Genomic DNA, 89037 nt, shown 5'->3' with positions numbered 1-89037 from the left:
GTCGTCGCCGGCCGGACCGTCGGGTCGGGGCTGACCGCCGTCGTCGTCGAGGCCGAGGCGGTCGGCGGCGAGTGCTCCTACCGTGCCTGCGTGCCGAGCAAGGCCCTGCTGCGACCCGGCGCCGCCCGAGCGGAGGCCCGCTCGGTCGACGGGGCCCGGCAGACGGTCACGGCGGCACTCGACCCGGCGCGCGTCCTGGCCCGCCGTGACCGTTTCACCGGGCGGGGCGACGACACCGGCCAGGCCGACTGGCTCGACGGTGCGGGCATCGCGCTCGTACGGGGGCACGGACGGCTCGCCGGTGAGCGCCGGGTGGAGGTGACGGGGGCCGACGGCACGGTCCGTACCCTGCGGGCCCGGCGCGCGGTCGTGGTGTGCACCGGCACGGAACCCGCCCTTCCGCCAGTCGAGTGGCTCGACCGGATCGGTGTGTGGACCAGCCGGCAGGCCACCACGGCCGACGCGGTGCCCGAGCGGCTCGTCGTCATCGGCGGGGGAGTGGTGGCTTGCGAGATGGCCACCGGGTGGCGCTCCCTCGGCTCCTCCGTCACCCTGCTGGTCCGCGACCAGGCCCTGCTGACCGGCTGGGAGCCGTGCGCCGGCGAAGAGGTCGCCCGGGGCCTGAGCGATCTGGGCGTCACGATCCGCTTCGGGGTGTCGGCCGTCCGGGTCGCCCGTGACGAGGACACCCGCGCGGTGACCGTGGACACCGACGACGGCACCGCCCTCGTCTGCGACGAGGTCCTGGCCGCAGTCGGCAGGCGCCCGCGGACCGCGGACCTCGGCCTGGACTCCGTCGGACTGGCGGCAGGCGACTGGCTCCCGGTCGACGACACCTGTCGCGTCATGGCAGTCGAGGGCGACTGGCTCTATGCCGTCGGCGACGTGAACCACCGTGCGCCGCTGACCCACATGGCCAAGTACCAGGCCCGCGCCTGCGCGGCGGCGATCGCCGAGCGAGCTGCGGGGCGCCCGGCCGTCACCGGAGGCCGGCAGCCGTGGAGCGCGGAAGCCGACCACGTCGCCGTCCCGCAGGCCGTCTTCACCCGTCCCGAGGTCGCGAGCGTCGGTCTCACGGAACGCGCGGCACGCGAAGCGGGTCTCGCGGTACGCGTGGTCGAGTACCGCATCGACGACGTCGCCGGTGCCGCGCTCCACGCGGACGGCTACCGCGGCCTCGCCAAGCTCGTCGTCGACGAGACCCGAGGAGTCATCGTCGGCTGCACGCTCACCGGCCCGATGGCGACCGAACTCATCCACACGGCAACGGTCGCCATCGTGGGAGAAGTCCCGCTCGAACGCCTGTGGCACGCCGTCCCCGCCTTCCCGACGGTCAGCGAGATCTGGCTACGGCTCCTGGAGGCGTACGGCCTCTGAGGTGAGGTCCCGCCCGACCGAGGCACCCCCGCCCGCCCGAGCGCACCCGAATGCTTCACCACCCGACAAGGAAACCCCCATGCATCCCAAGAGGCGCACCCTCGCTTTCGCCCTGCCGGCCACGGTGGCCTCCCTGCTGGGCGCCGCACCCGCCACACCCGCCGCACCCGCGAGCGTCCCGGCCGCCGGCGCCGCCGGCGCCGACCGGCACGGTCCCAAGCCCACGATCGTCCTGGTCCACGGGGCGTTCGCCGACGCCTCCAGCTGGAGCGGCACGATCAGGCGGCTTCAGCGCGCCGGCTACCCCGTCCTGGCCCCCGCCAACCCGCTGCGCGGTCTCGCCGCGGACACCGCCTACCTGCGCAGCGTGCTGGCCGCCGTCGAGGGACCCGTCGTCCTGGTCGGCCACTCCTACGGCGGCGCCGTCATCAGTGGCGTCGCGCTGGGCGACATCCGTGTGAAGGCCCTCGTCTACATCGCCGCGTTCACCCCGGACAAGGGCGAGAGCGCGGCCGAGCTCGCCGCCAAGTTCCCCGGCTCCACCCTCGGCGACGCCGTGAACCCGCGGTCGTACCCGCTGCCCGGCGGTGGCACCGGCACCGAACTCGTCATCGAACGGGCCAAGTTCCACCGGCAGTTCGCCGCCGACGTCCCCGCCGCCGACGCAGCTGTCATGGCCGCGACCCAGCGCCCGGTCGCCACCGCCGCGCTGGAGGAGAAGGCCGGGGAAGCGGCCTGGAAGACGATCCCTTCCTGGGCGCTGATCGTCACCGCCGACAAGAACATCCCGCCGGCCGCCGAACGGTGGATGGCCCGGCGCGCCGGCTCGCACATCACCGAAGTGGACGCGTCGCACGCCGTGGCCGTCTCCCGTCCGGCCGTGGTCGCCGACGTGATCCTCGACGCCGTACGGGCGACCCGCTGAGCCCCCGGCCTGCGCCCTCTCGCACATCCCCAGAAGGAGAAACCCTCATGAAGAACCGTCCGATCCTCGAACCCGCCGCCCAGGCCTTCGCCGACGCCACCGCCCAGCCGCCGTACCTCTACCAGATCCCCGTCGCCGAAGGCCGTAAGGCCGTGGACGGCGTCCAGAGCGGTGAGGGCGTCCCCCTGCCCGAGGTTGACGAGGAGTGGATCACCGTCCACGGCGGCCCGACCGGCGACGTCCGCGCCCGGATCGTCCGCCCCCGCGGCGCCACCGGCCCGCTTCCCGTCATCCTCTACATCCACGGCGCTGGCTGGGTCTTCGGCAACGCCCACACCCACGACCGGCTCGTCCGCGAACTCGCCGTCGGCACCCGGGCGGCCGTGGTGTTCCCCGAGTACGACCTCTCGCCCGAGGCGCGCTACCCCGTCGCGATCGAGCAGAACTACGGCGTCGCCCAGTGGGTCGCCCGCGAGGGCCACCACAAGGACCTCGACGGCACGCGGATCGCCGTCGCGGGCGACTCTGTGGGCGGCAACATGAGCGCCGCCCTCACCCTCATGGCCAAGCAGCGCGGCGACGTCACGCTCGTCCAGCAGGTCCTCTTCTACCCGGTCACGGACGCGAGCTTCGACACCGACTCGTACCACCAGTTCGGCGAGGGCTACTTCCTGCGCCGCGACGCCATGAAGTGGTTCTGGGACCAGTACACGACCGCCGAGGCCGAGCGGGCCCAGATCACCGCCTCCCCGCTGCGCGCCTCCACCGAGCAGCTCAGCGGCCTGCCGCCGGCCCTGGTCATCACCGCCGAGGCCGACGTCCTGCGCGACGAGGGCGAGGCGTACGCGGCGAAGCTCCGTGCCGCCGGCGTCCCCGTCACCGCCCTGCGCGTCCAGGGCGTCATCCACGACTTCGTGATGCTGAACGCGCTGCGCGAGACGCAGGCCGCGGAACTCGCCATCGGTCTCGCCACCGACACCCTGCGCAAGGCCCTCGCATGACCGGGCCGTCGACGAGCATGCCGGTGGCGGGCCTCGTCCCCGCCCCGCGTCGGGAACACGAGCACGCCGACCTCCTCGTCCGCAACGCCAAGGTGTTCACCGGTGACCCCGACCGCCCCGAGGCCCGTGCCGTCGCCCTCCGGGACGGCCGGGTCGCGGCCCTCGGCGACGACCACGACCTCGCCCACCTCGTCGGGCCGGGAACGAAGGTCGTCGACGCCCTCGGCCGCCGGGTGATCCCCGGCCTCAACGACTCGCACCTGCATGTCATCAGGGGCGGCCTGAACTACGTCCTGGAGCTGCGCTGGGACGGCGTACGAAGCCTCCGACACGCCCTCGCGATGCTGCGCGAGCAGGCCGGCCGCACCCCGAAGGGGCAGTGGATCCGGGTGGTGGGCGGCTGGACCGCCGAGCAGTTCGCCGAGCGCAGGATGCCGACCGTCGCGGAGCTGAACGCCGCCGCCCCCGACACCCCGGTCTTCGTCCTGCACCTGTACCAGTCGGCGCTGATGAACCGGGCCGCGGTGCAGGCCGCCGGATTCACCCGCGACACCCCGGATCCCCGCGGCGGGCAGATCGTCCGCGGCCGGGACGGCGAACCCAATGGCGTGCTCCTCGCGGCGCCGAGCGCCCTCATCCTGTACTCGACCCTGGCCAAGGCGCCGGCCCTCGACGAGGCCGACAAGCGGACGTCGACGCGCCACTTCCTGCGCGAGCTGAACCGCTTCGGACTGACGTCCGCGGTCGACGCCGCCGGCGGGTTCCAGAACTTCCCCGACAACTACGCGACGGTCGTCGACCTCGCCAGGTCGGGGGAGCTGACCCTCCGGATCGCCTACCACCTCTTCCCGCAGACGGCCGGGCAGGAGCTCGCCGACCTGAAGCGCTGGACCGAGATGGTCAAGCCCGGGGACGGGGACGAGTGGCTCCGCCTCAACGGCGCGGGAGAGAACCTGACCTGGGCCGCCGCCGACTTCGAGAACTTCTCCGAGCCCCGGCCCGAGCTTGCCGCAGGGTACGAGACCGAATTCGAGAGCGCCGTCCGGCTTCTCCTGGAGAACGGCTGGGGCTTCCGGCTCCACGCGACCTACGACGAGACGATCCGCCGCGACCTGGCCGTCTTCGAGAAGCTCGCGGCCGAAGGACTCTTCCCCGGAGGCAACCGCTGGCTCTTCGACCACGCGGAGACGGTCTCGGCCGACAGCCTCGACCGGATCGCCGCCCTCGGCGGCGCCGTCTCGGTCCAGAACCGGATGTCCTTCCAGGGCGCCGCGTTCCTCGATCGCTACGGCGCCGAGGCCGCCGCCCACACCCCGCCGGTGCGGGCCATGCTCGACCGAGGCCTGACCGTCGCCGCCGGAACCGACGCCACCCGCGTCTCCTCGTACAACCCGTGGGTCGCCCTCCACTGGCTGGTCACCGGGCGCACCGTCGGCGGCACGGCCCTTTGCCCGGCCGGGAACCTGATCGACCGGGAGACGGCCCTCGGCCTCTACACCCGGGGCGGCGCGCAGCTCACCGGCGAGCAGGACGTCAAGGGAACCCTGCGAGAGGGGACTTACGGCGACCTCGCGATCCTCTCCGACGACTTCCTCACCGTGCCCGAGGACGTCATTCCCGACATCGAGTCCGTCCTCACTGTCGTCGGCGGCCGGATCGTCTACGCGACCGCCGAGTACGAGGGGCTCGACGAGGCCATCCCGCCGGTGACTCCCGAGTGGAGCCCGGTGGCCCACTTCGGCGGGTACCAGAGCGGTGCCCGCCAGGCATCGGCCGTGGCCGAGGCCGTCGCCGAGTCCGAGAAGCACCGCCGCTGGCGCGTCGCACGCGGCTCCGTTCCCGACACGACGCCGTCCTTCGTCGACCCCTGCTTCGATCACTGAAAGAGAGATCCACCCGATGTCCGCAGCCTCCCCCGTCGCCGACGGCGGCGACACGCCGGCAACCCTGCCGGACGTTCCCCCGGGACGCCGTTTCGAGCCGGACCTCCGGTCGATGACACGGATCAACCTGCGCCCCATCGCCTCACCCATGCCACTCGGCTTCTTCACGATAGCCATCGCCTCCGTGATGACAGGCTGCCTGCAGCTCGGGATCTTCGACGAGACGGCCCGCAGCGCCGTCGCCTTCACCGTACTGCCGGCCTTCGCCCTGCAACTTCTGGTGAGCGTCCTGGCCTTCGGCGCCCGTGACGTGATCGCGGCGACGCTGATGGCGGTGTTCGCCGGCAGCTGGCTGCCCTACTCGCTCATCATGCTCAGCGGCGCGGCCGACGGCCTTCAGGTCCTCGGCGTGTTCAACCTGGCGCTGCTCTGCTTCGGGGCCCTGATGGCCGCCGTGACCCGGCCCAAGCGCGCGCTGTGGCTCGTCCTCGCGGTCTCCCTGCCCCGCTGGGCGGCCACCGGCCTCGCGGGCATCACCGGCGCCGAATGGCTGACGCGCACGTCCGGCGCGCTCGGCCTCGTGGTGGCGCTCGTCGCGATGTACACGGCGTTCGCCCTGATGCTCGAGGACATGCGCAGCGAGCAGGTCCTGCCCATCGGCCGCAGCGGCCCCGCCCACCTCGCCGTGGAAGGCGACCTGTCCGTCCAACTCCGCAACCTGGAACGCCAGGCAGGCGTACGCCGCACGCTCTGACCGCACCCACCGCACCCACCGCACCCACCGCACCCACCACCCACCCCGTCACACGACGACCGCACAGGAGCACCCATGGAACCGCAGGTGACGGACCGGCCCGAGAAGTCCCGGTACGAGATCCTCGCCGGCGACGACGGCACCGAGACCGCCGGCTTCGCCGAGTACCACCTCTCGGAGGGCGAGATCGACTTCATCCACACCGAGATCGACAGCCGGTTCGCCGGCCGGAGCCTGGGCGGGCTGCTCGCCCGCGCGGTCCTCGACGACGCCCGGGCCCGAGGGCTGCGCGTCCTGCCGTACTGCCCCTTCATCCGGGGCTGGATCGGCAAGCACCCCGAGTACACCGACCTGGTGCCCGAGGCGAGCCGCGCCCGCTTCGGCCTGTGAAGCACCACACGAACACCACACATCCGCCTCCCGTCTCCCGCATTCCCAGCCCCAGCCCCAGCCCCATCCCCATCCCCAGTCACGCACCGAGGAGTTCCCCCATGCCCCGACACGCCCGCCCCACCGTCGTCCTGGTCCACGGCGCCTTCGCCGACGCCTCCAGCTTCGCCCGCGTCATCCCCGAACTGGCCGCCGCCGGGCTGGAAGTGGTGGCCCCGGCCGTGCCCAACCGCAGCCTCGTCGACGACGCCGCGTACATCGCCTCGGTGATCCGCGCCGTCGAAGGCCCCGTGATCCTGGTCGGGCACTCCTACGGCGGTGCCGTCATCACCCTCGCCGGCACGGAGGACAACGTCCGCGCACTGGTGTACCTCGCGGGATACGCGCTGGAGGAGGGCGAGAGCCTGGGCGAGTTGCAGGGCCGCTTCCCCGACTCCGGTCTCGCCGACGCGCTCGTCTACACCCCGTTCCCGGTGGCCGGCTCCACCGAGACCGGCACCGACGTCTCGGTGGAGATCGAGAAGTTCCCCGCCCTCTTCGCGGCGGACGTCGACCCTGACCTCGCCGCGGTGCTCGCCGTCTCCCAGCGCCCCCTGGCCGCACGTGCCTTCTCGGAGGTGGCGCCTGTCGCGGCGTGGAAGACCAAGCCCTCGTGGGGCCTGGTCGCCTCTTCCGACCGCACGATCAACCCCGATGTGGAGCGTTACGGGTACGAGCGCGCCGGCATGACCACCGTCGAGGTCGACTCCTCCCACCTGGTCATGCTGGCCCAGCCCAAGGCCGTGGCGGAGCTGATCCAGGACGCGGCCCGGTCCACCGCCCACTGACCCGATCGTTCAGGATCGAACGATTAGTCGATAATGTTCGAGCGCTGGTAGCTTCTGATCGCCCCCGAGGACCCTTCGGCGGGTGATCGGAGAAGACACACCCATGAGGTTCGGCGCGAGGCTCGCGCTCGCCGTCATCGCCCTCGCCGCCCTTACCACCGCCTGCGGCGTTCCGCAGGACAGTGGTTCGCAGTCGCACACCGCAGTGGACTGTGGGCCGTACGCCAGGTACGGCAGGCACCCCGGCACCAAGGTCACCGTCTACGCGGAGAACCGGGACCGGGAAGCCGACCTGTTCGAAGAGACCTGGGCGGACTTCGCGGACTGCACGGGAATCGACGTCCAGTACGAGGGGGACGGGGAGTTCGAGGCCCAGATCCAGCTCCGGGTCGACGGCGGGAGTGCGCCGGATGTGGCGTTCTTCCCTCAGCCCGGGCTCCTGGCACGCTTTGCGCGGGCGGGGAAGCTCAAGCCCGCGAGCGCCGGGGTCGTGGCCCTCGCGCAGCAGGGCTGGTCGGCCGACTGGAACAGCTACGCGACCGTGAACGGCACCCTCTACGGCACGCCGCTGGTCGCGAACGTGAAGTCGTTCGTCTGGTACTCGCCGAAGTTCTTCCGCGACAGGGGACTGAGCGTTCCCCGCACGTGGTCCGAGCTGATGGCCGTGACGGAGAAGGCCGCGGCGTCGGGCGTCAAGCCGTGGTGCGCGGGCATCGCGTCCGCCGAGGCGACCGGCTGGCCCGTGACGGACTGGATCGAGGACGTCCTGCTGCGTCAGCAGGGCACGGACGTCTACGACCAGTGGGTCGCCCACAAGATCCCGTTCAACGACCCGCGGGTGATCAAGGCCATGGACACCGTGGGGTCCATCCTCAAGAACGACCGGTACGCCAACGGCGGTTTCGGTCCGGCCCGTTCGATGGCGTCGATCTCCTTCCAGGAGGCCGGCACGCCGATTCTCTCCGGCGACTGCGCGATGCACCGCCAGGCCTCGTTCTATGCCGACATGTGGCCGAAGGGCACCGAGATCGGACCGGACAAGGACGTCTACGCCTTCCTCCTGCCGGGGGCCGACCCGGCCGGCCGCCCCGTACTGGGCGGTGGGGTGTTCACCGCGGCGTTCGCCGACCGTCCCGAAGTGCGGGCGTTCCAGGAGTATCTGGCCTCCGTGGACTTCACGAACGCGCGTATGAAGAGGGGCCCGTTCGTCTCGGCGAACCGGGGCGTGGATCCGGCGAACGCCGCGACCCCGGTCGACAGGCTCTCGATCCAGCTGCTCCAGGACCCCAGGACACAGTTCAGGTTCGACGGTTCGGACCTGATGCCCGCGTCGGTCGGCGCCGGGACGTTCTGGAAGGGAGCCGTCGACTGGATCGGCGGCGCGAGCACCCGGCAGGTCGCCGACTCCATCGAACGGTCCTGGCCGAGCCACTGATGCCGTTCGACGCCGTCGCCCAGCAGCCCAAGCTGCTGTACCTGCTCCAGGGCGTCGCCGCCTTCGCGGCGGTGGTCTCCCTGATCCTGCTGGCGCTGCACCGGGGGCCGGTACGGAGGAGGGCCGCGGCCCTGATCCTGCTGGCCCCCGCGCTGCTGCTGCTCACGGTCGGTCTTCTCCTGCCCGGTCTGCGCACCCTGGTCCTGTCGTTCACCGACAGCGGGGGAGACGCGTGGGTCGGCTTCGACAACTACGTGTGGATGGCCACCGACCCCCGGGCGCTGGTGGCGTCGCGCAACACCCTGGCATGGGTGGTGCTCGTGCCGTTGCTGGCAGCCTCGGTCGGTCTGCTCTACGCGGCGGCCGTCGTACGGTCGCGGTTCAGAGCGTTCGCGCTGTCCCTCGTCCTGATGCCGATGGCGATCTCCTTCGTCGGCGCGGGTGTCGTCTGGAAGTTCGTCTACGCCTACCGTCCCGCGGAGGCCGGGCAGATCGGGCTGCTGAACCAGCTCGTCGTCGCGTTCGGCGGCGAGCCGAGGCAGTGGCTCGTGGACTCTCCCTGGAACGTCCTGTTCCTCATCGTGGTGATGGTGTGGACACAGGCGGGCTTCGCGGCTGTCCTGCTGGCCGGCGCGATCAGGGCCGTTCCCGGAGAGCTGACCGAGGCGGCCCGGCTCGACGGCGCGTCCCCCCGGCAGATCTTCTGGCGGATCACCATGCCGTCGATCAGGCCCACGCTGCTCGTCGTGGTCCTCGCCCTGGCGATCGGCACCTTCAAGGCCTTCGACATCGTCAAGACCATGACCGGCGGACAGTTCGACACGGGCGTCATCGCCCACGAGATGCACGACCAGGCCTTCCGCTACGGCGAGACGGGCCGCGGCGCGGCGCTCGCCGTGCTCCTCTTCGTCCTCGTCACCCCATTCGTCGCCCACCAGGTCCGGGCACAGCGGAGGACAGCGTGAACGGCGTCCGGGAGCGTCTGGCCTCCCGCGCCTTCACGTCGATCGCCGTGGTGATCGCGGTCCTCTGGACGACACCGACCCTCGGTCTGCTGCTCTCCTCGTTCCGTCCCGAGGAGGAGATCAAGACGACGGGCTGGTGGACCGTGTTCGGTACGCCGCACCTCACGCTCGACAACTACGGCGAGGTGCTGTCCGGCGGCGGGAACGGGTCGGGGCGGCTCGCGGAGTACTTCGTCAATTCCGTCGTCATCACCCTTCCCTCGGTGCTGTTCCCGCTCGTGCTGGCGTTCTTCGCGGCGTACGCCCTGGCGTGGATCGACTTCAGGGGGCGGGACGCGCTCGTCGTCGGCATCTTCGCGCTCCAGGTCGTGCCGCTCCAGATGGCGCTCGTCCCCCTTCTGAAGCTGTTCTCCCAGGGCTGGCTGTTCCTGCCCGCGTGGAACCTCACCGGTCCCGCGCGTTTCGGCCAGGTCTGGTTCGCCCACACGGTCTTCGCGCTGCCGTTCGCGGTGTTCCTCCTGCACAACTTCCTGGCAGGGCTGCCCCGGGACCTGATCGAGGCCGCCCGCGTCGACGGCGCGTCGCACGGGACGCTGCTGCTGCGGATCGTGCTGCCCCTGGCCCGCCCGGCCCTGGTCACCTTCGCCATCATCCAGTTCATCTGGGTGTGGAACGACCTCCTCGTGGCACTGACGATGTTGGGCGCAGCGGCCGAGACCGCGCCTATGACGGTCAGACTGGCGAGCCTGGCCGGGACGTACGGCAACGAGTGGCAGCGGCTCACCGCAGGAGCCTTCGTGGCGGCGTTCGTCCCGCTGCTCGTCTTCTTCTCCCTCCGGCGGCACTTCGCGCGGGGACTGCTCGCCGGATCGGTCAAGGGATGAGCCCCGAGCGGCCCGGGGGAGAAGGCACGGCGGTGCCCGGGAGCGCGGGGCTGAGCCGGCCCGGGCTGCGGGGCCGCGAAGCCGAGCTGGAGCGGCTGCGCGCCCTGGTCGAGGCGGTGCACGACGGCGAGGGAGGAGCGATCGCGCTGCTCCTGGGCGAGCCCGGGATCGGGAAGACCGTACTGCTGCAGGAGACCGTCTCGATCGCGCGGGCTCACGGGTTCGTCGTCAGCCATGGACGCGCCGAGGAACTGCACGAGCTGGCACCGCTCGCCTCACTGGCCTCCGGCCTCCTGCACGGTGACCCGCCGCTGCTGTCCAGCACGGACTTCGCAGACCTCGCGGGCCATCACGACCAGCGCATCTGGCTCGTCGAACGACTGGCCCAGCTGATCGAGGAACGCTCGGCGGGCACGCCCGTACTGATCGCGGTCGACGACGTCCAATGGGCCGACCCGCTGAGCCGGTTCGCCCTGAGTGTGATGCCGGCACGGCTGCTCAGTTCCCCGGTCCTCTGGCTGCTCACGGGCAGGAACGACCCGGAACTGTACGGGCAGGGGCCGCGGACGACGACCCTCCCCCTCCGGCCGCTGTCCGACACGGCCCTGGCCGAGCTGGGACGGGACGTCCTCGGCGGGGACGTGCCGACGAAGGTCGCGGAACTCCTCGACGGGGCGGGAGGCAACCCCTTCCTCGCGGCCGAGATGCTCACGGGGATCGCGGCGTCGGGCGCGGACGCGCCGGAGCCGCCGGAGCGGCTGGTCCTCGGTGTGCGCGACCGGCTGGCCGACCTCCGGCCGGACACCCTCCACTTCCTGCGGATCGGCTCGATCCTCGGCCGCGCGTTCTCGCTCGCGGACGCCGCCGCCCTGTGCGGCCGGGCCGCCTCCGGACTCAGCGCCGAAGTGGACGAGGCGATCGCCGCCGCCCTCCTCCACGACGACGGCGAACGCCTCCTGTTCCGCCACGACCTGCTCCGCCAGGCGGTGTACGCCGATCTCGCCCCCTCCGTACGCCGGGCGCTGCACCGGGAGGCCGCGAGCCGGCTCGTCGCGGCGGGCCGGAGCTCCACCGACGCGGTCCCGCATCTGCTGAAGAGCGCCGAACCCGGCGACCAGGAGGCGATCGGGCTGCTCGGCACGGCCGCCACGGACGTGATCGCCGTGATGCCCGACCTCGCCGCCGACCTGGCCGTACGCGCCCTGGAACTCGTACCGCCCCATGCGCCCATGGTGTTCGACGTGGGAGAACGGGCCATCGTCGCGCTGACCCGCGCGGGCCGGTACACCCAGGCACGGGATACCGGCGACACGCTGCTCGCCCGGCAGCCGCCCCTGGACGTCTTCGCCCGTCTGCAGTCCGTACTCGGCGACGCGCTGTGGCACCTCGACGACGTCCACGAGCTGACCCGCCGCTCGACGGCAGCACTGGCAGCCGTCACCGACCCGACGATCCGCGCCCGGCTCACCGCCCGGCAGGCCCTCGCCCGGTCCCGCGGGCGCGACCTCGGGGCCGCTCGCGAGACCGGCGAACGGGCGCTCGCCGAGGCGGAGCGGTCCGGTGACCGGGAGGCCCGTGTCCTCGCGCTGTGGGGCCTCGGCGAGATCGCCCTCAACGCGGGCGACTGCGCCGCCGCCGTCGAACACCACACGGCGCTGAGCGTGTTCGACACGGCCTTCCTGCCCGAGGAGGCCGTCGCCCGGATCCACATGGACGACTTCGACACCGTACGGCGACTGCTCCGTACGGCGGGCGACGCTCCCCTGCGCCCCGCCATGCTGATCTGGGCCCAGGGAACCCTGAACATGGGGCTCGGCCGGCTCGACGACGCGGACGCCGACCTCGTCACCGCCGAGCGGCTCGAAGCGGACCTCCACGTGCCCGGCAACCTGGTCAACATCCGCGTCAGCCGCGGCCTCCTCGCGATGCTGCGCGGCGACCGCGAAGCCGCGCGGGAACACCTGGACGTCGTGCGGGCGACCGTGGCCGAGCGGCCGAACACGGGCAACCACGCCACGCACCAGTACTTCGAGGCCGTCGTCGCCGACGCCGACGGCGACCACGCGGCAGCGGCCGAACTGGTCCGATCCGTGCAGCGTGACCATCCCTTCCTCCGATGGCGGCTCCTGCGCCCCCATGTCGTCCAGGCCGTGCGGATCGCCCTGCGCGGCGGGGACCGGAACCTGGCCGGGGACCTCGCGGCCCAGGCCGTCGAACACGCCACCCGCAACCCCGGCGTGCCGACCGCCCAGGGGGCGGCCGCCCACGCGTCCGCCCTGGCGAACGCCGACCACGGACTCCTGGAGCGGTCGGTCCGCCTCCTCCTCACCGGCCCCCGGCCGCTGCCCCTCGCCGCCGCATCCGCCGACCTCGGGCGCGCGCTCCTCACAGCAGGCGACCCCGCCGCGACACCCTCCCTGACCAGGGCCCACGCCATCTACGCCCAGGTGGGGGCCGATGCCGAGGCCGACCGGGTCCGGGCCGATCTGGAACGGGCCACCAGCCGCTCCGGCCGGCGCACCGGAGGCCTCCGGCTACGCCCCGGCCAGGGCTGGGAAGCGCTCACGGCCTCGGAACGCAAGGTGGCCCGGCTGATCGCCGCGGGCCACACCAACCGGTCGGCCGCACAGGCCCTCGTCGTCTCCCCGCACACGGTCAACACCCATCTGGCGTCGATCTTCCGCAAGCTCTCGGTGCGCTCGAGGGTCCACCTGGCCCGGGTCGTGCTCGCGGAGGGCGACGCCGGAACAGCCACCGGCGGCTGAGTGACCTCTGCGCCTCCGTGCAAGGTGTGGTGCGCGGTACGGCAACAGGAGGTGCGGGACCGGTCCTAGCGTGACGGGCATACCGCGCCGCTTCGACGCGCGGACCAGCCGACCTGAACCGAGGAAGCATCCCCATGCCGTACATCACCGTGGGCCAGGAGAACACCAACCCCATCGAGCTGTACTTCGAGGACCGGGGTGCCGGGCAGCCCGTCGTCCTCATCCACGGCTTCCCGCTCGACGGCCACTCCTGGGAGCGCCAGAGCGCCGCGCTGCTCGACGCCGGCTACCGCGTGATCACGTACGACCGCCGCGGTTTCGGGCGGTCCTCGCAGCCGACCGTCGGCTACGACTACGACACCTTCGCGGCCGACCTGAACACCGTGATGGAGACCCTCGACCTGAAGGACGCCGTCCTGGCCGGTTTCTCCATGGGCACCGGCGAGGTCGCCCGCTACGTGTCCACGTACGGCTCCGGCCGGGTCGCCAAGGTCGCCTTCCTGGCCTCGCTCGAGCCCTGCCTGCTCAAGAGCGACGACAACCCGGACGGCGTCGCCCCGAAGGAGTTCTTCGACGGCGTCGTCGCCGCCGTCGAGGCCGACCGCTACGCCTACTACACGGCCTTCTTCAACGACTTCTACAACCTCGACGAGAACCTGGGCACCCGCATCAGCGAGGAGGCCGTCCGCAACAGCTGGAACACTGCGGCCCGCGGCGGTTCCTTCGCCGCGTCCGCCGCGCCGGCGACCTGGTACACCGACTTCCGCGCCGACATCCCCGCCGTCGACGTGCCGGCCCTGATCCTGCACGGCACCGCCGACCGCATCCTGCCGGCCGAGGGCACGGCGCGCCCGTTCCACAAGGCGCTCCCGTCGGCCGACTACGTCGAGATCGAGGGAGCCCCGCACGGTCTGCTGTGGACCCACGCCGAGGAGGTCAACACCGCCCTCCTCGCCTTCCTGGCGAAGTGCCCCCCCCCCGTTCCCCCGCGGGGTCCCGCCGGCCCCCCCGGCGACACCCCGGCCCCCGGTTCCCCGGCGCGGGAACCGGACGAGCTCAGGAGAGCAGACACCCCATGCAGTTCGGCATCTTCACCGTCGGGGACGTGACCCCCGACCCCACCGACGGCCGCACTCCGACCGAACGCGAGCGCATCAAGGCGATGGTCGCCATCGCGCTCAAGGCCGAGGAGGTCGGCCTGGACGTCTTCGCGACCGGCGAGCACCACAACCCGCCGTTCGTACCGTCGTCGCCGACCACCATGCTCGGCTACATCGCCGCCCGCACCGAGAAGCTGATCCTGTCCACGTCGACGACGCTGATCACCACGAACGACCCGGTGAAGATCGCCGAGGACTACGCGATGCTCCAGCACCTGGCCGACGGCCGGGTCGACCTCATGCTGGGGCGCGGCAACACCGGTCCGGTCTACCCGTGGTTCGGCCAGGACATCCGGCAGGGCATCAACCTCGCCAAGGAGAACTACGCGCTGCTGCGCCGGCTGTGGCGCGAGGACGTCGTGGACTGGGAGGGCACCTTCCGGACACCGCTCCAGGCCTTCACCTCGACACCGCGGCCCCTGGACGGCGTCCCGCCCTTCGTCTGGCACGGCTCCATCAGGTCCCCCGAGATCGCGGAGCAGGCCGCCTTCTACGGCGACGGCTTCTTCCACAACAACATCTTCTGGCCGGCCGACCACACCAGGCGCATGGTGCAGCTCTACCGGCGCCGGTTCGCGCACCACGGCCACGGCCGGCCGGAGGACGCCGTCGTCGGCCTGGGCGGACAGGTCTTCATGCGCAAGAACTCCCAGGACGCCGTACGGGAGTTCCGGCCCTACTTCGACAACGCGCCGGTGTACGGCCACGGCCCCTCGCTCGAGGACTTCACCGAGCAGACCCCGCTGACGGTGGGCTCTCCCCAGCAGGTCATCGAGCGGACCCTGTCGTTCAGGGAGGCCGTCGGCGACTACCAGCGCCAGCTGTTCCTGATGGACCACGCGGGCCTGCCCCTGAAGACCGTCCTTGAACAGCTCGACATCCTCGGCGAAGAGGTCGTGCCCGTGCTGCGGAGGGAATTCGCCAAGGGGCGTCCGGCCGACGTGCCGGAAGCCCCCACGCACGCGTCCCTCCGAGCCGTCCGGGAGGTGTCCGCCGCATGAAGCTGATCGTCGTCTCCGCGGGGCTGAGCACCCCCTCCTCCACCCGCCTGCTCGCGGACCGGCTGGCCGAGGCGGCCCGCGACGAACTCGCCGCCCGGGGGCAGGCGCCGTCGACCGAGGTCGTGGAGCTGCGGGAACTGGCCGGCGACATCGCCAACCACCTCGTGACCGGCTTTCCGCCGCCGCGACTGAGCGCCGCGATCGACGCGGTGACGGCGGCTGACGGCCTGATCGTGGTGACGCCCGTGTTCGCGGCTTCCTACAGCGGTCTCTTCAAGTCCTTCTTCGACGTGATCGATCCGGACGCCCTCTCCCGGAAGCCGGTCCTGATCGCGGCGACGGGCGGTACCGCCCGCCACTCCCTGGTCCTTGAGCACGCCGTGCGCCCGCTCTTCGCCCATCTCCGCGCCGTCGTCGTCCCCACCGCCGTGTTCGCGGCCTCCGAGGACTGGGGCTCGGGGGGAGACGAGTACACCGACGGCCTGCCCGGCCGCGTCCGCCGGGCGGGCGTCGAGCTCGCCGTCCTCATGGCGGCGCGCCCGGTCGGTGAAGAGCCCGAGGACGACGTCACCGTCCTCGAACGGCAACTCGCCGACCTGCGCTTCGACTGAGACGGGCACCCGGGCCGGGCGACGGCGGGGCGGTTCACATGGTTCATACTGTTCCGCCGTATGAGCGTGAACCGAGTGACGACAAGGACCGTGCCCGAGGAACCCGAGGGTGTACGGACGCCCCTCCGCGGCAGGGACGCCGAACTGGCGTTCATCGAGGCGCGGCTCGACGCGCTCGACCGGGGTGAAGGCGGGATCATCCGCGTCGAAGGCTTCGTCGGCATCGGCAGGTCCAGGATCCTCGCGGAGGCCGCGGCATCCGCGAGGCGGCGGGGGACGAGGGTGTTCGAGGGAGCGGCGGACCCCGACGAACAGTTCGTGCCGCTCGGCCCGCTCCTCGACGGTCTGCTCTCCGGCGAGGAACCGCTGTCGGGCGCCGTCCGTCTCAGGGACCTCGCCACGACACCCGGCCAGCGCTTCTGGCTGCTCCAGGAACTGGGGGACCGCCTGCGGGAGACGGCTCGAAACGGCCCCCTGCTCGTCGTCCTCGACGACCTCCAGTGGTGCGACGACCTGACCCTTCTCACCTTCAACACCCTCGCGGCCGGACTCTCGTCGCACGCCATCCTGTGGCTGGTCGCCGTGCGCGGCGGCAGCGTGCCGTCGGGAGTGCGCACGACCCTGGACCGGATCCGGCAGGCAGGCGCACACGAGCTGGCGCTGGGAGCGCTGGACGACCAGGCGACCACACGGATCACCGAGGACGTCCTCGGCGCCGCTCCCGACCCGGACGTCCTGCGCGTCGCCCGCCGCGCCGAAGGAGTCCCGCAGCTGCTGGTCGAGCTGCTCGGCTCGCTGCGGGAGGCAGTGACGATCGAGAACGGCACGGCCAGGCTGTCGGCCGGACCCCCCGCCCCACGGGAACTCCCCTCTGTCGTGCGCCGCCTCGACCAGCTGTCCGACGAGGCACGGGAGCTGGTGCAGACGGCGGCCGCCGTGGGGGGCCCGGTCACCGTCGCGCTGCTGGCCGAACTGCTCGGCAGGCCCTCGGCGGCGCTCATCACAGCGGTACGGGAATCCCTCGACGCCGATCTGCTCACCGAAAGCGGCGATCGCCTCGCCTTCCGCCACGACCTGATCCGCGAGGCGGTGGAAGCCGGCCTCCCCCTGCCCCTGCGTCAAGCCCTGCGTGGTCAAGCCGCCGAGCTGCCGCCGGGGAGCGCGGCCTCCCCCGTCGAGCGTCCCGGGCCGTCGGCCGGGAGAGCACCGGCAGATGCGGCGGAGGCCGGGAGAGCGGGGCCGGGAGACGTGGCGGAGGCCGACCGGCTGCGCACCGCCGCGGCGGAACTCGCGGCCACCGCCCCCGGACCCGCCGCGGAACGCAGCCTCAAGGCCCTGGAACTGACCACGGCGGACGCTCCGGAGCGGCCGCGGGTCATCGCCGAGACGATCCCGCTGCTCTGGCAGACGGGCCGGGCCGCCCAGGCACGTGAGCTGGGAGCCTCCGCCCTGGCGACCGGCGGTCTCGGACCTGAGGACGAGGCGCGCATACGCCTTGCCCTGGCACGCCTCGCCGTACCGTTCGACTTCTCCGAGGCGGTCCGGCAGGCCCGCGCCGGGGCGGCACTGCCCGGGATCCCCGTGGACGTGAGGGGGCGGCTGCTCGCCATGCTCGCTGTCGGCCTGTCGATGGCGGGCGAGCACTCGGCGGCCGAGCAGGTCGCCGCGGAGGCGTGGGAGACCGCAGCGGCAGCGGGGGACCGCTCCGCCGAGGCCACGTTGACGACGGTCCGCTCGGCCGTGAGTTTCCACCGCATGGACTTGACCCAGGCGTTCCGGCAGGCCGAGCGGGCCGCCGCGCTGGCCGACGCCCTGGGCGTCAGCACCTCGCTGTGGGTTCCGGAGGCCTTGTGGCACGCTCTCCTGTCGAACACCACCGGACGTTCCGCGGAGGCGCTCGCCGCCGCGGAGGACGGCATCCGGATCACCAGGGAGCAGGGCCGGACGGCGGCCACCCGTATGTGGCTCATGACCCGCTCCCGCATCCTTCTGGAGGCCGGACGGCTGACGGACGCCCGGGCCGACGCCGAAGCCGCGTCCGCGACGACCGACGATCTCGGCCCGGGCAACCTCGCCGACGTCACGCTCCGGTACGTGATGATGCGCGTCGCCCTCCACACCAACGACCAGCAGACCGCACGAGCGTACGCGGCGGAGGCGAGGCGCATGCGGAGCGACGGCGCACCCGTCGTCCGGCAGTTCGGCTCCTGGATGCTGGCACTGATGGCCGACTTCGAAGGCCGGCCCGACCGTGCCATGGCCGAACTCGACGAGGTGATGACGTCGCCCGCCGCGGACCGGCCGGCCTACGCCGGCTTGGTCGACCCCGCCGACGCCCCGGTCCTCGTCCGCCTGGCGCTGCGTGCCGGCGCGCACGAACGTGCCGCGCAGGCAGTGGCCCTGGCCGAGCGACTAGCCGTGCTCAACCCCGACCTCACGTTCCTCGCCGCCGCCGCCGTGCACGCCCGGGGGCTCCTCGACAACGACCTCGCCCCTCTCGTACGTGCCGTCCGGCTGTACGAGGACTGCCCTCGGCCGTTGGCCCGGGCGTCGGCACTGGAGGACGCCGGACGCAAGCTGGCGGCCACCCGCAAGTCCGAAGCGGTGCCGTACTTCGACACGGCCCTCGCGCTCTACGCGCGAGCGGGCGCCGAGCGGGACGTCGCACGCGTCCGCCGGCGCCTGCGGGCCGCTGGTGTCCGCCGCCGGCCCTCGACGGCCGGACTCTCCGGTGCATGGCCCGAGCTGACGGCCGCGGAGATACGGGTGGTACGGCTCGTGGCCCGTGGGCTGACCAACCAACAGGTGGCCGAGCACCTCTCCCTCTCGCCGCACACGGTGAGTTCGCACCTGCGCCGGGCCTTCACCAAGCTGGACATCACCTCGCGCGTGGAGCTGACCCGGCTGGTGAAGCATCGCGACAGCGGAGAGTAGTCGCTTCGTATCCCCCGTGGGCGTCATGGCAATGGACGATTCGTGTGATGTGCCGACGTCGTCGCTTCCTCAGAATGATCAATAGCCGCGGAAGGGAGAAATCCGCGGGGAACCGTTGGTCGAGAGAGGAACAGCGCATGACCGCAAGGCTCCAGCGAGCCCGCCCCGGCAGCCCCGAGCTCCAGGCGCTCGTCGACGAGCTCGCGGAGCGGCTCGGCCGGTCCGTCGCCGTCGACGACCCGCTGGTCCGCATGGTCTGCACGAGCCGCCACTTCGGCGACGAGGACCCGGTCCGCATCGGCACCCTGTTGCAGGGCCGCGCCGACAACGCGACCATCCGCTACGTCCTCGCCCAGGGCGTGACCCAGTGGTCCCGGGCCGGATTCATCGATGGCCGTGACGATCTCGGACTGCTGCCCCGTTACGTCGTGCCCCTGCGCGAGCGCGGGCATCTTTTCGGACTGCTCCTGGTGGTCGTGCCCGAGAAGACGCTCGCAGAGCACGAGACACGTGCCATCGCCCGGGCCGCGGACGCCATGGCCGCCCAGATGCACGGAGAGCACATCGCCACCGACACCCGGAAGGCCGACGAGCGGCACCTCGTCCTCGAACTCCTCGGCACCGACGTCGCCGCCCGTACCACCGCACGGCGGCGAGGCAAGGAACTCGGACTGCTCGGAGCGGCCGAGCACGTCCTGGTCACCGTCGTGCAGCTGAGCTGCGCGACCGAGCTCGTGCGGCAGTCCGAGGCGGCCCTGTGGGGGGCGCTGGAGGGGTTCCGGCAGACGCGTTCGGCCCAGGGCCTCATCGCGATCGGCAAGGAACGGGCGACACTGCTCCAGCTGCGCGACCGCCCACCCGGCCAGGACGAGGTCACCGCACAGTCCGCTCGCATCCTGGACGAACTCCGCACCTTCCTGGGCCCGTCGGCAGACCCCGTGATCGGCGTCGGCGGCCGGCACCCCAGCCTGGACGACGCATGGACGTCGTACGAGCAGGCGCTCGTGGCGGCACGCGCGGCACGCCGACTGCCCACCCTGAAGAGCGCCAGTGACTGGGAGCTGCTAGGGGAGCTCGCGGTGCTGCTCCAGCTCCCCGAGCACGCCCTGAACGCGTCTTTGGTCCCGAAGCCGCTCCATACCCTGAGTGACACTCATGGCGGCGACCGCCTGCGGGACACCCTGCGCTGCTTCCTCGAACACGCGGGATCGATTCCCCGGACCGCGGACGCGCTGGGAATCCACCGCACCTCGCTCTACTACCGCCTGCGCCAGATTCAGGAGATCACCGGACTCGACCTCGACAACGGCGCCCACCGGCTCACTCTGCACCTCGGCCTCAGGATCGAGGAACTCCTCGCCCCGGGCGGCGACGGGGCCGTCTGACCACGGACTCGCTTCGACAAAGCGAGGAGGATCCACGGCCCGATTCCTACAGCTCGCGGTGGTGCGGGCGGCGGGCCCCATTCGATGATGTTCGGAACGGGCGGGAACGATGTACCGCCTCTGACCAGGGGGAGAGGTCATGAAGGAACTGATCACGACGGACGGCGCGCGGCTCGCGTACCAGGACACCGGCGGCGAGGGCGTCCCGCTGGTGATGCTGCACGGCTGGGGGCAGACGCAGGCGATGTTCCGCCACCAGATCGAGGGGTTGGCGCCCGGCCGTCGCGTCGTCACCGTCGACCTCCGCGGCCATGGGAAGTCCGGCAAGCCGCGTCACGGCTACCGCATCGCCCGGCTCTCCCGCGATGTGCTCGAACTCGTCGACCATCTCGGTCTTGACCGTTTCGACGCACTGGGCTGGTCCATGGGTGTCTCGGTGTGGTGGAGCTTCATCGACCAGTACGGGACCGGACGGATCCGGCGCTTCGTCGCCGTCGACCAGCCCGCGGCGGTCGCCGCCGTGCCCTGGATGACCGAGCGGGAACAGCGGGACTCCGGTGCCATCTTCGATGTGTCGGGGCTGTTGTACCTGGGTGCGGCCCTCGCGGGGCCGGAGGGCGACACGGTCCGCGCCGACTTCGTGCGCGGCATGTTCTCCGGCGAGCCGGACCCCGAGGTGCTGGCCTTCGTCGGCGAGGAGATCCGGTCGACACCCGCCCACGCGGGCGTACCGCTGCTGTTCGACCACTGCGCGCAGGACTGGCGCGACGTGCTTCCCCGGATCGATGTGCCGACCCTGGTGATCGGCTGTGAGGGAAGCCATGTGCACCCCGATTCGCAGCGCTTCGTCGCCGAGCGGATTCCCGGCGCACGCCTGCACGTCTTCGCCTCCGACGTGGCGAGCTCGCACTTCCCCTTCCTGGAGAACCCGCCGGCCTTCAATGCCGTGGTGGAGAAGTTCCTGGCCGAGGAGCCGGCGAACGGGGCGTGAATCCGCCCTCCGCTCGCACGCACCTACGGCTAGGAATCCCCATGACCCTCACACTGATGGCACGTGCGCCCCAACGGGAGCCCCGGCAAGCGCCCGATCCGACCCCGCCCTCCTCCCGCTCGGGGTGGCTGGTCCAGATGCTTTCCGAGATGCCGAAGACGAACGACCGGACGCACGTCTACCTCGGCGTCCATGTCCGTGGGCCCGTTACCGTCGTCCACGAGCGCGCCAAGACCCTGTTGGAGCCGAACGACCTGGTCTTCTGCGACCCGGCCCGACGGCATCTGCTGCAGTTCGGAGAAGACTGCCAGATGATCTTCTTCCGGGTGCCCCGGTGCTATCTGGGCGTCACGGAGTCGGAACTGGACCAAGTGCTCGGCGTACCCGTACGCGGCGGGGAGGGGATCGGGGCGCTGGCGTCCGACTTCCTGACCGCGCTCGCCGCCACGGCGGAGTTCCGACGGTCCACGATCGGGGACCGTCGTGCCCGGACGGCCGTACACCTCCTCTCCGTCCTGGTCATGGAGCTCCTCGAAGCGGACACGACGGACGAGGCCGACGACGCGTCCGGGGCCGTCAACGAGATGCTGTCCCGTATCCACGGCTACATCGAAGAGCATCTGATGGACCCGGACCTCTCACCGGAGTCGATCGCACGCGCCCACCACATCTCCGTCCGGTACCTGCAGAAGCTCTTCCAGAACGACGGCGCCACGGTGAGCCAATGGGTGCGGCGGCGCAGGCTCGAGTTCTGCCGGCTCGAACTGGGCCGCTCCAACCGGAGGATCACCATGGCCGCGGTGGCACACCGCTGGGGCTTCAGCAGCCCCTCGCACTTCAGCCGCACGTTCCGCGGGGCCTACGGAATGAGCCCCAGCGAATGGCAGGCGCGGGCGACCTCGGCCTTCGCGACGACGACTGCCGGCGCCCAGGACGAGCGAAGCCGCTGAGACGCGTGTGCGCCGTCGTGTCAGCGCGGATGCGCGCACGTACCAGAGGTACCGCTCCCACGGTCCTACCGTGAGTAACCGTCGCACGGACCTCTTGCCGAATTCCGGGCCGCGCCCTGACCGTCGTGACGACGCCCCGCACGTGGCCCGACACCGAGAAGAGAACTCGCATGACCAACCCCACCGTCGTCCTCGTGCACGGTGCCTTCGCCGACGCGACAGGCTGGATAGGCGTCATCTCGGAACTGCGGAGCAGCGGTATCCCGGTGATCGCTCCGTCGAACCCGCTGCGGGGCCTGACGTCGGACGCCGCCTACCTCGCCTCCGTCCTGGCCCAGGTCGACGGCCCGGCCGTACTCGTCGGCCACTCGTACGGCGGTGCGCTGATCACCGTGGCCGGCGCCGCGGAGAACGTCGTGGGGCTCGTCTACGTGGCCGCCTACGTGCCCCACGAGGGCGAGAGCCTCGGCCAGCTCCAAGGGAGCTTCCCCGAGTCCCCGCTGACGGGCAGCCTGAAGGAGTGGACCTACCCGCTCCTCGACGGCGACTCCGGGGTCGAGGTCACCATCGAGGAGAGCGCCTTTCCCTCCGTGTTCGCGGCGGACGTGCCCGAGGACGTCGCCGGCATCCTGGCAGCGGCCCAACGCCCGCTCGCCACGGCCGCCTTCACCGAGACCGCGTCCGCGGCGGCGTGGCGGACCAAACCGTCCTGGGCCCTGGTGGCCGGGGCGGACCGCACGATCAGCCCCGAGGTCCAGCGCTTCGGCGCCGCACGGGCCGGCGCCGTCGTCGTCGAACTTCCGGACGCCTCCCACGCCGTCGTCCTCTCCGAGCCCACACGGGTCGCGGACCTGATCAGGGACGCGGTACGGGCGACGAGCTGACCGACCGACCTCCGCGATGACAGGAGCGGGACCGGGCCAGTCGGGGTGCCACCTCGCGCTCGGGCCGGGACCGGACCGAAACGGAGGACCTGCCCACCTGGCCGTGGAGCGTCTGAAGTGAGGGTGTGGATCAGACCTTCTCGATGGCCACACGGCTGCGCGAGGCGGTGAGCAGTCCGATGTCTTCTCCACCGGACGTCAGGATCGTGACGCGGCCCGGCCGAGCCAGGGCTGTGGCGCAGAGCATCGCGTCGATGGCGTACTTGTGGCCGTGCGGTCCGGCTGTGCGCAGCAGGGCGGCGGCTGACTGGGCGACGGCCTGGGTGACCGGTTCGACCGCTAGCCGGGAGACCCCAGCCGGCTGCTCCCGCGGGGCAGTCGGGCCCTGGTCAGATCGTGACCGGGCCGTGGGCGGTGGCGAACTCGACCGAGACCAGGCCCGGTTCCTCATCCTCGACCCAGGTGACGTCGATCTGGTCGAGGGGGTGGTCGGCCGGTTCGCCGAGGAATTCGGCGATGGAGGCGGCGTCGCCGGCGATGGAGACCCCGTGGATGGTGGTGGAGGTGCGCGGGTCGGCGCTCGGGCGCTCCTCGGTGGGGACCGACCACTGAAGGAAGTAGGGCAGTTGCGGGTCCTCCAGCAGTTCCAGCAGGCCGATCTGCTTCCACCTCAGGTCGAACCCGTCGGGGCGGACACGGTGGCCCTCGGCCGAGGTGCGGCCGAGGCGGGCCTCGACCGGGGCGATGTCGTCGACGGAGACCACCCAACCGAGCCAGCCGCCGCCCTCGGCGGCGCGGCGCGCGACCGCCTGGCCGAAGGGTGCGCGGTCGGCGGCGGGGTGGTCGAGTGTGGTGACGACCTCGACGTAGGTGCCGCCGCTCAGCGGGAGAATGAAATTGCGGGTGCCGAATCGCGGGTGCACGCCCCCGTCGACGAACCCGGCGCCGAGGGCCGATCCGATCCACTGGACGGTCGAGACGAAGCTGTCGCGGGCCACCGCATAGGACACGTGATCAAGTCGCACTGCGCCATCATCACCCGACAACCCGCACAAATCCCGACGCCACGCCCGCCGCCCCCGGCCGCGTCCGCCGTGGATTCAGCCGTGGAGCGGATCGATCACCGTCATCCCGGCGGGGGAGGCCCGGTCGAAGCCAGGCGCAGCGCTGCCGCCTCGTCGAGGCCCACGACCCGCTCGATCAGCCGCTGCGGGGCGAGCGCTGCTGCCACAGGATTTCGATCCGCCGTGCAGCACCACTGCTCAGCTCTCTGTTCCTTTCCACTTCGCGAGTCCGGACACGCCTGATGACGAGGCTCCCCGATGGTGTCCTTGAGCGAAGAAGGGCACCCTCTACGGTCGAGTCCTGGAAGCCCCTTGGCCAGAGAGATGATCCGAAGGAATCGGCCTAGCGGCCGGCGAGCGGCCGAAAGCAGACCTGGAAACGGCGTGATGAACGGGTGGCGCAGCAGACGCTGTGCCACCCGTTTCCGTTACCCTCCGCAGGCGCGCGCCGCCGAAGGCGGTCTACGGCACGGGAGGGCCGCCACGGCCTGGGGGAGCGTTCTGCCAGGTTGGGCTGCGCATTCTCCCCGGATTCCCCCCAGCAGAGGCTGCTTCTGATGGAGGATTGCGGCTGACCGGAACCGTGCTCCCGGGCGACGTGAAGAGCCTCAGCCCTGTCGCCGATGCCGTCGACGGCGGCCCGGTGCCGGTCAGTCGAGCGTTCGGGGCCCCGCCACAGAGGCGGCCGGATCCCAGCCGCGCCGGGGGACGGAGTCGAGCAGCAGGCGCGTGTAGGGGTGCTGCGGTGCGTCCAGCACGTGGCCGGTCGGGCCCGATTCCACGACCCTCCCCGACTTGAGCACCAGCACCTCGTCCGCGATGTGCCGGACCACCGCCAAGTCGTGGGTGACGAAGAGATAGCCGATGCCCGCCTCGCGACGGATCGTGGAGAGCAGTTCGAGGATCTGCGCCTGGATGGAGACGTCGAGCGCCGCGACCGCCTCGTCGAGGACGAGGACGCTGGGCTCCACCGCGAGGGCGCGCGCGATGGCCACGCGCTGGCGCTGTCCGCCGGAGAGACGCCGAGGCAGCGCCGAGGCCTCGCGCTCGCCGAGGCCGACCTGCTCCAGGAGCTCGGCGACCCGGGCCCGGCGGGCGGTGGTGTCCAGCCGGGTGTGGAGCCTCAGGACCTCGTCCACGCATCCGGCTGCCGTGATCCGAGGGTCCAGCGAGAGGTACGGGTCCTGGAAGACCATCTGGATCTCCCGGGCCCGGGAGAGGCGTTCGGCTCGGGTGCGGACCCGCGCCGAACGGTCCCGGCCGCCGAGGCGTACGGTGCCGGCGTCCAAGCGCTCCAGGCCGACGAGCATGCGCACCGTCGTGGTCTTGCCGCTGCCGGACTCCCCGACGAGGGCGAGGGAGGCGCCCGGCGCCAGGGTGAACGACACGTCGTCGACGGCGGCGTGGTTCCCGTACCGCTTGCACAGTCCCTCGACGACGAGTCCCTGCGGGGCGGTGGTCACAGCGTGATCCCTTCGTCGGCGCGGTGGCATGCGGCGAGCCCGTCGCCGTACCGCGCAAGTGCGGGTGTCTCCTCGGAGCAGCGCGGCAGCGCGTGGGCGCAGCGCGCGGCGAAGGCGCAGCCGGGCGGCGCCTCGGAGAGAGAGACGGGGCGGCCGGGGATCGGCCGGGGGGCCGGTGAGCCCCGTTCGATGCGCGGGGTGCAGGCGAGCAGCCCCGCCGTGTACGGATGGCGGGGCCGTTCGAACAGTTCGTCCGTGCCCCGCGTCTCGACGATCCGGCCCGCGTACATCACGTACACGCGGTCGCAGATCGCGGAGGCCAGTTCGAGGTCGTGGGTGACGAAGAGCAGGCCCGTGCCGCGCTCGGCCCGCAGCCGGGTGAGGATCGCGATGATCTCCGCCTGGGTCGTGACGTCCAGGGCCGTGGTCGGCTCGTCGGCCACGAGCAGGGCGGGTTCGGACGCGAGCGCCGCGGCGATGACCACTCGCTGGAGCATGCCGCCGGAGAACTCGTGCGGACGGCGGCGCAGGGCGCCCCGCGGGTCGCGGATGCCGACCGCGCCCAGGAGTTCCTCGGCCCGGGCGGTGGCCGCGGCGGCGGGGGTTCCGGCGGCGCGCAGTCCCTCGGTGAGGAAATCGCCTACCCGGCGCAGGGGGTTGATGGAGGCCCGCGGGTCCTGGAAGACCATCGCGACCTGCCGGGCCCGCAGCGCGGTCCGCTCGGTGCGGTTCATGGCGAGGACGTCCCGGCCGGCGACCCGGACCTGTCCGCTGGTGCGGGCGCCAGCGGGCAGCAGCCCGAGAACGCTGCGGCAGGCCACCGACTTGCCGGAGCCGGACTCGCCGACCAGGCCGACCGTCTCGCCGGGCAGCACCCGCAGGCTGACCCCGTCCAGGATCGGGCGGGCCGCCCGGTCGTCCGGCAGGCGGATGCCGAGCCCGTCGATCTCCAGGACGGGCGGGCCGCCGGCCGGGGTCTTCTCCTCGGTCATGGTGTTCACCGTTCACGCCTCGCGATCCGGTCGGCGAGTCCCTCGCCGACGATGCCGAACGCCACCACGGCGAGCACGATGCACGCCGAGGGGGCCAGGGCGGGCAGCATCGCCCCCTGCTGGACGGCCGACTGGCCTTCGTTGATCATGGCTCCCCAGTCGGCGGTCGGCGGTTGCACGCCGAAGCCGAGGAAGGAGAGCGCCGCCAGGTCCATCAGCGCGTACCCGAAGTTCATCGCGGACTGGGCGAAGACGGTCGGGGCGATGTTCGGCAGCAGGTGGCGCAGGCAGACGTTCCAGCCGGAGAAGCCCTGCACCCGGTAGGACTCGATGTACGGGCGGGCCTTCTCCTGGCGCGCGATGCCGCGCACCAGCCGTCCCACGTACGGGGTGTAGGCCACCGCCATGGCGATCACGGGTGCGGTCATGCCGGAGCCGACGACGGACACGAGCAGGATCGCGAGCAGCAGACCGGGGATCGCGAAGGCCATGTCCATCGAGCGGGACAGGACCGAGTCCGCCCAGCCGCCGCGCCAGGCCGCCACGACGCCGAGCAGGGTGCCGAGGAGGGTGGAGACCCCGACGACGAGCAGCGGCCCGAGCAGGCCGGTGCGGGCGCCGTGGATCAGCCGGGACAGGACGTCCCGCCCGGACTGGTCAGTGCCGAGCAGGTGCTCGCCGGTGGTTCCGGCCAGCGGCGAGGAGAGGTCGAGGACCTCGGGGTCGTACGGGGAGAGGACGGGGGCGAGGGCGGCGACCAGGACGAGCACGGCGAGCACCGCGACCGAGGCCGTGAACATCGGCCCCTGGCCGAGCCGGCGCAGGAAGCGCAGGCCGGGCCGGCGGCGCAGCGGCGTCGGCGCCGCGCCGGCCGCGGAGGCGGCGGAGGGCGTGGTGAGGGTCATGAGGAGCCTTCCCCGTGGAGGGACAGCCGGGGGTCGATGAGGGGTGCGAGCAGGTCGACGGCGAGGTTCACCAGGACGAAGGCCGCCACGCTGAGCAGCGTGATCGCCTGCACGACGGCGAAGTCCTTGGCGGTCACCGACTGCACGAGCAGGGACCCGAGGCCGGGCACGTCGAAGGCGGTCTCGACGATCGAGGTGCTGATGAGCAGTCCGGCGAGCATCGTGCCGCCGACGGTGACGACCGGGCCCAGGGCGTTGCGCAGTACGTGCTTGCGGACCACGGTCCGCGGTGCGACACCGCGGGCGTGGGCCACCTCGACGTGTTCGCGGCCGAGCTCGTCGAGCATCGCCGAGCGGGTCACCCGGGCGAGCAGCCCCGCGAAGGTCAGCGCCAGGGCGAAGGCCGGCAGCGTCAGGTGGTACAGCCGGTCAGAGAAGCCCACGGGGGTGCCGCCCGGCCCCGGGAACCAGCCCAGCTGGACGGAGAAGAGCGATACGAGTCCGATGGCGGTGACGAACGAGGGGGTCGCCGTGGCCACGCCGGTGCCGAGGAGCACCGCGCGGTCCAGCACACCGGGGCGGAGCGCTGCGAGGATGCCGCCCGCCACACCGAGAACGGCGACCAGCAGGGCCGCGTAGCCGACGAGCACGGCGGTGCCGGGCAGCCGGGAGCCGATGAGCTCGGTGACGTCCTGGTGGAACTGCGCGGAGCGGCCGAAGTCGCCGCGCAGGACGCCGCCGAGCCACTTCGCGTACTGCACGGGCAGCGGGTCGTTCAGGTGGTATTGGGCGCGCAGGGCCGCCACGGCCTCGGGGGTCGCGGGGCGGCCGTGGAGCAGGAACGACACCGGGTCGCCGGGGGCCAGGTGAATGGAGCCGAAGACCACGAGAGAGGTCACGAACAGCACCGTCACCAGGCCGAGGAGCCGTCCGACGAGGTAGCGGGTCATCGCTTCGCGGCCCCGATCTTCGCGGCCCACGGGTAGTACAGCTGCACGATGCCGGTCGGTGCGCCGGTCACCCGATTGCCGAGGAAGACCGAGTAGGGCGCCTCGTACACGGGGATGACCGGCAGTTCGCGCAGTGCGATCCGCTGGAGCTCGGCGGTCAGCTCCGCCCGTTCGGCCGGATCGGGCTGCGCGTTGGCCCGGTCGAAGGCGGCGTTGTACTCGGCGTTCGTCCAGTTGCCGTAGTTCCCGAAGTCCCCGGTGCGCAGGTACTGGTAGAACTCCAGCGGGTCGGGGGTGTTGTCGTATCCGTTGGTGATGACCAGGTCGAGGCCGGCGCGTGCGTTCGGGTCGACGAAGATGCTGCTGTACGCGTCCGGGGCGACGGCCTTGAGCTTGACGTCGAGGCCGATCTGGCGCCCCGCGGCCTGGACGGCGTTGGCGACGACGCTGATCTCGGGCGCGAGCGTGCTGGTGACCAGGGTGATCGTGCGGCCGGTCGCTCCCGCCTCCTGGACGAGCTCCTTCGCGGCCTTGACGTCGTACACCGGCTCGGACAGGGAGTCGTAGAGCGAGGCGGTCTTCTCCGGGGCCAGCGCCCAGGCGCCGCGCGCGGCGGGGGCCTTGGCGGGGAAGCCGACGCCGCCGGCCGCGGCCTTGACGATGTTCTTCCGGTCGAGGGCCATGGACAGGGCCTTGCGGACCTTGAGGTCGCCGAGCGGGCCGTGGAAGTCGAGGACGGCCAGGTTCGACGCGGCCGTGTTGGGGCCGAACAGCACGCTCCCCTTGCCGCCGGAGCGCAGCTGGGCGAGAGAGGCGGAGGGCACCATGTATCCGCCGTCGGCCGTGCCCGAGAGGAAGGCGTTGGCCCGGGCGGCGGGGTCCTCGATGAAGGTGAACTTCACCTGGTCGGACTTGGGGGTCAGCGACCGGTCCCAGTAGTCGGCGTTCTTCTTGAGGGTGATGCTCTCGCCCTGGGTCCACCGGTCGAGGGCGAACGGGCCGGTGCAGTTGACCGTGCCCTTGGGGGTGCCGTAGTCCTTGCCGGCCTTGGCCAGGGTGGCCGCGCTCTCGATGGTGCCGGGGGAGGCGGCCAGGAGTTCGTTCAGGAGGACGTCCGGCTTGGAGAGCCGGATCGTCACCTCCAGGGGGCCGGTCTTCTCGATGGCGGTGACGTTCTTGAACGCCGAGCCCCAGGGCGATCCGGTCTCCGGGTCCGTGTGGCGGCCCAGGGAGACGACCACGTCATCGGCGGTCATCGTCGTCCCGTCGTGGAACTTCACCCCGGGCCGCAGGGTGTAGACCAGCGTCCGGGGGTCGGGCTGCGTGTACTTGACGGCGAGACCGGGCTCGATCTGCATGTCGGGCGTGACCCGCAGGAGCTGATCGCAGACGTTGGCGAGCACGGTGTTCGGCGGGTAGTCGTACGCGAGGGCGTAGTCGAGCGTGTAGGGCTCGGCGTACAGGGACCAGGTGAAGGAGTCCAGGGAGCCCTGCGCGGGCGGCGAGGTCGCGGTGACCCTGTAGCCGCCGTCGGCGGACTGGTGGGTGGAGGCGCCGGAACAGGCGCTGGTGGTGGCCGCGAGGGCGGCGGTACAGGCGAGAAGCGTGACGGACCTGGGCGTGCGCATGCAGACCCACCCCTTTACGGGTGTAGTGACGGGCGCTGGGGGATGGAGCGAGTATTGATGCGGGAACGTTCCCGCACAAGAGTTTGCGGGAACGGTTTTGCAGCGGTCGCGAGGGTGGCAGCATCACCCCCATGACCGATGTTTCACGGCATGACGGGGCCCCCTCGCAGCCCGCCCCACGCGTCCGGCTCGTCGACGTGGCCCGCGAGGCCGGACTGTCGAAGACGACCGTCTCGGCGGCGCTCAACGGCACCGGACGGCTCTCCGGCGAGGTACGGGAGAAAGCGCGCGAGACCGCACGCGTCATGGGCTACCGGCCCAACGCCACCGCGCGCCAGCTGCGCACGGGGCGGGCCCGGCTGATCGGGTACATGGTCGGGGAGCTCGCCGACACCCCCTGGTCCTTCCTGGAATCTCCGTACTTCGCCAGGCTGACCGGAGCCACCGCCGCGACCGCGCTGAAGCGCGGCTACGCCGTGGTGCTGCTGCCCGCCGGCTCCCTGCAGAGCGAGTGGGCCGGCCTGCCGCTCGACGCGGTGGTCGTCGCCGACCCCGTCACCGACGACCCGGTCCTCGACGATCTGCTCGCCGCCCGGATCCCGGTGTTCAGCGACCGCTCCGTCGAGGGGCGGCCGGGCGCGTACTGGGTGGACGTCGAGGCCGGGCCTGCCGTGTGCGCGGCCATGGACCACCTCCTGGAACAAGGGGCCCGGCGGCCCGCACTGGTGCTGCCCGACAGCGCCACCCGGTTCCATGCGGGGGTGCTCGCCGCCTACGGCGACTGGTGCGCCGCGCACGGTGTGGCGGAGCGGATCGTCATCGCGGCGGACCGGGGCAACGGTCCGGTCGTACGAGCGGTCGAGACCGCCCTGGCGGGTGACGGGGAGGGGCCGGGCCGTGTGCGCCCCGACGCCCTCTTCGTCATGGCGGAGGCGAGCCCGCCCCTCGTCCTGGAGGCGGCGCGCCGCCAGGGCTACGAGGTGCCCGGCGATCTGCTCCTCGTCTGTGTGAGCGAGGACGTGACGGCGGAGCACACCGAACCACCGGTGACGACGTTGAGCCTGCGGCCCGAGGCGGTCGCGGAGGCCGGCATCGAGCTCCTCGTGGCGGTCCTGGAGGACGGCCGCCGGGAGTCGGCCGGGGTGCTCGTGCCGACTCGGCTGGAAGTGCGGGCCTCCTCGGTACGGCGCTCCGGGGCGCCGCGGCCCCCTCAGGAGGAGTGGACGAGCCTGCCGCCGACGTAGGTCCGCTCCACCCGGGCCCCGGCGATCTCCTCCGGGGGTGCGGCGAAGATGTCGCGGTCCAGTACAACCAGGTCGGCGAGGTGGCCGGGGCGCAGGCTGCCCGCATCGTCGAGGCCGTTCACATGGGCGGAGCCGGCCGTGTAGGCGGCCAGCGCGGTCGCGAGGTCGAGGCGCTGTTCGGGCAGGAAGACCCGGTTGTCGGCGTCGGCCTCGGGATCCTTGCGGTTGACGGCGACGTGGATGCCCTCAAGGGGGTCGGGGCTGCTGACGGGCCAGTCGCTCCCGGCGGCCAGGGTGGCGCCGGCCCGCAGCAGATCGCCGAAGGGGTACTGCCAGGCGGCGCGCTCGGGACCGAGGAAGGGGATGGTCAGCTCGTCCATCTGCGGTTCGTGCGCGGCCCAGAGCGGCTGGATGTTGGCGATGGCGCCGAGCCGGGCGAAGCGGGGGAGGTCGTCGGGGTGCACGACCTGGAGGTGGGCGAGGTGGTGGCGGTTGCCGCGCGGTCCGTTGGCGGCGACGGCGGCTTCGAGCGCGTCCAGGGCCTCGCGGACGGCCCGGTCGCCAAGGGCGTGGAAGTGGATCTGGAATCCGAGGGCGTCGAGTGCGGCGGCGTACCCGCGCAGGGCCATCGGCTCGACGAAGCTGAGGCCGGTGTTGGCCGTCGCGCAACCGCAGCCGTCCAGGTAGGGGGCGGTCATGGCGGCCGTGAAGTTCTCGGCGATCCCGTCCTGCATGATCTTCACGGAGCCGGCCCGGAAGCGGCCGTGACTCAGCTTCTCCCGCAGTGCGACCAGTTCCTCGATCTGCTCGGCGCCGCGGTCGCGGTCCCACCAGAGCGCGCCGGTCACCCGCGCGGTGAGCGACCCGTCCCGGGCGGCGCTCACGTAGGCGTCCGACGGATCGGGCTTGCCGCCGAACACGCCGAGCAGCGCGTCCTGCCAGCCGGTGATGCCGAGCGAGTGCAGCAGTTCCTGGGCCCGCAGCAGGCCTGCCAGCCGGTCGGCGGGGGTGCCCGCGGGCGCGAGACGGGAGAGCAGCGCGGTGGCGCCCTCCTGGAGCACTCCACTGGGACCGCCGTCCGGCTCCCGTTCGATCCGCCCGTCGGCCGGATCGGGGGTCTCGGCGGTGATCCCGGCGAGCTCGAGCGCCCGGGTGTTGGCCCAGGCGCCGTGGTGGTCCCGGTTGACGAGGAACACCGGCCGGTCCGGGATCACGGAGTCCAGCAGCTGTCGGGTGGGCAGGCCTCCGTCGAAGCTCTCCATCGACCAGCCGCCGCCGGCGATCCACGCGTGGTCCGGGTGGGCGTCCGCGTACGCCCGGATCCGGGTCAGGTACTCGGCGACGCCGACCGTCCCCGTCAGATCGCATTCGGCCAGCTCCGTACCGCCGTAGACGGCGTGGATGTGGGCATCCTGGAACCCCGGGATCAGCAGCTTGCCCGTCAGGTCGACGACCTCGGTGCGGGGGCCGATGAGCTCCCGGACCTCGTCGTGACCGACGGCCGTGATCCGGTCGCCGACGACGGCGAGCGAGGTCGCCCGGGTGCGGGCCGGATCGACGGTGAAGACGGGGCCGCGGGTGAAGACCAGATCGGCCTTGTCCATACGGAGCTCCAGTACATGAGGCGACGGTTGGTGGAGACATGGAAGCGGGACGGCCGTTTACACGTCAATGGTGTTGACGTAAGGTCCGGCCATGGCCGAACGAGTGATTCCAGAGGGCGGGCGTCGGCGTCACCGACCGACCAAGCAGGGCGCCGTACTCTCGGAACGGCTGATCATCGACACAGCCCTGCGCCTGGTCGCGCAGCACGGCGCGGCGGCGCTCTCGGCGCGCAGGCTCGGCGCGGCGCTCGGCGCGGATCCCAGCGCCCTCTACCGCTACTTCCGCAACACCGACGCCCTGCTCCTCGCCCTGTCCGACGAGCTGATCGGGCGTGCGCAGGAGGGCTGGTCGGCCACCGGTGACTGGCGGACCGATCTGCGTGCCATCGGGCTGCGCATCCATGCCTCCTATCAGTCCAACCCCCCGGCCGCGCTCCTCACGGCCCACCGCACGACAGGGCGCCCCCACGAGACGCGGGCCGTCGAGGCGATCCTCGGCATCCTGCGTTCCGGCGGCTTCCCCGACGCCCTCGCCGTGCGGATCTACCACGCCTTCGTCGACCAGGCCCTCGCCTTCGCCGCTCAGGACGCCGCCGCGCTCGCCCTGCCGGAGGCGGCCCGGGAGTCGGACGAGGAGGTCTGGCACGCGGTGTACGGCAGGCTGTCGCCCGAAACCCACCCGAACATCGCGGCGACCTTCCCGCTGCTCGCCGCCGACATGCGCGACAGCGGCTACCCCTTCGCCCTGGATCTGATGCTCGGCGCGGTGGCGGCGCTCCGCCCGGCGGCGGACGGAAGCTGACCGGTGGCCTCGGCGGAACGCCGAGCACCTGCCCGAACGGTGGCCCCGCACGCGCGCAGGCGCTGCTCCGCGAGCTCGCCGCACGTTTCGCACCCGGGGCGCGGCGGATCGCGCAGGAGATCCTCGACCGCCGGGAGCCGGGACCGCCTGGCTCCGGCGTGCGGGGCTTATGTCAACACCATTGACCTTGTTGTGTGCCGAAGGGTCTCATGGGCGGCACCTCGGAGGGTCCGTGCGCTCGGGCGCCTCCGCGATCCGAAGGAACCCCCATGGACCACCTCACCTCGCTCAGGGACGCCGAGCCCCGCCCGTTCTGGCTCGACGACCCCCGCCGCCCGCAGGCCGCCCCCGCCCTCGTCGGGGCCACCACCTGCGATCTGCTCGTCGTCGGCGGCGGTTACACCGGCCTGTGGACCGCCCTCCTAGCCAAGGAGCGCGACCCCTCCGCCGACGTGGTGCTCATCGAGGCGGACGAGGCCGGCGGCGCCGCCTCCGGTCGCAACGGCGGCTTCTGCGAGTCCAGCCTCACCCACGGCCTGCACAACGGTCTCCAGCGCTGGCCCGGGGAGATCGACCTCCTGGAACGGCTCGGGCGGGAGAACCTCCAGGCCATCGAGGACACCGTGGAGCGCCACGGGATCGACTGCGACTGGGAGCGCACCGGCTCCATCGTGGTGGCCACCGAGCCGTACCAGCTCGCCGGCCTCGCGGAGGAGGCCGAGGCCGCTGCCCGCTACGGGGGCAAGCCGGTCCTGCTCGACGGCGAGGCCGTCCGGGCCGAGATCAACTCCCCGACCTTCCTCGGCGGCCTGTGGAACAAGGCCGACGTCGCCATGGTCAACCCGGCCGGGCTCGCCTGGGGACTCAAGAGTGCCTGCCTCGCCCTGGGCGTCCGGATTCACGAGCACACTCCAGCCACCTCGCTCGCCGAGCACGGGGCCGTGATCGGCGTCCGAACCCCCTATGGCCGGATCACCGCGAGGCGCGTCGCGCTCGCCACCAACGCCTACCCCTCCCTGGTCCGGCGCCACCGCCCGTACACCGTCCCCGTGTACGACTACGCGCTGATGACCGAGCCGCTGACCCCAGAGCAGCTCGCCTCCGTCGGCTGGACGCGCCGCCAGGGCTTCGCGGACAGCGCGAATCAGTTCCACTACGTCCGGCTCTCCGCGGACAACCGCATCCTGTGGGGCGGATACGACGCCGTCTACCACTACGGCGGGCGCGTCCGCGCCGAACACGACCGGCGGCCCGAGACCTTCGCCACCCTCGCCCGCCACTTCTTCACGACGTTCCCGCAGTTGGAGGGTGTGCGCTTCACCCACAGCTGGGGTGGAGCCATCGACACCAGCACCCGCTTCTGCGTGTTCTTCGACACGAGTCACCACGGGAAGGTGTCCTACGCCGCCGGGTACACGGGCCTCGGCGTCGGCGCCAGCCGCTTCGGCGCCGAGGTGATGCTCGACCTCCTGGCGGGCGAGCGCACCGAGCGCACCGACCTGGAGATGGTCCGCCGCAAGCCCCTGCCGTTCCCGCCCGAGCCCGTCCGGTCCCTCGGTATCGGCATCACCAAGTGGTCCATGGCACGCGCCGACCTCAACCAGGGCCACCGCAACCTCTGGCTGCGCAGCCTCGACCGCTTCGGCCTCGGTTTCGATTCCTAATCAAGCCTGGCTGTGCCGTTTGCCCTCAGTGAGGGCCATCACCTCCCTGGTCAGGGAGCGCACCACGTGGGCGGTCATGTCCTCGCCGGGGACGGTGGTGTGCTGCCCCTCGGCGGCCCGGACGGCTTTGGCGGCGAGTTCGTCGGGGCTGCGGACCTTGCGGTTGTGCAGCCAGGTGGCCAGACGCCGTCGGCCGGTGCGGCGGATGGCGGCCGGGGTCTGGTAGCCGGTCAGGAGGACCAGGGGGCCGAGGTTGCCCAGGTCGAGTTCACGCTCCAGCCCGGGAAAGATCCGCCGTCTGCCAGGTCGATGCCCCAGATCGCTTCGTCGCCCGACCCGTGCAGCGAAACCGTCGCGGCCGCCGACTCCGCGGCCCTCTTCCGGGACGGCCGGATCTCCGTGACACCGCTGACCTGCGACCGCACGTACGGAGCGAAGACCCCGCACGCGGAAGCTCTGCGGAAGGTCCGCCGCTACGTCGAGAACGATGCGCCCCGGCGCTGACCCCGCCGCTGACCCCGCCGCTGACCCGGGGCGCCGACCCCGTGCTGCCGCACCTCCCCTGACAGGAGCACTCCCATGACCGACGATCCCCTCGTCCGCACCGGCCACGGACCCGTGCGGGGCGAGCGCCGCGCCGACGGAAGCCTCCGTTTCCTCGGCATCCCGTACGCCCGTCCCCTGGTCGGCGAGCTCCGCTTCGCCGCCCCCGTGCCCCCAGTTCGACGGGGACCTGCAGATTGCTGAGGACGGCCACTACTACCGGACGTCGCCGGTCTTCCGGACGGACGCGCCTGCCCACCGCTGGCTCGCGGAGACGGTCTTCGTCGGCCTCGCCCGACCCGAGGGGGAGGACGTCGTGGTCATCCGCATGTACGCGCTCGGGTAGAAGGCAGGCGGCCGGCGCGCTCAGCACGCCGGCCGTCGGCCGCATCAGCTCAACTCCCGAGTCAGGTGAGGGAACGCCACGTGCGGTTCAGCGCCTCCCGGAACTGCTCGACCTCCTCGGCGGTCAGGTCGGCGACCATGCGCCCTTCGAGTCCGCGAGCAGGCTCGGCGTACTCCCCGAGCAGTCGGCGCCCCGCGTCGGCGAGCAGGATGAGGCGCTCGCGGCGGTTGGCGGGGTTGGGTTCGCGATGGATCAGGCCGCGGCTTTCCAGCGCCCGGACCATGTCGGCCATGGACTGGGCGGTGACGAAGGAGTCGCGGGCGAGCTGCGCGGCGGAAATGCCGTCGTGCCGCTCCAGCACGGTGAGGGCGGTGTACTGCAGCGCCGTGATCCCGGCGGGCTTGAGCAGCTCCTCCAGGCGGGCCCGTACCGCCAGCTCCGTCCTCTTGACCAGGTAGAGCAGCGAGGTGCTCATGTTCGTCCTCCCGTGGTGACGGCCCGTTGGGTGCGGCCGGCGCGGCGACACGTACCACCACCCTAGAGCATTGACAGGAATCCTGTTGATTGCTCACACTGCGTTCATCAGGATTCCTGTCGATCCCGGCTTGTGCCGTGCTGTCGACTTCCCCCGAACCGCTCATGAAAGGCACCCCCCATGGATCTGCACGGGAAAGTCGCCGTCGTCACCGGCAGCGGGCGCGGCCTCGGGCTGGGATACGCCCAAGCCCTTGCCGCGGCTGGAGCCGCCGTCGTCGTCAACGACGTCGACCAGAACGCGGTCGACGCCGCCGTCGCCACGATCACGGCCGCGGGAGGTAGGGCGGCCGGCGTCGTGGCGGCGGTGGGCGACAGCGCTGCGGCCGAGGAACTGGTGGACACGGCGGTGCGGGAGTTCGGGCGCCTGGACGTGCTCGTCACCAACGCCGGCATCCTGCGAGACCGCGTGCTGTGGAAGATGACCGACGACGACTTCGACGACGTCGTCCGCGTGCACCTGCGCGGCACCTTCACCTGCGCCCGCGCCGCCGCCGTCCGCATGCGGGAGCAAGGCACCGGCGGCCGGCTCGTCCTCATCTCCTCGCCGGCCGGACAGCGCGGCAACTTCGGCCAGACCAACTACGCCGCCGCCAAGGCGGGCATCGTCGCCATGGCACGCACCTGGGCCATGGAGCTGGGCCGCGCCGGCATCACCGTCAACGCCGTCGTCCCCGTCGCCGCCACCGAGATGACCAAGACCATCCCGGCCTTCGCGCCGGTCATCGAGGAGGCCGAGCGCACGGGCGGCCCCCTGCCCGACTGGCTGCGCAAGGACGAGGGCCTCGGCACCGTCGAGGACGTCGCCGGCCTGATCGCCTTCCTGGCCTCGGACGCCTCCGACGGAGTGACCGGGCAGGCGATCGGCATCGGCGGCGACCGGCTGGCCCTGTGGGCGCACCCCAAGGAGAAGGCGGTCGCCTTCGCCGACGGGGGCTGGAGCGCCGACATGATCGCCGCCCTCTGGCCCGGCGGCGTAGGGGCCGAGGCCGAGACCTACGGCATTCCGGCGCCCCAGGCCCCGGAGGCATGAGATGGGTGACCTCACGCTCGACCTGGACCGGCTGACCGCCATCGACGTGCACACGCACGCCGAGGTCTCCAAGGACGGCCACGGGGCGCTGAGCCCCGAACTGTTCGGCGCCTCCGAGAACTACTTCAAGGCCCACGGCCACCGGCAGCCCACCATCGATGAGATGGCCGCCCACTACCGTGAACGCCGCATGGCCGCCGTGGTGTTCACGGTCGACGCCGAGCACGCCACGGGGCACCCGCGGATCTCCAACGAGGAGATCGCGGAGAGCTGTGCCGCCCATGCGGACGTACTCATTCCGTTCGCGAGCATCGACCCGCACAAGGGCCGTGCGGGCGTGCGCGAGGCGCGGCGCCTGGTGGAGGAGCACGGCGTCCGCGGCTTCAAGTTCCACCCCAGCATCCAGGCGTTCGCCCCGAACGACCCGATGGCCTATCCGCTGTACGAGGCCATCGAGGAACTCGGCGTGCCCGCCCTCTTCCACACCGGTCAGACCGGCATCGGCGCCGGCGTACCGGGCGGCGGAGGCATCCGCCTGAAGTACTCCAACCCCATGCTGGTCGACGACGTCGCCGTCGACTTCCCCGAATTGCGGATCATCCTCGCCCACCCGTCCTTCCCCTGGCAGGACGAGGCCCTCGCGGTGGCCACCCACAAACCGTACGTGTACATCGACCTGTCCGGCTGGTCCCCGAAGTACTTCCCGCCGCAGCTCGTCCGCTATGCCAACACCCTGCTCAAGGACAAGGTCCTCTTCGGCTCCGACTACCCCGTCATCACCCCCGACCGGTGGCTGGCCGACTTCGAGAAGCTCGACATCAAGCCCGAGGTCCGACCGAAGATCCTCAAGGAGAACGCCGCCCGCCTGCTCGGGCTGCTCACGGACTGAAGGAACCGAAGGAAGTGAAGAAACCGAAGGAGTCGTCGTGTTGAACCAAGGCATCGGCTCGTGGCCCACGCGCCGGGCCCGCAAGACCCCGGACCGGATCGCCCTCGTCCACGAGGACCGCTCCTGGACCTATGGCGAGCTCCACCAGCGCGTCCTGCGCCTCGCCCACTCCCTGCGGGAGCTGGGAGTGGCCCGGGGTGACCGGATCGCGTACCTCGGCCCCAACCATCCCGCCTTCCTGGAGACGCTGTTCGCCGCCGGCCTGCTCGGGGCGGTCTTCGTCCCGCTCAACATCCGTCTGGCCGCCCCGGAACTGGCGTACAACCTGTCCGACTCGGGCAGCGTCGTCCTCGTCCACGCGCCGGAGCAGGCCCGGGCCGCACGCGCTGCGGCCGACGAGGCCGCAGTGCGGCACCGGATCGCGCTCGACGGGCCCGACGAGGGGGTCCGCGGCTACGAGGAGTTCCTCGCCGGCGGCGCTGCCGTGCCCCTGGACGAGAGCGTGGCGCCGCACGACACCTGCATGATCATGTACACCTCCGGGACCACGGGCCGCCCCAAGGGCGCCGTCCTCTCCCACGACAACATCATCTGGAACAGTGTCAACGTCCTCGTCGACACCGACCTCACGGGCGACGAGGTGACCCTGGTCGTCGCCCCCCTGTTCCACACCGCCGGCCTCAACATGACCTGCCTGCCCACCCTCCTCAAGGGCGGCCGGGTGGTGCTGCTCGGTGCCTTCGACGCCGAACGCGTACTGGAGACCATCGAGAACGAGCGCGTGACGTACATGTTCGGCGTCCCCACGATGTACGACGCCATGGCCGCCCGGCCCCGCTGGGCGACGACGGACCTGTCCAGCCTGCGCACCCTCAACTGCGGCGGCGCACCCGTGCCCGCACGCACCATCGCCACCTACCTCGCCCGCGGCCTCGCCTTCAGCCAGGGCTACGGCATGACCGAGGCGTCTCCCGGAGTCCTCTTCCTGGACAGGGAGCAGACCTCGGCCAAGGCCGGCTCCGCGGGCGTGCCGCACTTCTTCACCGACATCCGCGTGGTCCTGCCCGACGGCCGGGACGCCGAACCCGGACAGCGTGGTGAGGTCCTCGTCCAGGGCCCCAACGTCATGACCGGGTACTGGGGCCGGCCGGAGGACACCGAGGCCGCCTTCACCGTCGGCGCCGGCGCCGACGGCCACTGGCTGCGCACCGGCGACGTCGCCCGGACCGACCGCGACGGGTACGCCTACATCGTCGACCGGGTCAAGGACATGTTCGTCTCGGGCGGTGAGAACGTGTACCCGGCCGAGGTCGAGGAAGCGCTTCTCACCCACCCGGCCGTCGCCGAATGCGCGGTCATCGGGGTGCCCGACCCGGTCTGGGGCGAAGTCGGCCGCGCCGTCGTCATCCTCAGGCCCGGAGCCCGCGCCGACGAGCGCGGCGTCCTCGGCCACCTGCACGGCAGGCTCGCCAAGTACAAGATCCCCAAGTCCGTGGTCCTCACGGACACCCTGCCCCGCACGGCCTCCGGAAAGATCATCAAGCCCGCCGTGCGCGACACCCACGCGGGCGGTCCCGCAGACCACTCCCACCGCTGAAACCCCGCTTGCAGGCCGCGCTCAGCGCTGCCCGCGCCACCGAAAGGTCCCTCCATGCCGACCGTCGCCAACGGCCTCGAAGAACTCAAGTCCCTCAGCGGAGCCGACCTCGGCCGCACCGAATGGCTCGACATCACCCAGAACCGGGTGAACACCTTCGCCGACGCCACCGACGACCACCAGTGGATCCACACGGACCCGGAGAAGGCCAAGGACGGCCCCTTCGGAGGCCCGATCGCCCACGGCTACCTCACCCTCGCCCTGATCATCCCGCTCTTCGACGAGCTCCTCACCATCACCGGCACCAAGATGAGCGTCAACTACGGCCTGGACAAGGTCCGTTTCCCCAGCCCCGTGCCGGTCGGCGCGAAGATACGCCTTCACGGCGCCGTCGGCACCGTGGAGGAGGTCAAGGGCAACGGCGTCCAGATGGCGCTGACGTTCACCGTGGAGGTCGAGGGCAGCGACAAGCCGGCCTGCGTGGCCCAGGCCGTCTACCGCCACTACGCCTGATCGTCCCCACATACGCAGGGCCGTTGCCGCGTCCGCCGCCGCAAAAAACGAGGGAGGCCCTTTCCCGGACCACGGGTGGACCGCACGCGTTCGAGGCCGAGCCCCGGATCGCGCGTGCGGTCCTCGGCATGCCCGTGGGTGAGCAGGACGGGCCCCGGAGCCTGCTGCCCAGGCGGATACCCCGACCCGGGTCAGTAGCCCCCGATCACCCGCATGCCCCTTCCGCGGGCGATCCTCGACGCCGCGTCGGAACCGAGGAGGTCGAGGACCTCGCGGGCGCGGTGCGGCTGGGTGGAGGCGGCCAGTACGCCCCCGCTGAACATCGAGCTGATGGCGGCATCGCCCGGCAGCGGGCCGATGACGACGACGCCCGGCAGGTCCATGAGCTCGCTGTGCTGCTGAAAGGCCAAGTCGGCTCGGCCGGACGACAGCAGGCTGCCTGCGGGCACCCCCGGCGGGGCCTGGACAAGCCGGTCCCCGAGCGTGTCGGCGAGGTCCAGCCGGGTGATCAGCTCGATGAGGGACGTACCGCTGGGGCCCGTGGAGTAGGCGATCCTCCGCGCGGACAGAAGAACGGCTCGCAGATCGGATTCCGAGCCGAGTGCCGGAACCGGTGCTCCCTCCGGCACGGCGGCGACGACCTGGGAGACCCACAGCGGGCGCGCCGTACCTCCGAGGAGGCGCCCTTCCTTCTCCAACGCGGCCAGTGCTCCGTCGGCGAGCACGAGCAGGTCCGCTTCGGCGCCCTCGCGCACCCGCCGTGCGATCTCCACCCCGCCGGCCGACTCGAAACGCACCGGAATCCCGTGGGCGAGTCGGATGTGTTCGGAAAGTTCGCCCACTATCGGCCGCGTCGCCATCGAGGACAGCCCAGAGATCTCTTGGTTCATGTTGTCTCCTTGGTGTCCGGCAGATCGTACGGCGCCCGGTCGGGCCCCCAACGCCCGTCTGCGAGACTGCCCGCGTGAGCACAACCCGGAGCAGCACCGCGGCTGGAAAGGTCCTCAAGGTCCTCGCGGCCTTCGATCGCGAGCACACGTCGCAGACACTGTCGCAGATCGCCCAGCGCACAGGTCTGGCCTTGAGCACCACGCACCGAGTGGTCGCGGAGCTGGCGGAATGGGGAGCGCTGGAGCGGGATGAGGACGGGGCCTGGCACGTCGGACTGAGGCTCTGGGAGATCACCTCGGGATGCCCCCGTACCCAGATCCTGCGAGACGCGGCCTTGCCGTTCATGCAGGACCTCTACGAGGCGACCCACGAGAACATCCAACTCGCGGTGCGCGAGGGCACCGAGCTCGTGTTCGTCGAACGTATCACCGGACATCGATCGGTGCAGCTGTTGACCGCGGTCGGGACCCGGTTCCCCGTCGGCTCCACAGGGATGGGCCGGGTGCTGCTCGCGCACGCACCACGGGACATCCAGGAGGAGGTCCTCGAATCGCCGCTGCGCGCCTGGACCCCGCACACCGTCACCGACCCGAAGACGCTGCGCGCGCAACTGGACCGGATCCGCCGCGAGCAGGTCTTCGTCAGCGACCGGCAGCTCTCCGAGGACACGGTCGCGGTGGCAGCGCCCGTACGGATCGGCCGGACCGGGCCCGTCAGCGCCGCTTTGGGGATCGTCGTCGCGGCGGGCGGTGCGAGCAACGCGCGCGGGCTGCGCGGGCCCCTTCTGAGGGCCGTGCACGGGATCTCCGACGAGCTCGGCCGACGCGCCCACGCGACGGTCTGAGCTTCGAGCGGGCTTCCGCCTGACGGAAACACCGGCGACCTGCGGCCGCTCCGGGTGCCAACGTTCGGGGTGTTCCGAACGTTCGCAGTCGCTCAGGAGATGCCATGGCCGACGCCACCGTCGACACCGTTGCCTCGGTTCCCGTCGCCGTCATCGGTGGTGGTCCAGCAGGCTTGATGCTGGCGCACCTGCTCGGGCGAGCGGGGGTCGAGACGATCGTGATCGACACCCGCTCCCGGCGCGAGATCGAAACGACGCAGCGGGCCGGCATCCTCGAGGCCGACGCGGCCCGGGACCTGGTCGAGACCGGTGTCTCCGACCGGATCCTGCGCGAGGGCCACGAGCACGAGGGCGTCGAGATCCGGTTCGGTGGTCGCCCGCACCGCATCGACTTCAAGGAGCTGGTCGGCCAGTCGGTGTGGCTCTACCCGCAGACCGACGTGTTCACCGACCTGGCCGACGCCCGGGACCGCGACGGTGGCACGGTCCACTTCGGCGTCAAGGACACCGAGGTCCTCGACATCACGACCGACGCTCCCCGGGTCCGCTACACCGCGCCCGACGGGTCCCGCCACGAGATCCGGGCGCGGTACGTGGTCGGTGCGGACGGCTCGCGCAGCATGTGCCGCGACCTCGTGCCCGAGGACCGGCGGGTGCGCCACGGCAAGGAGTACCCCTTCGCGTGGTTCGGCATCATGGCCGAGGCGCCGATGAGCGCGCCCGAGCTGGTCTACGCCAACTCCGAGCACGGGTTCGCGCTGATCAGCCAGCGCACCGAGACCGTTCAGCGGATGTACTTTCAGTGCGACCCCGACGAGTCCGTCGATGCCTGGCAGGACGACCGCATCTGGGAGACGCTCCAGGCCCGGGTGGCCGGCCAGGACGGCTTCCGTCTCAAGGAGGGGCCGATCCTGGAGAAGACGGTGCTGCGGTTCCGCTCGTTCGTGCAGGAGCCGATGCGCTGGGGCTCGATGCTGCTCGCGGGCGACGCCGCCCACACGGTGCCGCCGACCGGCGCCCGCGGGCTCAACCTCGCGCTGCACGACGTGAAGGTGCTTGCCGACGTCCTGGTGCGAGCACTCGGCAGCGCGGGCGAGAGCGCGCTGGACGATTACCAGCCGCGCGCCCTGCAGCGGGTCTGGCGGGCGCAGAACTTCTCCTCCTGGATGACCCAGCTGCTGCACACCGCGCCCGGCGGCACGTCGTTCGACCTGCGGCGCCAGCTCGGCGAGCTCGACAACGTGGTGGGCACCCGCGCCGGACGCACCTATCTCGCCGAGCAGTACACCGGCTGGCCCGCCGGCTCGCAGGGCTGACCCCGACGACCAGCAGGAGAGAACACATGATCATCGACTGTCACGGTCACTTCACCACCGCGCCGCCGCAGTTGGCGCGGTGGCGGGACCGGCAGGTGGCCGCGATCGGCTCCGCCGGGCACGCGCCCGATCCCGCCGATCTGGTCATCACCGACGAGGACCTGCGTCAAGCGATCGAGAGCAACCAGCTCCGGTTCATGGACGAACGCGGCAGCGACCTGACGATTTTCTCCCCCCGCGCCAGCTTCATGGCCCACCACATCGGCGACTTCGAGGTCTCCTCGGTGTGGGCGCGGATCTGCAACGACCTGATCCACCGTGTCTGCACGCTCTACCCCGACCGCTTCGCCATGGGCGCGATGCTGCCGCAGTCACCGGGCGTCGACCCCGCGACCTGCCTGCCCGAGCTGCGCCGCGCGGTCGAGGAACTCGGCGCGGTGACGGTCAACCTCAACCCCGACCCGTCGGGCGGCAGGTGGACCGCGCCGCCGCTGACCGACCGCAGCTGGTACCCGCTCTACGAGGCGATGGCCGAGTACGACATACCCGCCATGATCCACGTCAGCACCTCGTGCAACCCGGCCTTCCACACCACTGGTGCCCACTACCTCAACGCCGACACCACGGCGTTCATGCAGCTGGTCCAGGGCGACCTGTTCGCCGACTTCCCGACTCTGCGGTTCGTGATCCCGCACGGCGGGGGTGCGGCGCCCTACCACTGGGGCCGGTTCCGCGGCCTGGCGATGGCGCTGGGCCGGCCGGACCCCGAGACGCTGCTGGACAACGTCTTCTTCGACACCTGCGTCTACCACCAGCCCGGCATCGACCTGCTCACGCAGGTGATCCCCAGCCGCTCCGTCCTGTTCGCCAGCGAAATGATCGGCGCGGTCCGCGACATCGACCCGCGCACCGGTCACCACTTCGACGATACGAAGCGGTACGTCGAGGCCACCGCGCACCTCTCCGACGAGGAACGCGCCACCGTCTACAGCGGCAACGCCCTGCGCGTGTACCCCCGCCTCGCCGCCCGCCTCGCCGCGGCCGGCCACTGAACTCCCAGGAGAAGAACGCATGGAACACACCGAGATCGGTGTCGTCCACACATCGATCACCCGCGCCGATCCCGAGGCCGTCGCCGCACTGTCGGCCTTCGGTGTCGCGACGATCCACGAGGCCATGGGCCGGGTGGGCCTGATGCGCCCGTACCTGCGCCCCGTCTACACCGCCGCCCGTCTGTGCGGTACGGCGGTGACCGTGCTGCTGCAGCCCGGTGACAACTGGATGCTCCACGTCGCCGCCGAGCAGATCCGGCAAGGCGACGTCGTGGTCGCGGCCTGTACGGCCGAGAGCGAGGACGGCTTCTTCGGCGATCTGCTCGCCACCTCGTTCCGCTCCCGGGGTTGCGCCGGCCTGGTCATCGACGGCGGCGTGCGCGACGTGGCCGACCTGGAGGAGATGGACTTCCCGGTCTTCTCCCGGGCGATCAGCGCCAAGGGCGCGGTCAAGGCCACGCTCGGCTCGGTCAATGTGCCGGTGGTCTGCGCCAACGCCCTGGTCAGGCCCGGGGACGTCGTTGTGGCGGACCGTGACGGTGTCGTGGTGGTGCCGCGCGAGCGGGCGGCCGAGGTCGCCGAGGCCTCGGCCCGGCGCGAGGCCAACGAGGAGGGCAAGCGTGCCCGGTTCCGCGCGGGCGAGCTCGGCCTGGACCTGTACGGCATGCGCGGCCCGCTGGCCGAGCTCGGGCTGCGCTACGAGGACTGAGGAGGACCGAGAATGACGACCTGTCGGAAGACCTCCGGCTGGCTGGACTGGTACGCCGACCCGAACCGGCCGCGGTTCCAGGTGCCCGAGGGCGCTGTCGACGCGCACTGCCACGTCTTCGGCCCGGGGGAGCGGTTCCCGTTCGCCCCGGAGCGGAAGTACACCCCCTGCGACGCGTCCAAGGACCAGCTCTTCGAGCTGCGCGACCACCTGGGCTTCGCCCGTAACGTCGTCGTGCAGGCGACCTGCCACGGCGCCGACAACAGCGCCATGCTCGACGCCCTGCGAGCCTCGGGAGGCCTGGCCCGGGGTGTCGCGACGGTGCGGCCGGACATCTCGGACGTGCAACTGCGGGAGCTGCACGAGGCCGGCGTCCGCGGCGTACGGTTCAACTTCGTCAAGCGGCTCGTCGACGCGGCGCCACGGCAGGACCTGTGGGACGTCGTCGAGCGGATCGCGCCCTACGGCTGGCACGTAGTCGTCTACTTCGAGGCGGCCGACCTCGCCGACCTGCGCGACTTCTTCCTCGCGATCCCGGTACCGCTGGTCATCGACCACATGGGCCGGCCCGATGTCACCAAGGACCCGCACGGCCCGGAGTTCGAGGCGTTCTTGAACTTCATGCGGGCGAGGCCGGACATCTGGTGCAAGGTGACCTGCCCGGAGCGGCTGTCGATGAGCGGCCCGCCGGCCCTCGACGGCGAGCAGGATGCCTACCGTGACGTCGTCCCGTTCGCCCGCCGCGTGATCGAGGAGTTCCCCGACCGGGTGCTGTGGGGCACCGACTGGCCGCACCCGAACCTCACCGGCCACATGCCGGACGACGGTCTGCTCGTCGACTTCATCCCGCACATCGCGCCGACGCCCCAGCTGCGACGGGGGCTCCTCGTCGACAACCCGATGCGCCTGTACTGGCCGGACGCCGACTGACCCACCGCACGATTGGAGGCTCACCATGTCACTGGACAAGACCTACAAACTGGTTCCGGGGACGACCATCTTCGACGCCGAGCAGTCCGCCAGGGGGTACCACCTCAACCAGTTCTGCATGTCGCTGATGACGGCGGAGAACCGCGAGCTCTACCTCGCCGACGAGCGCGCCTACCTGGACGCATGGCCACTGCGGGAGGAACAGAAGCGGGCGCTGCTCGACCGCGACCTCAACGCCGCCATACGCGAGGGCGGCAACATCTACTTCCTCGCCAAGTGGGGCGCGACGCTCGGGCTGTCGTTCCAGCAGATGGCGGGCTCGATGACCGGCATGACCGAGCAGGAGTACCGCGCCATGATGGTCGGCGGCGGCCGCTCCGTGGTGGGGAACCGGATCGACCACGCCGTCCTCGAAGCGGCACACGCCGACCAGGCACCGCCGGCCGAGCACGCCACGATCACCGGCGCGGTCTTCACCTCGCACGTGCCGGCGATCGGCGCGGCGATCGACCACCACAAAACCGACGACCCCTATTGGGTGCCGGTCTTCGAGGGCTACGAGTTCTCCAAGCAATGGGAGAAGGAGAACCTGCCCGACGTGGTCTTCCTGGTCTACAACGACCACGCCACCACGTTCGACCAGTCGCTGATCCCGACCTTCGCGCTCGGCACCGGAGCGGCCTACTCCACGGCCGACGAGGGGTACGGACCCCGCCCGGTGCCGGGCATCGAGGGCGACCCCGACCTGGCCGCGCACATCGCGCACTCGCTCATCAGGGACGACTTCGACCTCACCCTCGTCAACGAGATGACCGTCGACCACGGCCTGACCGTCCCGCTGTCGCTGATGTTCGGGGATGTCGAGGAGTGGCCGTGCAAGGTGATCCCGTTCCACGTCAACGTGGTGCAGTACCCCGTGCCCTCGGGTGACAGGTGCTTCCGGCTCGGCCAGACGCTGCGCAAGGCGATCGAGTCCTACGACAGACCGCTGAAGGTCCAGGTGTGGGGCACCGGTGGCATGAGCCACCAGCTGCAGGGCCCCCGTGCCGGCCTCATCAACCGGGAATGGGACAACGCCTTCCTCGACGAACTGATCGCGGACCCGGTCGGGTTGTCGCAGGTCCCGCACCTGGAGTACGTGGAGGAGGCGGGCTCGGAGGGCATCGAGCTGGTCATGTGGCTGATCGCCCGCGGGGCGATGAGTGACCTCGACGGGTCCGGACGGATCGAGCTCAAGCACCGCTTCTACCACGTGCCGGCGTCCAACACCGCCGTCGGCCACCTGATCCTGGAGAACCATCCGCGGGCCAAGAAGCCCGCTGAGAAGGAGTGAGCGACATGACTGACGACCAGACCCTCCGGATCGCCCTGGCCGGGGGCGGCGCCTTCGGAGCCAAGCACGCGGCCGCGCTCGGGCGGATCAAGGGCGTCGAGGTGGCTGCCGTCGTGAGCAGCACCCTCGAAAGCGCCCGGAACTTCGCCGCGGAGCAGGGCATCGGCCGCGGCGTCGCGACGTTGGAGGAGGTACTTGCGATGGACGACATCGACGCCGTCATTCTCGCCACGCCCACGCCGATGCACGCCGCGCAGACGCTGGCCTGCCTCGAAGCGGGCAAGCACGTCCAGACCGAGATCCCGCTGGCCGCCTCCCTCACCGACGCCGAGGCCTGCCTGGGGGCGCAGCAGCGCACCGGACTGGTGGCGATGGTGGGGCACACGCGGCGCTTCAACCCGAGCCACCAGTGGGTACGGCGGCGGGTCCAGGCCGGAGACTTCAACATCCAGCAGATGGACGTGCAGACCTACTTCTTCCGCCGCACGAACCTCAATGCCCTCGGCCAGCCGCGCTCCTGGACCGACCACCTGCTGTGGCACCACGCCGCGCACACCGTCGACCTCTTCGCCTACCAGACCGGCTCGCCGATCGTGCAGGCCAACGCCGTCCAGGGCCCGATCCACCCCCAGCTCGGCATCGCGATGGACATGTCCATCCAGCTGCGCGCGGAGAACGGCGCCCTCTGCACCCTGTCGCTGTCGTTCAACAACGACGGGCCGCTCGGCACGTTCTTCCGCTACATCGGCGACACCGGCACCTACGTCGCGCGCTACGACGACCTGGCCACCGGCAAGGACGAGCCGATCGACGTCAGAGGCGTCGACGTGTCGATGGACGGCATCGAACTGCAGGACCGCGAGTTCGTCGCCGCCATCCGCGAGGGCCGCGAACCGAACGCCTCCATCGCCCAGGTGATGCCCTGCTACCGGACGCTGGCGGCCCTGGAGGAGCAGCTCGACGCCGTCTCGGCGCGCAGAGCAGCCAGGTAGGCGGCGAATTCGGCTTCGGTACCCAGCGTGCGATGACAGGCGCGGGCGCTGAACAGCAGCTCCGCGAGGCGTTCGTACTCGTCTGCGCGGCCGGGATCGCGGGCGACGTCGGCAAGCTGATCGACGCCGCGCACGAGCGGAGCTGGGACGTCGGCGTCGTCGCCACCCCGCAGGGGCTTCCCTTCCTCGACGTCGCCGCGGTCGAGGAGCGGACCGGTTACCCGGTGCGATCCGCCTGGCGTGCGCCGGGCGAGGCAAGGTCCTTCCCGCCCGCCGATGCGATCGCCGTAGCCCCGGCCACCTTCAACACGGTCAACAAGTGGGCGGCCGGCTTCGCGGACACCCTCGCCCTCGGCATCCTCTGCGAGGCTCCGGGCATGGGCATCCCCACCGCCGTCCTGCCCTACGTGAACACCGCCCTCGCGGCCCACCGCGCGTACCAGCGAAGCCTCGCCGAGCTGCGCGAGACGGGTGTTCTGGTCGGCGGCTACGAGCCGCACCGCCCGAAGTCCGGCGGCGGCGCCGACCGCTTCCGCTGGGAGGAAGCCGTCGACCTCCTGTCCCCACTGCTCAATGCAGGGGCCGCCCACTGCTGAGCCTGCGACTGCGAGTAGGGAGATCCTGCCGTATACCCGGTCGTGAGGCGCTGTTCCGGAGAGTCTGTCAGTCTTGCGATGGTCTCCCAACCCCATCTGTGGGGACGCTGTCAGGCGTTCGCAAGAGCCATGTTGAGCAACGGTGTTGGTGTCCGGCTACAGCCAGTCGCGCTTCTTGAAGATGACGTACAGGCTTACGCAGACGACCGCCATCAGCAGGATCGCGAAGGGGTAGCCGCCTGCCCAGTGGAGTTCGGGCATGGTGTCGAAGTTCATGCCGTAGATGGTTCCCACGAGTGTGGGTGCAAACAGGATGGCGGCCCATGAGGAAATCTTCTTGAAGTTGTCACCCTCACACCGCTGACCTGCGGAAACCGACTGTGTGGGCAGTCCGACCTGCGGCGATCGATCTTTCCGACCCTTTCACCATGCTGCCCGCTTGTACGGCCGATCCTCCCCAGCCGCTCCCCAACGCGGCTTCATTCTCCCCAGATCCTCCCCAGCGGCTGCTGGTTCTCCGCGGCTGCCACGCACCGTGCCGTACGACTATGCGACGGTGACCTCGCACCCGCCTGCAGCAGCGCCCGCCCATACTCACGACGCTCGGCACGTGTGAGGGATCCACCCACGAGCCGGTACAGGCGACGGTGACCTCACCGCGGTCCTACGGCCGTCGTGGGCGAAGAATTGGGGCGACAATCAGGATGCGGTGGGAGGCCAGGCCCTTCCACGCACCTGGCCTCAACCGGAGGGCCTGCCGTCGATCAACTTTCGCGAAGACCAGACTGGCGACCGCCCGCTCTCAGCAGGGACCCTGAGACATCACCTGCTGTACGGTGCCAGTCCCTCGTTTCCGGCGACGACCAAGGAGTCGACGAGCATCTGCCACTCGTCCAACCTGCCGAGTTCCTCGGCCGTTCTGCGCACGTCCTTGAGCCAGCTGTTCGATAGATACGACTTCGGGACCGTCACGTGTCCATCTTGAATGCACAGGGCGGAGACCCAGTGCACGCCGCGGGTGGCCTGGACTTCCTCCGGGAGCCTCCGCAAGAGGCCGATTAGCGCGTCGACGGACTTGACCTCCCCGCGAGCGATCGGCAGCCAATCGTCGATCGACTCAACGAGGTCTTCAGCACGGACCCAATCGATGGGCTGACCGACGACCTCGTTGTACATGCCTTCCGCCCACGCACGAGGGTCCGGTAGCAGGGCGGCGGCGGCCCAGTCGCCCCAGTGATGGTCGAGGTATGGGCTCGTGTCGTCGCTTAGATATCCAACGGCGTGGCGCAGCAAGATCGGCCAGGCACCTCGGGCCGCGTCTGCAAGCCGCTCGTTCTCTGCACCTGCTGCGGCAAGACCGTGGAGGAAGTTCGACATCAGTCCTGCATCTACGCGAAGGACGTCGAGGTGTTCGAGCAGTGATCCGGCGTCGCCGTTCTTCGCGAAGCCTTCGAGCAGGGCCCGTGCGGCGACGAGGCTGTGCGTGCCGCGGTCATCCGCGGTCCAGCCCTTCTTCTCGTGTGCGACCATGGCGCATCGCTGGACGCTGAGGAACGAGGCGAGGAGCGCGGCTGCGTCGTCGGTGCAACAGTGGTCCCTCGACGCGGCTGCGCCGAGTCCGCGAAGGGCCGCGTCGAGAACCGCGATGTCGACGGAGTCACCCGGCAGCACCTGAAGACGTTTGGCAATGTCGCCGGTGATCTGCACTTCCCGCCGTTGCTGGCCTTCCTGGTCCCACGGACCGATTTCTGCGAAACGGGCGGTCTCGAGCGCCCAGTTCAACGCGGTCCGGTGGATGCAAGGGGCGAAGTGGCATGGGACCGCCCAGACAACATCACATCCACGCGCCAGGTGCAACCGCGTCTCCGAGGACGCTCTGCCTGCCATCGCAAGACCGGCTTCGACGACGACTTCAGTTGAACTACCGACCGCTTTCAGCGGTGCTACCAGTGCGGGTGTGAGGAACGCCGGCAGGGTCGCGGCCACGGCTCGGTCGGCACCAAGGTCGAAGTACTGGCCCTCGTGACGTTGATCCTCGGCGTCCTTGAACGACAGCGCGATGCTGATGACGAACTCAGTTGCGAAGTGGGCCTCGGGACCGAGCGCCTCCATATCGCCGGCGGCGGCTCGTGCGACTGCTGCTCGGACCACGTGGGCCACGACGTCAACAGGCCGAGTCGGCAGCAGGTCCCCGTTGGACTCGAGCAAGGCACGGCCTGCCACCAGGTCTGCGGCAATCTCTTCCGACCGGGGCGGCACGTAATCCGGCTTGTGCCTGGACGAGCCCCAGTACCGATTCTGCAGCCGCAGGGCGGTCTGTGTGATCGCTTGGTGAGCCGTATGCGCTTCCTGCACGGCTCGCATCTCAGGCGGCGGTTCGACCTCGATGTGGAACTCATCGCCGTGGTGCTTGATTCGGTATCGCTCCGAGTCAAGGCTGGCGGCCCAGTTCTTCGTGAGCTCCCGGCTGATGCCAAGCCGATCACCATTCTCGACAAGTTGGTCGGCGACCTTCTTCAAAGCCTCGGCGCGCTTCTCCCCGCCGTGCACCATCAGCCACATGGCTACCTCATGCGGTGTCCATTGGCGACGTTCGAGGTTCGCGAGCCCTTCGGTCGTTGCACGCAGCCCCATGTACTCACTCGCATGGCGGCCGAACTCCAGCTCCCAGACGGCTGGTTCGGCGAGGAACGGGTCGAGCTCAGCGTCGACGTTCTCGATGTGGCGTACGAGCAGACCGAACAGCATTCCCGGAATCGCCAGGTTCTCGCAGCCGTCCAAGAGGGCCGCGACAACCTTCCCCGGGGGCACACCCTGGCTGAGCCATGCGTCGGCGAGACGTTCCATCGCCTGAAGCGCGCTCATGGCCGAGTAGGGCCCGACCGATGTGCCCCGGTACCAGCACCACACGTGACTGTCGCCGTCATACGAGCGGGTGGTGCCGCCGAGGTTCAGGACCACACAGCGGTCTCCATCCTCTCCATTCTTCGGCTTGCCATCCGCTTCCTCGTCCCGGACGCCGAGGGACCGAGCCAGTTCTCCGGGCGAACCGAGCCGCGACAGCGTTGCCACGCGTGCCCGCGCACCGCTGTTCAGAACGCTATTCAGCACGCGCACCGAGGTCCGCAGCGGTGCGATCTGGAACAACTGCCAGAACCCACCGAAGTAGTACTGGAAGAACGGCGGTCCGAAACTGGTCCATCGGCCTTGATGCCGTCGGACGCCTTCGTCTCGGTGCCAGCTTGGGTCGTCGTTGATGTAGTAGGCCGCCATCAGCGTCGCCAATAGCTCTGGGTCCTTCTGCGCCAAGGCGCGGGCGCTCAACGGCGAGTCCGCAGCCGGAGCCAGGGACGCCGGCGCGTCGTTCGCGATGGCCCGAAGGCACGCTTCGACGGCATCGTCGATTTCCGGTCCGAGCAGCGCCAACGTTTCGACGAACTCTTCCTTGGTCAGGTGGTAATCCAAATTGCGTCGAAATCGACGAGGCTGCGACATCCGACTGTGCAGTCGGTCCCCGCTGGCTTCGCGTAGAGGGAACGAATTCCAGTAGGAGAGGAGACGGTCCCGCAACCGGATTCTTAGTGCGTTGCCAGCCGGTACCTGAGCCAGAGACAGGGCCTGCAGCCAGTCCGCAAGCAGTTCGAACGACTGCTCCGACACATCCCACGGTCTTTCTCCATCAAGGAGAACCTGCACCACGGGGCCCGAGATCAGACGGTCGACCAACCCCTTGGCCTTGTGCCTCTGCTGGACGACTCGGACCACATCGCCGAGCGCCAGGCCGGCCGACTGATCTGTGAACGCTGATGTCAGGCACTCGTATGCGAACGGCGTCTCCAAGACCGCCTCCACCGGGACGTCGGTCCACCGGGGGCCGTGCGCTGCCGCGAACGCCTGAAATTCCGAGAGTAGTTCGGTGAACTTCCGAACGGGTCGAGCGTCCGGTGCTGCCAACAGTCCCTTGCACGCAAGCGTGGCGGCCGACAGCTCCCACCGGGGCGCCCGGACCACTTCCAGCAGCTCGGTCGGGCTCTGGCCACGGACGAGAAGGATGGCGGTTGCGTACCGCCGGACTTCGTCGTGCGCGAACTCCGGCTGATCCCGATACGGGCTAGCCGGCGCGAGCAGATGGTCCCGACGCAGCACATCGACCGCTCCGGCATCCACGCCTGCGCCAGGCCGACGGTTCTCGGGCAGTTTCATCGTCGCAGCGGCCACCGCCAGCATGGTCCGTTCGCGTGCCTCCGCCGAACCGACCCCGGGGCGCCCGTCGCCCCGGACAACCTTGCTCCACACCAGCTGAAGGCACTCCCACTCACCCAGTGAGCTCTCGGGCTCCGCCCCGGTCCGGGCCAGAAGGTCCAGTACAACGGGCCTGCGGAGCAGCGAGTTCATGGGCAGGTCCCGCAGGACCGCGCGCAGCAGCGGAAAGTGGTTTGAGACGACCGAGATGTCCTCGTCTCCCAATGGCCGCATTGTGAACGATGGAATGGGCTTCGCGAAGCCCAGCTCCAACTGCTCCCGCACGAAATCGGATGCCACGTCAGAGGTCACTGCCACGAGCCCGACGCCGGCCTCGGCCGCTGCCGACGCCAGGTCACTCAACAGGCCAGCAGACCGCTCCAGAGCAGCATCAGCCGCATCGATGACAAGGACCCGCTCAGGTGCCGACAGCTCCGCGAGCACGTTCTCCATTGCCATCCCGAGCGCAGCACGCAGCTCCATGCTCGACTGCGGCAGGCCGCGGAAGTTCACCACCGCCCCCTGGAACCGGGTGGGATCCGCGGCTTCCAACTCGGCGATTGCCGACAGCGTCAACGCGCTCTTACCGATGCCCGACTCGCCGGATACCAACAGACCCGATGCGCGGCCACCGGCCTCGCGTAGGGCCTCGACGAGTTGCTCGCGGCGGTCGGCGAACGAGATCTTGACCACGCGTCCGGATGACTCATCACCGATGGTGCTCCGCAATCGGGCAACGGCGAGCTTGCGTTGTTCAGCAAGCACCGACCACGCGTGTTGGCTTCTAGTCGCGGCCGAGTCCAGAACCAGGTGCATGTCACGGCGAAGCATCTTGAGGTCCACCACGGCACCGGTCGCGTCGTAGCGGGTTGTCTCAACCTCGAGTCGGTCCCGGACCACCACGCCGTCTGTGTTTGCCGACGCCACGCCGTCCAGCGAAGTCGCGACCGCCGCGCGGTCGCCTTCGTCCGGGCTCTGAACTGCGAAGCCGAGGATGTGCAGTCGGCCAAGCAGCCGCCATGCCAGCCGTAGGACCTCTCCCGGTGTGGTGTCGTCGGCGACGGCTTTCTCGACCATCTTTAGGAAATGCTGCTGGCGCTCACGTACCGGCTTCGACCAGCGGCCATCGACGTCCATGGCCGCTTGGAACGACTCCGGGTCGGCATGGGCACGCGCGATGCCGCAGAGCGTCGCAAGCTGATCCCACTGGTCGGACCAACCGGCTGTCGCGACAGCCACCCGGTGAGTGTCGATGTCGAACTTCTCGATCTCCGCGAGCAGTGACTTGACGAGCTTCACCGTGTCAGCATGGCTCTGGACGAAATTCGGCGTTGCTCGACATGCCACGGCGAGGATGACCTCGGCGGCCTCATTGCCACACTCAACAAGGAGGTCGTCCACCGGGTGCGCCGGCCCGGTTTGGAACGACACCCTCCGAACCGGCAGCTCAGATACCTCCGCCCGTCGTTCGCCGGTCAACAGGCCAGCGAGATAGACAGTTGCGACACGGTGCGCGAACGAAACGCCGCCACCGCCGGTCGCGTAGGTGCTCGAGCCTCGCTCAGTTTTACCGGCCGCGGCGACACTGGCGCCTGCTTCATGGGGAACAGTGGCGGGTCCAGATGTCGTCTCACCTGCGGACCGAACGGCATTGTCCGGTCCAACGGGCTCGTCCATGTGCTCCTCGGTGGCATCGTGCTATCAGTGGCCGCACGGCTCACCGTAGCGGTGGTTCGAGAACTATGCACGCAAGCACCGATGGCTCCCTCCCTGAACCAGCACGGTCTGTCACACGTCCCAGTACGCTGCCACGCATGGGGGAAGCAGTGAGCGGAGCAAGCCTGCCGACGTGGTGGCACCCGCTGTTGCGTCTGCATCACCGATGGGTTGAGAAGCATGTGGTCCCGGCCGAGAAGGCTGCGACCGAGCTGGGCATCGCCTTCGATGCTGCGACCATCCGCAAGGCGCTCGGCTACCAGCGGTGGATGTTTCTCCGAAGAGTGAGGAGGATCGCGATCTTCTTTGCCGTGCTGGCTCTGCTCGCTGTCGTAACCCGCCCGGCAGCATGTAGGCCGGGCGGTCTGCTCACCACAGGCCAAGCCTGGTGCCCGACCTATAGCGCTTACGTCTTCGGCCCGAACGCTGACCCATGGGTGTCGATCACGCCAACGCTATCTTTGATCGTCTTCCTCTGGATCGTTTCGGCCTGGCGAGGCGAGAACATACTGCGTCTCTATCAGCCTCTGTACCCGCTTCTCGACCTCCTCACGGCCAGTGCCGACCTGACAACGATGGATGGCATTCGGTACACGAATGCAGTGAAACTCAGCGCCAAGGCCGCCGAGCTCGGTCTTCCACTGCGGACGGTCGCCCGGGACGCAGCTTCTGATTTCGGAGCCCGGGGAGCCCTTCGCGAAGAGCTCCTCACCCACGCGGATCTCGTGGAGACGGCCATAATGCAGGCCGCGGATGGCCTGGTTGCAGACCGCACTGGGTCAGCAAGGAAGCTGGGCACGTTGGCCGGCGCCATCGCGGCCAACGTCGCAGCTGGTCAATTCACCAAGATGCTCCCTCACGCGGATCTCCCCGAGGAAGCCGTCATCGAGCCCGACCGCCTCGACGGACGCCGCTTGGCGAAAGCGTGCCTTTGGTCGACTATCAGCGTCACGGCATTCGCACTGCTGCTCGCAAGGCTGGGCGCGCCAGCCGAGCTCCTGATGCCTCTGGCGGTAGTGGCCTTCATCGTGATGGCCTATGTGCTCCTGGGCCTCTGGTACGGCCTCGGCGAAGCGACCCGACTAACGCGAAGCCTCATGTCCTTCTTCTCCGCTGGCCTCCCTCTCTGACCAGTTCTCACAATTCGGAGCGGCCTTACCTGCCGTCTGGAATCGCCCTGGTGTCAGGGCCGGCGTGCTGGTCGCGCTGCTGGCGATGGCCGGGGCACGGGTCGGACAGGCGCGGCGGTTGGCTTTGGCGCGGTCGCCTTCGGCTGGGAGGCGGCGAGGTCGTTCAAGACTGCCTCGACTACGGGCCAGCACATGTTCAGAGTGTCGCGGTCTGGGGTGTGTGCATCCCGGATCTCTTGTCGCGGATGAACGAAGTTGCGATACCTGCGCAGTTCGTGGCAGAAGCGCTCGACGTCGGCACCGATCCACCCGGCGGCGTGGCAGGTTCTGATCAAAGTGTCCAGGGTCACTTTGTCCGCTGACGTGCTGCCGAGTCGTGAGGCGTCGCGTTCGCGGACCACTTGGACCATGACGCCTTCCAGCAGGCTGCCGAGCATGATGATGGCGGCCACGTGAGCGCCATTGGCGTAGCAGGTGCGTGCCTCGTCCAAGCGGTGTTGGAGCAGGGCGGCCATCTTCCGGTCACTGATGAGATCGGTCATGGCTGTGCTGAGTTCGGCAGGGCCCCGGCTACCCGGGTGGGCAAGGGAGGGGTCGCAGGCGACGAGACGGGGGCGGCCGCCAGGATTCTCCAGGCGTGCTCCCTCGTAGACCAGGAAAGCGTTGACCGCGGAGACGACAGCAGGGAGCTGGTCCGGCTCGTCAAGGTATTCGCGGGGGTCGGCCAGGCGAAGCAGGACCCGTTCCAGCTCGGTGGGTTCCTCTCGGCGTTCGCTGAGCCGGGCGAGCGTCCAGTCCATCCTGTACTCGCCGTTGTACTCCGGTACCCGCTGCCAGCCGGCGTGTTCCAGGAAGCGCGCGATCTCGAAGCCCTTGCGGTAGTAGAGGTGGTCGTCGCCGCAGATGACGCGCGCGAGCTCCTCCAAGGTGTTGGCGTCGAGGATGCCGAGTGGGGACTGCGCAGTCATGCCGAGCCTTCCGTGCTGTCGTCGGTTTCGTCGTCTGCTTCGTTGTCTTCGGCTTCGCCGAGCGCGTTGGACAGGTGGTCCATGCCAGGGCCCTCGGGCGGCTCCGCCGTGTCATCGGCGCCCTCGTCGGAGGAGAGGTCGAACGGCGTCCACTGCGTGCCGGTGGGTTCGGTGGACGACTGGGCTCGATCGCTGGTTTCTTCGAACGTGGCCGGATGGATGCCAAGTCGTTCGAGCTCAACCCACAGGCCGGAGAGTGCTTCCTCGGGGTCGAATCGGAACTCGCTCTCGCGAATCCGCCAGAACGTCCAGCCGACGCGTTGGAGTTCACGGTCGCGCCGTTGGTCATGCCGGATCTGCTCGGGTGTCGAGTGATACCGGTCGCCGTCGCACTCCACGGCCAGGCGCCCACGTGCCCCTACGACGACGAGGTCGAGGCGCTTGTTCCCTGCCGGATACTGCGGGACGACGTGATATCCGCGGGCCTTCAGGTGCAGGTAGACCTGCTGCTCGAAGAGCGATTCGAAGGGCTTCTGCGGCACATCGCCCGCTACCACTCCGATGTCTTCGGAGCCGGCAAGTGCGGATGGCGGGTTCTCCATATAGGACAGGAGGTTGAGTCGCATGTCCTCCCTCTTCAATCGGTCCGGCGGTACCGAGTAGAAGAGCCACATCTGGTCCTGTGCCCGGGACGCGGCGACGTTGTATGCCTGTCGTTCGCTGCGGGCACCTCCCGTGATGCGCGGCGGATCGGTGACGACCATCGACAGCAGGATGACGTGCCTTTCGTCTCCCTGGAACGACGCCGGGCTGCCCACACGAATCTGGTGGCGTTCAAGCATCGGCGCCGGGATACGTTCCTGGATGAGCTTTTCCAGGAGCTTGACCTGACCGATCGACCCCTGAAGGGTGATGACGCCCATGGTCCGGTCGCGGTAGTCAGGGTCCGCTACGAGCCTGGCCAGGCAGTCGACGATGGCCTCGGCCTCCTTCGGGTTGCGGATCCTGCTGTCGCGCCCCTGGGTAACGGCCCCTTCAACGAACTGGGTCACGAGGGGGTCGAGGCGCTCACCGCCGTACTGGCGCAGAGGCTGCAGCTTGTTGTTGTAGAAGGTCTGCGAAGACCAGCCGATGATCTCCGGCATGCAACGGAAGTGCTCCTCCAACCGGATCACCTTCGGGAAGAAGGTGGACAGCAACTGGTAGAGGTTGGTGGAGGGTCCGTAGAGCGTGCGCAGCCTCGGAGGCATGTCCGGCAAGTGGGAGACGAGCCGGTCATGGATCGCCTGATGCCGGCCCATGCCACTGAGCGGGGGCGCGCATTGCTTATCGTCCCCCACGACGATGACGCGGGGCGCCAGCCACAGCAGGAACAGGGCGTCCATGCCGGCCTGACTAGCCTCGTCGACGATGACGACATCGAACGCGTCCCGCCTGGGCTGGACCATCTCGGCGACCTGGGAGATGGGCATGACCCACGCGGGGACTGCTTCCTGCGCCGTCTTCATAGCGTCGTACGCCGCGGCACGGTATCGGCCCGCACCGCGCCCCTTGCCCTTGCCGTACGAGGACATGTGGTTGCGGTACGCCTGGAGTGCCGACCGCTGCTCTTGCGTCATGCGATGCAGACAGTGCCACCTTCCCCAGGCGGCAGCGAGTTCACCGGTGATGTCCTCCAGGTGACGTTCACACTGCGCCAGTTCGCCTTCGACCTGACGTTCGCGTCCCGGTGTGCGCTGACGGTGGACGAAGGCAGAGGCCACCGCCCAGGCCCACGCCTCCGCCAGCGAGTCCAGGCGAGCTTCCCATGCCCGGTCACCAGGGTCGTGCGTCAGCTGGTCAGCGAGCAGCGGGTGGGCCCGGCGGACGCTTTCGAGTAGCACGGCGCATCGACGCCGGCGGTGTTCACGCCGATGAGCCTCGCGCAGCGCCTCAAGTTCCTTGGCGTATCGGTCGATGTCCTGCTCCCGAACGGCTTGGGCGGCGGCCACAGCTTCGGTGGTGGGGTGGGAGCTGTCCACCGGTGTGCGCAGTTGTTCCTCCCAAGCAAGCAACTGGGCCGTAGCCTCGTCTGCCGCTCGTCGGCCGGAGACCGCAGAGAGGGCGCCGGTGAAGTCCTGCCATGCCGACCTGGAAGTGAGGGCGATGTGCACCCCGTGATGTACGAGCAGCTCATCGATGCGCTCGCGGCCGGCGCCGAACGTGTCGACATGGTCCAGGCGTGCGTACGCCTCCGTCAGCGACGCGAGCCGAACTTCCAGCGGCCCTTCGGATACGGGCACCTGCACTTGGCCCCACCGCTCCGCAAGTGTGGCAACGGCGGAGCGGGCGCGGAGGTGAGCAAGGGCGGCGTCGAGATCCTCCAGGGTTTCGGGTGAGTGACCGTTCACGGTGCACGAGTCGAGGAGGTCCTGCGCGGCCTTCTGCGCCCGCGAGGCGCGGAAGCTGCCGCGGACTCGCAGTTTGCCACCCGAGACGAGGTGCTCGCGCAGCGCAGAACCCGCCGTGAGCATCGCATCCCCTTGTTCCGTGGAGAGCTGCCCGGGCACGGTGACGCGCGTCATCCCCTGTTCGTTCAGCCGTTCGGAGATGTCGGCGAGTTGATCGGCAAGTCCGGACACGCGACGCCACAGCGCGAGGTTCTCACGGGAGAGTCGGTCGGTGAGGGCCTTGGTGGCCCACTTGCCCTCATCCCATTGTGTGGCCTGCGGAGACAGACCCAGGTGGTGCAGAGCCGTACGGCAGGAATCCACGAGAGAGGTCAGCTCATCGGTGACAGAGCTGTCGAGCCTGGCAAGATCGACGCGGATGCGGACCGCCCCGGAGGACAGGCCCTCGTCGGTGACGCGGCTGGCTGAGAGTGCCTGGGCCAAGGCTTCGGGGGAGGGGAGGCCGTCGGGGTCTGGCAGAGTGCCACCGGCGCGTGGCTCAGCCGCACCGTCGCGCAGCAGGCTCAGCAGTTCCACCGCTTGCGCGGGGGACAGCGGAGGGACAGACGGGGTCGGGCCGTCAGCCGGCACAAGACCGATCCAGGAGTGATGTCCGGCGCTTTCTTGCACACGCTGCACAATTGCGGCGAGAGTGCCGGCGTATCCCGGTGCGATCTCCGGGTGCCGGTAGACCTCGGCCTCCCGCAGCGCGATCACCTGTTCGGTGAGCGCGCTGATCCTTCCCCGCACCTCCTCCCGGCGGGCGGAGAGTCGATGGATCTCGTCCTGCAGTTGCTCGGGGTCGCTCGCGGCGACCTGATCGGTGAGAGCGTTGACCGTGCGTTCCAGTTCGTCCGCCCCGTCCTGCCGTGCCGAGCTCAGCAGGAGGACGCACAGGTCCCGTACGGCGGGAGGAAGTTTGTCCCGCAGGACCGTCAGGGCCTGGTCGCGGGCGCTGGTCACCAAGACCCTCTGCCCCTGCGCCAGCAGAGCGGAGACCAGATTGGCGATCGTGTGGGTCTTACCGGTGCCCGGTGGGCCTTGAACCACCACGCCCGTGTCGTGCTCCAGCCGCCGCAGGACACTGCGTTGACGTTCGTTGGTCTTTCCTGGGAAGAGCGGGTCGTCACCGAATAGAGGCGAAATCTCGCGGCCGTCCCAGTTCACGCGCTCTTCGGAGTTCAGGGGCAGTACCAGCTGGGCGAGGCCCAGAGGCGCGTGTCCCTCGGAGGACACGCTGTCCGCGATCCGGTCGTAGAAGCCCAGCAGAGCATTGCGGTCCCGTGGACGCAGCACAAGTGCGGGAGCGTACGTGAGACGCGCGCCTGCTTCGGGCTCGCGGGGCGGCTGCCACTCGGCACTGAAGGACACGGGCCGTTGCAGTACCCGCTCCTGCCACTGGGCCAACTGCTCCAAGGCCTCAGATCCAAGCAGGTGCAGTGACTGGGCCGCGATCTCCTCGGTGAGCGCGGCCGAGCGTTCGGGCGCCCAGCCGTCATCGGTGTCGAGGAATGATTGATCCTCCAGCCGCACGGCTCCCTCGGCCATGAGCCGCACTGTGAGCCTGGCGGTCTTCCGGTCTATCAAGGTCTCCACGCGGTGGGTGAGCAGGTGACGGTGAATGGCGTCGCCACGTGGATCGCTCCAAGTCAAGAGCCCTGTGGCGAGCACGAGTTCTAGCTGATCATCCTGCTGGGTCAGCTTCTGGTGCCACCCGTAGACCTGGTCGTACAGCTCCCGAAGGGCTCGCTCCGCGCGCTCCCTCTCCGCCCACTTCCGCCAGCGCGTCAGCCAGGGACCGTAGGCTCGGAGTACCTCGTCGGAATCCTCTCGGCGGACGGTCTGCTCCGCCGCCTGTTCCCAGGACTGGCTGCCGTCCGCAGCTCGCACCAGTTCCCGCCCCGGTCCTTCAGCTTCAAGCGGCGGGTCACCGCCGTCCGCGTCCTGGCAGCGTTCCGTGGAGACCCATCCATCCAGCAGATCCGGGAGTGGGGGTGGCGATGTCTGCGGAACGTGGTCAAGCGTGAACAGCAGCCCGTCGAGGCGGTCGGACGGGCGTCGTACCGAGGGGGGCATGGCGACCAGCCATAACCGCTCCCTTGAGCGGCGGTCATCACGAAGTCGTTGGTTGCTGCTCTGAACGACCTCCTTGAGGAAGCCGATCAGACTCGCGGTCTGGCCGATGACGTCGGGGTTCTTCGCGTGACGTCGCGGTACGTTCACTTTTCTCCTCCCGGCTGGTGGCGAACGTTCCAGGATCGGGATGAGCAGTAGCAGGGGCAACCTGTCTCTGGAAAATGGCGAAATATGAGCTTCATGTGGGCTGAATCACCTTGATCCCAGCGAGTACCTCGTGGAGATCCGCCGACCTCCGGTACCCGTGCCCCGACGCTCTAGGTATCTGGGGGGCAATCAAGCCGGGAGCTCGGGAGAGTCGGTTGCACGAGCGAGTTCCAGGCCGCCCCGATGGAGTGGTCCATCTAAAGGGGCGCATGGGTGGGGATGACAGGGTGTAAGGCGGCTAGGTTGACGGAGTAGGGCCTTCTGGGTGCTTACCAAGGCGGCGGGCGGCACTCTGAGCAGTCGAGGGCTGGTAGCAGGACCCGAAGTGTCGTCGGCGTCATCCCACCCTTTGGTGTCGCCCCCTTGCTTCCAGGGAGCGACACCGGCCATGCGGCCCTCAGGCCTGTGGCAATACCCGCATGGCGAGCACAGAGCCGTCCTGGTGGACGGATACGGGGCCGTCCCACTCCGAATCCCAGGCAAGGAGGGGCCAGGTCCTCCGCTGGGCGTGGATCTCCATGCGGTACTGCTCGACACGGCCTTTCGCGAGGTGGCGGAAGAGGTCGTTCGCGACGCCGGAGAAGGCCTCGACCCGCGTCCTGTTGAGGCGGAACACGTGGTCGGTGCCAACGAAGTCGATGTCGAGGAGCCGTTGGTGCGCGTCCTGGACGCTGTCGGTGGCGGCGTGGGTGGGGTCGGTGAAGTGGCGCCGGCCCTGCCGTTTGGTCAGGTACTGGGCCGTAGCGACGCCGTCGCCAGCGAAGGCCGTCAGTCCGGCCGCCGCGGTTCGGGCGAGGACCTGCCGGAACCAGGCATAGTGCTCCGGCGGTACGTGGAAGCCGAGTTGTGACTCCGGCTTCCGCTCGTCCTCGGCCGGCGGTTGGATGCCCGGGAAGATGTTCGCGTCCTCGAGGCGATGGTCAAGGCGGGTGCCGGGGGCATCCATCGAGCCGGTCAGTCGACCACCAGTTCCGCGGGCCTGCAAGGCGTGCACCGTGAGCACGCCCTCAGTGGGGAGTTCCGTACTGAACACGAGGGCCGGTGTCTCGTCCCACGGGCCGATGTGGACCGCCTCGACGTGCGCAGAAGCGGACGCGAGCTGGATGTGAGACGCTGCGGCATTGCTGTGGTTGCCCTTGCAGGCGATCGGAAGGACCCTCGGCGCCTCTCCGGGCTTCCATATCTCGGCGAAGAACTGTGGCCGGTAGCGGTAGCCGGATCGATGGCCCGAGTCGCGACTGGTCAAAGCCCAGCCTGCCCGCAGTGCGGTGTCCGCGGGGACGATCGAGACCGAGTGGTCCGGGTAGCGGCGGCTCAGGAGCTGCCGGGCAAGGGTCAGGGCGAAGCCGGTTCCAAGTTCTCCGGACTGGATCGCCTTGTAGTAGTCAGCGGTCTCCCGCCCCTCCGCGGAGAGGGTCATGAACGAGTTGATGCTGCCGGCCAGAGCCTGGCTGTATTTCAGGGAACCCCAGTGCTCGGCGAGTCCACGGCTGGCGCCCCGCCGCGAGAGGGCGATGCCTTGGCCGAGGGTGTGTAGCACGTCCCAGGGCGTCAGCTGGACGGTCCGGTCCAGCTCCTTCGCGGGGATGGGCCGGAGCTCGGGCTTTCGCCGGAGCTGGTCGAGTTCCTTCTCCTCGCGTGCCTTGTCGTCCTCGGCTGCGGCGTCGTCGACGCTGCCGACCAAGGCCGAACTGGAGTGGATCGAGATGTTCGACGGCTGGACGAGGTCCTTGAGTACGTCAGCGGCTGGCTTCAACCTGTTCCCCCTACGGCTTCCACGGGTCAGACCAACGTCGCAAGCTACGTGCTGCAGGAGGGGCGCACACAGGGCGTATGCGGGCACATGACGATGCAGGTCCCCACCGCCGGGAGTGGTCCGCTGGCAACCGTCTCTCTCAGGGCCGCCTTGCTGGCCTCGGCTGCATCCCGGGAAGTCGCAGGGAACGAGCCATGGCCGGCGGGCGCCCTTACTGACACGCGTCGTCTTGCCCAGGCTGCTGCTCGAAGACGAGGAGGAACTGGGTGACAGCACGCAAGAAGCGTCGGTCGGCATCGCGGAAGCGCCGGGAGGCCCGGCTCAAGGCGGGTGTCTGGAGCGGCGTCGCTGCATTGGCGCTGCTCCTGGCGTTTTGGTCGACGATCTGGCCCTATGCGGTGGGAGTGTTGATCCTCGGCGCGGTCGGAGGCGGAGGCTGGTGGCTGTGGAAGACGGATCGCCTGGTCCGGGGGAACGATCGGCGGTGGCGCCACGAGGAAGCCGTCAGGGCGGGCCATAGGACGCTCGCCGAGGTCGACGCGATGGACGGCACGCAGTTCGAGGGCTTCGTGGCCGACCTCTGCCGGCGGGATGGTTGTACGGATGTCCGCCGAGTCGGTGGCACAGGCGACAACGGTGCCGACGTGCGTGGACGGCTGCCTGATGGCCGCACGATGGTGATCCAGTGCAAGCGGTACAACCCGAAGCGAAAGATCTCCAATGGAGAGGTCCGTAACCTCCTCGGCTCGCAGATGCACTTCAAGGCCGAAGTTGCCGTCTTCGTCACCACCGCGTACTTCAGCGGCCCCGCCGAACGCTGTGCCCTGCAGAACGATGTCGTGGCCGTCCACCGTGACCATCTTGGACTGTGGAACAACGGTGCGGCGCTCCCGTCGCTTAATACGGTGAACGGCGCCGGTCAGGGCGACCGGCGGCACCGCGCTGCGTAAAGGGACGTACGAGTAGCTCCCCCTGGTAGCCGGACTCTGAAGTCAGTCCCAACGAAGAGCGGTCGTAGTCTCACGATGTCAGCTCGGTCAGCGCTGTACACAACAAGGTCGTGTCCTCGATCGCGCGGCGGCATGTCGGGTCGTCGAGGGTGAGGCGCTGTCCGACACGGAGGGGTGCACGGGGGACGCGGGCCAGGTACTTCGCGTCGACCACGCCATCGTTGTGCGTGAAGACGTGACGTGCTGCCCAGGTACCGAGGAGGCGGTCCCAGGTGTCCGATGCGAGCGCGGTCCGCACATCCGGAAAGCCGGCGTCGGTGAAGAGCACGGCCATGTCCTCCAACCGCTGGAAGACGTTGCCCTTTCCGCGGAGCCGGGCATCTGCGTCATGCACGGAAGCCTTGAACAGGGAGGACGCCAGGATTTCGACGACCCCCACCACGTTCTCGATGGTGTCCACCCAGTTGCGCGAGAACACTCCCTGCTCACGAAGGGCAGCCTTGACATCTGCGGGAATCGCTTCGAGTGCGTCCAGGCGAGCGGTATCGGCCTGGAGGGCATCGAACGCGACCGACGCCGCCGGCAATTCGCCGCAGACGGGACAGTAGCGGTGCTCGCTGAAGACGGCGTACTTGACCCGGCAGCCAGGACAGGATCGGATCCGTACCAGGCGCTCCTCGTCGATACCCGGAAGAGGGCTGGGGTAGAAGGGCTTCCCGGGCTTGTAGGAGAAGGACACCGGGCTTCTTCGCGAGCTCGTGCGGGCGAGGCCGCCGAAGATGTCCTGAAGTGACCGGCTGACGATCTGGGTGCCCAGATCCTCGGCGACGCGCAGCAGACGTTCCCGCTGCTGCCTGGTCATGAAGTCTGAATGGCCGCTGTGGTGGCCGCAGTAGACGCACCACAGCGTTAGGTCATCTGGAAGCCGTTCGTAGTCGTCTGCGTCGATACGGAAGGTCATCGTGCAGTGTGGGCACTCGCGGCCGAGGAACCCGTCGTCGTCGGTGGGTACCGTGACCTGGATCTCGAAGGAATCGCCTTGGTGCCCGAGTATGTGGGCACCCTCTGCCATACGGAACTCTTCGTTGTTCCACATGGCTGAATTGTGTCACTGGGCACTGACAGTTGGGGTTTTCGTACGCCTCGTCTATGAGATGGCGGAAGCGCAGTAGGCGTTGCGGATCCCAGTCAAGGGTTCGCGGTCGCGGTTGAAACGGAGCTTGTTGGTGAGGAGGACAGCCCATCTGCCCTGCTGCGGGCTGATCCACATGCCGGTGCCCGTGAAGCCGTAGTGGACCCAGATGTCCTGGTTGGGTTCGGTGCCGGGGGCGGGGTGCCAGAAGAGGCCGCGGGCGGGGGTGAGGTCGCCAGTTTGGATGCGGAGGGATTCCTTGATCCAGGCTGGGCCGAAGGCTGCTTGGGTGGGGACGAGCATGTGGCGGAGGAAGCGGGCCAGGTCGTCGAGCACCGAGAAGATGCCGGCGATGCCGCAGACGCCGCCGAGGAGGCGGGCGGAGAAGTCGTGGGCGGTGCCCCTGAGATGCGTGCCGGTGGTCTCGTCGTACTCAGTGGGGGCGCAGCGGGCCCCTTCGGCACCGGAGAGGGGGCCGAAGCGGGTCTGTGTCATGCCCAGGGGGTGCCAGATGCGGTCGGTGGCGAGCTGGTCCAGGGGCTGGCCCGAGAGGTGTTCGGCGAGGTAGCCGAGGACGAGGGCCGCCCGGTCTGTGTACTCGACGACTTCGCCCGGCGTGCGGTGGAATGCCTCGTGGAGGACGCCGTCGCGGATGTCCTGGGGGTCGGTGCCGTAGAGGTTCTTCAGGTTGGCGCGCAGCGGCAGGCTGGCGGTGTGGGTGAGCAGCTGGTGGGCCGTGGCCCGGGCTAGGGGGTGGCCTGCGACTTCGTTCCAGAAGGTGCCCAGCGGGGTGTGGAGCTGGAGCTTGCCCTCTTCGACCAGGGTGCCGATCGTGGACCAGACGGCGAGGATCTTGGTGAGGCTGGCCACGTCGAAGACGGTGTCCAGCCGCATGGGCTCGTCCGGGTGGTCGGGGTCGAGAAGGCCGACCGCTCCGCTGGCCTGGATGCCGTCGACGTTCCCGACCGCCCACACCGCGCCGGGGTAGACCTCGTCGCGTACGCCGGTCTGGAGGAGGTCCTCGATCCGGTCGGTGGTGTGGGTCATGGTCTCCCGATCGTCGTGGGCCGCGGGTGGTCCGCTGGCCAGGCTAGTGACGCGGCCGGGTCGATCTAGGCTGCGCCACGGGTGGCGTCTGGCGAGCCGCAGGCCGGGGAGACAGCGCGACCAGGCGCGGAAATCTCTCAGAGATGCCTCAGTACTCCGATCGGGAATACTGACTACTCGACAGGCAGCAGTTCGGAATCCGGCCCACACTGAATGCTGTGACCTCGCGATCAGCCGGTAGAACGATGTCCAGGGGCCCCGACGAATCCGTTGTCGTGAGGCGCTTCGCCGACGGGGACTCGGTGGCAGAACTGACCGACCTGCTTCATCGTGCGTACGCCGATCATGCCGCCGCAGGGAGGGTCTTCTTCGCGTCCTACCAGTCCGTGCAGGACACGGCCCACCGCCTTGGCAAGGGCGAGTGCTGGGTCGCCCTCCGGGGGAACGTGCTGATGGGCACCGTGACCGTGGCGGCTCCTCGTACGGTTCCCGATGGATACCCCGCGCCGGCCACCGCCGGGTCGTTCTGGCAACTGGCCGTCGACCCGTCGGAGCGGGGCAGTGGTCTCGGGCAGCGCCTGCTGGTGCTCGCGGAGGAACGGATCGCGGTGCTGGGCTCCGACCAGGTCGTCATCGACACGTCGGCACGGGCGACCGAGCTCGTCAGCTGGTACGGCAGGCGCGGCTACGCGCCGGTGGGCGTATGGCGGTGGGACGTCACCAACTACGAGAGCGTCGTTCTGGCGAAGGCGCTGTAGGCGGGCTGATCGCGCGGTGGGTGATGCTGCGGGCGGACAGGCCTCCTGAGGGGCCTGTCCGCCCGCAGCGTGCCGCGTCCGGGAGCTTGGGTTCCTACCGGTCGAGGACTCGGGTCGCTTCCTGGGCGGCGACCGTGAGGGCCTCATCGAGGGCGTCTACGCGGCGGCCTCCGGCGCTGGCGACGGGGCCGGTGCCGCCCGCTCCACCACCCACCGTTCGCGCGGCGGGGGCGAGGATGTGGGCGGCCTCGGTTCCCGTGCCGAGGAGGCCGGGGGTGATGGCGGCGACCAGCAGGGCCTTGCCGTCGTGTTCGGTGCCCAGGATGACGACGGCGTGGTCATCCTGGAGGCGGCTGGCGGTGTTGGTGGCGAGGGTACGGAGGTCGGCCGCTCCTAGGCCCGGTACCCGCTGCGAGATGATCCGGCCGCCGGGCACTCGGCGGGATCCGGAGGCGAGCTGCTCCGCCTGATTCCGCAGCTCTACGTCACGCAGCCGCGCGAGCTCCTTCTGTGCGGAAGCCAGGGTGTCCAGGCGCTTACGGAGGGCTTCAGGGGCGTCCTTCGGGCGAGTGCTGAGGAGGGCGGAGACCTCGTCGAGGAGATGGCGTTCGGTGTCCTGGTGGTGGAGGGCGCCGTGACCGGTGAGGGCTTCGATGCGGCGGAGGTTCGAGCCGACGGAGCCTTCGCCGAGGAGACGGAAGGTGCCGACCTGGGAGCCGTGTGCGACGTGGGTGCCGCCGCACAGCTCGCGGGAGAAGTCGCCGATGTCGACGATGCGGACGGTGTCGCCGTACTTCTCGCCGAACAGGGCGATGGCGCCGGCTGCCTCGGCTTCCGCCCGGTCGGCGTGCCAGGCACGGACGGCCGGGTCGTCGAGGACGTGGCCGTTGACCGCGGCTTCGATGCGGGCGAGCTGCTCGGGGGTGACGGCGGAGAAGTGGGCGAAGTCGAAGCGCAGGCGGTCGGACTCGACGAGAGAGCCCTGCTGGCGGGCGTGGTCGCCGAGGGTGGCGCGTACGACGGCGTGCAGGATGTGGGTGGCCGAGTGCGAGCGCATCAGGCCTTTGCGACGGTCGATGTCGACGGTGGCTGCGCCGGTGGCGCCGGTGCGGATCTCGCCCTCGAGGACGCGGGCGCTGTGGACGCGGAAGCCCTCCAGGCCGTAGCGGGTGTCGGTGACCTGTAGGAGGGCGCCGTCGGAGGTGCGGAAGGTGCCGGTGTCGCCGATCTGGCCGCCGGCTTCGGCGTAGAACGGCGAACGGTCGAGGACGAGGTCGACGTCCGATCCCTCGGCGGCGCTCGTGGTGACGGCGCCGTCGGAGATCAGGCCCAGTACGGTGGCCTCGGCGGTGAGGTGCTCGTAGCCGAGGAAGTCGGTGCGGGGGAGGTGGGCGGACAGCTCGCGGTACGTGTCCATCTTGCGGAGGGCTTCGGTGGTCTTGGCCTTGCCGCCGGCCTTGGCGCGCTTCCGCTGCTCGTCCAGGAGGGCGGTGAAGCGGTCCTCGTCGACGTTCAGGCCGGCGTCGTGGGCGGCTTCGACAGTCAGTTCCAGGGGGAAGCCGAAGGTATCGGCGAGCTCGAAGGCCGTCTCGCCGGGCAGGGCGGTGGACCGGCTGTCCCGGGTACGAGTGATGGCGGCGTTCAGAAGCCGCGTGCCCTGCGCGAGGGTGCGGGTGAACGACTCCTCCTCGGCGGTGACCACCTGCTCGATGAGGGCGGCCTGGCTGCGGAGCTCGGGCCAGACGTCGCCGAGGTTGGCGATGACGCTGGCGGTGGCCCGGGCGAGGACGGGCTCGTCGATGCCGAGCAGGCGGGCGTGGCGGATGGCGCGACGCATGAGGCGGCGCAGGACATAGCCGCGGCCGTCCTTGGCGGGCAGGACGCCGTCGGCGATGAGGTAGGCGACGGAGCGGGCGTGTTCGGTGACGACCTGGAAGGAGACCTTCTCCTCACCGTGGCCGGGGTAGGCGCGGCCGGCGAGCTCCTGGACCGTGTGCATGGTCGGCAGGAGGAGGTCGGTGGTGCAGACGTTCTCGACGTCCTGGAGGATCGCGGCGAGGCGGTCAAGGCCGAGGCCGGTGTCGATGCTCTGCTGGGTGAGTTCGCCGAGGATCGGGAAGTTGCCCTTCTTGTCGCCTTCGCCGCGCTGGTACTGCATGAAGACGAGGTTCCAGATCTCCATGTAGCGCTCGCCGTCGACAGCTGGTCCGCCTTCGCGGCCGTGGGCCGGCCCGCGGTCGTAGTTGACCTCAGAGCAGGGGCCGCAGGGGCCGGGGACCCCCATGGACCAGTAGTTGTCCTCCATGCCCAGGCGCTGGATGCGCTCGGCGGGGACGCCGATCTTGAGCCAGAGCTGTTCGGCCTCGTCGTCGTCCTCGTAGACGGTGATCCAGAGGCGGTCCTTCTCCAAGTTGTAGCCCTGGGTGAGGAGTTCCCAGGCGTAGGCGATGGCGTCGGCCTTGAAGTAGTCGCCGAAGGAGAAGTTGCCCATCATCTCGAAGAACGTGGCGTGCCGGTTGGTGCGGCCGACATTGTCGATGTCGGAGGTACGGGCGCACTTCTGGATGGTGGTGGCGCGGCGGTACTCCGGGGTGACCTCGCCCAGGAAGTAGGGCTTGAACTGGTTCATGCCGGCGTTGGCCAGCAGCAGGGTCGGGTCGGAGGGGATGAGCGGGCTGGACGGGACCTGGCGGTGGCCGCGGGAGGTGAAGTAGTCCAGGAAGGTGGAGCGGATCTGCGTCGAACGCATGGGTGTGGCCCTCACGGAAGAGTCGTGGAGAGGTGGGGGGTGATCACACGCCGAGCCGGGCCGAGAACGGGACTGAGTGGTTCTCAGTTCTCCAGCTCGACGCAGATAGCTCGCGCCCCCACGGTGTAGACCATGACTCCAGATCCGTTGCTCACAGGTGGTGCAGCCCACGGGGACTCGATGGTCCTGTGTGCGCTGCACCACCCAGAGTAGCGGGTCCGGCGTCAAGATCGCTTGGACTTCTAGCGGGAAGGCTCTGCTCCCGCCAGAAGGAGGAGCAGTACGTCGGCCAGTCCGGCGGCATGCGGCAGCGTGAGGTCGGCGCCGGCCCGGGTGAGGGCACCGGGGCCGGCGAAGCCCCAGCCCGCGCCGACTGCCCTGATACCCGCCGCACGGGCGGCGTGGATGTCGATCTCCATGTCGCCGACGAACACCGCGTCTTTCGGGGCGACGCCGAGCTGCTTCAGGGCGAGCAGTGGCCCGTCGGGCGCAGGCTTGGGGACCGCGTCCTCGAAGCAGACGACGATGTCGATCAGGTTGAGGATGTCGGGCGGGAGCAGCCAGCGGACCAGGCGGTGACTTCGTAGGGTCACGATTCCCGTTGCGATACCGGCGGCCCGGAGGGCTGTGAGGGTGTCGCCGACGAAGGGGAAGACCTCGGTGTGGAGGCTGGCCGTTGCGGTGGCCGCGTCCCAGCCGTCCTCGTTGATCGGTCCGCGCAGGCCGAGCCCCGCCAGGACCTGCTCGCGGGGCGTAGTCGCGGCCTCGACGGGGAGGTCGGCGATGGTGACGCGACGGTCCAGTGCGGAGGTCGCGAACCCTGCCAGGGTGGTGAGTTGAGAGGTGTGGCTGTCGAGGAGGACCCCGTCGAGGTCGAAGAGCACGGCCCGCTTCACGCGGCGTCACCACCTTGGACGGGCGGCAGGTCGGCCTCGGTGAGCAGGGAGTGCAGGGTGACGCGGTGCTCGCCCAGCAGTAGTCGGCCTCCGAGCGGGCGCTCCAGTACGCACAACGCGTCCGCGACGGGCGCTCCGGCGATCCGCAAGGTGCGGGCCATCTTCAACAGCTGGCCGCCGGAGCGGACCACGTCGTCGACGAGGACGGTACGGCGGCCGTCGAGCGGGGCGCCCTCGATCTGCCGGTGGGAGCCGTAGCCCTTGGGGCGGCGGCGCAGGAAGACGGCCGGCAGGCCGGTGACGGCGGACAGGGCGACGACGAGCGGGACGCCACCGAGCTCGATGCCCGCCAGCAGCTGGGCGCTCTCGGGCACGAGGCCGGCCAGGGCCGTGGCGGTGTCGTGAAGGAGCGCGGGGTCGGCGGCCAAGCGGTACTCGTCGAAGTACGCGTCCAGCCGGGCGCCGTCGGCGAGGTGGAACGGGGCGGTGACGCAGGCGGTTTCGGCGAGCCGGGCTGTCAGGCCGGCCAGCGACGTGCTCGTGGTGGTCATGCTCCTCCGATCGGTGCTGTGTCGAGCGTGGCGAGGCAGGTGCGGAAGTCGTCCGCGGACTCCACGGCGGTGAGGAAGCCGAGCGGCCGTGTCGGGGTCGCGTACAGCCACTTCTCCTGCCGCAGGAACGCCAGCAGGCGGAGCGCGGCTGGTCCGGCCAGGAAGATCGGTACGGGCCTGATGGTGGTCGAGTGGTACAGGGCGGCCGTCAGCTCGTGCAGAGTGCCGACCCCGCCGCCCATCGCGACGACCAGGTCGGCGTGTTCGAGGTAGTGGTTGAGCCGGGCGCCGAGGTCGGGGACGTGGACCGAGGCGGTGGCGTGCGGGTTGAACGGTCCCCACTCGTCGTGCTTGCCGATCAGGGTGACCGCGGTGACGACGGCTCCTTCGGAGCTCGCTCCGTGGGCGGCGGCCTCCATCAGCCCGTTGTAGCCGCCGTGCAGGAGCGAGTACCCGGCCTGTGCCAGGGCCCGGCCGATCTCCTCGGCCAGCTCCGCCTCCTCGGCGGAGGCGGGTACGACGCCGCCGAAGAACACGGCGGTCAGGCCCTCGCGGGCCCAGTTGGTGGCTGGGCCCGCGAGGTGGAGTGCGTTCACACCAGCTCCTGGTAGGTGCGGTAGGCGGCGATGGCGTCGCCCAGGCCGTCGAGGGCCTCGGGGCAGGCCCGCTCGACCAGCGCGAGCATCCGATCGACGGCCGCGTCCACGTCGGGAGCCGTCGGCACCGCGGGACCGCTGATCGCCGCGTCAAGGTTGCCCAGGCAGGCCCGGCCGATCGGGGTCACGGCGATCTCCTCGCGGAGCTGGTACCAGCCCCAGAACCGGGATGCCGGAGCCAGAGCGGCCTTGATGAGGTCCTTCGTCGCGGTGTGCAGCCTGTGCCACTCCGAGTAGGCGACGAACCGCTGGCCCCGCTTGATGCGCTTGTGCAGCAGTACGGCCAGCACCAGGTGCTCGATCAGCAACTCGGTGCACGTACGCGGCTGGGCGAGGAATTCGGCGGCGAAGCGTTCGGCCACCAGGACCGCCTCAGGTCCGGCGGGTACCGGCTCGCGGTCGAGGATCGAGGCGGTGGCGACCGTCGCCCGCAGGCGCGGGATGTGCGTGGCGGGAACGAGGTAGAGGTCGATCTGGTGCAGCCTGCCGTCGTCCGGGATGAGGAAGACCATCCCGACGCCGCCGAGGTCGGCGACGATCGTGTCGCGCCAGCCCGGCAGCAGGGCGCCGGCCTCGGTGGACATCAGGTCGTCCAAGGCCTTCACGAAGGCGGGCAGCTGGGCGTCGTGGACGCCGACGACGAAGTCGACGTCCGAGAGGCGGTCGGCGGTGCCGTGGGCCAGCGAACCGCGAACCATCAGGTGAGTGACGGCCCGCGAGGTGGCCAGGATGTCGGCGAGGCTCGACAGGAGCGGAAGCTGGGCCGGGCGGTTGGCGTGGGTGAGCTCGGCCAGTTGCAAGGTGGGCATGCGCGTCCTCCATTCGGATTCCGGCGGGGTGGACTTACGAGGACGGTCGGTCAGGCCGTGAGGGCGAGGAGGCGTCGCTTGGCCGCCGTCCATCGCGTCGCGGCTTCCATGTCGCCGAGCGAGGTGTGCAGTTCGGTGATCAGGTCGTAGGCCGTGCCCTCGGGCAGGGCGTACGTGTAGAAGAGCCGCAGCAGCATCCGCTCGGCGGCCTCCGTGAAGCCGAGCTCGGCCATGTTCCGGGCGGCCTGTAGCCGCTCGGCGAGGACCGCGTGGTTCGCCGGGGGCAGCGGTTCGGCGGTGCCCGGGTGGAGCGAGGGGCGCCGGGCGAGCTGCCGGTAGGTGTCGTCGGTGTACACGTCGGCGATCAGGTGGATCCGGTCGGGGCCGAGCAGGTTGCACACCCCGTGGGCGTACGTCGGCGTCAGCCGCCAGATCCGTCCGCCCGTCATGTGAACCTTGGTACCGCCGGTGACCAGGAACGCGGAGGTGTTGGTGTGTAGCGGGATGTGCAGCCGGTGCCGCTCGATCTGGTCGAGCTCGTCGTAGTCGCGGTGCTCCCAGAGGAAGGCGTTGGGCTCCAGCCGTGCGAGCCGTACCCACATGTAGTTCAGGCCCAGTTCGGCAAGGAGCGCGGCGGTGGCCGGCATCTGGGTCAGCAGGTCGGTCGGCTTCGCGGCGCAGTCGCCGATCTTCACGTCGGCGGCGTCGCCGGAGGCGTTCATCAGCGAGGTCGTCCACCAGCCGCCCGACTGGTAGGCGCCGTACTCCGCCTTCCAGGGGGCGTGGGCGGTCAGGGCCTCGTGGCGGATCCGTTCCAGCTGAGCGAGATCGACGGCGTCCAGCTGGGCGATCTGCCCGGCAAGCGCGGTCACGGTGTCGTCGTCCATCAGTTCCCTCCCGTTGCCGGCGCCCGAGGCGGGGGCCGGTGGGCACCTGGTGCTGGATGGGGTTGTGCGGGGGCGTTGTATCCGCAATCCCGGTCTCACGCTTCGCTGTCGACGGTGCACGGAAAGCGAAGTGCGGCTCAGCATGGCGACGGGCCGGAGCGCATGGATACGACGCCGCTGCCGCCACGAAGCCGTCCTCCTTCCCGCCCGGACGGCCGCCCCGCGCCGTGGTGCGTCATCACCACCGTCATGGCTGCCGTCATCTGGTCCGTAGGCCTGCGCAAGGGGTTTCCCGCCGAGCGGCCGGGGCTATGGTCAGACCAGACGAACGGGGATCGGAGGGGATCTGCGGTGGCTGAAACTCCGACGCTTTTAAGGGTCTTGGCGCTGCGGCGGCACTGGCAGGTCTACAAGACCTTCCTGCTCCGGTTCGAGGAAGCGGCGCACCGCTTGGCGCTGGACGAGCGCGACCCGTCGCTTGGAGGTCTGTCCGTCTCCAAGCGGCAGTTCGAGCGCTGGTACGGCGGCGCGGTGAAGACCCGCCCGTACCCGGATCAGTGCCGGGTGCTGGAGGCCATGTTCGGCGTCAGCGTCGATCTCCTTCTCGCCCCCGCGCCGGCCACCTCACCGACGGAGCCTTCGGCCGAGTCCCCGCTCGTCATCCCACCGCCACGGTCGCGCTCTGTCCTCCTCCCACCCGAGCAGGCGCAGGTGCTGCTCGCCGGTGGTCCGTTCAGCAGCGAGACCCGCTACGAGGCGGGCACCACAGAATTGGAAAGGCAGGTTGCGATGGCGGCTCGTCGTGCGCTCCGGTTCACCGCGATGGCAGAAGGCAGCAGTGTCGGCCCGGAAACCCTGGGCCAGATCCAGGACGAGGTGCGACGGCTGGCCGCCGCGTACCCGAAGCTGGCGCTGCCGACCCTGCTCGGCGACCTGGTCGAGGTACAGGACCTCACCTTCCGGCTGCTGGAGCACGGCCGGGTCAAGCCCTTGCAGGCCCGTGACCTCTATCTGCTCGCGGGGATCACCTCCGGCATGCTGGCCAAGGCCAGCCACGACCTGGGCAACCCGAGCGCCGCGATGATGCAGGCCCGCACCGCCTTCGTGTGCGCCGACAATGCCGACCACCACGCCATGCGTGCCTGGGTCCGCTCCCTGCAATCCCTCATCTCCTACTGGGCCGGCCGCCCCGGCGAGGCCGCCGACTACGCCACCCTCGGCCAGAGCGCCTCCGGGAGCGTCCGGGGCACCACCAGCGTGTGGCTCGCATGCCTCTCCGCCCGCGCCCACGCCCTCCTCGGCAACGGAGAGGCCACCCGTACCGCGATCCAGCAGGCCGAGGCGGCTCGTGAGGTGGTCGAACCGGACGACCTCGACGGCTTCGGCGGGATCATGACCTTCCCCGCACCCCGACAGCTCTACTACGTGGCCGAGGCCACCGTGCACCTGGGCGAGGACCCCGCCCTCGGTGAGAGCCGCTCCGAGGCTGCCGTCGCCGCGTACCGCACCGCTTCCGAGGACGAGTGGGCCTTCGGCGACGAAGCCGGCGCCCAGACCGACCTCGCCCTCGCCCGTATCGCCCGTGGCGAGATCGAGGGTGCGATGGAGGCGGTCCGCCCGGTGCTCGACCTCCCCGTCGAGCAGCGGAACTTCGGCATCACCAGCAGTGCCCAGCGTGTCCATGCCGCGCTCCACAGCGGTGGCCGCCGAGGCGACGGCGCGGGTGCCGGCCTCCGCGAGGAGATCGAAGCCTTCACGGCCACCCCGACGTCGGTGCTCGTACGGTGACCCCGCAAGTAGGCTCCGCAGACATGACCCCAGTCCACCTGGCCGGCCCCCGACTGGCACTGCGCGAAGTCGAACCCGATGACACCGACGACCTCCTGGCTGTCTACGGCGACCCGGAGGCCACCCGACACCTCAGCTTCGAGCCCCGCACTCGTGATCAGGTTCAGGCGATCGTCGACCGATCCATCGCCACTGCGAAGGACACCCCGCGAACCGAGTACTGCCTCGCCATCACCCTGGCAGGAGAGCGTCAGCTCATCGGGTACGCGCGCCTCGCGACCGAACCGCAGCATGCGGCCACCATCGGGTTCGCCCTCCACCCGGCCGAGTGGGGCAAGGGCTTCGGCACGGAGACCGTCTACGTGCTCTGCACCCTCGGCTTCAAAACCCTTGGCCTCCATCGGATCTGGGCGGCCCGTGCACCGCTCAACGAGGCATCCGCGCGCACCCTCCTGCGGGCGGGCATGACCGAGGACGGCCGGATCCGCGACCACGTGTTCGTCCGCGGGGCATGGCGGGACTCGATCACCTACTCGATCCTGGAACACGAGTGGACACCGATCGACGCTTCTGCCCCTGGCTCAGCCGCGGGAGCCCCGGAGCGGGTGACTCCTGCCGCCGGCCGTGGCCAGGAGGGGTGATCCGGTGCTGCCCGAGCCGGCCCGGCCGCGCCAACCGGTGATCCCCGGCACCGCCGAGCTCACGCGCGGTGGCCTGCCCCAACCGGCGTCCACCGACGACGGCAACCACTGGGTCGACGGTGTCTGCTGGCTGTACTGCGGACAGCGATGGACCCGCGTCCTGTGGATCGGTCCGGTGAGCGTCGCCGGAGCCCAGGCGCCCATGTACGCCTGCGGCTCGTGCATCGAGGAACTCCAGCTGCGGGTCTGGGACTCCATGAAGCTCCACGACAACCCTGGGCGCCCTGGGCAGCGAGCGGAGTGTGGTCGGGAAGCCAGGTCGGGCTCCCGAGGACGGGGCCGCCACCGACGCAGCCCGGCGTGATTTGGCAGGGGAGGCGCAACGCCTGTGGGGGCCAACGCGTTTGGCGTTGGCCCCTAGTAGTGCTTGGTCAGGTTGGTGTTGGTGTGGGTATGCCGCGGTGGCAGGTGGGGCAGACGCCGGTCCATGCCGCGAGGAGGGTCTGTAGCTCGCGGACGATGCGGTAGAGGCTCAGGCCGGCGCCGTGTCTTTTGGGGCTTTGGCCAGTCGTTGCAGGGTGCAGAAGGCGTGGGCGACGGAGACGAGGGTGACGTGGTGGTGCCAGCCGTTGAAGGTGCGGCCCTCGAAGTGGGCAAGTCCCAGGGCCTGTTTCATCTCCCGGTAGTCGTGTTCGATGCGCCAGCGGAGCTTGGCCAGGCGGACCAGGGTGGTCAGCGGGGTGTCTGCGGGCAGGTCGGACAGCCAGAACTGGACGGGTTCGCCCTGGTCGGCCGGCCACTCGGCCAGGAGCCAGCACTCGGGTAGTTCCGGGCCGTCGGCGGCCTGGCGGACCTCGCGTCCGGCAGGCCGGATCCGCAGGGCCACAAACCGCGAGTACATCCGCTTGAAGCCGCTGCGGCCGGTCCAGGACCGGGAGCCCTCACGCCATTGCACCGGCTTCGCCGCCTTCCGGCCGGCCGCGATGACCAGCTGTTTCACCGACTGCGGCTTGTCGGGGGTACTTCGCCACCGGTGGGCGTCCCGTCCCGGAGTGGGGCTCGATGGCCGGCACGGCCCCGCCGGGCTGGGCGGAGAGGGTGGTGGAGATTCCCACGACGTAGTTGAGGCCTCGAGCGTTGAGTCCGTGCCGGAAGGCCGCGGCATCGCCGTATCCGGCGTCCGCGATGGCCAGCGGCACCTCGATGCCCCACGAGCGGGTTTCATCGAGCATGTCGAGTGCGAGCTGCCATTTCTCCACGTGCCCGATGTCGTCGGGGATCTGGCAGGCGGTGCGGCGGGCGACCTTGGCCGGGTCCGCCTTTGGCGAGGCGGGGTCCCAGGCCTCGGGGAGGAACAGCCGCCAGTCGACCGCCGCCGAGGCGTGGTCCGAGGCCAGGTGCAGGGAGACGCCCACCTGGCAGTTGGTGACCTTTCCCGCGGTGCCGGTGTACTGCCGCGATACACACGCCGAGGCGGTGCCGTCCTTGAGGAAGCCGGTGTCATCGAAGACCAGCACGGTGGGCCGGATCGCCTTTTCCATCTTCCAGGCCAGCCGGGCCCGCACATGCGCGGGGTCCCACGGGCTGGTGGTGATGAAGTGGGCCAGGGCCTGCCGGTTCCCGTCCTCGCCGAGGCGGGCGGCCATCGGCTCGACCGACTTGCGCCGCCCGTCCGTGAGCAGGCCCCGCAGGTAGACCTGCCCCCACCGACGCTGATCATTACGCGCGAACGGCTCGAAAACCTCCGCCGCGAAGTCCTCCAACTCACCACGCACAGCAGCAATCTCGTCCGGAGTCACACCCCCTCAACGCAACACCGCACCAAAAGGAAACGCTCAACCACAAACAACCTGACCAAGCCCTAGTTCTGTCTCTTTGGTCAGCGTCAGGTCCAGATGAGGATGCCCGCCCGGATTCCCCGGCGCCGGAGCGGCAGCCCGCCTCGGGAGCGTCCGAGGTTGTGCCCTGGGTGGGGTTGCCCAGGGTGCGGCCGGTGTAGATGGAGTCGGCGTAGGCGGCGGCCACGATGCGCCGTTCGGTCAGCCTGAGCGTGAGCCTCACGTGGCTTTCCGCTCCGGAGTCTTAGCGTGGTCCCATGACGAGGAGTCAGGACCTTGCGCGGCGAGCAGCCGTGGTGCTCTGTGTGACAGCGGCGCTAGTGGGGCCGGGAAACCTGGCCGGCGCATCCGTCGGGACGACGGCAGCCGGGCTGTCCCCGCGGCCTGATGCCCTCGTTTACATCGCCAATCTCCACTCCGACACGGTGTCGGTCGTCGACACCGGTACCGGCACGGTCGTGGACAGCGTTCGCGTCGGGAACGGACCGGACAGCGTGGCCGTCAGCCCGGACGGCTCCCGCGTCTATGTCACCAATTCCGCGGCGGACACCGTATCGGTGATCGACGCCCGTACCAGGACGGTCATCGCCACCGTCGCTGTCGGGGACGAACCGAGCAGAGTGACGGTCTCTCCCGACAACCGGAACGTCTACGTCGCCAACGTCGGGTCGGACAACGTGTCGGTGATCAGCACCCGCACCCGTGCCGTGACGGACACCATCGCGGTGGGCGATGCCCCGCTGGGCGTGGCGGTGGCACCCGACGGATGCACCCTGTACGTCGCCAACGCCGCGTCCGGTACCGTCTCAGTGGTCCGGATCGCCACCGGAACGGTCACAGGCACCATCCCTGTCGGGAGCGGACCGACCGCTCTGGTGCTCGCCCCCGACGGCCGTCGCCTGTACGTCTCCAACCTGACGTCGGACGATGTGTCGGTGGTCGACGTTCACGACGGCGCGGAATCGGACCGCATCCCGGTCGGGGACCAGCCTGCGGGAATCGGGGTGCGACCGGATGGGCGACAGGTGTACGTCGCCAACATCGGGTCCGACAACGTGTCCGTGATCAGCACCCGCGGCCGTGCCGTCACGGAAACCGTCGCCGTGGGAGACGGTCCCAACGGCCTCGCCGTCGGCCCGGACGGCTCCCTCGTCTACGTCAGCAACTTCGACTCGGACACCCTGTCGGTCATCGACACCTCGACAGCTCGCGTAACGAACACGGTGACCGTGGGCGACGGGCCGACCGGCGTGGCCGCGGTACAGGGAAAAGCGGGCACGGCCCGAGGTCCGAACACCGCGCCGGTGCAGCTCGCCTGAGCAAGGCGCCGCTAGGTTCGGCCTCTTTGGTCAGCGTCGTGCCCAGATGAGGATGGCGCCTCGTGGCGCACCCACTCGCTACGACAAGACCGTCACCATCTACCTCGCCGGACTCCACCTCGCTGCCATCTTCATCTTGTCGGCGAGGTGATCCAAGGAAACGGCCTAGTTGCGACACCGGGTGGCACAGCAGATGCTGTGCCACCCGGTGTCGTTACCCTCCGCAATCGCGTGCCGTCGAAGGTGGTCGGCGGTGCGGGAGGGCCAGCGCCAAGGTGCGGGGGAGCACCCGGCATCGGCAGGCAGCGGATTCTCCCCAGATTCTCCCCAGGGGGTCCTGCGGGCCGCTTTCAAGTATTCGCAACAGCTAAGTTGATCTACGGTGATGGTGTGCGGCCTACAGCCAGTCGCGCTTCTTGAAGATGACGTACAGGCTGACGCAGACCACCGCCATCAGCAGGATCGCGAAGGGGTAGCCGCCTGCCCAGTGGAGTTCGGGCATGGTGTCGAAGTTCATGCCGTAGATGGTTCCCACGAGTGTGGGTGCAAAGAGGATGGCCGCCCAGGAGGAGATCTTCTTGATCTCCTCGTTCTGTTCGAAGCCGGCTTCGGCCAAGGCGCGCATTTCGGCGTTCTGTTGTTGGGAGACCAGGGTGGCGTTGACCGTCAGGATTTCCGTGAGGGCCTGGCGGAAACCGTCCACGCGTTCGCTGGTGTGGGTCACGTGGTCCGCCACGTCGCGGAGGTAGCGCTGGAGTTCCTCGTCCGTGCCGTACTTGGCGAAGCCGGCCATCAGGCTGTGGAGCATGCCGACCAGGGGGCGGGTGGCCCGCTGGAACTCGACCATTTCGCGGGAGAGTTCGTAGATGCGGCGGGAGACCTCCGGGTCGCCGCGGAAGACCTCCGTCTCGATCTCGTCCATGTCGTTCTGGACGCCCTCGACGACCGGGGCGTAGCCGTCGACCACCGCGTCCAGGATGGCGTACAGGGCGGCCTCCGGGCCCAGGGAGAGGAGTTCCGGGGATTCCTCCATGCGGCGGCGGACCGCGGAGAGGTCCGGGGCGGCGCCGTGGCGGACCGTGATCAGGAAGTCCGGGCCGACGAAGATGTGGAGCTCGCCGAAGTCGACCTCCTCGAGCGCGTCCAGGTAGCGGGCCGCGCGCAGGACGACGAAGAGCGTGTCGCCGTAGCGCTCCAGCTTGGGGCGCTGGTGAGCCTCCAGGGCGTCTTCGACGGCCAGTTCGTGAAGGTTGAACTCGGCGGCCAGGGAATGGAGTTCGGTTTCCGTCGGGCGGTGCAGGCCGATCCAGGCCATGCCGTCGGGCTGATCGCGCAGTTGCCGGAAGGTGTCGGCGAGGGTGGCGGGGGAAGCGACCCGGCGGCCGTCGCGGTAGACGGCGGAGTCGATCACACTGCGGTGGTTCGCGGGGCTGGGGGGCGGCGGTGCGGGCTGCGGGGACTGCGGCGGCGCGCCCGGGGGCCCCGGGGGCGGGGAGGCGGGGCGGCGCCATCCCGCGCGCTTCTCGGGTGGCAGGGGGCGGCGGTCTGGACGCTCCGACATCGCAGGTCAGCTCCCGGCGAACGTGTTGGGGTGAGTGTGGTTCGTTGGTCTGTAGGTTTGTAAGTTTGTGGGTTTATGGGTGAGAGGCAGGATATGTGGGCGAAAGGGGGCGCCTTGAGATTCTGCCGGTTGCGGACAGCAGGTGTCCGCAACGGGGTCTAGTTTGCTGTCATGGCCTCCAGGACGACGCATCCCGTACTCGATACCCGCTCGCTGAACCGTGCCACGCTCGCCCGCCAGCTGCTCCTGAGCCGCGCCGAGATGTCCGCGCGGGACGCGGTCGAGCACCTCCTCGGGCTCCAGGCGCAGAACGTGAAGCCGCCCTACTTCCAGCTGTACGCCCGCCTCGCAGGCTTCCGCCCCGCCGAGCTGGCCGCACTGATGGAGTCCCGGCAGACGGTCCGGATGGTCACGATGCGCTCCACCATCCACACCCATACCGCGCAGGACGCCCTCACGCTGCGGCCGCTCGTCCAGCCCGCCCGGGACCGGGAGGTCAACTACTTCCGCAAGGGTCTCGTCGGAGTGGACCTGGACCGGCTCGACACCCTGGCGCGGGCCTTCGTCGAGGCCGAGCCGCGCACCATGGGGGAGATCCGCGAGGAGCTGCTCAAGCAGTGGCCCGACGCGGACCCGCAATCGCTGGCCGTCGCCGCGCGCTGCCGGCTGCCGCTCGTCCAGGTCACGCCCCGCGGGGTGTGGGGGCGCAGCGGGCAGGTGCGGCTCACCACCGTCGACAAGTGGCTGGGCCCGGGAACGGACCTGGGGGAGGGCGGTGGGCACCGTCCGCCCGCCATGGACGAGGTCGTCCTGCGCTACCTCGGCGCTTTCGGCCCCGCCTCCGTCAAGGACATGCAGACCTGGGCCGGGCTGACCAGGCTCCGCGAGGCCTTCGAGCGGCTGCGCCCGGGGCTGGCCGTCTTCCAGGACGAGAACGGGGTCGAGCTCTTCGACCTTCCCGACGGGGTCCGCCCCGACGCAGATGTGCCCGCGCCGCCGCGCTTCCTCCCGGAGTTCGACAACCTGCTCCTCTCGCACGCCGACCGGACCCGCGTGCTCGCCCCCGAGCTCAAGGGCCGTACCTGGCGGGGGAACCAGTCACACTGCACCCTGCTCCTCGACGGGTTCCTCGCCGGGATGTGGAAGCTGGAGGGGGCGACCCTCACCGTGGAGCTGTTCGGTACGGCCTCCAAGGCGCGGCGCGGCGAGATCGTCGCGGAGGGGGAGTCGCTGCTGGCCGCGATGACCAACGAGGGCGCCGACGCCGCCGACGGCTCCGGCTCCGGCTCCGGCTCCGTGCGCTTCGGGCCGATCGACGGCTGACCTCGGGCGGCGGCGCGTGCGAGACTCCCCACCACCATGCAGTCGTCCTGATACAGGAGAGCGCTATGCGGGTTCCCATGACCGTCTCGGACTTCCTCGACCGGGCCGAGCTGGGGTTCTTCTCCAGCACGGGGGTCGTCGACGAGCCGGATCAGCCCGGCCCGCCCGTGCCCGTGTCGACGTACGGGCGGCTCGGCGAGCGGGTACGGGCCTGGCAGGCGGGATTCGACGCGCTCGGCGTCGGCGAGGGCGAGCGCGTGGCGGTGGTCAGCCACAACTCCGCCCGGATGCTTGAACTGTTGTTCGCGGTGCCGATGAGCGGCCGGATCTGCGTGCCCGTCAACTTCCGGCTCAAGCCCGAAGAGATCGACTACGTGCTGCGGCAGAGCGGGGCATCGGTCCTGCTGGTCGACCCCGAGATCGACGAGGCGCTCTCCGGCCTCAAGGCGCGCCACCGGTTCGTCCTCGGCGCGCAGACCGAGGCCGAGTTGATGCGCTTCGGCGTGGAGCCGCGCCCGTGGTCGAAACCGGACGAGGACGCCACCGCGACCATCAACTACACGTCTGGAACCACCGCCCGGCCCAAGGGCGTTCAGCTGACCCACCGCAACATCTGGGTCAACGGCCTCACCTTCGGGCTGCACACCCGGGTGTGGGAGCGCGACGTCTACATGCACACGCTGCCGATGTTCCACTGCAACGGCTGGGGAATGCCGTACGTGATGGCCGGACTCGGCGTCAAGCAGGTGGTGTTGCGCAAGGTGGACGGCACGGAGATCCTGCGCCGCGTCGACGAGCACGGGGTCACGCTCATGTGCGGCGCGCCCGCCGTGTGGAATGCGGTCCTCGACGCGGCGGCGACCTGGGAGGGCGAGATCCCGGGCCGTGACCGCGTACGGATCGTCTGCGCCGGGGCGCCCCCGCCGACCAGGACGATCCAGCGGATCGACGAGGAGCTGGGCTGGGAGTTCACCCAGATCTACGGCCTGACCGAGACCTCGCCGCTGCTCACCTTCAACCGCGCCCGGCCCGCCGACGCGCACCTGCCGGCCGGGGAGCGGGCGCGCAAGCTGTCCCGCGCGGGGCTGCCCGCGCTCGGGGTGAAGCTGAAGGTGTCAGAGTCGGGCGAGGTCCTCGCCCGGTCGAACGTCGTGCTCGACGGCTACTGGGACAAGCCGGAGGAGACCGGGGCGGCCCTGGAGGACGGCTGGTTCCACACCGGCGACGGCGGCACGATCGACGAGGCCGACGGGCACCTGACGATCTCCGACCGGAAGAAGGACGTGATCATCACCGGCGGGGAGAACGTCTCCTCGATCGAGGTGGAGGACACGATCTTCAGCCATCCGGCGGTCGCCGAGGTCGCCGTGATCGGTGTGCCGCACGAGAAGTGGGGCGAGACGATCAAGGCCCTCGTGGTCCTCACGGAAGGTGCGACGGCGCAGGAGGCCGACATCATCGCGCATTGCAAGGCGCGGATGGCCGGCTACAAGGCGCCGACGAGCGTCGAGTTCCGCGATGCCATCCCGCGCACGGCCACGGGCAAGATCCAGAAGTTCAAGCTCCGCAGGCCGTACTGGTCCGGCCTGGACCGAGAGGTCAACTGACCGGCGACCGGGGGAGTGAGACAGGGGAGGGGGAACGGCGGTTCTCAGTGTGGCGGCTCGCCGTTCCCGCTCCGCCGTCGTCCCTCGGCCGCCCTCAGCCCGCCGTCGTCCCTCGGTTGCCCGTTCCAGTTCCGGTGCCTGGAGCGCGTTCTTGAGGGCCTGCAGGAACTGCACGGCCTCCCTGCCGTTGATGGCGGGCGCCGGGCTCCCGGGCCCATGACGCGATCGTGCGGACCCCGGACGGCATCCGCCGCACCTCGGGCCGCTCCGGCGGCACCGAGGGCGGCCTTACCAGGGGCGAGCTGCTGCGGGTTCGGGCCGCGACGAAGCCCATCGCGACCGTGCCGCGCGCGCTGGCCACCGTCGACGTGGCCACGGGCGAGGCCGCCCACCACCAGCGCTCCGACGTCTGCGCCGTGCCCGCCGCCGGCATCGCCGCCGAGGCCATGGTCGCGCTGGTGCTGGCCGACGCGGTCGCGGAGAAGTTCGGTGGCGACAGCGTGCCGGAGAACCGCCGCAACGTGCGGTCGTACCTGGACGCCCTGGTCGTCAGGTAGCCGGCGGACGGCAGACCTGTTCGCGAGGAAACCCGCAGCCCGGGCCGCAGACGGCCCGGGCTGCGGTCGTGTCCGGCCTCAGGCGGACAGCAGCGCCTCGATCGCGGCGATGACCTCGGGGGACTCGGGCTCGGTGCGCGGGCGGAAGCGGGCCACGACCTCGCCGGCGGGGGAGATCAGGAACTTCTCGAAGTTCCACTGGATGTCCCCGGCCTCGCCCTCGGCATCGGGGGTCTTGACCAGTTCATGGTAGAGCGGGTGCCGGTTCTCGCCGTTGACCTCGGTCTTCTCCAGCATCGGGAAGGTCACGCCGAAGCCGGCGGCGCAGAAGGTCTGGATGTCGTCGGCGGTGCCGGGCTCCTGCTCGCCGAACTGGTTGCAGGGCACGCCGATGACGGTGAAGCCCTTCTCCTCGTACGCGAACTGCAGCCGGGCGAGGCCCGAGTACTGCGGGGTGAGCCCGCACTGCGACGCCGTGTTCACCAGCAGGATCGCCTTGCCCTTGTGGGCGGCGAGGCTGGTGGGCTCGTCGGACAGAGTGGTCAGCGGGATGTCGTACAGGCTCATCGAGCTCTCCTCGGCAGAAGGTGATGACTCCGAGCCTAGGCCCCCGTATCGATCAGTTCGTCCGCCGGGTCGTTGACCGGCTGCGGCATGCCGGTGAGGTCCATCACGAACAGCGGTATCCCCAGATCGTCCGCGCGCGTGCGCGCGTCCTCGGTGTATCCCGCGAGAGCGAAGTAGACGCTGGTCGCGGAGGCTGTCAGTCCGTTCAGCCAGACGCACTCCACCGCCCGCAGCCCGGCCGGCGCCGTGGTCGGGTCCACCTGGGCCACCAGCCCCGGAGCCCGCAGGTCCACCGCCGCCGACGGGATCGGCCGGCCGTCGGGCTGGCGTACGTCCTGGAAGCCGAGCCAGCGCAGGTACAGCGCGGCCGTGGCCACCGCGTCCCGGGCCGTACGGATGGTCACCGGCCGGAAGGCGGGCCGCGGCAGGGCCGGCGTGGAAGGCCCCGAACGCCCCGGAAGCCCCGGAAGTCCCGAAGACGTCGGCGGTGGCGTCGGCCGCGTCGGCCGCGTCGGCCGTAACGGCCGCTGCGGCGGCGGGGCGTGCGCCGGTGCGGGCTCGGATCCCGCCGCCGGTGCCGCTTCCGGGCGCCGGGGCGGCTGCTCCCGTACCTTCCCGGCCGGTCCCGGCGCCTCCAGCGGATGCACCGGCACCCGCACGACCGTCCCGCAGGACCCGCACCCCAGCTCCGGGTGCGGCCACTCGCTCTCCCGCCCGCAGGCCGTGCACCGTACCGCGACCCAGCTCTCCGACCAGGTGCGATGGGTCAGCGGCTCGGGCAGCCCCGCCAGGTTCAGAGGCGGAACGACCGGGCTTCCGCAGGCGCACGGGAAGACCGGGGCGGTGTAGCTGTTCTCGCGCAGGCACGCCGGGCAGCGCACCGGTACCGCATCCGCCATGAGCCCTGGATCCCCTCCGTCGCCGTGCGTAGGTCCATGCTCCACCACCTGCCACCTCCGGGGCGGGCCATCCCCGAATTTCCGTCGGGGGCCGGACATTCGTAGGGCTCACCGAACCAGACGCGGCTTTTGGTGGGTTCCTGGCTGCCCCGGCGCCTTGACGTGTGCTGACTCGCCGCTTAGCTTGTTCCGTATAGCAGAACAAAACTTCCGGATTACGGAAAAGCCTGACCGCCAGACCCGCAGGAGAACTCGATGCCTCGTATGACAGCCGCCGCCGCTGCAGTGGAGATCCTCAAGCGCGAGGGCGTTTCGCAAGCGTTCGGCGTGCCCGGCGCTGCGATCAACCCGTTCTACCGCGAGCTCAAGAACGTCGGTGGCATCAACCACACGCTGGCCCGCCACGTCGAGGGCGCCTCGCACATGGCGGAGGGCTACACCCGCACGACCCCGGGCAACATCGGCGTCTGCATCGGCACCTCCGGCCCCGCCGGCACCGACATGATCACCGGCCTGTACTCGGCCATCGCGGACTCGATCCCGATCCTGTGCATCACCGGTCAGGCCCCGGTCGCGAAGCTCCACAAGGAGGACTTCCAGGCCGTCGACATCGCGTCGATCGCCAAGCCGGTCACCAAGGCCGCCACCACGGTCCTGGAGGCCGCGCAGGTCCCCGGCGTCTTCCAGCAGGCCTTCTACCTGATGCGCTCCGGCCGCCCCGGCCCGGTCCTCATCGACCTGCCGATCGACGTCCAGCTGACCGAGATCGAGTTCGACCCGGACCTGTACGAGCCGCTGGCCGTGCACAAGCCCGCCGCGACCCGCAAGCAGGCCGAGAAGGCCATCCAGTACCTGCTGGAGTCCGAGCGTCCGCTGATCGTCGCCGGTGGCGGCATCATCAACGCCGACGCCTCCGACCTGCTGGTCGAGTTCGCCGAGCTGACCGGCGTCCCGGTCATCTCCACCCTCATGGGCTGGGGCGTCATCCCGGACGACCACGAGCTCGCCGCCGGCATGGTCGGTGTGCAGACCTCGCACCGCTACGGCAACGCGACCTTCCTGGAGTCGGACTTCGTCCTGGGCATCGGCAACCGCTGGGCCAACCGTCACACCGGTTACAACCTGGACGCCTACCTCGGCGACCGCACGTTCGTCCACGTCGACATCGAGCCCACCCAGATCGGCAAGATCTTCGCCCCGGACCTCGGCATCGCCTCCGACGCCAAGGCCGCGCTGGAGATCTTCATCGAGGTGGCCAAGGAGCTCAAGGCCGAGGGCAAGCTGCCCGACTTCAGCGCCTGGGTCGCCTCGCACCTGGAGCGCAAGGGCACGCTGCAGCGCCGTACGCACTTCGACAACGTGCCGATCAAGCCGCAGCGCGTCTACGAAGAGATGAACAAGGCCTTCGGCCCCGAGACCCGCTACGTCACCACCATCGGTCTGTCGCAGATCGCCGGTGCGCAGATGCTGCACGTCTACAAGCCGCGCCACTGGATCAACTGCGGCCAGGCCGGCCCGCTCGGCTGGACCATCCCGGCCGCGCTGGGTGTCGCCACCGCCGACCCGCAGACCCCGGTCGTCGCCCTCTCCGGTGACTACGACTTCCAGTTCATGCTGGAGGAGCTGGCCGTCGGCGCGCAGCACAAGATCCCGTACGTCCACGTCCTGGTGAACAACGCCTACCTCGGCCTGATCCGTCAGGCGCAGGGCGGTCTCGGCATCAACTTCGAGGTCAACCTGGAGTTCGAGAACATCAACGCCCCCGAGCTGGGGGTCTACGGCGTCGACCACGTCAAGGTCGTCGAGGGTCTCGGCTGCAAGGCGATCCGCGTCAGCGACCCGAGCGAGCTGGGCGCCGCCTTCGAGGAGGCCAAGAAGCTCGCCGCGCAGTACAGCGTGCCGGTGGTCGTCGAGGCCATCCTGGAGCGCGTCACCAACATCTCGATGAGCAAGACGGTCGACATGAGCGACGTCACCGAGTTCGAGGAGCTCGCGACCGAGCCGGGTCACGCGCCGACCGCGATCCGTCCGCTGACCGTCTGACGGCTCGCGCGGCAGCAGCGCCACGCACGACCCCCGTCCCTCCTGGAGGAGGAACGGGGGTCGTCGCGCGTTCGTGCGTCGTTACGGGAACTGCTGCTCGGGGCGGGGGCCGAGTTCCGCGTCGACAGCACCCGCGAGCAGTCCGCGGGCCCGGTCCAGGGTCAGTGAGCCGCTCAGCCAGCGCTCGCTCAGGCCCTCCACGAGGGCCGTCAGCCGTTCCGCCGCGTCGAGCGGGTCCACCCGCAGGTCGGCGAGGCCGGCGGCCTGGGCGTCCGAGACGGCCTCGGCGGTGTCCCGGGTCCAGCTCCGGGTGGACTCGGCGAGGGTCTCGCGCAGTTCGGTGTCGAAGACGGCGCTGGCCCGCAGCTCGCCCCAGGCG

General features: G+C 70.1%; 70 protein-coding genes and 6 pseudogenes (1 of these 76 only partly in view). 47 read left to right on the top strand and 29 right to left on the bottom strand.

Annotated elements, in window-relative coordinates:
• The 19 genes and pseudogenes from ACFWB8_RS03100 to ACFWB8_RS03010 all read left to right on the top strand — a co-directional run.
• Positions 1-1377, top strand: a 1377-nt coding sequence (locus tag ACFWB8_RS03100; RefSeq protein ID WP_385221638.1) for a dihydrolipoyl dehydrogenase family protein, incomplete at its 5' end; no start/stop codon positions are given.
• A gap of 79 nt (positions 1378-1456) precedes the next feature.
• A complete protein-coding gene (locus ACFWB8_RS03095; protein ID WP_385221635.1) occupies positions 1457-2302 on the top strand; it encodes an alpha/beta fold hydrolase in 846 nt (281 codons plus the stop codon).
• 47 nt (positions 2303-2349) lie between these two features.
• On the top strand, positions 2350-3303 hold the full coding sequence (locus tag ACFWB8_RS03090) for an alpha/beta hydrolase (protein ID WP_385221632.1): 954 nt from the start codon (positions 2350-2352) through the stop codon (positions 3301-3303).
• On the top strand, positions 3300-5186 hold the full coding sequence (locus ACFWB8_RS03085) for an amidohydrolase (protein WP_385221630.1): 1887 nt from the start codon (positions 3300-3302) through the stop codon (positions 5184-5186). The genes ACFWB8_RS03090 and ACFWB8_RS03085 overlap by 4 nt, the downstream gene beginning before the upstream one ends.
• A gap of 16 nt (positions 5187-5202) precedes the next feature.
• Positions 5203-5940 (top strand): GPR1/FUN34/YaaH family transporter, encoded by a 738-nt coding sequence (locus tag ACFWB8_RS03080; RefSeq protein ID WP_385221628.1) that lies wholly within the window; start codon positions 5203-5205, stop codon positions 5938-5940.
• A gap of 75 nt (positions 5941-6015) precedes the next feature.
• Positions 6016-6330 (top strand): GNAT family N-acetyltransferase, encoded by a 315-nt coding sequence (locus ACFWB8_RS03075; protein ID WP_385221625.1) that lies wholly within the window; start codon positions 6016-6018, stop codon positions 6328-6330.
• 101 nt (positions 6331-6431) lie between these two features.
• Entirely contained in the window at positions 6432-7157 is a 726-nt protein-coding gene (locus ACFWB8_RS03070) for an alpha/beta fold hydrolase (RefSeq protein ID WP_385221622.1), read from the top strand.
• A 103-nt stretch (positions 7158-7260) separates the two neighbouring features.
• Positions 7261-8592: an ABC transporter substrate-binding protein gene (locus tag ACFWB8_RS03065; RefSeq protein ID WP_385221620.1), complete on the top strand. Its 1332-nt coding sequence runs from the start codon at positions 7261-7263 to the stop codon at positions 8590-8592.
• The gene (locus ACFWB8_RS03060; protein WP_385221617.1) at positions 8592-9557 is read left to right on the top strand and encodes a carbohydrate ABC transporter permease; all 966 of its coding nucleotides are present in this window, start codon (positions 8592-8594) and stop codon (positions 9555-9557) included. The genes ACFWB8_RS03065 and ACFWB8_RS03060 overlap by 1 nt, the downstream gene beginning before the upstream one ends.
• The gene (locus tag ACFWB8_RS03055) at positions 9554-10441 is read left to right on the top strand and encodes a carbohydrate ABC transporter permease (RefSeq protein ID WP_385221615.1); all 888 of its coding nucleotides are present in this window, start codon (positions 9554-9556) and stop codon (positions 10439-10441) included. The genes ACFWB8_RS03060 and ACFWB8_RS03055 overlap by 4 nt, the downstream gene beginning before the upstream one ends.
• Positions 10438-13206, top strand: coding sequence for an ATP-binding protein (locus ACFWB8_RS03050; RefSeq protein WP_385221612.1), 2769 nt, complete (start codon positions 10438-10440; stop codon positions 13204-13206). The genes ACFWB8_RS03055 and ACFWB8_RS03050 overlap by 4 nt, the downstream gene beginning before the upstream one ends.
• A gap of 134 nt (positions 13207-13340) precedes the next feature.
• Positions 13341-14174: pseudogene (locus ACFWB8_RS03045) on the top strand (alpha/beta fold hydrolase); the annotation flags it as partial.
• 107 nt (positions 14175-14281) lie between these two features.
• Positions 14282-15367, top strand: coding sequence for an LLM class flavin-dependent oxidoreductase (locus ACFWB8_RS03040; RefSeq protein ID WP_385221609.1), 1086 nt, complete (start codon positions 14282-14284; stop codon positions 15365-15367).
• Entirely contained in the window at positions 15364-15978 is a 615-nt protein-coding gene (locus tag ACFWB8_RS03035) for an FMN reductase (protein ID WP_385221606.1), read from the top strand. Before ACFWB8_RS03040 ends, ACFWB8_RS03035 begins: the two co-directional genes overlap by 4 nt.
• A gap of 60 nt (positions 15979-16038) precedes the next feature.
• Positions 16039-18912, top strand: coding sequence for a LuxR C-terminal-related transcriptional regulator (locus ACFWB8_RS03030; protein WP_385221603.1), 2874 nt, complete (start codon positions 16039-16041; stop codon positions 18910-18912).
• A gap of 137 nt (positions 18913-19049) precedes the next feature.
• Entirely contained in the window at positions 19050-20297 is a 1248-nt protein-coding gene (locus tag ACFWB8_RS03025; protein WP_385221600.1) for a PucR family transcriptional regulator, read from the top strand.
• A 139-nt stretch (positions 20298-20436) separates the two neighbouring features.
• Positions 20437-21288: an alpha/beta fold hydrolase gene (locus ACFWB8_RS03020; RefSeq protein WP_385221598.1), complete on the top strand. Its 852-nt coding sequence runs from the start codon at positions 20437-20439 to the stop codon at positions 21286-21288.
• A 149-nt stretch (positions 21289-21437) separates the two neighbouring features.
• The gene (locus ACFWB8_RS03015) at positions 21438-22238 is read left to right on the top strand and encodes a helix-turn-helix domain-containing protein (protein WP_385221595.1); all 801 of its coding nucleotides are present in this window, start codon (positions 21438-21440) and stop codon (positions 22236-22238) included.
• 170 nt (positions 22239-22408) lie between these two features.
• Positions 22409-23122 (top strand): alpha/beta fold hydrolase, encoded by a 714-nt coding sequence (locus tag ACFWB8_RS03010; RefSeq protein WP_385221592.1) that lies wholly within the window; start codon positions 22409-22411, stop codon positions 23120-23122.
• A 130-nt stretch (positions 23123-23252) separates the two neighbouring features.
• On the opposite strand, the pseudogene ACFWB8_RS03005 reads toward ACFWB8_RS03010, so the two are convergent.
• The 7 genes and pseudogenes from ACFWB8_RS03005 to ACFWB8_RS02975 form a co-directional block, all read right to left on the bottom strand.
• Positions 23253-23474: pseudogene (locus tag ACFWB8_RS03005) on the bottom strand (DNA-binding protein); the annotation flags it as partial.
• Positions 23475-23511: 37 nt separating this feature from the next.
• A complete protein-coding gene (locus tag ACFWB8_RS03000) occupies positions 23512-24147 on the bottom strand; it encodes a VOC family protein (protein WP_385221590.1) in 636 nt (211 codons plus the stop codon).
• Positions 24148-24836: 689 nt separating this feature from the next.
• Positions 24837-25679 carry an ABC transporter ATP-binding protein gene (locus ACFWB8_RS02995; protein ID WP_385221587.1) on the bottom strand — a complete coding sequence of 281 codons (843 nt, stop codon included), beginning with the start codon at positions 25677-25679 and terminating at the stop codon, positions 24837-24839.
• The gene (locus tag ACFWB8_RS02990) at positions 25646-26641 is read right to left on the bottom strand and encodes an ABC transporter ATP-binding protein (RefSeq protein ID WP_385221656.1); all 996 of its coding nucleotides are present in this window, start codon (positions 26639-26641) and stop codon (positions 25646-25648) included. Before ACFWB8_RS02990 ends, ACFWB8_RS02995 begins: the two co-directional genes overlap by 34 nt.
• A gap of 5 nt (positions 26642-26646) precedes the next feature.
• A complete protein-coding gene (locus tag ACFWB8_RS02985; RefSeq protein WP_385221584.1) occupies positions 26647-27546 on the bottom strand; it encodes an ABC transporter permease in 900 nt (299 codons plus the stop codon).
• Positions 27543-28496: an ABC transporter permease gene (locus tag ACFWB8_RS02980; RefSeq protein ID WP_385221653.1), complete on the bottom strand. Its 954-nt coding sequence runs from the start codon at positions 28494-28496 to the stop codon at positions 27543-27545. The genes ACFWB8_RS02985 and ACFWB8_RS02980 overlap by 4 nt, the downstream gene beginning before the upstream one ends.
• Positions 28493-30124 carry an ABC transporter substrate-binding protein gene (locus ACFWB8_RS02975; RefSeq protein WP_385221581.1) on the bottom strand — a complete coding sequence of 544 codons (1632 nt, stop codon included), beginning with the start codon at positions 30122-30124 and terminating at the stop codon, positions 28493-28495. The genes ACFWB8_RS02980 and ACFWB8_RS02975 overlap by 4 nt, the downstream gene beginning before the upstream one ends.
• A gap of 131 nt (positions 30125-30255) precedes the next feature.
• On the opposite strand from ACFWB8_RS02975, the gene ACFWB8_RS02970 reads away from it, so the two are divergent.
• Positions 30256-31368, top strand: a complete 1113-nt coding sequence (locus ACFWB8_RS02970; protein WP_385221578.1) for a LacI family DNA-binding transcriptional regulator — start codon at positions 30256-30258, stop codon at positions 31366-31368.
• On the opposite strand, the gene ACFWB8_RS02965 is transcribed toward ACFWB8_RS02970, so the two are convergent.
• Complete coding sequence (locus ACFWB8_RS02965; RefSeq protein WP_385221575.1) at positions 31335-32972, bottom strand: amidohydrolase; 1638 nt, start codon at positions 32970-32972, stop codon at positions 31335-31337. The two genes, ACFWB8_RS02970 and ACFWB8_RS02965, sit on opposite strands and share 34 nt — an antisense overlap.
• Before the next feature lie 91 nt (positions 32973-33063).
• Here ACFWB8_RS02965 and ACFWB8_RS02960 point away from each other — a divergent pair, with 91 nt between their 5' ends.
• Both ACFWB8_RS02960 and ACFWB8_RS02955 read left to right on the top strand, forming a co-directional pair.
• Positions 33064-33774 (top strand): TetR/AcrR family transcriptional regulator, encoded by a 711-nt coding sequence (locus ACFWB8_RS02960; protein WP_385221572.1) that lies wholly within the window; start codon positions 33064-33066, stop codon positions 33772-33774.
• A 269-nt stretch (positions 33775-34043) separates the two neighbouring features.
• Positions 34044-35438 (top strand): NAD(P)/FAD-dependent oxidoreductase, encoded by a 1395-nt coding sequence (locus ACFWB8_RS02955; protein ID WP_385221569.1) that lies wholly within the window; start codon positions 34044-34046, stop codon positions 35436-35438.
• Positions 35439-35462: 24 nt separating this feature from the next.
• On the opposite strand, the pseudogene ACFWB8_RS02950 reads toward ACFWB8_RS02955, so the two are convergent.
• Positions 35463-35729: pseudogene (locus ACFWB8_RS02950) on the bottom strand (IS110 family transposase); the annotation flags it as partial.
• A gap of 288 nt (positions 35730-36017) precedes the next feature.
• On the opposite strand from ACFWB8_RS02950, the gene ACFWB8_RS02945 reads away from it, so the two are divergent.
• A complete protein-coding gene (locus tag ACFWB8_RS02945; protein ID WP_385221566.1) occupies positions 36018-36185 on the top strand; it encodes a carboxylesterase family protein in 168 nt (55 codons plus the stop codon).
• Positions 36172-36327: a DUF3237 family protein gene (locus tag ACFWB8_RS02940; RefSeq protein ID WP_385221650.1), complete on the top strand. Its 156-nt coding sequence runs from the start codon at positions 36172-36174 to the stop codon at positions 36325-36327. The genes ACFWB8_RS02945 and ACFWB8_RS02940 overlap by 14 nt, the downstream gene beginning before the upstream one ends.
• Before the next feature lie 61 nt (positions 36328-36388).
• Here ACFWB8_RS02940 and ACFWB8_RS02935 read toward each other — a convergent pair whose 3' ends face one another.
• On the bottom strand, positions 36389-36802 hold the full coding sequence (locus tag ACFWB8_RS02935) for a MarR family winged helix-turn-helix transcriptional regulator (protein ID WP_385221563.1): 414 nt from the start codon (positions 36800-36802) through the stop codon (positions 36389-36391).
• 180 nt (positions 36803-36982) lie between these two features.
• Between ACFWB8_RS02935 and ACFWB8_RS02930 the strand changes: the two genes are divergently transcribed.
• The 4 genes from ACFWB8_RS02930 to ACFWB8_RS02915 are packed head-to-tail and all read left to right on the top strand — an operon-like array spanning position 36983 to position 40893.
• The gene (locus tag ACFWB8_RS02930; RefSeq protein WP_385221560.1) at positions 36983-37894 is read left to right on the top strand and encodes an SDR family oxidoreductase; all 912 of its coding nucleotides are present in this window, start codon (positions 36983-36985) and stop codon (positions 37892-37894) included.
• Position 37895: 1 nt separating this feature from the next.
• Positions 37896-38783 (top strand): amidohydrolase family protein, encoded by an 888-nt coding sequence (locus ACFWB8_RS02925; protein ID WP_385221557.1) that lies wholly within the window; start codon positions 37896-37898, stop codon positions 38781-38783.
• Positions 38784-38820: 37 nt separating this feature from the next.
• Complete coding sequence (locus ACFWB8_RS02920; protein ID WP_385221554.1) at positions 38821-40380, top strand: long-chain fatty acid--CoA ligase; 1560 nt, start codon at positions 38821-38823, stop codon at positions 40378-40380.
• A 54-nt stretch (positions 40381-40434) separates the two neighbouring features.
• Positions 40435-40893: a MaoC family dehydratase gene (locus ACFWB8_RS02915; RefSeq protein WP_385221551.1), complete on the top strand. Its 459-nt coding sequence runs from the start codon at positions 40435-40437 to the stop codon at positions 40891-40893.
• 191 nt (positions 40894-41084) lie between these two features.
• On the opposite strand, the gene ACFWB8_RS02910 is transcribed toward ACFWB8_RS02915, so the two are convergent.
• Positions 41085-41783, bottom strand: coding sequence for a substrate-binding domain-containing protein (locus ACFWB8_RS02910; RefSeq protein WP_385221549.1), 699 nt, complete (start codon positions 41781-41783; stop codon positions 41085-41087).
• 74 nt (positions 41784-41857) lie between these two features.
• Between ACFWB8_RS02910 and ACFWB8_RS02905 the strand changes: the two genes are divergently transcribed.
• The 8 genes from ACFWB8_RS02905 to ACFWB8_RS02870 all read left to right on the top strand — a co-directional run bounded on the left by ACFWB8_RS02905 (position 41858) and on the right by ACFWB8_RS02870 (position 49556).
• The gene (locus ACFWB8_RS02905; protein WP_385221546.1) at positions 41858-42628 is read left to right on the top strand and encodes an IclR family transcriptional regulator; all 771 of its coding nucleotides are present in this window, start codon (positions 41858-41860) and stop codon (positions 42626-42628) included.
• A gap of 104 nt (positions 42629-42732) precedes the next feature.
• Positions 42733-43944, top strand: a complete 1212-nt coding sequence (locus tag ACFWB8_RS02900; RefSeq protein ID WP_385221544.1) for a 4-hydroxybenzoate 3-monooxygenase — start codon at positions 42733-42735, stop codon at positions 43942-43944.
• Positions 43945-43970: 26 nt separating this feature from the next.
• Positions 43971-44996, top strand: coding sequence for an amidohydrolase family protein (locus tag ACFWB8_RS02895; RefSeq protein WP_385221541.1), 1026 nt, complete (start codon positions 43971-43973; stop codon positions 44994-44996).
• 19 nt (positions 44997-45015) lie between these two features.
• Complete coding sequence (gene ligK, locus ACFWB8_RS02890) at positions 45016-45705, top strand: 4-carboxy-4-hydroxy-2-oxoadipate aldolase/oxaloacetate decarboxylase (protein WP_385221538.1); 690 nt, start codon at positions 45016-45018, stop codon at positions 45703-45705.
• Between the two features lie 12 nt (positions 45706-45717).
• Positions 45718-46635, top strand: coding sequence for an amidohydrolase family protein (locus tag ACFWB8_RS02885; protein WP_385221536.1), 918 nt, complete (start codon positions 45718-45720; stop codon positions 46633-46635).
• Between the two features lie 25 nt (positions 46636-46660).
• Complete coding sequence (ligA, locus tag ACFWB8_RS02880) at positions 46661-47968, top strand: protocatechuate 4,5-dioxygenase subunit alpha (protein ID WP_385221533.1); 1308 nt, start codon at positions 46661-46663, stop codon at positions 47966-47968.
• A gap of 5 nt (positions 47969-47973) precedes the next feature.
• Positions 47974-48960 (top strand): Gfo/Idh/MocA family oxidoreductase, encoded by a 987-nt coding sequence (locus tag ACFWB8_RS02875; RefSeq protein WP_385221530.1) that lies wholly within the window; start codon positions 47974-47976, stop codon positions 48958-48960.
• 32 nt (positions 48961-48992) lie between these two features.
• Positions 48993-49556 carry a flavoprotein gene (locus ACFWB8_RS02870; RefSeq protein ID WP_385221527.1) on the top strand — a complete coding sequence of 188 codons (564 nt, stop codon included), beginning with the start codon at positions 48993-48995 and terminating at the stop codon, positions 49554-49556.
• A 156-nt stretch (positions 49557-49712) separates the two neighbouring features.
• Here the strand turns inward: ACFWB8_RS02870 and ACFWB8_RS02865 are convergent.
• Both ACFWB8_RS02865 and ACFWB8_RS02860 read right to left on the bottom strand, forming a co-directional pair.
• Positions 49713-49898: pseudogene (locus tag ACFWB8_RS02865) on the bottom strand (CorA family divalent cation transporter); the annotation flags it as partial.
• 480 nt (positions 49899-50378) lie between these two features.
• Positions 50379-55475, bottom strand: coding sequence for a hypothetical protein (locus ACFWB8_RS02860; RefSeq protein ID WP_385221524.1), 5097 nt, complete (start codon positions 55473-55475; stop codon positions 50379-50381).
• A 137-nt stretch (positions 55476-55612) separates the two neighbouring features.
• Between ACFWB8_RS02860 and ACFWB8_RS02855 the strand changes: the two genes are divergently transcribed.
• Positions 55613-56644, top strand: coding sequence for a hypothetical protein (locus ACFWB8_RS02855; protein WP_385221521.1), 1032 nt, complete (start codon positions 55613-55615; stop codon positions 56642-56644).
• A 53-nt stretch (positions 56645-56697) separates the two neighbouring features.
• On the opposite strand, the gene ACFWB8_RS02850 is transcribed toward ACFWB8_RS02855, so the two are convergent.
• The 3 genes from ACFWB8_RS02850 to ACFWB8_RS02840 all read right to left on the bottom strand — a co-directional run bounded on the left by ACFWB8_RS02850 (position 56698) and on the right by ACFWB8_RS02840 (position 64080).
• Positions 56698-57612, bottom strand: a complete 915-nt coding sequence (locus tag ACFWB8_RS02850) for a hypothetical protein (RefSeq protein WP_385221518.1) — start codon at positions 57610-57612, stop codon at positions 56698-56700.
• On the bottom strand, positions 57609-62264 hold the full coding sequence (locus ACFWB8_RS02845; protein WP_385221516.1) for an AAA domain-containing protein: 4656 nt from the start codon (positions 62262-62264) through the stop codon (positions 57609-57611). The genes ACFWB8_RS02850 and ACFWB8_RS02845 overlap by 4 nt, the downstream gene beginning before the upstream one ends.
• Before the next feature lie 457 nt (positions 62265-62721).
• Complete coding sequence (locus tag ACFWB8_RS02840) at positions 62722-64080, bottom strand: hypothetical protein (protein ID WP_385221514.1); 1359 nt, start codon at positions 64078-64080, stop codon at positions 62722-62724.
• Between the two features lie 266 nt (positions 64081-64346).
• On the opposite strand from ACFWB8_RS02840, the gene ACFWB8_RS02835 reads away from it, so the two are divergent.
• Positions 64347-65030, top strand: coding sequence for a restriction endonuclease (locus ACFWB8_RS02835; RefSeq protein WP_385221511.1), 684 nt, complete (start codon positions 64347-64349; stop codon positions 65028-65030).
• A 70-nt stretch (positions 65031-65100) separates the two neighbouring features.
• Here the strand turns inward: ACFWB8_RS02835 and ACFWB8_RS02830 are convergent, their stop codons facing one another.
• Entirely contained in the window at positions 65101-66126 is a 1026-nt protein-coding gene (locus ACFWB8_RS02830; RefSeq protein ID WP_385221509.1) for a hypothetical protein, read from the bottom strand.
• Between the two features lie 51 nt (positions 66127-66177).
• Entirely contained in the window at positions 66178-67209 is a 1032-nt protein-coding gene (locus ACFWB8_RS02825) for a serine hydrolase domain-containing protein (protein WP_385221507.1), read from the bottom strand.
• A 275-nt stretch (positions 67210-67484) separates the two neighbouring features.
• On the opposite strand from ACFWB8_RS02825, the gene ACFWB8_RS02820 reads away from it, so the two are divergent.
• On the top strand, positions 67485-67967 hold the full coding sequence (locus tag ACFWB8_RS02820) for a GNAT family N-acetyltransferase (protein ID WP_385221503.1): 483 nt from the start codon (positions 67485-67487) through the stop codon (positions 67965-67967).
• Positions 67968-68061: 94 nt separating this feature from the next.
• Here ACFWB8_RS02820 and alaS read toward each other — a convergent pair whose 3' ends face one another.
• From alaS to ACFWB8_RS02790, 6 genes are all read right to left on the bottom strand, one after another.
• Positions 68062-70716, bottom strand: coding sequence for an alanine--tRNA ligase (gene alaS / locus ACFWB8_RS02815; RefSeq protein ID WP_385221500.1), 2655 nt, complete (start codon positions 70714-70716; stop codon positions 68062-68064).
• Between the two features lie 242 nt (positions 70717-70958).
• The gene (locus tag ACFWB8_RS02810; protein WP_385221497.1) at positions 70959-71612 is read right to left on the bottom strand and encodes an HAD family hydrolase; all 654 of its coding nucleotides are present in this window, start codon (positions 71610-71612) and stop codon (positions 70959-70961) included.
• Positions 71609-72163: an orotate phosphoribosyltransferase gene (locus tag ACFWB8_RS02805; protein ID WP_385221494.1), complete on the bottom strand. Its 555-nt coding sequence runs from the start codon at positions 72161-72163 to the stop codon at positions 71609-71611. Before ACFWB8_RS02805 ends, ACFWB8_RS02810 begins: the two co-directional genes overlap by 4 nt.
• Complete coding sequence (locus ACFWB8_RS02800) at positions 72160-72759, bottom strand: LOG family protein (protein ID WP_385221491.1); 600 nt, start codon at positions 72757-72759, stop codon at positions 72160-72162. The genes ACFWB8_RS02805 and ACFWB8_RS02800 overlap by 4 nt, the downstream gene beginning before the upstream one ends.
• Positions 72756-73628 carry a hypothetical protein gene (locus tag ACFWB8_RS02795; RefSeq protein WP_385221488.1) on the bottom strand — a complete coding sequence of 291 codons (873 nt, stop codon included), beginning with the start codon at positions 73626-73628 and terminating at the stop codon, positions 72756-72758. Before ACFWB8_RS02795 ends, ACFWB8_RS02800 begins: the two co-directional genes overlap by 4 nt.
• A gap of 50 nt (positions 73629-73678) precedes the next feature.
• The gene (locus ACFWB8_RS02790) at positions 73679-74515 is read right to left on the bottom strand and encodes an aspartyl/asparaginyl beta-hydroxylase domain-containing protein (protein WP_385221486.1); all 837 of its coding nucleotides are present in this window, start codon (positions 74513-74515) and stop codon (positions 73679-73681) included.
• 381 nt (positions 74516-74896) lie between these two features.
• Between ACFWB8_RS02790 and ACFWB8_RS02785 the strand changes: the two genes are divergently transcribed.
• The 3 genes from ACFWB8_RS02785 to ACFWB8_RS02775 are packed head-to-tail and all read left to right on the top strand — an operon-like array spanning position 74897 to position 77308.
• Complete coding sequence (locus tag ACFWB8_RS02785; RefSeq protein WP_385221483.1) at positions 74897-76303, top strand: hypothetical protein; 1407 nt, start codon at positions 74897-74899, stop codon at positions 76301-76303.
• Between the two features lie 23 nt (positions 76304-76326).
• Positions 76327-76944 (top strand): GNAT family N-acetyltransferase, encoded by a 618-nt coding sequence (locus ACFWB8_RS02780; RefSeq protein ID WP_385221481.1) that lies wholly within the window; start codon positions 76327-76329, stop codon positions 76942-76944.
• Positions 76945-76948: 4 nt separating this feature from the next.
• The gene (locus ACFWB8_RS02775; RefSeq protein WP_385221479.1) at positions 76949-77308 is read left to right on the top strand and encodes a hypothetical protein; all 360 of its coding nucleotides are present in this window, start codon (positions 76949-76951) and stop codon (positions 77306-77308) included.
• Between the two features lie 168 nt (positions 77309-77476).
• Here the strand turns inward: ACFWB8_RS02775 and ACFWB8_RS02770 are convergent.
• A pseudogene (locus ACFWB8_RS02770) lies at positions 77477-78743 on the bottom strand (IS701 family transposase).
• Between the two features lie 296 nt (positions 78744-79039).
• Here ACFWB8_RS02770 and ACFWB8_RS02765 point away from each other — a divergent pair.
• Positions 79040-80101 carry a beta-propeller fold lactonase family protein gene (locus ACFWB8_RS02765; protein ID WP_385221476.1) on the top strand — a complete coding sequence of 354 codons (1062 nt, stop codon included), beginning with the start codon at positions 79040-79042 and terminating at the stop codon, positions 80099-80101.
• Positions 80102-80498: 397 nt separating this feature from the next.
• On the opposite strand, the gene ACFWB8_RS02760 is transcribed toward ACFWB8_RS02765, so the two are convergent.
• Positions 80499-81662: a magnesium and cobalt transport protein CorA gene (locus ACFWB8_RS02760; protein WP_385221473.1), complete on the bottom strand. Its 1164-nt coding sequence runs from the start codon at positions 81660-81662 to the stop codon at positions 80499-80501.
• Between the two features lie 171 nt (positions 81663-81833).
• Between ACFWB8_RS02760 and ACFWB8_RS02755 the strand changes: the two genes are divergently transcribed.
• The 3 genes and pseudogenes from ACFWB8_RS02755 to ACFWB8_RS02745 form a co-directional block, all read left to right on the top strand.
• On the top strand, positions 81834-82985 hold the full coding sequence (locus ACFWB8_RS02755; protein WP_385221470.1) for a winged helix DNA-binding domain-containing protein: 1152 nt from the start codon (positions 81834-81836) through the stop codon (positions 82983-82985).
• A 65-nt stretch (positions 82986-83050) separates the two neighbouring features.
• Positions 83051-84592, top strand: a complete 1542-nt coding sequence (locus ACFWB8_RS02750) for an AMP-binding protein (protein WP_385221467.1) — start codon at positions 83051-83053, stop codon at positions 84590-84592.
• 194 nt (positions 84593-84786) lie between these two features.
• Positions 84787-85149: pseudogene (locus ACFWB8_RS02745) on the top strand (chorismate synthase); the annotation flags it as partial.
• A 78-nt stretch (positions 85150-85227) separates the two neighbouring features.
• Here the strand turns inward: ACFWB8_RS02745 and ACFWB8_RS02740 are convergent.
• Both ACFWB8_RS02740 and ACFWB8_RS02735 read right to left on the bottom strand, forming a co-directional pair.
• Positions 85228-85716 (bottom strand): glutathione peroxidase, encoded by a 489-nt coding sequence (locus ACFWB8_RS02740; RefSeq protein ID WP_385221465.1) that lies wholly within the window; start codon positions 85714-85716, stop codon positions 85228-85230.
• Positions 85717-85751: 35 nt separating this feature from the next.
• A complete protein-coding gene (locus ACFWB8_RS02735) occupies positions 85752-86615 on the bottom strand; it encodes a hypothetical protein (protein ID WP_385221462.1) in 864 nt (287 codons plus the stop codon).
• A gap of 255 nt (positions 86616-86870) precedes the next feature.
• On the opposite strand from ACFWB8_RS02735, the gene gcl reads away from it, so the two are divergent.
• A complete protein-coding gene (gene gcl / locus ACFWB8_RS02730; RefSeq protein ID WP_385221459.1) occupies positions 86871-88658 on the top strand; it encodes a glyoxylate carboligase in 1788 nt (595 codons plus the stop codon).
• An 81-nt stretch (positions 88659-88739) separates the two neighbouring features.
• Here the strand turns inward: gcl and ACFWB8_RS02725 are convergent, their stop codons facing one another.
• Positions 88740-89037, bottom strand: the 3' portion of a protein-coding gene (locus tag ACFWB8_RS02725) for a TetR/AcrR family transcriptional regulator (protein WP_385221456.1). The gene runs 296 nt beyond the window's last position; 298 of the gene's 594 nt are visible here — the last part of the coding sequence; the start codon falls outside the window, past its right edge; it ends in the stop codon at positions 88740-88742.

It is taken from the genome of Streptomyces sp. NPDC060031, assembly GCF_042736805.1.
Classification (GTDB): Bacteria; Actinomycetota; Actinomycetes; order Streptomycetales; family Streptomycetaceae; genus Streptomyces.
This window is presented reverse-complemented; position numbering and strand designations above follow the sequence as displayed.

Bases quoted from the DNA above. Each gene is read 5' to 3' on its own strand.
- ACFWB8_RS02735 (WP_385221462.1), bottom strand. From the start codon at position 86,615: ATGGCGGATGCGGTACCGGTGCGCTGCCCGGCGTGCCTGCGCGAGAAC.
- ACFWB8_RS02885 (WP_385221536.1), top strand. From the start codon at position 45,718: ATGACGACCTGTCGGAAGACCTCCGGCTGGCTGGACTGGTACGCCGAC.
- ACFWB8_RS03095 (WP_385221635.1), top strand. From the start codon at position 1,457: ATGCATCCCAAGAGGCGCACCCTCGCTTTCGCCCTGCCGGCCACGGTG.
- ACFWB8_RS03080 (WP_385221628.1), top strand. From the start codon at position 5,203: ATGTCCGCAGCCTCCCCCGTCGCCGACGGCGGCGACACGCCGGCAACC.
- ACFWB8_RS02960 (WP_385221572.1), top strand. From the start codon at position 33,064: ATGGCCGAACGAGTGATTCCAGAGGGCGGGCGTCGGCGTCACCGACCG.
- ACFWB8_RS02925 (WP_385221557.1), top strand. From the start codon at position 37,896: ATGGGTGACCTCACGCTCGACCTGGACCGGCTGACCGCCATCGACGTG.
- ACFWB8_RS02790 (WP_385221486.1), bottom strand. From the start codon at position 74,515: ATGGACGACGACACCGTGACCGCGCTTGCCGGGCAGATCGCCCAGCTG.
- ACFWB8_RS02915 (WP_385221551.1), top strand. From the start codon at position 40,435: ATGCCGACCGTCGCCAACGGCCTCGAAGAACTCAAGTCCCTCAGCGGA.
- ACFWB8_RS02805 (WP_385221494.1), bottom strand. From the start codon at position 72,163: ATGACCACCACGAGCACGTCGCTGGCCGGCCTGACAGCCCGGCTCGCC.
- ACFWB8_RS02895 (WP_385221541.1), top strand. From the start codon at position 43,971: ATGATCATCGACTGTCACGGTCACTTCACCACCGCGCCGCCGCAGTTG.
- ACFWB8_RS02855 (WP_385221521.1), top strand. From the start codon at position 55,613: ATGGGGGAAGCAGTGAGCGGAGCAAGCCTGCCGACGTGGTGGCACCCG.
- ACFWB8_RS03070 (WP_385221622.1), top strand. From the start codon at position 6,432: ATGCCCCGACACGCCCGCCCCACCGTCGTCCTGGTCCACGGCGCCTTC.
- ACFWB8_RS02850 (WP_385221518.1), bottom strand. From the start codon at position 57,612: ATGACTGCGCAGTCCCCACTCGGCATCCTCGACGCCAACACCTTGGAG.
- ACFWB8_RS02795 (WP_385221488.1), bottom strand. From the start codon at position 73,628: ATGCCCACCTTGCAACTGGCCGAGCTCACCCACGCCAACCGCCCGGCC.
- ACFWB8_RS02760 (WP_385221473.1), bottom strand. From the start codon at position 81,662: ATGTCGGAGCGTCCAGACCGCCGCCCCCTGCCACCCGAGAAGCGCGCG.
- ACFWB8_RS02870 (WP_385221527.1), top strand. From the start codon at position 48,993: ATGACAGGCGCGGGCGCTGAACAGCAGCTCCGCGAGGCGTTCGTACTC.
- ACFWB8_RS02910 (WP_385221549.1), bottom strand. From the start codon at position 41,783: ATGAACCAAGAGATCTCTGGGCTGTCCTCGATGGCGACGCGGCCGATA.
- ACFWB8_RS02970 (WP_385221578.1), top strand. From the start codon at position 30,256: ATGACCGATGTTTCACGGCATGACGGGGCCCCCTCGCAGCCCGCCCCA.
- ACFWB8_RS03085 (WP_385221630.1), top strand. From the start codon at position 3,300: ATGACCGGGCCGTCGACGAGCATGCCGGTGGCGGGCCTCGTCCCCGCC.
- ACFWB8_RS03090 (WP_385221632.1), top strand. From the start codon at position 2,350: ATGAAGAACCGTCCGATCCTCGAACCCGCCGCCCAGGCCTTCGCCGAC.
- ACFWB8_RS03010 (WP_385221592.1), top strand. From the start codon at position 22,409: ATGACCAACCCCACCGTCGTCCTCGTGCACGGTGCCTTCGCCGACGCG.
- ACFWB8_RS02780 (WP_385221481.1), top strand. From the start codon at position 76,327: ATGACCCCAGTCCACCTGGCCGGCCCCCGACTGGCACTGCGCGAAGTC.
- ACFWB8_RS03060 (WP_385221617.1), top strand. From the start codon at position 8,592: ATGCCGTTCGACGCCGTCGCCCAGCAGCCCAAGCTGCTGTACCTGCTC.
- ACFWB8_RS03020 (WP_385221598.1), top strand. From the start codon at position 20,437: ATGAAGGAACTGATCACGACGGACGGCGCGCGGCTCGCGTACCAGGAC.
- ACFWB8_RS02750 (WP_385221467.1), top strand. From the start codon at position 83,051: ATGCGGGTTCCCATGACCGTCTCGGACTTCCTCGACCGGGCCGAGCTG.
- ACFWB8_RS03030 (WP_385221603.1), top strand. From the start codon at position 16,039: ATGAGCGTGAACCGAGTGACGACAAGGACCGTGCCCGAGGAACCCGAG.
- ACFWB8_RS02975 (WP_385221581.1), bottom strand. From the start codon at position 30,124: ATGCGCACGCCCAGGTCCGTCACGCTTCTCGCCTGTACCGCCGCCCTC.
- ACFWB8_RS03075 (WP_385221625.1), top strand. From the start codon at position 6,016: ATGGAACCGCAGGTGACGGACCGGCCCGAGAAGTCCCGGTACGAGATC.
- ACFWB8_RS03015 (WP_385221595.1), top strand. From the start codon at position 21,438: ATGCCGAAGACGAACGACCGGACGCACGTCTACCTCGGCGTCCATGTC.
- ACFWB8_RS02875 (WP_385221530.1), top strand. From the start codon at position 47,974: ATGACTGACGACCAGACCCTCCGGATCGCCCTGGCCGGGGGCGGCGCC.
- ACFWB8_RS02830 (WP_385221509.1), bottom strand. From the start codon at position 66,126: ATGTGGAACAACGAAGAGTTCCGTATGGCAGAGGGTGCCCACATACTC.
- ACFWB8_RS02765 (WP_385221476.1), top strand. From the start codon at position 79,040: ATGACGAGGAGTCAGGACCTTGCGCGGCGAGCAGCCGTGGTGCTCTGT.
- ACFWB8_RS02900 (WP_385221544.1), top strand. From the start codon at position 42,733: ATGGCCGACGCCACCGTCGACACCGTTGCCTCGGTTCCCGTCGCCGTC.
- ACFWB8_RS03050 (WP_385221612.1), top strand. From the start codon at position 10,438: ATGAGCCCCGAGCGGCCCGGGGGAGAAGGCACGGCGGTGCCCGGGAGC.
- ACFWB8_RS02985 (WP_385221584.1), bottom strand. From the start codon at position 27,546: ATGACCCTCACCACGCCCTCCGCCGCCTCCGCGGCCGGCGCGGCGCCG.
- ACFWB8_RS02965 (WP_385221575.1), bottom strand. From the start codon at position 32,972: ATGGACAAGGCCGATCTGGTCTTCACCCGCGGCCCCGTCTTCACCGTC.
- ACFWB8_RS02740 (WP_385221465.1), bottom strand. From the start codon at position 85,716: ATGAGCCTGTACGACATCCCGCTGACCACTCTGTCCGACGAGCCCACC.
- ACFWB8_RS02860 (WP_385221524.1), bottom strand. From the start codon at position 55,475: ATGGACGAGCCCGTTGGACCGGACAATGCCGTTCGGTCCGCAGGTGAG.
- ACFWB8_RS02825 (WP_385221507.1), bottom strand. From the start codon at position 67,209: ATGACCCACACCACCGACCGGATCGAGGACCTCCTCCAGACCGGCGTA.
- ACFWB8_RS02755 (WP_385221470.1), top strand. From the start codon at position 81,834: ATGGCCTCCAGGACGACGCATCCCGTACTCGATACCCGCTCGCTGAAC.
- ACFWB8_RS02995 (WP_385221587.1), bottom strand. From the start codon at position 25,679: ATGCCACCGCGCCGACGAAGGGATCACGCTGTGACCACCGCCCCGCAG.
- ACFWB8_RS02935 (WP_385221563.1), bottom strand. From the start codon at position 36,802: ATGAGCACCTCGCTGCTCTACCTGGTCAAGAGGACGGAGCTGGCGGTA.
- ACFWB8_RS02955 (WP_385221569.1), top strand. From the start codon at position 34,044: ATGGACCACCTCACCTCGCTCAGGGACGCCGAGCCCCGCCCGTTCTGG.
- ACFWB8_RS03040 (WP_385221609.1), top strand. From the start codon at position 14,282: ATGCAGTTCGGCATCTTCACCGTCGGGGACGTGACCCCCGACCCCACC.
- alaS (WP_385221500.1), bottom strand. From the start codon at position 70,716: ATGCGTTCGACGCAGATCCGCTCCACCTTCCTGGACTACTTCACCTCC.
- gcl (WP_385221459.1), top strand. From the start codon at position 86,871: ATGCCTCGTATGACAGCCGCCGCCGCTGCAGTGGAGATCCTCAAGCGC.
- ACFWB8_RS02930 (WP_385221560.1), top strand. From the start codon at position 36,983: ATGGATCTGCACGGGAAAGTCGCCGTCGTCACCGGCAGCGGGCGCGGC.
- ligA (WP_385221533.1), top strand. From the start codon at position 46,661: ATGTCACTGGACAAGACCTACAAACTGGTTCCGGGGACGACCATCTTC.
- ACFWB8_RS03065 (WP_385221620.1), top strand. From the start codon at position 7,261: ATGAGGTTCGGCGCGAGGCTCGCGCTCGCCGTCATCGCCCTCGCCGCC.
- ACFWB8_RS03035 (WP_385221606.1), top strand. From the start codon at position 15,364: ATGAAGCTGATCGTCGTCTCCGCGGGGCTGAGCACCCCCTCCTCCACC.
- ACFWB8_RS02980 (WP_385221653.1), bottom strand. From the start codon at position 28,496: ATGACCCGCTACCTCGTCGGACGGCTCCTCGGCCTGGTGACGGTGCTG.
- ACFWB8_RS02990 (WP_385221656.1), bottom strand. From the start codon at position 26,641: ATGACCGAGGAGAAGACCCCGGCCGGCGGCCCGCCCGTCCTGGAGATC.
- ACFWB8_RS03025 (WP_385221600.1), top strand. From the start codon at position 19,050: ATGACCGCAAGGCTCCAGCGAGCCCGCCCCGGCAGCCCCGAGCTCCAG.
- ACFWB8_RS02945 (WP_385221566.1), top strand. From the start codon at position 36,018: ATGACCGACGATCCCCTCGTCCGCACCGGCCACGGACCCGTGCGGGGC.
- ligK (WP_385221538.1), top strand. From the start codon at position 45,016: ATGGAACACACCGAGATCGGTGTCGTCCACACATCGATCACCCGCGCC.